The 115,343-nt window shown below is 47.7% G+C and carries 107 protein-coding genes, 1 pseudogene and 2 riboswitches (1 of these 110 running past the window's edge); of the genes and pseudogenes, 40 read left to right on the top strand and 68 right to left on the bottom strand.

All coding sequences use genetic code 11. The features are described 5' to 3' along the window. A protein-coding gene (locus EDM21_RS15325) for a flotillin family protein (RefSeq protein ID WP_157336761.1) crosses the window boundary here: on the top strand, window positions 1-1,525 show its 3' portion. It extends 35 nt beyond the left edge of the window; the window shows 1,525 of its 1,560 coding nt (coding positions 36-1,560); its start codon lies off the left edge, out of view; it ends in the stop codon at window positions 1,523-1,525. Between the two features lie 226 nt (window positions 1,526-1,751). Here EDM21_RS15325 and EDM21_RS15320 read toward each other — a convergent pair whose 3' ends face one another. From EDM21_RS15320 to EDM21_RS15300, 5 genes and pseudogenes are all read right to left on the bottom strand, one after another. Then, window positions 1,752-2,978, bottom strand: a complete 1,227-nt coding sequence (locus EDM21_RS15320) for an ArnT family glycosyltransferase (protein WP_338043997.1) — start codon at window positions 2,976-2,978, stop codon at window positions 1,752-1,754. A gap of 199 nt (window positions 2,979-3,177) precedes the next feature. Further along, window positions 3,178-5,136, bottom strand: a pseudogene (locus EDM21_RS15315) (FAD-dependent oxidoreductase). 112 nt (window positions 5,137-5,248) lie between these two features. After that, window positions 5,249-6,346 (bottom strand): sensor histidine kinase, encoded by a 1,098-nt coding sequence (locus EDM21_RS15310; protein WP_157336758.1) that lies wholly within the window; start codon window positions 6,344-6,346, stop codon window positions 5,249-5,251. A 24-nt stretch (window positions 6,347-6,370) separates the two neighbouring features. After that, window positions 6,371-7,063 (bottom strand): response regulator transcription factor, encoded by a 693-nt coding sequence (locus EDM21_RS15305; protein WP_157336756.1) that lies wholly within the window; start codon window positions 7,061-7,063, stop codon window positions 6,371-6,373. 257 nt (window positions 7,064-7,320) lie between these two features. Further along, window positions 7,321-8,013, bottom strand: coding sequence for an HAD family hydrolase (locus tag EDM21_RS15300; protein ID WP_157336754.1), 693 nt, complete (start codon window positions 8,011-8,013; stop codon window positions 7,321-7,323). Window positions 8,014-8,296: 283 nt separating this feature from the next. Here EDM21_RS15300 and EDM21_RS15295 point away from each other — a divergent pair, with 283 nt between their 5' ends. Genes EDM21_RS15295 through nagA form a run of 3 tightly spaced genes read left to right on the top strand, consistent with a single transcriptional unit; the run spans window position 8,297 to window position 11,071 of the window. Then, entirely contained in the window at window positions 8,297-9,154 is an 858-nt protein-coding gene (locus EDM21_RS15295; protein ID WP_157336752.1) for a MurR/RpiR family transcriptional regulator, read from the top strand. A 1-nt stretch (window position 9,155) separates the two neighbouring features. After that, window positions 9,156-9,884 carry a glucosamine-6-phosphate deaminase gene (gene nagB / locus EDM21_RS15290; RefSeq protein ID WP_157336750.1) on the top strand — a complete coding sequence of 243 codons (729 nt, stop codon included), beginning with the start codon at window positions 9,156-9,158 and terminating at the stop codon, window positions 9,882-9,884. Then, window positions 9,881-11,071, top strand: coding sequence for an N-acetylglucosamine-6-phosphate deacetylase (nagA, locus tag EDM21_RS15285; RefSeq protein WP_157336748.1), 1,191 nt, complete (start codon window positions 9,881-9,883; stop codon window positions 11,069-11,071). Before nagB ends, nagA begins: the two co-directional genes overlap by 4 nt. Before the next feature lie 124 nt (window positions 11,072-11,195). Here nagA and EDM21_RS15280 read toward each other — a convergent pair whose 3' ends face one another. The 9 genes from EDM21_RS15280 to EDM21_RS15240 all read right to left on the bottom strand — a co-directional run bounded on the left by EDM21_RS15280 (window position 11,196) and on the right by EDM21_RS15240 (window position 19,107). After that, window positions 11,196-12,317 (bottom strand): ROK family transcriptional regulator, encoded by a 1,122-nt coding sequence (locus EDM21_RS15280; protein ID WP_157336746.1) that lies wholly within the window; start codon window positions 12,315-12,317, stop codon window positions 11,196-11,198. Window positions 12,318-12,434: 117 nt separating this feature from the next. Next, window positions 12,435-13,637, bottom strand: a complete 1,203-nt coding sequence (locus EDM21_RS15275; protein WP_157336744.1) for an MFS transporter — start codon at window positions 13,635-13,637, stop codon at window positions 12,435-12,437. 149 nt (window positions 13,638-13,786) lie between these two features. After that, a complete protein-coding gene (locus tag EDM21_RS15270; RefSeq protein WP_157336742.1) occupies window positions 13,787-14,914 on the bottom strand; it encodes a Gfo/Idh/MocA family protein in 1,128 nt (375 codons plus the stop codon). Window positions 14,915-14,919: 5 nt separating this feature from the next. Beyond that, entirely contained in the window at window positions 14,920-15,732 is an 813-nt protein-coding gene (locus tag EDM21_RS15265) for a sugar phosphate isomerase/epimerase family protein (RefSeq protein ID WP_157336740.1), read from the bottom strand. A 110-nt stretch (window positions 15,733-15,842) separates the two neighbouring features. Then, window positions 15,843-16,124: a WYL domain-containing protein gene (locus EDM21_RS15260; protein ID WP_157336738.1), complete on the bottom strand. Its 282-nt coding sequence runs from the start codon at window positions 16,122-16,124 to the stop codon at window positions 15,843-15,845. A 162-nt stretch (window positions 16,125-16,286) separates the two neighbouring features. Then, on the bottom strand, window positions 16,287-16,613 hold the full coding sequence (locus EDM21_RS15255; protein ID WP_068773490.1) for a hypothetical protein: 327 nt from the start codon (window positions 16,611-16,613) through the stop codon (window positions 16,287-16,289). A gap of 29 nt (window positions 16,614-16,642) precedes the next feature. Then, a complete protein-coding gene (locus tag EDM21_RS15250) occupies window positions 16,643-17,344 on the bottom strand; it encodes a pirin family protein (RefSeq protein WP_157336735.1) in 702 nt (233 codons plus the stop codon). 256 nt (window positions 17,345-17,600) lie between these two features. Beyond that, window positions 17,601-17,999, bottom strand: a complete 399-nt coding sequence (locus EDM21_RS15245) for a phage holin family protein (RefSeq protein WP_157336733.1) — start codon at window positions 17,997-17,999, stop codon at window positions 17,601-17,603. A gap of 232 nt (window positions 18,000-18,231) precedes the next feature. Then, a complete protein-coding gene (locus EDM21_RS15240) occupies window positions 18,232-19,107 on the bottom strand; it encodes a C40 family peptidase (RefSeq protein WP_157336731.1) in 876 nt (291 codons plus the stop codon). Between the two features lie 3 nt (window positions 19,108-19,110). Further along, window positions 19,111-19,253, bottom strand: a riboswitch (cyclic di-AMP (ydaO/yuaA leader). A gap of 145 nt (window positions 19,254-19,398) precedes the next feature. On the opposite strand from EDM21_RS15240, the gene EDM21_RS15235 reads away from it, so the two are divergent. Beyond that, window positions 19,399-20,454: a polysaccharide deacetylase family protein gene (locus tag EDM21_RS15235; RefSeq protein WP_157336729.1), complete on the top strand. Its 1,056-nt coding sequence runs from the start codon at window positions 19,399-19,401 to the stop codon at window positions 20,452-20,454. A 72-nt stretch (window positions 20,455-20,526) separates the two neighbouring features. Here the strand turns inward: EDM21_RS15235 and EDM21_RS15230 are convergent, their stop codons facing one another. The 11 genes from EDM21_RS15230 to EDM21_RS15180 all read right to left on the bottom strand — a co-directional run bounded on the left by EDM21_RS15230 (window position 20,527) and on the right by EDM21_RS15180 (window position 31,620). After that, window positions 20,527-21,516: a 3D domain-containing protein gene (locus EDM21_RS15230; protein WP_157336727.1), complete on the bottom strand. Its 990-nt coding sequence runs from the start codon at window positions 21,514-21,516 to the stop codon at window positions 20,527-20,529. Window positions 21,517-21,528: 12 nt separating this feature from the next. Beyond that, window positions 21,529-21,718: riboswitch (cyclic di-AMP (ydaO/yuaA leader) on the bottom strand. Between the two features lie 251 nt (window positions 21,719-21,969). Further along, complete coding sequence (locus EDM21_RS15225; protein WP_157336725.1) at window positions 21,970-22,170, bottom strand: hypothetical protein; 201 nt, start codon at window positions 22,168-22,170, stop codon at window positions 21,970-21,972. 275 nt (window positions 22,171-22,445) lie between these two features. Next, the gene (locus EDM21_RS15220) at window positions 22,446-23,015 is read right to left on the bottom strand and encodes a manganese catalase family protein (protein WP_068773483.1); all 570 of its coding nucleotides are present in this window, start codon (window positions 23,013-23,015) and stop codon (window positions 22,446-22,448) included. 92 nt (window positions 23,016-23,107) lie between these two features. After that, on the bottom strand, window positions 23,108-23,374 hold the full coding sequence (locus EDM21_RS15215) for a spore coat protein CotJB (protein ID WP_157336723.1): 267 nt from the start codon (window positions 23,372-23,374) through the stop codon (window positions 23,108-23,110). 50 nt (window positions 23,375-23,424) lie between these two features. Then, the gene (locus EDM21_RS15210; RefSeq protein WP_157336721.1) at window positions 23,425-23,625 is read right to left on the bottom strand and encodes a spore coat associated protein CotJA; all 201 of its coding nucleotides are present in this window, start codon (window positions 23,623-23,625) and stop codon (window positions 23,425-23,427) included. 245 nt (window positions 23,626-23,870) lie between these two features. Continuing rightward, window positions 23,871-24,917: a sporulation integral membrane protein YtvI gene (ytvI, locus tag EDM21_RS15205; RefSeq protein ID WP_166542028.1), complete on the bottom strand. Its 1,047-nt coding sequence runs from the start codon at window positions 24,915-24,917 to the stop codon at window positions 23,871-23,873. A gap of 17 nt (window positions 24,918-24,934) precedes the next feature. Further along, on the bottom strand, window positions 24,935-26,257 hold the full coding sequence (locus EDM21_RS15200) for a hemolysin family protein (protein ID WP_201280799.1): 1,323 nt from the start codon (window positions 26,255-26,257) through the stop codon (window positions 24,935-24,937). Window positions 26,258-26,330: 73 nt separating this feature from the next. Continuing rightward, window positions 26,331-27,443: a radical SAM/CxCxxxxC motif protein YfkAB gene (yfkAB, locus tag EDM21_RS15195; RefSeq protein ID WP_157336895.1), complete on the bottom strand. Its 1,113-nt coding sequence runs from the start codon at window positions 27,441-27,443 to the stop codon at window positions 26,331-26,333. Window positions 27,444-27,930: 487 nt separating this feature from the next. Beyond that, the gene (locus EDM21_RS15190) at window positions 27,931-29,022 is read right to left on the bottom strand and encodes an HD-GYP domain-containing protein (RefSeq protein WP_166542027.1); all 1,092 of its coding nucleotides are present in this window, start codon (window positions 29,020-29,022) and stop codon (window positions 27,931-27,933) included. Between the two features lie 125 nt (window positions 29,023-29,147). Beyond that, window positions 29,148-29,978 carry an undecaprenyl-diphosphate phosphatase gene (locus EDM21_RS15185; RefSeq protein ID WP_157336717.1) on the bottom strand — a complete coding sequence of 277 codons (831 nt, stop codon included), beginning with the start codon at window positions 29,976-29,978 and terminating at the stop codon, window positions 29,148-29,150. Window positions 29,979-30,150: 172 nt separating this feature from the next. Continuing rightward, complete coding sequence (locus EDM21_RS15180) at window positions 30,151-31,620, bottom strand: bifunctional metallophosphatase/5'-nucleotidase (RefSeq protein WP_157336715.1); 1,470 nt, start codon at window positions 31,618-31,620, stop codon at window positions 30,151-30,153. Between the two features lie 161 nt (window positions 31,621-31,781). Between EDM21_RS15180 and EDM21_RS15175 the strand changes: the two genes are divergently transcribed. The 4 genes from EDM21_RS15175 (at window position 31,782) to EDM21_RS15160 (ending at window position 35,976) form a co-directional block, all read left to right on the top strand. Then, on the top strand, window positions 31,782-32,540 hold the full coding sequence (locus EDM21_RS15175) for a molybdenum cofactor biosynthesis protein (protein ID WP_157336713.1): 759 nt from the start codon (window positions 31,782-31,784) through the stop codon (window positions 32,538-32,540). Window positions 32,541-32,788: 248 nt separating this feature from the next. Then, the gene (locus EDM21_RS15170) at window positions 32,789-33,862 is read left to right on the top strand and encodes a ThiF family adenylyltransferase (RefSeq protein WP_157336711.1); all 1,074 of its coding nucleotides are present in this window, start codon (window positions 32,789-32,791) and stop codon (window positions 33,860-33,862) included. A 372-nt stretch (window positions 33,863-34,234) separates the two neighbouring features. Then, window positions 34,235-35,287, top strand: a complete 1,053-nt coding sequence (locus tag EDM21_RS15165; RefSeq protein ID WP_157336709.1) for an HD-GYP domain-containing protein — start codon at window positions 34,235-34,237, stop codon at window positions 35,285-35,287. Between the two features lie 158 nt (window positions 35,288-35,445). Next, complete coding sequence (locus EDM21_RS15160) at window positions 35,446-35,976, top strand: SUR7/PalI family protein (protein ID WP_157336707.1); 531 nt, start codon at window positions 35,446-35,448, stop codon at window positions 35,974-35,976. A 177-nt stretch (window positions 35,977-36,153) separates the two neighbouring features. Here the strand turns inward: EDM21_RS15160 and EDM21_RS15155 are convergent, their stop codons facing one another. The 9 genes from EDM21_RS15155 to EDM21_RS15115 form a co-directional block, all read right to left on the bottom strand. Beyond that, a complete protein-coding gene (locus tag EDM21_RS15155; protein WP_157336705.1) occupies window positions 36,154-36,606 on the bottom strand; it encodes a GNAT family N-acetyltransferase in 453 nt (150 codons plus the stop codon). A gap of 807 nt (window positions 36,607-37,413) precedes the next feature. Beyond that, window positions 37,414-39,147 (bottom strand): right-handed parallel beta-helix repeat-containing protein, encoded by a 1,734-nt coding sequence (locus EDM21_RS15150; RefSeq protein WP_157336703.1) that lies wholly within the window; start codon window positions 39,145-39,147, stop codon window positions 37,414-37,416. A 753-nt stretch (window positions 39,148-39,900) separates the two neighbouring features. Further along, window positions 39,901-41,298: a Fe-S cluster assembly protein SufB gene (sufB, locus tag EDM21_RS15145; protein WP_157336701.1), complete on the bottom strand. Its 1,398-nt coding sequence runs from the start codon at window positions 41,296-41,298 to the stop codon at window positions 39,901-39,903. A gap of 26 nt (window positions 41,299-41,324) precedes the next feature. After that, window positions 41,325-41,753 carry a Fe-S cluster assembly sulfur transfer protein SufU gene (gene sufU, locus EDM21_RS15140; RefSeq protein WP_068773446.1) on the bottom strand — a complete coding sequence of 143 codons (429 nt, stop codon included), beginning with the start codon at window positions 41,751-41,753 and terminating at the stop codon, window positions 41,325-41,327. Beyond that, a complete protein-coding gene (locus EDM21_RS15135) occupies window positions 41,740-42,966 on the bottom strand; it encodes a cysteine desulfurase (RefSeq protein WP_157336699.1) in 1,227 nt (408 codons plus the stop codon). Before EDM21_RS15135 ends, sufU begins: the two co-directional genes overlap by 14 nt. Further along, window positions 42,963-44,255 carry a Fe-S cluster assembly protein SufD gene (gene sufD, locus EDM21_RS15130; RefSeq protein ID WP_157336698.1) on the bottom strand — a complete coding sequence of 431 codons (1,293 nt, stop codon included), beginning with the start codon at window positions 44,253-44,255 and terminating at the stop codon, window positions 42,963-42,965. The genes EDM21_RS15135 and sufD overlap by 4 nt, the downstream gene beginning before the upstream one ends. A gap of 34 nt (window positions 44,256-44,289) precedes the next feature. Continuing rightward, window positions 44,290-45,126, bottom strand: coding sequence for a Fe-S cluster assembly ATPase SufC (sufC, locus tag EDM21_RS15125; protein WP_157336696.1), 837 nt, complete (start codon window positions 45,124-45,126; stop codon window positions 44,290-44,292). Window positions 45,127-45,378: 252 nt separating this feature from the next. Continuing rightward, window positions 45,379-45,951 (bottom strand): DUF1802 family protein, encoded by a 573-nt coding sequence (locus tag EDM21_RS15120; RefSeq protein WP_157336694.1) that lies wholly within the window; start codon window positions 45,949-45,951, stop codon window positions 45,379-45,381. Window positions 45,952-46,112: 161 nt separating this feature from the next. Beyond that, window positions 46,113-46,562 carry a Dps family protein gene (locus EDM21_RS15115; RefSeq protein WP_157336692.1) on the bottom strand — a complete coding sequence of 150 codons (450 nt, stop codon included), beginning with the start codon at window positions 46,560-46,562 and terminating at the stop codon, window positions 46,113-46,115. A gap of 258 nt (window positions 46,563-46,820) precedes the next feature. Between EDM21_RS15115 and mtnK the strand changes: the two genes are divergently transcribed. Beyond that, window positions 46,821-48,047, top strand: a complete 1,227-nt coding sequence (gene mtnK, locus EDM21_RS15110; RefSeq protein WP_157336690.1) for an S-methyl-5-thioribose kinase — start codon at window positions 46,821-46,823, stop codon at window positions 48,045-48,047. Next, window positions 48,044-49,150, top strand: coding sequence for an S-methyl-5-thioribose-1-phosphate isomerase (mtnA, locus tag EDM21_RS15105; protein ID WP_157336688.1), 1,107 nt, complete (start codon window positions 48,044-48,046; stop codon window positions 49,148-49,150). The genes mtnK and mtnA overlap by 4 nt, the downstream gene beginning before the upstream one ends. A 109-nt stretch (window positions 49,151-49,259) precedes the next feature. On the opposite strand, the gene EDM21_RS15100 is transcribed toward mtnA, so the two are convergent. Both EDM21_RS15100 and EDM21_RS15095 read right to left on the bottom strand, forming a co-directional pair. Further along, the gene (locus EDM21_RS15100) at window positions 49,260-50,204 is read right to left on the bottom strand and encodes an aldo/keto reductase family protein (protein ID WP_157336686.1); all 945 of its coding nucleotides are present in this window, start codon (window positions 50,202-50,204) and stop codon (window positions 49,260-49,262) included. A 153-nt stretch (window positions 50,205-50,357) separates the two neighbouring features. Further along, window positions 50,358-51,368, bottom strand: a complete 1,011-nt coding sequence (locus EDM21_RS15095; protein ID WP_157336684.1) for a Gfo/Idh/MocA family protein — start codon at window positions 51,366-51,368, stop codon at window positions 50,358-50,360. 242 nt (window positions 51,369-51,610) lie between these two features. Between EDM21_RS15095 and EDM21_RS15090 the strand changes: the two genes are divergently transcribed. Beyond that, a complete protein-coding gene (locus EDM21_RS15090) occupies window positions 51,611-52,231 on the top strand; it encodes a pyridoxamine 5'-phosphate oxidase family protein (protein WP_157336681.1) in 621 nt (206 codons plus the stop codon). A gap of 230 nt (window positions 52,232-52,461) precedes the next feature. Here the strand turns inward: EDM21_RS15090 and EDM21_RS25020 are convergent, their stop codons facing one another. The 12 genes from EDM21_RS25020 to EDM21_RS15030 form a co-directional block, all read right to left on the bottom strand. Further along, window positions 52,462-52,602 (bottom strand): hypothetical protein, encoded by a 141-nt coding sequence (locus EDM21_RS25020; RefSeq protein ID WP_235918213.1) that lies wholly within the window; start codon window positions 52,600-52,602, stop codon window positions 52,462-52,464. A gap of 12 nt (window positions 52,603-52,614) precedes the next feature. Further along, complete coding sequence (locus EDM21_RS15080; RefSeq protein ID WP_157336679.1) at window positions 52,615-53,007, bottom strand: DUF4279 domain-containing protein; 393 nt, start codon at window positions 53,005-53,007, stop codon at window positions 52,615-52,617. Between the two features lie 171 nt (window positions 53,008-53,178). After that, complete coding sequence (locus EDM21_RS15075; protein ID WP_157336677.1) at window positions 53,179-53,622, bottom strand: GNAT family N-acetyltransferase; 444 nt, start codon at window positions 53,620-53,622, stop codon at window positions 53,179-53,181. Between the two features lie 350 nt (window positions 53,623-53,972). Next, entirely contained in the window at window positions 53,973-55,718 is a 1,746-nt protein-coding gene (gene ptsP / locus EDM21_RS15070; RefSeq protein ID WP_157336675.1) for a phosphoenolpyruvate--protein phosphotransferase, read from the bottom strand. Then, window positions 55,718-55,987 (bottom strand): HPr family phosphocarrier protein, encoded by a 270-nt coding sequence (locus EDM21_RS15065; RefSeq protein WP_157336673.1) that lies wholly within the window; start codon window positions 55,985-55,987, stop codon window positions 55,718-55,720. Before EDM21_RS15065 ends, ptsP begins: the two co-directional genes overlap by 1 nt. Window positions 55,988-56,034: 47 nt before the next feature. After that, window positions 56,035-56,769: an SIS domain-containing protein gene (locus EDM21_RS15060; RefSeq protein WP_157336891.1), complete on the bottom strand. Its 735-nt coding sequence runs from the start codon at window positions 56,767-56,769 to the stop codon at window positions 56,035-56,037. A 227-nt stretch (window positions 56,770-56,996) separates the two neighbouring features. Next, entirely contained in the window at window positions 56,997-57,767 is a 771-nt protein-coding gene (locus EDM21_RS15055; RefSeq protein ID WP_157336672.1) for a creatininase family protein, read from the bottom strand. Window positions 57,768-57,779: 12 nt separating this feature from the next. Continuing rightward, window positions 57,780-58,772, bottom strand: a complete 993-nt coding sequence (locus EDM21_RS15050; protein ID WP_157336670.1) for a phosphotriesterase family protein — start codon at window positions 58,770-58,772, stop codon at window positions 57,780-57,782. A gap of 145 nt (window positions 58,773-58,917) precedes the next feature. Then, window positions 58,918-60,213 carry a PTS ascorbate transporter subunit IIC gene (locus tag EDM21_RS15045; protein WP_068773430.1) on the bottom strand — a complete coding sequence of 432 codons (1,296 nt, stop codon included), beginning with the start codon at window positions 60,211-60,213 and terminating at the stop codon, window positions 58,918-58,920. 19 nt (window positions 60,214-60,232) lie between these two features. Beyond that, window positions 60,233-60,496: a PTS sugar transporter subunit IIB gene (locus EDM21_RS15040; RefSeq protein ID WP_157336668.1), complete on the bottom strand. Its 264-nt coding sequence runs from the start codon at window positions 60,494-60,496 to the stop codon at window positions 60,233-60,235. 2 nt (window positions 60,497-60,498) lie between these two features. Continuing rightward, the gene (locus EDM21_RS15035; protein ID WP_068773428.1) at window positions 60,499-60,936 is read right to left on the bottom strand and encodes a PTS sugar transporter subunit IIA; all 438 of its coding nucleotides are present in this window, start codon (window positions 60,934-60,936) and stop codon (window positions 60,499-60,501) included. 26 nt (window positions 60,937-60,962) lie between these two features. Next, complete coding sequence (locus EDM21_RS15030; protein ID WP_157336666.1) at window positions 60,963-63,059, bottom strand: BglG family transcription antiterminator; 2,097 nt, start codon at window positions 63,057-63,059, stop codon at window positions 60,963-60,965. A 298-nt stretch (window positions 63,060-63,357) separates the two neighbouring features. Here EDM21_RS15030 and EDM21_RS15025 point away from each other — a divergent pair, with 298 nt between their 5' ends. Next, complete coding sequence (locus tag EDM21_RS15025) at window positions 63,358-65,601, top strand: helix-turn-helix domain-containing protein (protein WP_157336664.1); 2,244 nt, start codon at window positions 63,358-63,360, stop codon at window positions 65,599-65,601. 13 nt (window positions 65,602-65,614) lie between these two features. On the opposite strand, the gene EDM21_RS15020 is transcribed toward EDM21_RS15025, so the two are convergent. The 10 genes from EDM21_RS15020 to EDM21_RS14975 all read right to left on the bottom strand — a co-directional run bounded on the left by EDM21_RS15020 (window position 65,615) and on the right by EDM21_RS14975 (window position 75,356). After that, window positions 65,615-66,478: a carbohydrate ABC transporter permease gene (locus EDM21_RS15020; RefSeq protein ID WP_157336662.1), complete on the bottom strand. Its 864-nt coding sequence runs from the start codon at window positions 66,476-66,478 to the stop codon at window positions 65,615-65,617. A 13-nt stretch (window positions 66,479-66,491) separates the two neighbouring features. After that, the gene (locus EDM21_RS15015) at window positions 66,492-67,436 is read right to left on the bottom strand and encodes an ABC transporter permease (protein ID WP_235918212.1); all 945 of its coding nucleotides are present in this window, start codon (window positions 67,434-67,436) and stop codon (window positions 66,492-66,494) included. 151 nt (window positions 67,437-67,587) lie between these two features. After that, window positions 67,588-69,132: an extracellular solute-binding protein gene (locus EDM21_RS15010; protein WP_157336658.1), complete on the bottom strand. Its 1,545-nt coding sequence runs from the start codon at window positions 69,130-69,132 to the stop codon at window positions 67,588-67,590. 385 nt (window positions 69,133-69,517) lie between these two features. After that, window positions 69,518-70,381 carry an SDR family oxidoreductase gene (locus EDM21_RS15005; RefSeq protein ID WP_157336656.1) on the bottom strand — a complete coding sequence of 288 codons (864 nt, stop codon included), beginning with the start codon at window positions 70,379-70,381 and terminating at the stop codon, window positions 69,518-69,520. A gap of 97 nt (window positions 70,382-70,478) precedes the next feature. Next, window positions 70,479-71,285 (bottom strand): inositol monophosphatase family protein, encoded by an 807-nt coding sequence (locus EDM21_RS15000; RefSeq protein ID WP_166542026.1) that lies wholly within the window; start codon window positions 71,283-71,285, stop codon window positions 70,479-70,481. Window positions 71,286-71,410: 125 nt separating this feature from the next. Further along, window positions 71,411-71,713 (bottom strand): hypothetical protein, encoded by a 303-nt coding sequence (locus EDM21_RS14995; RefSeq protein WP_157336654.1) that lies wholly within the window; start codon window positions 71,711-71,713, stop codon window positions 71,411-71,413. A 179-nt stretch (window positions 71,714-71,892) separates the two neighbouring features. Next, entirely contained in the window at window positions 71,893-72,381 is a 489-nt protein-coding gene (locus tag EDM21_RS14990; RefSeq protein WP_157336652.1) for a DinB family protein, read from the bottom strand. Window positions 72,382-72,535: 154 nt separating this feature from the next. Next, window positions 72,536-72,736, bottom strand: coding sequence for a hypothetical protein (locus EDM21_RS14985; RefSeq protein ID WP_157336650.1), 201 nt, complete (start codon window positions 72,734-72,736; stop codon window positions 72,536-72,538). A 302-nt stretch (window positions 72,737-73,038) separates the two neighbouring features. After that, entirely contained in the window at window positions 73,039-74,049 is a 1,011-nt protein-coding gene (locus EDM21_RS14980; RefSeq protein WP_157336648.1) for a phage lytic cycle repressor MrpR family protein, read from the bottom strand. A gap of 5 nt (window positions 74,050-74,054) precedes the next feature. Further along, complete coding sequence (locus tag EDM21_RS14975) at window positions 74,055-75,356, bottom strand: DNA sulfur modification protein DndB (protein ID WP_157336646.1); 1,302 nt, start codon at window positions 75,354-75,356, stop codon at window positions 74,055-74,057. Between the two features lie 395 nt (window positions 75,357-75,751). On the opposite strand from EDM21_RS14975, the gene EDM21_RS14970 reads away from it, so the two are divergent. The 20 genes from EDM21_RS14970 (at window position 75,752) to EDM21_RS14875 (ending at window position 103,376) form a co-directional block, all read left to right on the top strand. After that, on the top strand, window positions 75,752-78,313 hold the full coding sequence (locus EDM21_RS14970; protein ID WP_157336644.1) for an RNA dependent RNA polymerase: 2,562 nt from the start codon (window positions 75,752-75,754) through the stop codon (window positions 78,311-78,313). Between the two features lie 14 nt (window positions 78,314-78,327). Continuing rightward, window positions 78,328-79,158: a hypothetical protein gene (locus EDM21_RS14965; RefSeq protein ID WP_157336642.1), complete on the top strand. Its 831-nt coding sequence runs from the start codon at window positions 78,328-78,330 to the stop codon at window positions 79,156-79,158. 302 nt (window positions 79,159-79,460) lie between these two features. Continuing rightward, the gene (locus tag EDM21_RS14960; protein ID WP_157336640.1) at window positions 79,461-79,931 is read left to right on the top strand and encodes a hypothetical protein; all 471 of its coding nucleotides are present in this window, start codon (window positions 79,461-79,463) and stop codon (window positions 79,929-79,931) included. Then, entirely contained in the window at window positions 79,924-80,637 is a 714-nt protein-coding gene (locus EDM21_RS14955) for a hypothetical protein (RefSeq protein ID WP_157336881.1), read from the top strand. Before EDM21_RS14960 ends, EDM21_RS14955 begins: the two co-directional genes overlap by 8 nt. 59 nt (window positions 80,638-80,696) lie before the next feature. Then, window positions 80,697-81,473: a hypothetical protein gene (locus tag EDM21_RS14950; protein ID WP_157336638.1), complete on the top strand. Its 777-nt coding sequence runs from the start codon at window positions 80,697-80,699 to the stop codon at window positions 81,471-81,473. A gap of 118 nt (window positions 81,474-81,591) precedes the next feature. Next, the gene (locus EDM21_RS14945; RefSeq protein WP_157336636.1) at window positions 81,592-82,065 is read left to right on the top strand and encodes a hypothetical protein; all 474 of its coding nucleotides are present in this window, start codon (window positions 81,592-81,594) and stop codon (window positions 82,063-82,065) included. Then, complete coding sequence (locus tag EDM21_RS14940) at window positions 82,065-82,223, top strand: hypothetical protein (protein ID WP_157336634.1); 159 nt, start codon at window positions 82,065-82,067, stop codon at window positions 82,221-82,223. Before EDM21_RS14945 ends, EDM21_RS14940 begins: the two co-directional genes overlap by 1 nt. A gap of 45 nt (window positions 82,224-82,268) precedes the next feature. Then, complete coding sequence (locus EDM21_RS14935; protein ID WP_157336632.1) at window positions 82,269-88,145, top strand: phage tail tape measure protein; 5,877 nt, start codon at window positions 82,269-82,271, stop codon at window positions 88,143-88,145. Further along, complete coding sequence (locus EDM21_RS14930) at window positions 88,142-88,726, top strand: phage tail domain-containing protein (RefSeq protein WP_157336630.1); 585 nt, start codon at window positions 88,142-88,144, stop codon at window positions 88,724-88,726. Before EDM21_RS14935 ends, EDM21_RS14930 begins: the two co-directional genes overlap by 4 nt. Before the next feature lie 12 nt (window positions 88,727-88,738). Beyond that, window positions 88,739-89,374, top strand: a complete 636-nt coding sequence (locus tag EDM21_RS14925) for a hypothetical protein (protein WP_157336628.1) — start codon at window positions 88,739-88,741, stop codon at window positions 89,372-89,374. Window positions 89,375-89,389: 15 nt separating this feature from the next. After that, entirely contained in the window at window positions 89,390-90,034 is a 645-nt protein-coding gene (locus EDM21_RS14920; protein WP_157336626.1) for a phage tail family protein, read from the top strand. A 13-nt stretch (window positions 90,035-90,047) separates the two neighbouring features. Continuing rightward, the gene (locus EDM21_RS14915) at window positions 90,048-93,563 is read left to right on the top strand and encodes a phage tail spike protein (protein WP_157336624.1); all 3,516 of its coding nucleotides are present in this window, start codon (window positions 90,048-90,050) and stop codon (window positions 93,561-93,563) included. 28 nt (window positions 93,564-93,591) lie between these two features. Next, on the top strand, window positions 93,592-94,071 hold the full coding sequence (locus EDM21_RS14910; RefSeq protein WP_157336622.1) for a PAAR domain-containing protein: 480 nt from the start codon (window positions 93,592-93,594) through the stop codon (window positions 94,069-94,071). Between the two features lie 13 nt (window positions 94,072-94,084). After that, complete coding sequence (locus EDM21_RS14905) at window positions 94,085-95,242, top strand: hypothetical protein (protein ID WP_157336621.1); 1,158 nt, start codon at window positions 94,085-94,087, stop codon at window positions 95,240-95,242. A gap of 51 nt (window positions 95,243-95,293) precedes the next feature. Then, a complete protein-coding gene (locus EDM21_RS14900; RefSeq protein ID WP_157336619.1) occupies window positions 95,294-95,758 on the top strand; it encodes a hypothetical protein in 465 nt (154 codons plus the stop codon). Between the two features lie 66 nt (window positions 95,759-95,824). Beyond that, on the top strand, window positions 95,825-96,427 hold the full coding sequence (locus tag EDM21_RS14895) for a hypothetical protein (RefSeq protein WP_235918211.1): 603 nt from the start codon (window positions 95,825-95,827) through the stop codon (window positions 96,425-96,427). Further along, window positions 96,412-98,547 carry a WD40 repeat domain-containing protein gene (locus tag EDM21_RS14890; RefSeq protein WP_157336617.1) on the top strand — a complete coding sequence of 712 codons (2,136 nt, stop codon included), beginning with the start codon at window positions 96,412-96,414 and terminating at the stop codon, window positions 98,545-98,547. Before EDM21_RS14895 ends, EDM21_RS14890 begins: the two co-directional genes overlap by 16 nt. Window positions 98,548-98,574: 27 nt before the next feature. After that, window positions 98,575-101,967, top strand: coding sequence for a DNRLRE domain-containing protein (locus EDM21_RS14885; RefSeq protein WP_157336616.1), 3,393 nt, complete (start codon window positions 98,575-98,577; stop codon window positions 101,965-101,967). A 52-nt stretch (window positions 101,968-102,019) separates the two neighbouring features. Beyond that, window positions 102,020-102,487, top strand: a complete 468-nt coding sequence (locus EDM21_RS14880) for a phage holin family protein (protein ID WP_157336614.1) — start codon at window positions 102,020-102,022, stop codon at window positions 102,485-102,487. Beyond that, window positions 102,471-103,376, top strand: coding sequence for a peptidoglycan recognition protein family protein (locus tag EDM21_RS14875; RefSeq protein WP_157336611.1), 906 nt, complete (start codon window positions 102,471-102,473; stop codon window positions 103,374-103,376). Before EDM21_RS14880 ends, EDM21_RS14875 begins: the two co-directional genes overlap by 17 nt. A 138-nt stretch (window positions 103,377-103,514) precedes the next feature. On the opposite strand, the gene EDM21_RS14870 is transcribed toward EDM21_RS14875, so the two are convergent. Next, window positions 103,515-103,931, bottom strand: a complete 417-nt coding sequence (locus EDM21_RS14870) for a zinc ribbon domain-containing protein (RefSeq protein ID WP_157336609.1) — start codon at window positions 103,929-103,931, stop codon at window positions 103,515-103,517. Between the two features lie 252 nt (window positions 103,932-104,183). Beyond that, entirely contained in the window at window positions 104,184-104,486 is a 303-nt protein-coding gene (locus EDM21_RS14865; protein ID WP_157336607.1) for a YunC family protein, read from the bottom strand. Between the two features lie 138 nt (window positions 104,487-104,624). Between EDM21_RS14865 and EDM21_RS14860 the strand changes: the two genes are divergently transcribed. Next, window positions 104,625-105,185: a hypothetical protein gene (locus EDM21_RS14860; RefSeq protein ID WP_157336605.1), complete on the top strand. Its 561-nt coding sequence runs from the start codon at window positions 104,625-104,627 to the stop codon at window positions 105,183-105,185. 85 nt (window positions 105,186-105,270) lie between these two features. Here EDM21_RS14860 and EDM21_RS14855 read toward each other — a convergent pair whose 3' ends face one another. The 7 genes from EDM21_RS14855 to EDM21_RS14825 form a co-directional block, all read right to left on the bottom strand. Then, on the bottom strand, window positions 105,271-107,184 hold the full coding sequence (locus EDM21_RS14855; RefSeq protein WP_157336603.1) for a putative bifunctional diguanylate cyclase/phosphodiesterase: 1,914 nt from the start codon (window positions 107,182-107,184) through the stop codon (window positions 105,271-105,273). Beyond that, a complete protein-coding gene (locus EDM21_RS14850) occupies window positions 107,181-107,423 on the bottom strand; it encodes an ATP-binding protein (RefSeq protein ID WP_338043996.1) in 243 nt (80 codons plus the stop codon). Before EDM21_RS14850 ends, EDM21_RS14855 begins: the two co-directional genes overlap by 4 nt. 202 nt (window positions 107,424-107,625) lie before the next feature. Then, window positions 107,626-107,943 (bottom strand): histidine kinase dimerization/phospho-acceptor domain-containing protein, encoded by a 318-nt coding sequence (locus tag EDM21_RS14845; RefSeq protein ID WP_157336601.1) that lies wholly within the window; start codon window positions 107,941-107,943, stop codon window positions 107,626-107,628. A gap of 392 nt (window positions 107,944-108,335) precedes the next feature. Beyond that, window positions 108,336-108,707 carry a DUF423 domain-containing protein gene (locus tag EDM21_RS14840; RefSeq protein ID WP_157336877.1) on the bottom strand — a complete coding sequence of 124 codons (372 nt, stop codon included), beginning with the start codon at window positions 108,705-108,707 and terminating at the stop codon, window positions 108,336-108,338. Between the two features lie 247 nt (window positions 108,708-108,954). Further along, the gene (locus EDM21_RS14835) at window positions 108,955-109,260 is read right to left on the bottom strand and encodes a hypothetical protein (RefSeq protein ID WP_157336599.1); all 306 of its coding nucleotides are present in this window, start codon (window positions 109,258-109,260) and stop codon (window positions 108,955-108,957) included. A 236-nt stretch (window positions 109,261-109,496) separates the two neighbouring features. Beyond that, a complete protein-coding gene (locus EDM21_RS14830; RefSeq protein WP_157336597.1) occupies window positions 109,497-111,011 on the bottom strand; it encodes a DHA2 family efflux MFS transporter permease subunit in 1,515 nt (504 codons plus the stop codon). Then, window positions 111,004-111,468, bottom strand: coding sequence for a MarR family winged helix-turn-helix transcriptional regulator (locus EDM21_RS14825; protein ID WP_338043994.1), 465 nt, complete (start codon window positions 111,466-111,468; stop codon window positions 111,004-111,006). Before EDM21_RS14825 ends, EDM21_RS14830 begins: the two co-directional genes overlap by 8 nt. A gap of 465 nt (window positions 111,469-111,933) precedes the next feature. Here EDM21_RS14825 and EDM21_RS14820 point away from each other — a divergent pair, with 465 nt between their 5' ends. Further along, window positions 111,934-112,350 carry a hypothetical protein gene (locus EDM21_RS14820; protein WP_157336595.1) on the top strand — a complete coding sequence of 139 codons (417 nt, stop codon included), beginning with the start codon at window positions 111,934-111,936 and terminating at the stop codon, window positions 112,348-112,350. A 189-nt stretch (window positions 112,351-112,539) separates the two neighbouring features. Then, window positions 112,540-112,878, top strand: coding sequence for a VOC family protein (locus EDM21_RS14815; protein WP_157336593.1), 339 nt, complete (start codon window positions 112,540-112,542; stop codon window positions 112,876-112,878). A 40-nt stretch (window positions 112,879-112,918) separates the two neighbouring features. Here EDM21_RS14815 and EDM21_RS14810 read toward each other — a convergent pair whose 3' ends face one another. Next, entirely contained in the window at window positions 112,919-113,197 is a 279-nt protein-coding gene (locus tag EDM21_RS14810; protein WP_157336591.1) for a hypothetical protein, read from the bottom strand. Window positions 113,198-113,624: 427 nt separating this feature from the next. Between EDM21_RS14810 and EDM21_RS14805 the strand changes: the two genes are divergently transcribed. The 4 genes from EDM21_RS14805 (at window position 113,625) to EDM21_RS14790 (ending at window position 115,306) form a co-directional block, all read left to right on the top strand. Next, the gene (locus EDM21_RS14805) at window positions 113,625-113,924 is read left to right on the top strand and encodes a helix-turn-helix domain-containing protein (protein ID WP_157336589.1); all 300 of its coding nucleotides are present in this window, start codon (window positions 113,625-113,627) and stop codon (window positions 113,922-113,924) included. Beyond that, window positions 113,894-114,187, top strand: a complete 294-nt coding sequence (locus EDM21_RS25560) for an IS3 family transposase (RefSeq protein WP_420850665.1) — start codon at window positions 113,894-113,896, stop codon at window positions 114,185-114,187. The genes EDM21_RS14805 and EDM21_RS25560 overlap by 31 nt, the downstream gene beginning before the upstream one ends. Continuing rightward, window positions 114,184-114,915 carry an IS3 family transposase gene (locus EDM21_RS14795; protein WP_157336585.1) on the top strand — a complete coding sequence of 244 codons (732 nt, stop codon included), beginning with the start codon at window positions 114,184-114,186 and terminating at the stop codon, window positions 114,913-114,915. The genes EDM21_RS25560 and EDM21_RS14795 overlap by 4 nt, the downstream gene beginning before the upstream one ends. After that, window positions 114,860-115,306, top strand: coding sequence for an IS3 family transposase (locus EDM21_RS14790; RefSeq protein WP_235918209.1), 447 nt, complete (start codon window positions 114,860-114,862; stop codon window positions 115,304-115,306). The genes EDM21_RS14795 and EDM21_RS14790 overlap by 56 nt, the downstream gene beginning before the upstream one ends. Window positions 115,307-115,343 lie beyond the last annotated feature (37 nt).

The following is a 115,343-nucleotide window of genomic DNA, read 5'->3' as shown; positions in this document are numbered from 1 at the left end:
TATCGTTGCTGTCATCCTCATACTCGGTATCGCATTCTGGGCCCGTTACAAAACCGTTTCCCCGGATGAAGCCATGATTGTTACGGGTTCTTTCCTTGGCAGCAGAAACGTCAGCATCGACGAATCCGGCCGCAAAATGAAAATCGTGCGCGGCGGCGGGGCGTTCATCCTGCCTATCTTCCAGCAGTCGCAGTTTCTTTCCCTCCTCTCCCATAAACTCGATGTCATGACTCCCGAGGTTTATACAGAGCAAGGTGTGCCAGTCATGACAGATGCGGTCGCGATTATTAAAATCGGCGGCTCTGTCGAAGATGTGGCAACTGCCGCAGAACAGTTCCTCGGTAAACCGACCGAAGCGCTCAAAAGTGAAGCGCAGGAAGTGCTCGAAGGCCATCTCCGCGCCATCCTCGGATCGATGACCGTCGAGGAAGTCTACCGCAACCGGGACCGCTTCGCCCAAGAGGTACAAGGCGTAGCCGCCCGCGATCTTAAGAAAATGGGCCTTCAGATCGTATCCTTTACGATCAAGGATGTCCGCGACAAGCATGGTTACCTGGACGCGCTTGGTAAACCCCGGATCGCAGCGGTGAAGCGGGATGCCGATATCGCCGAAGCCGAAGCTATACGGGATTCCCGTATCCAGAAGGCAAAGGCCGAGGAAGAAGGACAGAAGGCTGAGCTTCTGCGTGACACGAACATTGCCGAAGCAAGCAAAGAGAAAGAACTGAAAGTCGCTGCCTTCAAAAAAGATCAGGATATGGCGAAGGCCGAAGCCGATCAGGCTTATCATATCCAGGAGGCACGCTCCAAACAGAGCGTAGTCGAAGAGCAGATGCGTGTCGAGCTTGTTCGCAAAGAACGGGAAATCGATCTGGAAACCAAAGAAATCCTGCGCCGCGAAAAACAATATGATGCCGAAGTCAAGAAGAAAGCGGACGCTGACCGTTACTCCGTCGTGCAGGCCGCGGAAGCGGAGAAATCCCGCAAGATGCTCGAAGCCGAAGCGCTGCAGTTCCGCATCGAGGCGGAAGCCAAGGCCAACGCCGAACAGAAACGCCTCGACGGTCTGGCGATCGCTGACTCCGAACGGGCGCGCGGTACGGCAGAAGCCGATGTAATCCGGCTGCGCGGTCTGGCCGAAGCCGAAGCGAAGCAGCGTCTGGCCGAAGCTTTCGAGAAGTTCGGCGAAGCCGCCGTGCTCGACATCATCGTGAAGATGCTGCCTGAACTGGCCGGCAAAGTTGCCGAACCGATCAAGAACATCGACAAACTGACGGTGGTCGATACCGGTCACGGTGAAGGAGCTGCCCGCCTCAGTAATTACGTCACATCGCTGATGGCGACCGCCCCTGAGATGCTGAAGAATGTCTCCGGGATCGACGTTGAGCAGCTCATCAAAGGGCTGACGACACGCGCGCCCCAGCCGGCAGCCCACCAGCCGTCCCGGCCCTTGTTGACTGCGGCGGATACTCCCGCTGCTGAAGCTATAGCGGCCGCCAAGGAGACCGAGCCGGGTAAAGCTTGATTGGAGCAGCGGTCCGAGCAGCGGACATATCGGCACGGCTGATTCTCCGCCCTCGGCTCCCAATGAAACTGGCACGTATGATCGCAGCCCGATTAATGCAGAATGCCGCTTCAAGGTCTAGTCTGCAAGAGGGTACCTTCCTCTTGCATGCGCCACCCTGCTGTCAGTTGCCGCAGGGACTGCTTCACAAGCAAGCGCGTTCTTAAGGGGAACGCGCTTTTTCTTATCAGCGCCCGCCCGCCTCAGCCCGTCGTACTCTACGACTTGAGCCCAGCCTGCCAGAGGCGTAAGTAATCCCTTGAACGAGCAGTCCGGCTACCATAAGCATCAGCAGCAGCATCATGCCGATCGTATAACGCGGCTCCGGTATAAACATAAGCTGGGTGCCGAGCATAATAAAGAAGATCGCGGCCAGATACCGGTAGCTTTTGTTGATAAACCAGCTCACTAACGAGCCCATCAGACCTGCCAGCACCAGCAGCTTATGAATCTTGGGCAGCATAAGCGCATACCAGCCAGCCACCGTTCCGGGATAATCCCCCATATAAATCCGATTCCAGAACATCTCCTTCAGTTTACCTACCGTAAACCACCGGATCCAGAGAGCCGGATCGTTCTGCAGTCCCTCCTTGATCCGCCGGATCGCTTCACCCTTCTGATCATTCGGATCAATGCGGCTCCAATCCAGCGTCCCTTTCATATAAGGGTCAGTTCCGCCAAGCAGCGGGTTCGCCGCCCCCTCTTTGGACAAAAAAATAAATTCCTGAAACGTCATCAGATTGCGTACCCACCAGGGCAGCATTCCTACTGCGAAAGCAAGCACACCCCAGCCGATTTCCTTGACAAACGGTTTGCGGTACTGAAACCAGAGGAAGATATAAGGCACGGGAGCGATAAGGAGAATATTAGGCCGGATCAGCACGGAAAGCGCCAGCAATATTCCGGCTATCAAGTGATCCTTACGCTTGTTTTCCTGAATAATCTTCACTTGATAGTAGACGAGCGCCATTAAAGAAGCCATGAAGATAACTTCTGTCAGGATTAGTGACGTCACGAAAATAAAAGGCGCGTATACGGCTGCCATCAAAGCTGCCACGATGCCCGTCTGCCAATTGAACAGCCTGTCTCCGATTTTATAAAGAAATCCTATTGCCGCTAAACTGATAAACGCCTGTAAAACTCTCACAACCATATAGGTCTGCTCGATATCCGTGTAGCCGAACACTGCTAAAATTGCGGTCAGAAATAAAGGAAAACCCGGTGTCACATATGTATTGGATTCCGTACTCAGATAACCGTATACCCCTTGTTCAATGATTTGCTCGGCCATCACGGTATAGTTCTTCTGATCGAACTCCAAAGGTTCATATTCGTTGCCAAGCACGTATGTAAGCCTCAGAACAAGCGCTATAATCAGGACAAACCAGATAAGTAATATTTTTACCAGCTGCACTGATTTCAAGAATGCGGCCCCCTTTACAAAATTTGTATACTCATAGACGATCCATATCCTTAAAAAGTTTCTTCCGACAATTAAATCGAGCCAGATTCTATCAATTCGCTGATTCCGCTTGTGTTCAGGGAGGATGACTATAGACACCTCCCTTGCAACATATCAGGACACGAATGCGCCAACATCTTCTTTTACAATGTTAGAACTGGTTACCAACTACATGGCCAACTGCATCATTGAGCAGCATATAAACATCTCCGTTGGTTAAGTTATGTTTATCTCCTATAAGATCAACGGAAGTTTTAGTAATCATCCCTTTAGCCTGAAGTAAAGTTTGGGCTTCCTCTAACGTTGCGTTTAAACCAATTGCTTTGGCTAATGTGAAGCTCGCTTGTTGCAGACTCAAAGGTTTTTTATCGGGTCCCTCCAGACCTTGCAGTGCTTCAGAAGGATTGCCTGTAAAATGAGATGTGTAAACCCTCTTCATATTATTTATTTGGTTAACCATCCTTTGAACATTAGAAACCTTGTCTAAATCAAAAGCTTGGTTGCCGTAAGAACCGTAAGCAAGTCCCATATATACGGCTGCCTTCAGCCCAGGATAGTTTTTGTGTGTCATAAAATCCGGCTTGGGCAATGTATAAGGCTTTATATCCATTCCTTGGTCATTCATTTGTTTATGCAGTTCAGCAATCAAAGGCTTCGATTCGGACAATTGGCGGAAGGTTATGTTATTCTCGCGGACAAGCTTGGCGGCAACGCCAGCAGCCTGGCCCTCTGCCATTCCCGTCGGAATGACGCGTGCGCTCCCATGTGCCAGCGTATCATAGCTGGCGGAACGCCCCACTACAAGCAAACCATCGACAGCTTGCGGTACGATACTGCGGAATGGAACCGCATAACGCCACGGATCAACGGGAATCGCACCGTGATCTGCGGGTGAAGTCTTCTGAATATCTGAGGGGTAAGAACCGAATGCGATCCGGTCCCACTGGTCGCGATTTTCCAGCAAGTCTATAATACTCAAGCGGTATAAGCCCTTCATGTGCCGTGTTTCTCGGACATATAACTCAGAAGCTATGCCATCCAGCTCGGCATTTTTAAAATCGGGGAAGGTATTTAAATATTTAACAACATTCGGGATTTCTTCCTTAGCGATATTCATTGCTTCCTTATGTGAAGCAGGGTCTAGGCCATCAATCCCAAAAATATGCAGCGCATTAATCAGAATTGTATCGTCATTCTGCCTGCCTATGTTCAGCCCTCGCATCATGGCACGTTCCTTGTTAAGCGGCACGTACCCTTTCATCTCAGCGCCATATCCCCACGCCGACATTTTATCGGTTCCTGTGCCTGCGTTCCCGTCTTCATTAAGCCGTTTGGAGATGAGGTTCCAAGCTTTGGCATTGATATTTCTCAAACGAAATACAGCGGTTACCGCCATTGAAGATTTGATATCCCCCAAGTCTTCGCGGCCTATTGTAAATTCGACCCCAGCCGCTGCACCGATGTCACCATCCTGTGTAGCATCAATCACAGATTTGGCTGCTATGTTATGTGGGGTACCGTCTTTCGCGGTCACCTTAATTCCTTCCACAACCGGATATTCCCCTGTCTTTTTAACAATAGGCACAACAAATTTCGATTCCATGGAAACATCGATGTTCTCCTCGGAGCTAACCAGCTCATAGAAGCTATTGGCTGCTGTCCGGACATCAAACGAATGGCCTTCTATTTGTTTGTACCATTCAGCAAATATTCCTTGATTTAAGTAATCCTGTTGATTTCCCGGCAGACTGGTGTCTGGCTTAACCCAGTTCATATCAATACTGTTCAATCAGCCTACTGTCATCAAGCCCCCCAGTACTTCACGGCTCCTGCTATCGATCAGCAATGTTGTGAGTCCATTGCGTGCCGCAGAGACAGCCGCACTAATTCCTTCTGGATCTGTACCGACCACAACTACGTCATAGTTATCCTTGAACTTCTCTACAGATACGACCTTCTTAAGTTCCTGGCGCTGCTCCGCCGCTGCAGATTTGACGGATATGTTGGATCCGTTATCTTCCTTTGATCCTTTGTTGTACAGCCAGCTTCCCCCAATACCGAAAATAACCACAGATAAGAGAGCTAAGAATACGATTCTGCTTCGCGACATACTGCACCTCGATTTGAATTTTTGAATATCTTGTACAAACAAGAATACTAGCTAAATCTTAAGGTGTCGTTTACAGCCACTTACGAACCGCTTAAGTAATTCTTAATGATTATTAAGCATTAGCTGAAATCAATGGAAACCTTGTTTCGAAAAGGGTTCTGCTCTTATTACTTTGAACGGATATTTGCCCCCCGTGGATTTCAATGATACTTTTAGCGATCGCCAGTCCCAATCCGGTGCCTCCTGTTTGCGAAGATCTTGATTTCTCAGCACGATAAAATCTATCGAAGATGTACGGCAAATCCATTTCAGGGATTGCTTCGCCATAATTAATAATTTCCACGATTGCTTCGCCATTGCTTGTTTTAATCTGGATATCCACGAATTTGCCTTCTCTACCGTAACGAATGGCATTGGAAATTAAATTCTCATAAGCACGTACCAATTGATTGGCATCCGCTTGGATGTAAACCATCTCATTATCGGAACCAAAACGGTAAGACATTCCCGCTTTAGTTAGCGCGGGTATAAATTCTTCTGCGAGCTGTTTTAAAAAACCGTTAATATTTATTGTGTTCGCCTTAAGAACCGAGGCATTCTCATGCAGGGATGTGTATTCAAATAAATAATCAATTAATTTTTTTAAGTTCTTGGTTTTTTCATAGGCTATATTGGTGTAATACCTGAGCTCTGTCTCATCCTTATAACGATCTGATTCAATTAATTCCAGATAACCGAGTATTGAGGTAAGCGGAGTCCGAAGATCGTGGGAAACACCGGTGATCAATTCATTTTTGGTTCGTTCGGCTATTCGCTCTTCCTCAATTGAATTTCTCAGTTTTCTTGTCATTTGATTAATATTATCCACGACTACGCCTAATTCATCTGAAGATCTTGCGACAATTTCGTAGTTGAGATTGCCTTTTGCGATCTCCTGAAGACCGAGCGTAATTTCTTCCAGATAGCCTATGATTTTTCTGCTAAATAAAAAAAAGAAGCAGAGAAACAAAAAAGCCCCGATGAAAACCATAACAGGAGTAGAACCTATGGTATTGACCACCCACCTGAGGGGATCTCTAAACGGCTCTATATAGATCAGAATCAGCATCACTTGATACATCAATAATTGTGTCGCTGCTGCAAGTACAATGCTAAGAAAAAAAACATAAATAAACTTCCAGCGCATGGTATCAATAAATTTATTTCTCATTTGCAGCCCCCCTTTCGAATGTTATTACTCAATGGTATACCCGATTCCCCACACGGTTTTAATATACTGAGGATTACTCGGTTCTTTTTCGATTTTCTCACGAATTTTGCGGATATGAACCATTACGGTATTGTTAGATTCCCAGAAGGGCTCGTTCCAGACCGTTTCGTAGATTTTCTCCATACTGAGCACGATCCCGCGGTTTCTTGCCAATACCTGCAAAATAGCGAATTCCCGCGGTGTCAGCCTGGCATCAATTTGATCAACAGTCACTTTGTGCGTTGCCATATTAATGATAAGGTCGTCAATAATGATCTCATTATCATTTTTGACGGCTGAAGCGTTAAGCTGCCTGTACCTCCGAAGATGGGATTTGACTCGGGCCATAACTTCAAGCGGACTGAACGGTTTGACCACATAATCATCCGCCCCGATGCTGAGTCCCGTTATTTTATCCATCTCCTGGCTTTTGGCAGATAGCATGATAATCGGCATTTGCTTCTCCTCACGGATTTTCATACAAGCCTCTATCCCATCCATCTGCGGCATCATTACATCCAGAATAATTAAGTCAACCTCGTGAGAATTTAATAGCTCCAAGGCCTCGGCCCCGTTGCTTGCTTTTAATAACTGGTAGCCTTCATTTTTTAGATAGATCTCCAGAAGATCGACAATTTCTTTCTCATCGTCAACTAAGAGAATCGTTCCACCAAACATATATAGCCCTCCCTATCCATTTTTCCATATATATCCTGTTACGGCACAGTCTTTAGAATAGCACATCCAAATAACGAAAGTCTTAGCATGCTGCCCGAATTCCTTCCTCACCTGCATCGCAAACTCCAGGGTCTGACAATCGTCTACACAACATAATGCTCACTAATTTCGTGTACTAGAAACATAAAATCCCCACAAACAGGAATTCATTCCTGCTTGCAGGGAGTTATACATGTCTTTACTCTATAAAAGTAAGATTAAACACCGCTTCCGCATTCCTTGCCCGGCAGGAGCTGCAGCAGCTCGGCAAAAGAGGAGATTCTAATGTCCGCTGAATCCAATTCGTTATCCGAACGGAATCCCGCATAATCACAACCGATGACTCGGAGGCCGTTGCCATGACCCGCTTCCACATCCGAAGAACGGTCGCCGACCATCCAGGCATGCTGAATGTCATGGTCCTCCAGCAGTCTTTTGACAAGATCGACCTTGGATTTGGTTCTGTATTCGCCCGCGCTGTACAATCCGGTGAATAAAGGGGCCAGGCCCTTTAGTCTAATCACTTCCTTCACGTAGTCCTCCAGCCCGTTACTTGCTACAAACAAGCGGATTCCTTCGTCATGCAAGGCTTTGAGGGTAGATTCCACATCGTCGTAAAGCATGCCTTCACCCTGCGCCAGACGCTTGTCTTGTTCAAGCGTAAGGAGCTCGTTGGCACGGTCTCTCACTTCAGCGGATGAATCCGGCAGCACTCTTTCCCAGATCTGTTCGAGAAGCATACCAAGCCCTCCCAGAACTCTTTCGTCCGGCGGCGTCGGCCCTTCATAAACCCCTTCTTCGCGAAGCGCATCAAAAGTGGCATGATAAGCTGGAAGCAGGAGTGTTTCTGTCTTGAACAACGTTCCATCGAGGTCAAAAAGCATGGCTTCGGGTTTCTCATTTCTGCTCATAGTTGTTCTCCACATCCTATTTTTTATTTTTAGCATCGCAAACCGGGGGGCGGCTTGTCAATGAAACGTCTCACATCTTTACCCATCGACAGCTATCCAAGCATGCCCCCAGCCACAGATTCGTGCACATAGGGAGCAGCGCAAAGATTACTGAACTTTAAAAGCCCGCAAAAGAAGATCTCTATTGATGTTCCCCCGAAAATATTTTAAAATGAATATGAAAATCTTTTTCTTCAAGAGATATATTTTCACTAAAATTTTTTCCAAGAAGGTGCGATTTCCCATGTCCAGTATTCTTCGTGCCATTGAGGAAAAAAAGCACGGGCTTAACCGTCAGGAACAGGTTCTCGCCATTTACATTCTGGAGCACGCGAATCAAGTTGTCCGGATGGGAATCACTGAGCTCGCAGAGCACTCCACCACGAGTCCTGCCACCATATCACGTTTCTGCAAATCTTTTCATTTCCAGGGATACACCGATTTCAAGTTCCAGCTTGGAGCCGAACTCGCCATGCAGCCGTCGGGCCAGTCCTATCAGGACATCGTAGCCGGCAATCCGTTGGACAAGATCGTATCGGCTATCGAAGCCAATCACATGCGCTCCATCGCAGACACGACCCGCCTGCTGGACCTGAAGCAGGTCCAATTGGCCGTCGACACCCTGCAGAATGCGCGCCGGATTGATTTGTACGGTGTGGCTACATCCGGAGTCGTCGCCCTTGATTTCTACCAGAAACTCGTCCGGATCGGCAAAAATGCCAACGCCTTGTCCGATCCGCACATGCAGGTTACGTCCGCTTCCAATCTGGTTCCCGGAGATGTCGCCTTTGCGGTCTCATACTCCGGAGACACGCCTGAGACCATACAAGCCCTCCGCTGCGCTCAGGAACAGGGGGCTACTACCATCAGTTTAACCAAGTATGGTTCGAATCCTCTGGCGGATCTTGCCGACATCCAATTGTTTGCATCGACACTGGAAGAAGGAATGCGCCGGGGCGATATGGCTTCCCGCATCGCTCAGCTGCATGTCATTGACATCCTGTTCACGAGTATGGTCAGTGAACGTTTTGACGAACATGTACCTCGTCTGGAAAGAACGTACCAAATGGTCCGTAAATATCGAAGCAAAGGGAGAGAATAGAATGATCATTCATCAGTTTAGCAGCCAGCAGGAATTAAACGAGGCAGGTGCGGGGATTATTGCCGCTCTTGTACAGACGAAACCGGATGCCGTACTGGGTCTGGCTACTGGAAGCACACCGATCGGCATTTACGAAGAACTGGTAAAAGCTTATAAAAAGGGCCGTGTCAGCTTCAAATCCGTCTCCACTTACAATCTGGATGAATATGTCGGCCTTCCCGTCGATCACCCGGAAAGCTACCATTCCTATATGAATCAACACTTGTTCAGTCACATCGATGCAGCTCCTGAACGGATCCGGATCCCCAACGGCAACGCAGCGGATCTGAAGGAAGAGTGCGCGAGCTATAACCGCGAACTGGAGGGAGTCAAGCAGGTGGACCTGCAAATCCTCGGTCTCGGACATAACGGACATATCGGTTTCAATGAACCGGCCGATTCTTTGCAGAACGGCACGCACCTGGTTGAACTCGATCATAAGACGCGGGAAGCAAATGCACGCTTCTTCCCTTCGATCGACGATGTTCCGACTCATGCTCTTACAATGGGCGTAGGCACCATTCTAAAAGCCAAAATGCTGCTACTTGTCGTACGCGGCGCCGATAAGGCGGAGATTCTTCACCGCGCGCTGACAGGTCCGATTACGACCCAATGTCCGGCAAGCCTGCTGCAGACTCACCCGAATCTGGTTGTTCTTCTTGACGCTGAGGCTGGGAGGTTGTTTCAATGAGCGCGTTAAACGGTAAAGAGCGCGTTCTCATCACCAATGCCCGTATTGTAACCGAGAACAGAATCATCGAGAACGGTTCCGTACTGGCCGTAGACGGACGGATCGAGCAGATATACAGTGCGGATGAAACCGCGCAGCTGGACGTTGCGGGAGCTGTTGATGCAGGCGGCAGTTGGCTGCTTCCGGGCTTCATCGATGTCCACGTTCACGGCGGAGCCGGCGCGGACTTCATGGATGCATCCGCGGAATCGCTGGATACGATCACACGTTTTCACAGCACGAACGGTACGACTGCGATGCTCGCAACTACGGTTACCGGCCCGCAGGAAGCTCTCGATGCGGCCATCACGGCAACCGATGCGTATATTCGCGCCGGAATGCCTTATGCACAGCTGCTCGGCGTGCATCTGGAAGGCCCCTTCATATCGCCGAAGTGGAGCGGCGCCCAGAACCCCGAGTATATCGCGCTGCCGACTACGGAATGGCTTAAGGACTGGCAGGAGCGCTTCCCCGGCGTCGTCAAAATGATGACACTCGCCCCCGAGCGGGAAGGGGCTCTTGAAGTGATCGAGTGGCTGAGCGGCAACGGAATCGTGGCGGCTGCAGGCCATACGGACGCTGACTATGATACCATTTCGCGTGCTGTCGATCACGGTCTCAGTCATGCGGTGCATACCTTCAACGCGATGACTCCGCTTCACCACCGCAATCCGGGTACGGTCGGAGCGGTGCTGACAGATCCGCGCATCCACGCGGAAATCATCGCGGATGGCGTACACGTACATCCGGCAGGCATTAAGCTGCTGACGATGGCCAAGACGAAACATAACCTCATTCTGATCACCGATGCGATGTCCGCTGCCGGCCTGCAAGACGGCAACTACAAGCTTGGCGGTCTGGATGTCATCATGACAGACGGCGTCTGCCGGCTCAAAGAGGGCAACTCACTGGCCGGAAGCACGCTGACGATGATCGAAGGCTTCAAATTCCTGGTCAACCGCGTCGGCGTCAGTGTCCAGCAGGCAAGTGAATATGCGAGCGGCAACCCGGCCCGCCAGATGGGTGTGGCGGATCGCATGGGCTCCATTCAGCGCGGCAAACAGGCTGACCTCGTGCTGATCAGCCCTTCCCTGAACCTGGAACGCGTATGGGTACTGGGCCGTGAGCTTTCCCTTGATTTCAAATAAACTATAGCTATAAAGAAGCAGCCTCCGTCCTCCACTGTCAATGTGGAATCCCGGAGGCTGCTTTTTATTGCGGGTTATGCTTTGATCACCGGCTTCACCAGCGGCGACGGCTCTATCCGTTCCCTTAACTCATCGTACGGGATTTGAACATGCGGTGAAGACCAATCGTGGCGGCGCCGATTGCCGCTCCGTACTCTTTCCATTGAGGCGCCTTCACCGGTGTAGGCACGAGCGCAGCCTCCGACTTCTGAATCTCCTCGGCCAGCTTGCTGAAGAACGCTTCATTCTGCGCGATCCAGCCGCTCAGAATAAGCTGCTCCGGACTCAGCAGTTGAAGCACATCGCCGCAGTACGCGGCTATGCCCTGGATGATCCCGTTCAGTTCGGACGCCAGCGGCTCCACGCCCCCTATGCCCAGCTCCACGAACCGCTGGATGATATGGGTAGGATCCATATCGCTGAAGTGATCCGGATACGACTCCAGCAGCCGTTTGGACAAGTATTTGGTGCTGTAGGGAGCAAAACTCTGAATGCGTCCTGCACGTTCATTCCGGCCCCTGTAGATCTGGTTATTGAGCACAAGCCCCGCACCGACTCCATAATCAATAAGGATATAAACAATGGTCTGCAAACCTTTAGCCGCACCGTTAAAGCGCTCGGCAAAGCCCGCAGCGTCAAGATCATTGACCAGATGCATCGGAATACCGAATTCTTCGAAAAGAAGAGTACGGAGAGGAAAGTTCTGGAGGCCCAGATACGTCGAGTTGACGATATTCTCCCGTTTCTCGTCGATACGGCCCGGAATGGAAATGCCCATCCAGCGGATAGTACTGAGCTGAGCAGACTGATTGCTGAGAAAAGAGCGAATCAGCTTGGGCAGCTCGATCCGAATCGTATCCTCGCCGAATAGCGGCTCGAGCCGCTCCGCTGCGAGCACCTTGCCCCGGAGGTTCAGCAGGACACAGCGCGCAGGCGCATTGGACAAATCTACGCCCAGGACGCAGCCTCCTTCCGCATGAATGTCCAGCAGCGTCATCCGGCGGCCGACGCCTGAACCGGCCGTACCGGTTTCACGCACCAGACCCTCCTGGATAGCATCCTCCATCAAGACGGAAACGGTCGTTGGGCTCAGCCTTGTCTTGCGGGCCAGCTCCACTCTGGAGATTGGGCCCTGCTCATAAATATAATTCAGCAGCAAAGATTTGTTAATCTCACGCAGCATCTGTTGATTGCCGATTTGGTTCATAGTTACCTACTCCCTGCAAAGCCATATTCTCATTCATTTTGTTACTCCTTTTCACCTACTTTGCAGTCTGGCTGTCTAAGATTTCACAATTGCAGGTTAAAGCAGTTCCCTAGTAAATTACACGGTCATTTCCTGGTCCCCGTTATGAGCTTTGCGCCGCAGTCCCTGCCAGATCAGAATAAAGCCTGTCATACCAATCAGCGAAACGCCCGCTCCGATTCCGTACATTTTGGCCGCCCCCAGTGTATCATACATCCAGCCGCCCGCAAATCCGGCAAAAATCCCCGAGACACCGCCCCAAGTCAGCGCAAAAGCCGCCTGACCCGAAGCTCTGAACTGGGAAGGAATTAGATGTGCGGTCAAATTCGTCCCGATGTAATAATAGCCTCCGAACGTCAAACAGTGAAAGAGCTGAATAAAGATAAGCTGGGCCGGACTGTCCACAACTGTCATGAACATCCAGCGGATGCTGAACAGCAGGCTGACCAGGGCTAAACATGCAAACATGGTTCTTGAATCTTTTTTGAGATAGCGGTCTAACAGCAAGAACACAGGTGCCTCAAACACAGAAGACAAGAATGCCGCCCACCCGATCCACGTTGCCGACCCGCCCATTTGTGTCAAATAAATCGAAACGAATGTAGAGTTAATGGAGTTCGGAACCGAGATCAGAATACCGAGCAGGAGCAGCAGGAGAAAGGTCCGGTTCTTGATTAGATTACGAAAGCCGCCACCGGGGATCGTTCCCACAGAAGCTGCCTGTTTGGGCTGTGAAATGCTAAACACGAACAAGAGTGAAGTCAGCAGGACACCGCTGTACAGCCACCACAAATTCTCAATGCCGATCTTCGTCAGCAAAGGCCCCGCCAGAACAGCGGCAAATGCCCATCCCAGGGATCCCCACAGCCGGAAAGTGCCGAATTTATAAGGCGTGTTCTCGATGGTGCTGAGAATCAGGCTGTTGCTCTGAGAAAAAATAGGACTTTGGAAAAAGAAATACATCAGCAGAACGACGTACAGCCATGAAAAAGACTGCAGATGAAAAACAGGCTGAACGACAACCAGGCTGCAGACGACGAGAACGATCAAGATCTTGCGGATGTTCTGCGTACGATCGCTCCAGTAACCCCAGAACGGATTCGCCAGAATAGAAACAAACGGACCGCCCGCCATCAGCATCCCGATCTGGAAGGGCGTCAGTCCATTTTTCAGGAATAGAAGCGGCAAGTAAGTAAATAAGAGAGAAAATGCGCTGTACAAAAATATTATGTACAGCTTAAACATTGTAAATGAGCGCCGGTCGGCGGCTCCAGTCGTCATGAGAGTATACTCCTTTATGATTCGGTTCGTAAGCGGGACGGGCTGATCCGTCATACCAGTTGGGGCCGGAAAAGCTGCCGCTCCCTGGCCCCCATGGTATTCTTATGGACCGCAGGGCCGTGTCAGCCTCTGACGGCTATGGCAGCCGCTTAAGCATCCATGCGCTCACTCTGCGGCTTTAGTGCTGCAGCCACTTCATCTACACTGACTTCGCGCCCGATAGCGTCTGACAGATACATGCCTTCGCTGATCAGCATCGTCTGCAGAGCAATATCTTTGGTCGGAAGAAGCTCGGTTCTTCCCTGCAGTACGGCAATCCAGTGCCTCTGAGAAGAGTCGTAGGCATCCTCGCCTTCACGAATCCGGTGCCAGCGCAGATCTGCTGCATCGACATCTATGCTTGTGTCCATGTCCATATCACAGCGCGTCGAGAAGTAGTGGAGCTTGTTCTCCCCTGGAGCACTGACAGGCAGGCGGAGGCCGCCTTTTGAGCCCAGAATGGAGCTTCCCTCGAACGTATTCATGTGAACCGCCCAGGATTCCACGATGTCCATCGTCATGCCTTTCTCAAATCGCACAAAACCGAGCGCCAGTTCCTCTACATCAAATCCGGACGATTCCCGGCGCCCTTGATCCATATCCATTTCCTGATACAACTTACCGGAAATACGCTCCACTTTGGGCATATCCAGCAAATACAGCATTCTGGAGATGTGATAGACGCCCATATCCAGCAGTGCGCCGCCAGCAGCCGTTGCCTTCCGTGTAAAGGCCGGTGTGCCGTAGCCGTCTACGAAAGGCCTGTTACGCCGTCTATAGCCGGTAGAACGGGCATGGAACAGTTTACCGAGCTCCCCGCCCTCTATAAGAGCTTTGGCTACCTTCGTGTCTTTCTTGTATAGGGTCGCAAGCTGGATATGAAGATGACGGCCGGTTTCCAGCGATGCATCGACCATGGACTTGCCATCGGCATAGGTGCCCGCGATAGGCTTCTCACAGTAGACATGTTTGCCTGCCTGCATAGCTGCAATCGATACCGGAGCATGGAGATTATTGTGCAGACATACATCAACGGCATCCAGATCGTCGCGCTCTAGCAGCTTGTTGTAATCGGTGTATACGTGAGGTATCCCGTACACTTCCGATACGCGGCGCGCCTCCGCTTCGTTCACATCACATACCGCGATAATCTCGACTCCGGGGATGCCTTTATATTCGTCCAAATGCAGTTTGCCGATTTGGCCGGCACCGATCAGACCGATTTTTACAGTTTTCATGAGAATTACGCCTCCTTGTGTAGGTCTTCTTCACTTTGCAGCAGCAAATGCTTAACCGATGCCAATAACCATTCCACTTCCGTATAAGGGTCCTTCATAGCATGGTGCTCAACGCCCCAATACCCGTCGAACCCGTTATTGCGGAGCATGCGGATCGTCTCGACAGCACCTTCAGAAGCTACGGCGCCCACGTCAAAATGAGTATGTACGGTCCAGGGAGAGATCATTTCATCCCCTTTATCTTTCTCTTGATCCCAGCGTCCGATATGAAGCAGGAAGCCGTAGGAAGGATGGTCCACTGCTTCTGCCAGCCGTTTCATTTCGGAAGGCACAAGCGAAGGGCCCATATGGTTCTCCGGCCCGATCATGAAGCCGTTCTCCTTCGCGATCTTGCAATATTCGCGGTAACGTCCGGCTACGTAATCAAGCTCCTCCTCCGAGAATGAGGACTGTCCGCGGCCGCCGGTGTCAATCCGTACAGTTTTAGCGCCCAGACGGATAGAAGCTTCTATATACTCCAGCGCGTTTTTGTGAAGCGCTTCCCTTTTATCGGGATCCGCATCCCACAGATGTGCCCCGTCGATCGCGATATTTACAAGCGTCATGCCTCTTTCATCAAGGCCGCGGCGGATTTTATTCAAGTATTCTTTGTCCGGCAGTTTGAGCAGCGGGTCCGAACGATCGGCAAACTGCCCGTTCCACAGATCCACCGTGCTGAGTCCGTAGCGGTACCTGACCGTTTCCAGATAGCCGAATACATCCATCGTTCCATTTAAAAAAGACTGATTGAATGAAAAGCCGCCAACCGACAATTTCATAAGATAAATCCTCCTCATAATTAATTGTTCCAGTGGACAAATTAATTAAATAAATGAAAAAGTGAACGGTGTCCACTTTGTTTTGATCTTAAACCCGCTGATAGCAGATGTCAACCAGAAATTGACGAGTCAAACGAATAATTCTCCCTTTTTCTAGTTAAATGAGGATATACTTTCGGCAGGCCGAAAGAAGCGGCTGAATCAGCGCACGGCGTCCATGCCAGAATATCTTCTTTGCGAAAATTTCGCATCGCCTTTCTTGCATAACAATAAGCCCGGATCTGATCCGTATGAACGTTCACAGGACGAACGTCCCGCTTGCTGATTGTTCCTTTTCGATCCATATAAATGATACTGACTTTACGCCCCAGATACCGCTCCATAGCTGACATACCGCTCCTCCTCTAAATAAAAAAATAAGAACATTTGTTCCTATTATAACTCTGCAGTTTCTTTCTTGCAAGAGGAACTCACTGCCATTCTGCGGGCCGTATAGGTCCTGTTTATTTCTGGCATCTATCCCGCCTTGCAGGCAACAAAAAAACCGGACGTCCTCAGACGTGCCGGTTGCTGTAGGCCATTCGGGTATCTACCGTGATGCTTAGAACATGACCATTGGATTCATATTCGATTCCGGGGGTTTTCTGACCGTAATACCACCATTTCTCCGCTGTGTCCGCTGCCTCTTCCATGTAAAAAAGGTTCAGCTCGTCACGAAAATCAGCGATTTCCCTCGCGATATCCAGGTCAACATCGCTAACTTTGAAGCACCAGCCGCCCGCAACCCGGGATAGTTGAATCTGCCCCCCGGTCTGATCCGTATCGAGCAGCATCCGGCTTCCGACTGCGTGCTTAACATACAAACGATGATTAGAGCTCATCTGTATAACCCCTTTCCTATGCGGCGAATTCAGGGCAAATCAATTAACATGATCCGTGCACCCGTACTGCTTTCAATCAATAGAGAAGCAGTATCCGTGATACGCGCGGAATCTCTCCTGTTAAGTTCATTTACGCCATTCAACGTTACTTTTCCTTCAAGGACCATGAAAAATATACGTCTTCCTTCTGGCTGTTCAAAAGAAAGCTTTCTTCCGGGATCCAGAACCGACAAATAAAGAGTCAAGTCTTGATGAATAGAAGCAATGTTCGGACCCGCTTGCTTCTTGGAGACAACAGGCAGCAGATAATTCTTCATTTCTGCGGGATTGAATTCGGTTGTTTCGTAGGACGGGGTCAGACCCCTTTCTTCCGGGTCAAACCACATTTGCAGCAAACATACCTCTTCTTTACCCGGATTCACCTCTGAGTGAATAATACCGGTACCGGCCGTCATTCTTTGGACCCCGCCGAAGGTTGTAATGGCCCGGTGTCCCGTACTGTCCTGGTGTTCGAGCTGTCCTTCAAGAACAATCGAAACGATCTCCATCTCCCGATGCGGATGAGCGCCAAAACCTCTTCCACCTTGCACATAATCATCATTCAGAACACGCATCGGTCCAAAACGGCTGTTCTCAGGGTCATAGTATTCGCCAAACGAGAAACTGAAATGGCTGACGAGCCAGCCCAGATCCGTGGAAAAGCGCGATGCCGCGGGATAATGCCGAATCATTCATGTTCACTCTCCTTATTCAAAGATTCTTCTATGTAGATAGGTTACACTTTTAACTTACTAAATTCAAGCGGCTATAGGTTTAATCATTTGTTTCTTCTCATTTTGTCACTCTTTTGTTACCCTTCGGAAAGCATTTAAAGCTACAATATGAATTAGGACCAAGTCATAAAAAAAATCCGTTCGAACTAAACGGAAATTTTTCCAGAAAACCGTTTTGTGATGGAAAATAGAGGGTAATTAATTTTACCGGTTTTTAATTTTTATCATTTTTATTTTTCAGGTCCGCTATAATATTTTTAATTTTCTTAGGAAGCGGCAAGCCGAGCCGTCCATAATTTTCGGTAATAGAAATCAATTCATTCATAAGATAGAAGTAAATAGCCGCATTCATAATTACATCGGTCTGCATCAGCACATCTATACGATGCGACAGTAATATAACGAGCAGCATGAAGCCTTTCTTGGCCAGTCCCCAAAATCCGACATTGCTGTTAAGACCTGATTTTTCTTTCAACACAGCTGCTACGCCGGTGATATAATCAATGGCTATCGCTACAAGAAGCAGCTTAATAAGATCGGACCATCCGCCGAAAGCAAACGTAATCACAGAGGCAGCGAAAGCGGTAAGGCCCCCGGCAATCGACTGGTTCATAATTATCCCTCCTTCCTCTCTGCTATTCTATGTATCTAGCAGCGAAAGGGCACGACACTTAGCTTAGCATCTTACTTAATTTTCTAGTGAATGAACAGATTCATAGCGAAACTTTTATGAGCCCCGAATCGTTATAAGAATAAGTACAGAGACAACAAAAAACCGCCCGGTCGCACCCGGACGGCATCTAAATGAAATAGCTGAATTAGTAAGTAAAGAATAAGTACAATATTTACAGGACGCGTTTAGCTCCCACATAACGGGAACCCCAGTAAGAACTGCCTAAGCTGTCCACTGTAACACCATCGTTTGTAGCTGAAATGAACTTGTTAGATCCGACATAAATTCCGACATGTTGCATTTTGGAGTTGCTTGCAAAGAATACAAGATCACCTGGTTGCGGGCTCGAGACTTTATATCCTGCCTGTGCGTACATGCTGGCAGAGGATCTTGGTAAATCCACTCCATGCTTGTCAAACACATAGCCGACAAAACCCGAACAATCGAAACCGGATGGCGTAGTTCCACCATACACATAGCGGACGCCTTTGTATTTATTGGCTGTCGCAAGGATCGTGCTTCCCTTGGAGCTGCTGGATGTTGCTGCTTGAACAACTGGAGGTTTGGGTGCATACCACGCAGGTGCATGATATTTACCATCTTCGTTAAAAATAGCAATGGTGTTCTTATCGTCCCACTGTACGCGGATGTTCAATGAATCCGCAAGAAAACGCATCGGAACATAGACGGTGCTGTCAATAAACTGCGCTTTGCTAGGCAAAGTAATCTTCTTGCCATCCACGAGAGCTGTCTTTTCTCCCGTTGTAAAAGTGACTTTGTGTCCATTCCCATTCACCGTAAGACTCATCTGTGACCCCGAGCGTGTCCAATCTACTTTTGCTCCCAAATCTTCAGCAACAACCCGAAGCGGAATCATGAGATTACTACTGGAGTCAATAAAAGGTTTTAAACTTCCGGTATTAACTAGCGTATCGTTGACCTGAACCTTAGCGGTGCGTGCGGAGGATGCTTCGACATCAGTTGCCGACAATAAACCCGCTGTTACTACTGCGCATGAAACCACGATGCTCTGTACCCAAATCTTCAAAACTATTTTCCTCCTTGGAGCCTCCGAGGTTAGTTGACGGGTTCGGGAAGAGAGGTTCCCTAGCTAGTATAATCACACGCATTCACCCCAATGAAAAGTCCCCCGTACCGATGGCTTTGATTCATCGGATTCGGCATTTGTAGAAATTGTGTCCAATGACACTCTTCAAAAGGTTAACATAATTTACAAAGCGGAACAACCCTTTTTCTTGTGTCCATTTTTCAACAACTCCCGGATAAAATCCCTCCCGTTAATCAAAACTACTGAAAACGGACGTAAGGAGGGTGAAGAATGAAACGGCTTACAGCTGCAGCCGGATTAGCAGCAGTCCTCTTCATTAGCGCGACCGCATGCGTTCCCGTCAAAGATCCGAGCCCTCATTCTGCTGCACTCGAGCCTGATCCGAACCGGTATATTCCGCATTCCCTGACAACCGAACCTCCGGCTCCCGCTCCTTCAGCGGTTTGGCATCCCCCTGCCGGTCCTGGCAGTCCTGGAGTTCTGCCTGTCAAACCTTCCGCATCACCGGCGGCCAAGCCTCCGTCTGCATGGACTCGAAAGACACTGAAGATCCCTTTTCCAAAGAGCAGTCCCTCTGCACCATCCAAATCGGCTGTGAGAAAGCCCGCTCTTCCTGTTCAAAAGCTTCAGCAGGCGGAGCAAAGGCAGCAGGCAGCCGAGCGCAAACTTACGCTCTCAGAAATACACCATAAATATCCTTCCGTGTTCCGCCTGAGAGGTCCTTCGCGGGGCGGCAAAATAGCACTCACCTTTGATGATGGTCCGGATTTGAAATTCACGCCGCAAATTCTGGATATTCTCCGGGAGCACCGGGTAAAAGCTACTTTCTTTGTCATTGGCAGCCGTGCCAAAGCGCATCCCGAACTAATCAGACGGATGGTAAGAGAGGGGCATGTGGTAGGCAATCATTCATTCAGCCACCCTTATCTTCCCAAGCTGAGTGAAGATAAGTTTGCCGCTCAAATCATGGATACGCAGCATATACTCAAACCGCTAACCGGTTATAATCCCAAGCTGATCCGTCCTCCTTACGGAGCGATTAGCGAGGACCAGGTAAAGTGGGTCGCCAATCACCAGCTTCTCATCGTAAACTGGGATGTGGATTCCTTGGATTGGAAGGGACTTGCAAGTCATGAGGTGATTCAGAATGTTCAGGGACATGCACATGCCGGATCGGTTATTCTTCAGCACAGTGCCGGAGGCACGGAGAAACACAACCTGAGCGGAACCGTTGAGGCTCTTCCGCAATTAATCCGTCATTTTAAAGGCGAAGGTTATAAACTCGTTACAATCCCTGAGCTTCTGCAAACGACTAAAGGCAAATAAGCCGAAGAACGTTAGATGCGGACACCAAAAAGGTGAAGGAGCATTACGCTCCCTCACCCTCACCATAAACAATTATTTAAGGATATACACTTTGACGTTCTGATACCCGAAATTGTTCACTTTTTCTTTGGATCCCGGTACAAATATGTCAATTCGGTTGCCTTTAATAGCGCCCCCGATATCCGTTGCCTTAGCTATCATGCCTTTAGCCGGCAAGCCATCGAAAGAATAGCCTGTCACATACACGGTCGTTCCCAGAGGAATGACCTTAGGGTCTACCGCAATCGTTCCGACTTTCAGTTTGTTGCCGAAATAATCAAGGCCGGCGTATCCGCCGTTCTCGCTCGGGTCCGCGGAATAAGCGGACGCTTTAATGTTAAGCATGTTTTTGTATGGCATCTGCTTGCCAGCCGCTGTCGTAACGACACGGTTTGTACTTGCAGCAGCCTTCGCGGTTGCAGGTTTCTTAACCGAAGTTTTCTTCTCCGCAGACTTCGCAGACTTCTTCTCCGCCGCTTTCTTAGCGGGCTTCGCAGCACTCTTATCGGGCTCCGCCGCCTTTTGAACAGCTTTGGAAGCTTGCAGCGCAGCCGTCTTCGGTCCGGTATCAGCAACTGTCTCTACTGCCGCCAGAGCTGGAGGTGTAACAATTTCGGCTTTTAAATCCGTTAGTTGATGAAGATTAATCTCGTTTAAAATTTTCATTGTTAACCCTTGAGGGAGATCCAGCGGGTCAGCTTCCGGATTCAAAGCCAGCAGATCAAGTACATCCATCTGAACTTGTGCAGCCAAATTCCACAAAGAACTCCGCTCCGAGAGGACAATAGTCTGTGTCCCGGTCAGCAGCAAAGACGGGTCCCTGTACGCTACTTCCGAATCCAAGCTGGCGGGAAATGCTACCTCCTGCAAAGATTTGGCCAATTTCCAGTGTAAAAGACTCTCCGCCTTAGCTTTATCAGCTTTAGCTGTATCAGCAGCCCAAGACGGCACTCCCGATAAGGTTGCAACGGCTGCAAGAACAAGTACCGCGCATGTTTTTTTCCAATGATGTGTGAAATTCATAGCTGTGTGTACGCTCCTTCTCGATATTGCCTACGAGGTTAGTTGTCGGGTTCGGGCTGAGAAGTAGCCCACGCTGCTGGCAGCGTTCACCCCAATCGGATTATGAGGGCTGCTGCCCGTCTATCCGATAATAATCATCCCCCGCACCCCGGCTTCCTTGTAATCCCAAACAGAAACGAAGAGGTTTCGGCGCTATACACAAGCTATCACAGGAAAACTATCAATCAAACACACACAAAATGGTAATTTACGCATTTTCAGTTTTTTAATCTAACAGATTCTTTATAAAAACCCGGTATTCCCTAGAAAAATTCTAATGTATCTACGTACCGTTCAGGTCCGTACTGATCTTTAAGATTTAACGTTTGTTTCATCATACACTCATTCACTTTTAATCGAATTCTCATTTTGTATACCGTTTTATCTATCGTTCACAGAAGTTAAGAGGGGATCTTACTTCTGCTTTTCCTTGAGGGAAGCATAGGCGGAAGCACTTGTAGCTTCTACCGAGGGGGCTGTCTTGCCCGCCATAATCTCATCGTAAGGCCTGAAGGAGGGTCCTTCCAGGTGTTTGAATTCGTTAGGTTTGCGCAAACTTACGGCTACTGCTGCCAGAACAAGTAATCCAATCAATAAACTTAAAGCGATTCCCATGTAAAAAGCAACCTCCCTGTCCGTTCCTGTGTCTAACTGCTCCGCCGAGAACGAACTTCATATTTCCATTTTAGCAAAATCCGAGGAAATTAGTGGTAAATTATTCTATACTGTACACATAAGACTGATGGAAACCTACCTATCCTTCTGTATAAGTATAGACAGCTTCAGAGACTAATAAGTTACGGTTAATTAGTAAGTTTATAAAAAATTTCCATATAACATAAGAAAAACGGAATTTCCGACAGAGTCGGTTTCCGCTTTTGAATCCATCATTAAAATATTTTCTGCGCCTCACGCTCGCATTTCAGAATCTCTACAGCCTCTCTGAACCGCATGGAATGGATGATTTCCCTCTCTCGCAGAAACTTCAACCCATCCTGTAAATCGACGTCATCGGTTAAATCAATCAGCCACTGATAGGTCGCACGGGCTTTTTCCTCTGCCGCTATATCTTCATATAAATCAGCAATCGGATCGCCCTTGGCTTGAATATAAGCTGCAGTCCATGGCACACCAGCCGCGTTCTGATAATAGAGGGCGGAATCGTGGTTCACGTAATAATCACCGAGCCCGGCCGCTTTAAGCTGATCAGGTGTCGCATCTTTAGTCAGCTTGTAGATCATCGTCGCAATCATTTCGAGGTGCGCGAATTCCTCGGTCCCGATATCCGTCAGCAGTCCGATTACTTTGTCCGGAATCGTGTACCGCTGGTTCAAGTAGCGCAGCGCGGCAGCAAGTTCCCCGTCCGCACCCCCGTACTGTTCGATCAGCAGCTTCGCCATGTGCGGATCGCATTTGCTTACACGGACCGGGTACTGCAGCTTTTTCTCGTATATCCACATAGAAATCCTCCCTATCTTGCGCACTCCCGTGCTTGTTATAGGTGTCCTGTTTGCGTGCCTGCACACTCAAGTAAGCTTCTGCGCCCCGGTATCTATACCTGCCAAGGCCAGGGATCCTGGGCCCACCGCCAGCTGTTCTGGGGAGGGCCGCTTTGTCCGAACTGGGTAAGAGGTCCATAGGCAAGTTGGAATTCATAAGCCAGCTTTTGCCTTTTCATAGAGAAATCATTAAACTGCTGCAGGGCCGCCCGGTCCGTGGGATGAGTGTCCAGATATAAAGTCAGTTCAACCAGAACAAAATCTGCGGCCTGTAAGTCGGTGAGCATCCGGTAATAATTCTCGTCCAGCTGTATCGTCATCAATTTCTTCTCCTTTCGCCTTCAATAGTCACCGCGCTTTAGTCTCCTTATCATCTAGGATAATAATTGCTGTACAGATCGGGCCATAGTGTTCCGAGCCTCAACGCTTCATAAGGACTAAACTGCGGCAGACCCATCGGCTGAAATTGGATAAATAAATTGGGCGGCGTCACGAAAGTTTTGACACCGATAGGCGGACACGGATCAAATGGCCCTCGAAACGGGACATACACCCTGACTTCTGGATTCATCGGTCATCCTCCTTATCCGAAAAACTTTGCTTTCCGTTCCTCTTACCTTATGCATTCGCCTATGGGCGGTATAGGCGTCTGCCTAATTCACCCCTTTCATTTTTATGCCCGGATAATCCGGAACATGTATGGACGAGTTTGTGAACTTTGAACTGTCTTTCTCCTCAAAAAAGAGCCTGCCCGCCCAAGTTCCCGGGAACTTGGGGCGGACAGGCTCTTGTGCTTAACATAAAGAAAAAAATACGTTAATCCAGATTAATCTTAAACTGCAGCAGCCCTACCTGCCTCATGGTTTGAATCAGAATGATGACCAGAGGCCCCAGGAACATACCGGCAACCCCCATCAGCTCGAAGCCGACATACAGGCTGACCATAGCAGCCAAGGCGCTGATTCCCACAGAATTACTTAGAATCTTCGGTTCGATTACACGCCGGACGATGGTAATCACCACAAAGAGCAGGAAAATCTGTGTCGCCATTCCCGGATCGCCAAGCAGCAGCCTGTACAGGGCCCAAGGGATGAACACAAGACCGGTACCGATTACCGGGACGAATTCCATGAACATGACGAGAAGGGCAATCGCCAGCGGATACTCGGTCCGGATAAAGAGCAGTCCGATCAGCGTGAGCACATACGTCAGCATTGACATCATCACCTGCGCGTACATAAAGCCGAAGAGGGCCTGCCTCAGGGAAATCATCATATTCTCCACTTTCTCGCGGGAGCGGTCGTCGAATAACTGCAGCAGGGAATGTTTCATAGCAGGCAAAGAATAAGAAATCAAATAAAGAGAAATCAGATACACCACGAATAGTATCAGGAAATTCGGAATGGCCGCAGCCGCTCCGAGGAATGAATCGGACAGCATAAGAACAAATCGCTGAAAAGCCTGCGCGGCGGATGCCAGTCCATTCTCCAGCCAGAGCTGGACCTGTGTGTCGTTACTTGAGAAAAGCGTGTTCATTCTCATACGTGCATGAGAGGCGGCATCTTCCAGATAAAGGCTCGCTTCGCCGATATAAGCGGGGATTCTGCCCCACAAGTTCATGAATTCTACAAATGCCTTGGCTCCGATCAAGGAGAATAATCCCAGGGTCAGCGCAGTAAAAAGTGTACTGACTAAAGATACGGCTGTAAAACGGCCCATTCCAAGCAGCCTCATCAGAAGAGCTACTACAGGCTCGAGCAGCATGGCGGTCACAATAGCCAGCAAGAACGGCAGGCCTACCGTAAAGAGGCCATACAGCATCAAGAGCCCCAGAATCATAATCGCTGCTGTTTTCCACGACACCGGAAAGACATTCCCCCTTAATGTTCAGGGTTAACGGCGGTAGCATCTTTCTCTGTTTTGCTTTTGTTACCCAGCTTGGTAATATGGACCCGGGTGATCCGCAGACGATCCACTTCGCCCACTTCGAAGATATGGTCCCCGTACTCGATTGTGCGTCCTTTGACAGGCGCGCCTTCCAGCGTCTTGAATAACCAGCCGCCGATAGAATCCACTTCTTCGTCCTCAATCGACAAGTGAAGCAGGACATTCAGATCGGCAATGAGTGTACGTCCGTCAACGGAAGTGACATTGTCTTTCACTTCCACACCGGGACGTTCGTCATCGTCAAACTCATCATGCAGTTCACCGACGATCTCTTCAATGATATCCCCAAGCGCCAGCATCCCCGCTGTGCCGCCATACTCGTCCACCACGATGGCAAGCTGGGAGTGTTTCTTCTGCATCAGCTTGAGCACTCTGCTGATCTCCATCGATTCGGGTACGCTCAGAATCGGACGGATAAACGCCTGAAGCTCGTGATGAAGCTTGAAATCATCTGTCAACAGGTCCGTAATATGGACGAATCCGATGATCTGATCCTTATCTCCAAGAGCAACCGGATAACGGGTATGCTTCTTCTCGTTGATGAGCTTAAGGTTCTCTTCCAGCGGCTGATCCATAAATAAACAGTCCATATCCAGACGGGGAAGCATAACTTCACGGGCGATCCGATCAGAGAAATCGAAGATATTATCGAACAGCTTCATTTCATCGCGGTCAATGTGGCCGCTTCGAGTGCTCTGATACATCAATATGCGGATTTCTTCTTCCGTATGCGCAGCTTCATGCTCTGTAGCAGGCTGAACCCCGATCATTTTCAGAAGCAGGTTGGCAGCACCGTTCAAGACCCAGATTGCGGGCAGGAAGATTTTATAGAAATACATAAGAGGAGCAGAGGTCCACAAAGACACTTGATCCGGTTTGCGGATTGCAAGCGACTTCGGCGTAAGCTCCCCAAGTACAATGTGCAGAAAGGTTACGATAGAGAATGAAAGAATCAGCGATAGGGTTCCGGATAGAACCGAGTTATGCCAATTTAACATATGAAAGAAAGGTTCAATAATGAGATGGGCAATTGCCTTTTCCCCTACCCAGCCAAGACCGAGGGAGGCCAATGTAATACCAAGCTGGGTCGCAGACAAATAAGCATCGAGTTTTTTGGTAACGGCATATGCAAATTTAGCTCTTTTATTTCCTTCGCTTACATACTGCTGCAGCTTAGTTTGCCGTACTTTGACTAAAGCAAACTCCGCAGCCACGAAAAATCCGTTGAGCAGGACCAGTATCAACACTAAGGACATATTCAGAATTATTTTATCCCATTCAAATGTACTCCCCAATGTATACGTCTCCTTTGCAGCTAGAATTCTGTCGTCAGATGATTGCTTTGCGGCGGGTAAAATCTTCGCCCGGGTAATAAGAATTCGCTACGAGAAGATTCGGACCGCAGCATGCGGCCGCCGGGCAATGGCAATCGACAGTACGGCTGAGAGGGTGCTGGATCCAGCGGTCAAACACCTCTTCCAGCCGGTCATTCGATAAATTGCCTAGAGCAGGTACGTCTGCAAAATCCGTAACGTAAATGTCGCCAGTAAACATATTGACATTAAGACGGTTACGGCCGTCCGGATCGTTGCGGACCGTGACGTTCGGTTCGTTGCGCAGACGGCGAAGAAGCATCTGATCCTCCTCCGAAGAACTGCAGGCAAAGAACGGCAGCGTCCCGAGAAGAATCCACATGTCCGGATCACGACTGTCCAGAAGCCGGTGAATCGTCTCACGCATCTGGTCCAAGGAGAGAATCGGCAGATTCGATGCAAAAGAACTCGGATACATCGGATGCACTTCATGGCGTCTGCATCCCATCTCGACAATCAGCCTATGGATCTGCGCAATATGATCCTGGGTCCGGGTGTTCAGCATCGACTCCGCAGAAATGAACATGCCGCCTTTGCTTAGAGCGGCGGCGTTCTCCAGCATGCGCTCGTAGAGCCGGCTGGCCGACTTGATCCCGACAGGCCGGCCCGACCTTACAAAACCGACTTCGTGGAAATCTTCTGCATTCGTGTAATTAAACGAAATGTGCATAACATCCAGATAAGGAGCAATCCATTCATAGCGCTCCAGATCGAGTGTCAGGTTCGAATTGATTTGAGTGCGTACGCCGCGCTCATGCGCATAGCGGAGAAGCGGAACCATATAGTCTTTCACCGTTTTCACGGAAAAAGTCGGCTCCCCGCCTGTTATACTGATCGTCTCCAGGTGCTCCACCTCGTCCAGTTTACGCAGCGCATCGGCCAAGGGAAGCTTGGGTCCCTCCTGCATGACGAGCGTATCGCCCACCGCACAATGTTCACAGCGCATATTGCATAAGTTGGATACGGTAAATTCGACACTCGTTAAAGTATGGCGTCCGTACTGCCTCAGCGAACGAATCGGATCCCACGGATCATAAGAAGGTGAGAGTTCGGTCCAGGTACGGTTCATCGTTGGTTCATTAATCAATTGAGTTCACATCCGGTAACAAAATTGGGCGATCGCTAGGATCCCCCTGGTCATACCCCGCCTGTAGCGGACATATGCCCTCTATTGTACCTGATGCCGCTTAAAAATGAAATAAACCATGCTCCGCAGCCGCTTCATCAGCGAAGGAAGCAGCCCAACCCTGATTTAAGATAAGCGGGCCGGTTCTCATCAGTCCCCGGCCCTACTCCGCTCGTAATCCCCCGTCCCATCTTCTCTTCATCCGTGAGATCAGAAAACTTCTGATCAAGAATATATATAATTACCACTCGCAATTGGTCTTGAATCCGGCTCAGTGTGCCTTGGCTGAAAGCAGGCCCTCCCGTAATGAGCGCATACAGCCCCTGCCTTCCTAGTATAGGGCAGTTCATTCCTTTTTTATCAGCGATTTCCAGCCGGAAATAAACAAAAACTCCCCTAAGGGAGTTTCTGCGGACAATCTAAATCGGAATCAGGCCGGATTGATACTGGTTATCATAATGGATAATTGCTTGGACAAATCGACCTCATAAGGAACTTTGAGCGGTTCCCTCTGCTGATTCTCGATAATGCGGACTACCGGCCGCTGCGGCATAGAGGCATTCAAATCTACGACAACCCCAATATCGCCCGTGCACAGAGACACCGTTACCCCCAGCGGGTAAATCGCCACCTTGTCCCGGAACAAATTCACCATATCCGGATCATACAGAGTGTTGGCGCCGCCCATAATCACTTCTAATGCCTCATGAGGCAGCAACGCCGGCCGGTACACCCGGTGGGTAGTCAGAGCATCGTAGGAATCCACCATCGCGATCCATTTCGCATACGGGTGGATTTCATCCCCTTTGATACCGCGGGGATACCCGCTTCCGTTCATGCGTTCATGATGCTGGAAGGCACAATGCGCAGACAGCAGGGGAATGTTAGGTTCCTCTTTGAGGATCCGATACCCGTAGACGGTATGGTTCTGCATCTCGGAGAATTCCGAATCCGATAATTGAGTCGGTTTGCACAGGATCTCATCCGGTATTTGCGTCTTGCCTATATCGTGGAGCAAGGCACCCAGCCCCAAAGTCATTAATTCATCCTTCCCGTAACCATGACTCATCCCGAGCATGGTGGCATACATACAGACATTAAGTGAATGCTGATACAAATAGTTGTCCTTGATCTGGATGTCAGACAGCATAATCATCGCGTCGCCGTGCCTGGACAAATCTTCAATCAGACCGTCCATATGCATACGGAACGTTTTGCCGAAATGATGATAACTCGCTAATGATGATCTGCGTCCCGGATCGTTCGCCAGTTTGCGGAACGAACTCCGGATTTCTCTGAGAAGCTTATTCTTGTTCTCCTCGGAAATCAGCTCTACGTGAACGATATCGTCCGTTAAGGAATCCTGAATATACAGGTAGTTAATTCCATGGCGATTCAGGCGGTCCAGGAGCGGCTGCGTCAACTCGACACCTTCAGCCAGCAGTACCATACCTTGTTCATTATAAATGTGCTTGCCCAGCTTCATACCGGCACGGCACATGCTGATGGGAAAAAGCCGCATAGTATTCGTAACCCCACGTTTCTGGAATGTTTCTCTCTATTCTCTTACTGTATAAGATATTTTTGGAAAGAGCAATACAAAAACCGCGTTTTTTCGACGCGGTTCACGGCCCTCACACAAAATAGTCAAATGATGTATAAATAAACGATAAAAATTGTGGCTAATGCAAACCGGTAATAGGAGAAATAGGTCAGTTTCATGCGCTGCACAAACCGGATAAACGTAACGATTGCCAGCAGAGCGACAAGGAAGGAAACAACAAATCCCGTCAAGAAGAAAAGGATATCATCCGCCGTAAAATTCTTGTAGCTTTTGAGCAGCGAATAAGAACTGGCGGCAAACATAATCGGTACGGCCATAATGAAAGTAAAATCCGCCCCCGCCTTACGGCTGACGCCGTGCAGCATGCCTCCCGCCATCGTGGCTCCCGAACGCGAGAAGCCTGGAATCAGCACAGCCAGACATTGATACAGCCCGATAAGTAAGGCTTGACGGAGCGATATACCATCCATGTCTTCGACAACAGGAGCTGTATTACGGTCCATTTTCTTCTCTGCCACAATCATCAGGATACCGCCGAGAATAAGCGATACGACAACCGTGTGCGGTGAGAATAAGTAGGTCTCGATCAGATCATCAAATAAAAAGGCAATCAGCATAGCCGGCACAATTCCGAGCAGAATGTGAACCAGCGAAAGTCTGGACTCTCCCGCCTTTACGGCAACAGGCTCACGATCTATTCCGATAATACGGAGAATACGTCTCCAGTACACAATGACAACAGCCAGTATCGCTCCGAGCTGAATCACGATGGTAAAAGTCTTCATCAGCGGTTCATCTTCATTGACTCCCAGCAAAGACTGGGCCAGAATCATGTGTCCGGTTGAGGAAACCGGAAGAAATTCCGTCAGTCCCTCAATAATTCCGATAATCGCGGCAATCCACAGACTGTACATAGGCTCCCCCTAGCAATTCGGGCGGGATTTGATAGTCCGACTTGTTGCCGGCCGGCAAGTCACGCGCCCCTATTCGTATCTAAAGTAGGCTTACAATGGAACAAGAACCCGGACAAGATGGCAGCCGGTATTCGCCTGTCCTCGGATGCTGGCAGCATTGCAGCCGGCATCTTCATTCCTGCAGCGGCTGTTTACCGGCAAAGGGATACCACCTTGGCTCTTCCGCTTCTTCCAAATGCTCCCCTAACCGCAGCTCCTCACGAAGGATATCCCGCAGAAGTTCCGGCAGCAGATACTCCACATCGCTGCCTTCGCTCAGAGACATGTAGCCGACGCCGAAAGTAAACATGTCGATCATGCCGACGCTATAAATCCGGCGGTCTTCGAGCGGCTCATCCCCGATGAACGCTTCCGTGATCCGGTTCATCGGTTCACCTTCCGGATCGTAACGGACCGTCATTCCATCGATACAGAGCATGCCAAGCACTTCTCCGCGGAAGCCGTAGCCGCGGATCGGCTTCTCTTGAAATTCCGGCAGCAGCGACTCCTCCAGAGCCTGCCGCAGCTTATCTCCCGCCAGCTTAACGCGGCAGGGGTTAATAGGGCCGGGACAGATGGCGAGAAGATGGCCCAGCGTGACAGGTCCTGCCGCAAGCCCGCGCAGGAGCTGTCCGGCGTTGACCAGCCCGATCTCGGCGCTCATCCAGCGGCGCAGCGCGGACGCAAGCAGGTTGCCGAGCGCGGACTCCCGGTACCAGTCAAGCTCCAGAGGACCGGCCAGCTCCGCCACATGAATATCCAGAGCACGCCTGCCAAGCTCCATATTGCGGCTAAGAATTTCGTGGATGACCGGATCATCTTCCCATTCGGACATCGGGTGTACGCGCCCGCTCATCCGGAGTATTCGCCGCTGAGTCAAATCGACCTCTACTTTCACTTCACCGGCGTAGTTCCCGTACTTCCCCGCTGCACATACCAGCGTATTTCGGATAAGAAGAGGCTCCTCCAGCAAATGGTGCGTATGGGCGCCGAGAATCACGTCAATCCCGTCGATTTCCTCCGCAAGACGCTCGTCGTACCGAATCCCCAAATGAGACAGGACAATAAGCACATCGCACTGCGGACGGAGCTTATCGACCCACCAGGCTGCCGATTCCATCGGATCGCGGACATCCCAGCCGAGGAGCTGGTAATAATCAGTAAATGCGACTGTGAGGCCGATGAGCCCGACAGTCAGCTCTCCTTTACGGATAAGATGGTAAGGGAGCATCCATCCCGGCGTCTTCCCTGTAAGGGTATCCTCGATGTTGCTTCCGATAACCGGAAAAAGGGCGTGCTTCTCGAATAGCTCTCTAAGCGATTCATGATCGTAGGTCAGCCCTTCATTGTTGCCCGGCACCATCGCCTCGTAACCTGTAGCGTTCATCACTTCTATGTTGGCGGAACCGTTCGTACCTTCTGTTTCGAGGCGCATCCGGTCCATGTGATCGCCAATATCGAGCGTCAATATAGCTTCGCCTGCATAGCGGCGTTTCAGTTCTTTGAAGCAAGAGGCTATCTTAGGCATCTGCTCAAAATGACTATGCAGGTCATTCGTATGAAGAATCCGTAAAGTCTGTGTCGATTGATGGTTTATGGTCATCCTCTCACCTCCGCTGGAAAGCCTGTCTCTTTTAAAAATATGCACTTCGGACTGTTGTTATGTAAGATTCGCCGCAAGACACTGTTAGCCTGATTATATCATTTTCATCAAATCGTATGATATGCTAGTTGTAAAAGCAAGTTGCGGGAGTGTGAGCGTTCATGACGTTTCGAATACGTCTTTTTGCAGGTCTGGCCGATGTGCTCGGCAGGCCTTTTGTCGATCTGTCTATAGATGAGAAGACAACTGGCGGGAGTGATACCGTCCAGGTACGGCAGCTGCTGGAAGAAATGATTCGCCAGTATCCGGAAGCGGGATCCCTGCTGACCCACTGCTTCCTAGCCAAGAATCATATTTACGCTGCACCCGAAGAAACGGTTGCCGTAACGGACGAGCTTGCCCTGATCCCGCCGGTATCAGGCGGCAGCGGCAGAGATGGAGGGGCCAATACGGAGCAAAGGGCTGCGGAAGACTCTTCCCCCTATGCGCTGACCCGCAGCCCCATTGATGCGGACCAAGTCGCAGCCAGGACGGCTCATCCCGACTGCGGAGCCACTCTCCTCTTCATCGGCACGACACGAGAGCATACGGATGGGCAGCGTACGGTCCTGCTGGAATACGAGGCATACGAGCCCATGGCCCTTAATACCATGAGAACGATCGGCGAGGAGATCGCCGGACGCTGGCCGGGAGCATGCTGTGCTATGACCCACCGCCTGGGCCCTGTTGCAATAGGCGAAAGCAGCCTTGTCATTGCGGTTTCAACGCCTCACCGGGCGGCGTGTTACGAAGCCAGCCGCTATGCGATCGAGCGAGTGAAACAGATTCTTCCGGTTTGGAAAAAAGAGATTCATGAAGACGGTTCCCAGTGGAAAGGGTATGCATCCGGAGAATGGAATCCGCTTGACCCGCTCCTGTAAGAACAAGATGTGCGACCAGCATAGGCATGGTTAGTTTGGAGCGCATGGAGCAGCAGACTGCATGAGATACAGTACGTACGGTACGTTCAACATATTCAAATACAAATGAGATACAGTACGCACGGTACGTACTTTATAATAAAATACAAATTAAATACAGTACACACGGTACGTACTTAATAATCAAATACAAATGAAAGACCGCGGCAAACGTGCCGTATATCATGTCATTTCTATAGTAGAAAGGAATGAGGATTGTGCAACTTCCTCCTGATGAAATCAAACCTGAGACGGTCCCGTCCAGATATTCGCGCCATGTGCTGTTCAAGCCCGTAGGCGAGAGAGGCCAGCGTACGCTGAGTCAATCTCGCGTTGCGATCGTCGGCCTCGGCGCCCTCGGCACCGTCCTTGCGAACCACATGGTTCGCGCCGGAGTAGGCTATGTGCGCCTGATCGACCGCGACTTCGTCGAGGAGAGCAATCTGCAGCGGCAGATGCTCTACGACGAAGAAGATGTGCGCCAGGCGCAGCCCAAAGCCGCAGCCGCGGCAGCAAAGCTTGCGCGGATCAACTCGCTCGTCGACATCGAAGCGCATGTCGGCGATCTCAATCCCTTGAATGCCGATGACCTGCTGACAGGCGTTGATCTGATTCTGGACGGGACGGATAATTTCTCCGTCCGCTTCCTGATCAACGACGTCAGCGTGAAATACGGCATTCCGTGGATCTACGGCGGCGCCGTCGCTTCACGCGGCGTATCGCTTGCGATCGTGCCCGGCCAGACGCCCTGCCTGCGCTGCCTGTTCGGCGCAGCACCGGCTCACGGCGCGGCGGATACGTGCGACACCGCCGGCGTGATCGGCCCGATCATTCATATGGTCGCTTCCTATCAGGCGACCGAGGCCATGAAACTCCTGATCGGGGACCATGAGCATCTCAACCGCCGCATGCAGCAGTGGGACCTCTGGTACAACCAGTATTCGTCGGTTGATGTAGCCGGTGCGCGCAAGCAGGATTGTCCCGCATGCGCGCACCGGAAGTTCGATTACCTCGATGCCGAAATCGAGGGTGAAACCATCCAGACGCTATGCGGCCGCGACTCTGTCCAGATCCTTCCCGTCCAGGCATCCTTTCTTACACTGGACCAGTGGGAGCAGCGCTTATCGCCGCTGGGCGGAGTCAGCCGTAACCGCTTCCTGCTCCGTTTCCATCCGAGCGATGAAGTGACGCTGGTGATTTTTCCCGACGGGAGAGTGCTAGTTCAAGGGGTCAGCGACCCCGCAGCGGCCAAAACTTTATACAGCCGGTATATCGGCATGTAAGACCCGGACAGCGTGTCCTCCTGAATTTGCCAGGAGACCGCTGTCTTTTTAATGGGAATGTATGTAATTGTGATGCCTCTCTCCTGCTGATTTCCTGTATATGGAGTTGCGGAAAACAGATTGGGACAGCAGTCCGCACTCCCCGCCAATTTCTTCGTATAATAGTTTCTTCATTAAATAGCCTTAATTCTCAAAATAGCCTTTATTCTCATGTTTTTTTTCCGCGTTTTCCCTTCTGAACCTCTCTCTTTTCTTAGGTCGCTTAGCATGAAATAATTCCGGAAATTGGAAGAGGTTTCATTGCAAGAACGCCGTCTTTGCTGATATTATAAAGAAGATTGAGAATTTTTGGGAAAAAGGTGAATGAATTCAATGAGAATTCATATAGCAGAACTTCAGGTGGGTGACCGGCTCACCCATGATACGTTCAATTCCGTTGGATTGAACATCTTACCAGCCAATACACAAGTGGACGAGTTCGATATCCTTAAATTAAGCAAGCATCAAATTGAATATGTCGATATTGAATCACGTCCGCTGCCCGAGAATCCTCTGCAGGATGAAAGCCCCGCCGCACCGGAAATCTTTCGTCATGAAGAATCGTTTCAAACTGCCATTAACGGTATCAAAGATCTGTTCGCAGACGTTATGAATTCCGGAAAAATAGAAGAGGAGACCGTCAACAAGCATTTTGCTCCTCTGATCACTACAGTTAGGGAAGAGAAGGACGTCGTCAATCTTCTGCTCTGTCTCGATAGCCGCGATGATTATACATACCAGCACAGTGTGCAAGTAGGCATTCTTTCTTATTTTATCGCACTTTGGCTGGGGAACTCCGAGGAGGAGGCACATAAGATCGGCCGGGCCGGGTACCTTCACGATATCGGGAAATGCAAGATTGATTTCGATATGCTGCAGAAAGCCGGTAAGCTGAGCGAAGAGGAGTTCAATGAGATGCGCAAGCATACGGTTTACGGGTATGATATCATCCGTAAGTCGATCGGCGAAGAACTGCCTGCTCTCGTCGCTTTACAGCATCATGAGCGCATGAATGGCTCCGGCTATCCGTTAGGGAAAACGGCGGAATCCATCCACCCTGCCGCCAAGATTGTAGCGGTAGCCGATGTGTACAGCGCTATGATCAGCAATCGTTCTTACCAGCAGAAGAAAGACCAGCTCTACGTATTGAAAGAACTTCATAGAATGAGCTTCGGGGAACTGGATGCGGAAGCGGTGCATGTATTTATCGCCAGCATGATTCCTAACTTCATCGGTAAAAAAGCCTCCCTCTCGGATGGCAGTTCCGGAATTATCGTAATGACTTTCCCGAATGACTTTTTCCGTCCGCTAGTCCAGGTTGATGAAGAATTTATCGATCTGACTCATCGTCCGGATCTGGAAATCATCTCTATCTCTATTCACTAGAACTACTCGGATTCAAATTATACAGCCGCCGTCTCTTCTCCAGGAGCCGTTCGGCTGTTTTGTGTTACACTAATTCATATCCGCTGTATAATGTGCTGGATAAATTTCCAGCTTTGAGCACACGTTATTCTAATCCCGACAGAAAGGTGGGTTTTCCCTTGGAGCAAGATGATAAGAAAGAGGCCTCCCCCCATCATCAGCAGGAAACCTCTAGTCATTCGGGAGAGCGTCAAAGAGCGGCGACGGTTAACCAGCCCCGCTCCGGAGAACTCGGCTACCCCAGCAGCCTGACCGGGACCCGTTCTGAACCTCTCGAAGATGAAGAGCCAGGTTTGCCCGTTTCACCGGGTATATCTGGTATATCCGCCAGACCGGATGTAACGGGCACCTCGGCACGATTGGAGTCTCCCGTCCCTGCAGCACGACCATCCCGGTTCAGCTCTGTCTTCGCCTTCATTAGCGGATTGCTTGCGTGCCTGTTCAGTCTGCTGCTCGTGACTATCCCTCTCGGGCTGCTTTTTGGCTTCGCCGCCCTGATTAGCGGGTTCATAGCTTGGCGTCGTTACCGCCGCACCTCCGGCCTGGTTTTGTCTCTTTTCTCTTTTCTGATCGCTGCGGTATGGATTGCAGGCTTTGTTGTTCCGCTTGCGGCAGATCCTACTATCCGCGTTCATATCCCCTATTTGTAACTGCATCACCCTGTGACTATGGAGAAAATAAAAAAAAGCAGCCACATCTTTAACAAGTTGTGGCTGCTTTTTGTTCGATGTTGTACCTGCTTGTAACCTTTTTATACCTTTATACCTTTATACCTGCACATTTTACAAATAGGTTCAAGGAATAAATAGGTAAATGGAGTACTTTTTTTACAAATCCTGCGATAGTCTTACCATATCCCTTACCTGAATACCATTCTCGTATATTTCTTCCGGATAATGACGGATAAAAAAATCACGATCAATCCCCGTCATTCTGAACCCGCACTTCTGGTACAAGGCAAGCTGATCCACACTCGAATTTCCCGTTCCGACTTCAATCGTTCTATAGCCTGAATCCCTGGCTTGCTTAACCGCATGGTTAACAAGGTTCTTCCCCACGCCTTGGCCTTGATACTCTTCAGCTACTGCAACATTCACCAATTCAATCGTTTCGGGTCTTGTCGGCAGCAGCACATATTCGCCTATTACCGTCTCTTTCATAAGCGCGATAAAGCATTGTCCTCTCCGCAGATACTCTTCTACAATTACTTCAGACGGGTCGGCCGAGAGGAGCAGATCCATAGGGGGCTGCTCGCCGGCAGCCAATTGTCTTATTCTCATAGATTGTTCAAACTCCTTTGTAAAAAGCAAGCATGCTATGTAGAAAATCATGCCCGGGAAAACCGGGCACGCAGGATATTAGAGGTCATTGCTCCAAAATTAACGGATCTTTCATCTAATCTTATCTTAACGATTGGAGGGTATCAAGGTAAGCTGCCTTATTTAAGATGGCGGAATGCAGCAGACGGATTCTAGCTTCCCGGGACCGTTGCCGCCCATTTTATTGATACCTTAATACTCTAGAGAAGAGTTAACAAATAGAATAAATAATACAGAAACCAAATTGGCGGATATAAAAGTTAACATTACAGAGGAGTATAAAATCATAAAATAAATTAATTCTTTTTACAACGATATAGCATCATTCTTAAAAAAGCGCATTCCTTCCTCCCGATGATTCCATAAAAAAGATTTATTTTGGTAGGTAGCACCTGTAGTATTGCTAGTACTAGTATTTATTATCCTATTACTAGTAATAATTTTTCTATTAAGGCGATATTAATATTAAATAAATTAAATCAAACTTGAGAAGTAAGAAAAAATAATTTATGAACAAAATAAAAACTAATGAGTTACAGAAAGATTTCAACGATTATAATTCCTTAAAAGAAGATAAATAAAGAAGTACGTATTATAAAACTTGAGCTATAACAAGATTACATTAATATATTTTAAACCCTCCATAATCAACCCGCCTTTTTAACACTCTACTTCTTGCGGTTACTGATAATCCTCTTAAAATGATAAATTCTGCATACACAATTAAAACGGCGGTTATGAAATTTTTCAGTTAATTTAATTTCCACCTTATTTTAACACGTCAAAACGCCAGTTCACAGGTGCTGGATCAATCGAGTTGCCTGTTGTATTGGTCAGTCTAAGTTCAATTCTGTTTGCACTTATGATCCACACATTCCACACTAACCCAGCAGGTACTGCAGCCAGAGGAACAGCCGTTACCATATCACCGGGGTTACAGGCTAATGAAGAATAAGTTATTGCAGATGTTGCCCCTGGTGATATTGCAGGAAAGTCAATTTGTGCTGTTTTAGTTTTTGCTGTACCTATTTTCCCAAAAATATCATACTCGGCTGTAGGAGACGTGGACATGGCAATCCATCCTAAACAATTCTCATTTGTGACATCTGTATTAAAGAATACGTCACCTTTCGTGGCTCTCCCGCTTGGCATACTATTGGAATAGCCTCCATCGTTGTTGTAGCAATTGCTTGTTGACTCTGCCCCGATGACATAGACTCTGTATCCAGTGCCCGTAACTGTAAAACGATTTGATCTTACTATTGTATTCAATATTCTTGGATCATTTTTATAAAAACAATTGTCAGAGACAACTACATTATTACCTTGATATACATTGTTAGCTGCTTGAGTGAGATAAACCAGATCTTCTCTTATGCCGAATTTTCCAGACCTTATAATATTGTTTTCAACGGTTACATTGCTTGAATCAGATATACGGACGCCGTTGTATGCATCGCTAATGTGATTATCATGCACCCGGCAATTATCAGCCATTCCGTACATCCTAATCCCGGCAGAATTTGGGTCATTCGAGCTGGCACAGTATAGTGTATTACTGCCTACAACGATCCTTTCAGCGGCTGACGCGACAATATCACACTGAACATTGATTTGTTGGTTGTGGTTTACAGAGCAACTATTCGCATAAATATGAATATTACGCATGTAGTCGCTCTGGTAGACTACTTTGCAATCAATACCTTGAAGTAAATTATCATGAAAATTATTGTCATGAATGATCAAATTCTCGATATTGTTTGCAGCTATGTCGAAACCGTCACGCACGTTTCCGTAGCACTCATTGCCTGCGACTTCAGTGTTTTTTATCGTGATCTTTGGATTAGGCAAGTCAAGGCCGCCCATCTTGAGTCCATCATATTGATTGTTAAATGACTTGTTTCGAAGGTATTTGAATCCATTGCACCCCTGTATGTAAAAGGGCCAATCCCGAAAACCATATCCTTCACAATCAAGTATCACACCATCCGTAATATTCTCCAGCCAGATACCGTACGATCCATTAGACAATCTGAGCCTTTTGATCATAACCTTAGAAGCGTTCGAACCCTTAATCATGTATCTGGTCCCTGTTGTCTGCAGTGATCCGTCGAAAATAAAATCCGAAAATGTGATGTTGCTACAGTTATCAACTTTAAAACCATTCGTATTATTGATGAACTTTATAACTGTGCCGGGCGCACATTCAAAGCGTATATCATTCCGACATGTGATACTTCCAAGCAAGTAGATTCCGTAAGGAAAAAATACCGTCCCGCCTTTCTCCCCCAAAAAATCAATTATCTGTTGAACAGCTTCTGTAGAAATCTTCTCCCCATCTCCCTTCCCTCCAAACCATTCAACATTAAAGCTTCTTGATCCGAACTCAATATTAGTCTGAATGAAGCTTTGTTTAAGTGAATCAATCTCCGCACGGTTTTGTATGCTTTCTCGGTTCAACCTCTCGATCTCAACCCCGTAATCTACAACATCTGAAGTCACTTTTATCAGCTCCTTCCATATTTATAATTATCTAACAGAAATCCTTCTTATGTCTATATTTTTCCTAGTAGAGGTACTATTTGATTTTTTATTAGGACCCCGGAGGCGTTTCTTTTTTGCTTTATGCTGCGTCCTCCCATTGCCTTCTGTACAAAGATCTATAGTATCCAGATCTGATTTCACAAGAGGTTTAAGCGATGCTGGTTCATAAGTGTGACGCCCTTAAATAATAAGCGTCATTTATACAGCTATCATTCTCTCACCTCTTGATCGTAATAGTTAACAGTCAGAATAAGATGCGGCTCATACTAGCTGTTGTTCTATCAATACCTTTTCAATATCGGGACGCAAAAAGACCGGAATGCTGGATATCTACCAGCGTTCCAGTCTTTATTAGCTCCACACATGTTTGTTCTGCCCCAGATACGAAAGCAAGCGAAAGGAGGTTTTAAACAAAAAAGAAGCGCAATTAGCAGCAGTGGTAAGAGAATATTTAAAGAAGTATGTAAACGAGCAGAATTACCTATCTTATTACCATATGTTTTAACGCTGTACATTTGCTGGAAGCTGACGCAAATAAAAAAATACGTGTCCGAAAGACTTGGGCACGCAAGCGTGAAAGTCACAGCGGACACGTATTTACATATAACTCAAAAGATTGAAGATGATGCTTCAGCTCTTTACGAGCAGTATTTATGGGTAAATTATGAGTAAATATACTCAACGAACCCTAGAACCTCTAATGCATCAAGGTTAACCGATACTGCCTTCCATCTCGAATTTAATGAGACGATTCATTTCAACCGCATATTCCATCGGCAATTCTTTGGTGAATGGCTCGATGAAGCCCATGACGATCATCTGAGTCGCTTCCGCATCCGACAGACCGCGGCTCATCAGATAGAAGAGCTGATCTTCGGACACTTTCGATACGGTTGCTTCGTGCTCAAGGGTGATGTTATCGTTCAGGATCTCGTTGTACGGGATCGTATCTGATGTCGATTGCTTATCCATGATAAGCGTATCACACTTGATGTTCGATTTGGAGCCGGCAGAATTGCGGCCGAATGATGCCAGACCACGGTAAGTTACTTTACCGCCATGCTTGGAAATGGACTTCGATACGATCGTAGAAGTCGTGTCCGGAGCCAGGTGATGCATTTTGGCACCTGCATCCTGATGCTGGCCTTTACCCGCAACGGCGATCGACAACACGGAGCCTTTAGCGCCGCGGCCTTTGAGAATAACGGCTGGATACTTCATCGTCAGCTTGGAGCCGATATTGCCATCTACCCACTCCATGTTCGCGCCTTCTTCGGCAACGGCACGTTTGGTTACGAGGTTGTAGATGTTCGGTGCCCAGTTCTGAATGGTCGTATAACGGGCACGGGAGTTTTTGCGGCAGACGATTTCGACAACTGCGCTGTGCAGGGAATTCGTGCTGTATACAGGAGCTGTACAGCCTTCAACATAGTGAACGAAGCTATCTTCATCCGTAATGATGAGTGTACGCTCGAATTGGCCCATGTTCTCCGAGTTGATACGGAAGTAAGCTTGAAGAGGCACTTCACATTTTACGCCTTTAGGCACGTAAATGAAGCTTCCTCCGGACCATACTGCGCTGTTCAGCGCAGCGAATTTGTTATCTGTCGGAGGGATAACCGTTCCGAAATACTCGCGGAATAATTCCGGATATTCACGAAGCGCAGAGTCCGTATCCATGAAGATAACGCCTTGATCTTCAAGTTCTTTCTGCATGCTGTGGTATACGACTTCGGATTCATACTGAGCGGATACACCGGCGAGGAACTTTTGCTCCGCTTCCGGAATTCCCAGCTTGTCGAAAGTTTCCTTGATTTCAGTCGGAACTTCCTCCCATGTTTTCCCCTGCTTCTCAGAAGGCTTCACATAGTACTGAATCTCATTAAAGTCCAGATCGTCCAGATCCCCGCCCCAACGCGGCATCGGCATGCTGAAGAACTGCTCCAGTGATTTCAGACGGAACTCGAGCATCCACTCGGGCTCGCCCTTCATTCTGGAAATTTCGGTTACGATTTCTGCATTCAGCCCTTTTCCGGATTGGAAAATGGATTTGTGCTCGTCCCGAAAGCCATATTTGTACTCTTCCATTTCTGGCATTTGCTTGGCCATCGTGCTAACCTCCTTCAAAATTGTAATTACGCTTGCTTGGTTTGATCAATTCCTTTACGCAGCGCATTCCATGCTAAGGTAGCGCACTTAATGCGGGCCGGAAATTTGTTCACACCGGACAAAGCCTCTATATCTTCGTACTCGAATTCTACATTCTCACCCTTCATGAGCTTAGAGAAGTTCTCTGCCATCTCCAATGCTTCATCGAGGGTCTTGCCCTTCACGGCATCCGTCATCATGGATGCGGAGGACATTGAAATCGAACAGCCTTCACCTACATACTTGGCAGCTTTTACTACCCCGTCTTCCACCTGCATTTGCAGAGTGATACGGTCACCGCATGTAGGATTGTTCAAATTGATCGAGACGGATTCGTTCTCGTCGAACGTTCCGCGGTTTCTTGGCGTCTTATAATGATCCATAATGACTCTGCGGTATAAATCATCCAAGTTCATGACCGAAGTACTCCTTTGTTTTTAGTAAGCCCTTGACGAGTCGGTCGATGTCATCTTCAGTATTGTATAAATAAAAGCTGGCACGGGCCGTTGCGGATTGTTCCAGCCATCTCATAAGCGGCTGGCAGCAATGGTGACCGGCTCGGATGGCAATTCCTTCCGCATCCAGGACGGTAGCCAGGTCGTGCGGATGGACAACATCCACGTTAAACGTGACCAGACCTACACGATTCTTCTGCGGACCATATACACTCAGACCTTCAATCTCAAGCATACGCTCCATAGCATAAGCCGTCAAGCTGGCGTCATGAGCCGCAATCGCGTCCAGTCCAATATCCTCCAGGAAATCGATGGCGGCTCCCAAGCCGACTGCTCCTGCAATGATCGGGGTGCCTCCTTCGAATTTCCAAGGAAGCTCCTTCCATGTGGAATCATACAAATCTACATGGTCGATCATTTCACCGCCGAATTCAATCGGCTCCATGGCATCAAGCAGTTCTTTCTTCCCATACAATACCCCGATTCCGGTCGGCCCACACATTTTGTGACCGGAGAAGGCGAAGAAATCGCAGTCCAGATCCTGCACATCTACCTTCAGATGAGGTGCGCTCTGGGCGCCGTCTACCATCATTTTGGCACCATGGCGGTGGGCAATTTCGGCAATTGCCTTCACCGGGTTCAAGACACCAAGCACATTGGACAGATGCACAACGGAGACGAACTTCGTACGGTCCGTGATTGTCTTCTCGACATCTTCGAGCGTAATCGAACCGTCCGCCTGAAGCGGGATATATTTCAGCGTGGCTCCAGTCGCTTTAGCGACCTGCTGCCACGGAATGAGATTGCTGTGATGCTCCATAGGCGTAATGACAATTTCATCGCCCTCACCGCAGATGGAGCGCGCATAACTGCCGGCGACCAGGTTGATCGCAGTCGTTGTACCGCGGGTAAAGATAATTTCCTGCTCGGAGCGGGCATTGATGAAGCGTACAACTTTGGCTCTTGCCCCTTCGTAAGCATCCGTCGCCCGCGATCCCAGAGTATGAACGCCTCGGTGTACGTTGGAATTGTCCCATTCGTAGTATTTCTTCAGGGCTTCGATGACTTGGACCGGCTTCTGGGAAGTCGCAGAGCTATCCAGATAAACGAGCGGACGCCCGTTCACTTCCTGATTCAAAATGGGGAACAGTTCACGTATTTCCGAAGGTTTCATTGCCCCAGCTTCCTCTCTACCATTGTTTGCAGCTGCTCTTCCAGTTTCGCGATCGGAATCTCCGATACGACTGGCGCCAGGAAACCGTAGATAAGCAGGCGAGTCGCTTCGTCACGCGAAATACCGCGGGACATCATGTAGTAAACCTGCTCCTGGTTAACTTGGCCTACGCTCGCTGCGTGACCGGCTTTAACATCGTCTTCGTCGATCAGAAGAATCGGGTTCGCGTCTCCGCGTGCTTTAGGACTCAGCATCAGGACACGTTCGGTCTGCTGACCGTTGGCACCCGTAGCGCCCTTCTCAATCTTCGTAATGCCGTTCACAATAGCCGTACTGTTGTCTTTCATAACAGCACGCGTAATCATGTCACTGGAAGAATTGAGACCGAAGTGAATAGCGCGGGTTGTCAGGTTCAGCTTCTGGTCCTGCGTCCCGACGCAGATGACTTTCGCATCCGAGAATGAACCGTTGCCTTTCAAGACGGAAGTCGTATCCGACATCGAGTTGCCATCGTTCATTTCACCGACTACCCAATTCACGCGGCCGTCGTTCTCGACGATCGCGCGGCGGTATGTGAGGTCGGTTACGCCTTCGCCGAGGTTGTGGACAGAAGCCACTTGTACATTAGCGCCCGGCTTCACGAATACTTCCGTTACACCGTTCTGCACCAGTTTGCCGGCACCCGTGGATGTAAAGTTCTCCACATAAGTAACGGAGCTGTTCGTCTCTGCAACGATCAATACGTGCGGAGAGAAGCTTGCCGCTGCGTCATCCGACAAGAACAACGCTTGCAGCGGGATTTCTACGTTCACATTCTTAGGAACATAGATGAACACGCCGCCGCTCCACAGAGCGGAGTGGAGGGCTGTCAGCAGGTTCTCGCCCGCATCCACTGCTTTGCCCAGGTAAGGGCGCACCAGATCCCCATGCTCGCGTGCAGCTGTTTCCAGGTCCGTGAAGATAACACCCTGGTTAGCGATTTGTTCCGAAAGCTTATGATAAACAGCGCCTGAATTGCGCTGAACAATGATGTTCGTTTCGTTCACAAGCGACTTCACCTGCTCAGGCAGGTCGCTTACGGATGCCAAACTTTGAGGGGTGCTATAAGTTCCGAAGGAACTGAAGTCCCAACGATCCAGTTTTGTTTTCTCCAATTTCGGTAATTCCAAAGATTCCGCCAGATTGGCCGCCTGCACACGCAGATCGGTCAACCACTCCGGCTCCTGTCTGGCTTTCGACGCTTCAGCGACGGCTTGGGAATCAACGGGAAGAATGGTTTGTGTCGTCATTTCTATTTCCTCCTAAATTAAATAGCCCAGGCCATTAATTGTATTTCGGTGCAGTCGTATTCATAGGCACTTGGAATTCCTGCTCGTCATCATGACCCACCGTTTCGTCAACAATGCCAAGTTCTTCTTTAATCCAGTCGTATCCTTCTTTCTCCAGACGCTGAGCCAGCTCAGGACCCCCGGATTTAACAATTCTGCCCTGCATCATGACATGGACGAAGTCCGGAGTTACATAATCCAGCAGACGCTGGTAGTGAGTAATGATCAGGAATCCGCGGTCTTCGCTGCGCATAGCATTTACACCTTGAGCTACGATGCGGAGCGCATCGATATCCAGACCTGAGTCAATCTCGTCGAGAATGGCAATGCGCGGATCAAGCATAAGCATTTGCAGAATTTCGTTCCGCTTCTTCTCACCGCCGGAGAAACCTTCATTCAGGTAACGGTGCATGAATTCCGGATTCATTTCAAGCTCCTTCATTCTGCCTTCCATTTGACGGATAAATTTGATCAGGGAGATTTCACTGCCTTCTTCACGACGGGCATTGATCGCACTGCGGAGGAAATCGGCATTGGTAACGCCGGCAATCTCGCTTGGATACTGCATAGCCAGGAACAGACCCGCGCGCGCTCTTTCGTCAACGGCCATTTCCAGCACATCTTCACCGTCAAGGGAAATGGAACCTTCCGTTACTTCGTATTTAGGGTGACCCATGATCGTGGATGCCAGCGTACTTTTACCTGTTCCGTTTGGTCCCATGATCGCATGAATTTCGCCGCCCTTAACTTCCAGGTCTAGGCCTTTCAGAATTTCTTTACCTTCGATTGCTGCTTTCAGACCCTCTATCTTAAATACGGGTGCATTTGCCATAGTGAATTAACCCTCCAACTTTTAAATGAATTTCACTTTATAATCATTCTAATATGATTATCAATGATTCTCAATAGCCTCATGATAGACTATCCCGCCTACTTTAATCAAGAAAGTACATTATGCACGGCTTTTCAAGCCTAAACGCCTTTGTTTGAGCTTTTTCATTTTATTTTGCTTGTCCCGTGTATCCAGCGGAATTTCGGGTTGTCAATATGTATGTTAAGCATGCTCTGTCCGCTTCAATCCGCCTTACTCGGCCAAAGCCTGATCCAGCTCCGTCAGTATCTTCTGGAAAGCTTCATCACCCAGTACAGGCGTGCGCCCGGCGGAGGCAAGATCGGCCTGCAGCTCAATCCAGGACTTGCAGCCTTCATAATCGGACAAGACAGGAAGCACGACCGGCTCATCCAGCTTGTACACACGCAGAATCATTACATGAAGAGGATGCTTGCGTTTCCATTTGAGTCTTTCTTCCGCGAACGATTCCGTCCAAATATGAAAAGACTGAAAACGATTCAGCGTATCCGGATCACTGATTTCGATATCCCGGACGAGCTCCGCCCAGCTTGAAATCGTGACCTGCCTGTCCTCCGGATTCCAGTCATGAACAGTGGCTTCCAGATGCTGCTTGCTCTCGTCTTTAACAAGATGAGATTTCTGATGTTCATAAGTCGGATACAGGTAAAAAGCATCGGAAACTACGCTGAAATGTTTCGTTTCCTCACGGATTCCGCCTTTACGCATGATCAGAATCTGATCTCCGCGCTCAAGCGCCTGCACCGCGACTGCCCACTCTTTTAACGCGATAAGGGGATGGTTCATATCAATCACCTCTTTGTGCCCAAGTTATCGGCTCACTTCACTCTATTATAGAGGTCCCCTTCCCGTAATGGCAAACCGGGGCCGTACAAAACCTGTGCAGGTGCGCAAAAAGACCAGCGCCCCCAGTCGGGGGCTGCCGGCCACTGGCAGGTTTGTCAGACTCAGTTCTTTGCAAAAGAGCTTAACATCCAGCGGTGCTTTTCAAGTGCCACACTGATGCCCAGCAGCATATCTGCTGTTCCCTCGTCTTTGGCCTCGTCAGCCTCCTGGATTCCCTGCTTCAGCTCTCCGATGATCGTTTCGAAGTCTGCCAGGAGACTGCGCACCATTTCATCGGGTTTCTCCCCGCCATCCGCTTCTTTAATGCTGGATAGCTCAAGACTTTCCTTCATCGTCGCCACCGGCTTTCCGCCTACCGCGAGCAGACGCTCTGCAAGCTCGTCGACATAATTAGCCGCCTCGTTGTACAATTCCTCGAATTTAACGTGCAGGGTAAAAAACTCATGGCCTTTCACATTCCAGTGAAAATTATGCAGTTTAACGAACAACACAGTCCAGTTGGCAACCTGACGGTTGAGCACTTTATGAGCGGAACGGATAGCAATTGACATTTTTTAATCCTCCTGATCTCGGTTTCTTCGGCTAGTGTCGGCGAATCGCCTTCATTTTATGTAAAAAGTCCTCCAGGACCGAAACGGCAGGGCGGCATAAGCCGGAGAACCCCATGAGAGGATAAAAAGGACCTTCTTTTTCAGTAAAAGCAGTTTCATGAAGGGGGGATTTCCTTTATACTAGTGCTTAAGTCGGAATTAACGGACAGACAACCGGAGCGACCCGTCTTTGCATACAACTACCAGGAGGAACTGCCCATGACCACTTACCGCGCACTTACCGAAGCGGAAGCGATAGCATATGCCAAAGAGCTGCCGAATATCTTTGCGGCTGATGCGCAGCTGACAAGCCGTGAAATCGGAGACGGCAATCTTAATCTTGTTTTTCACATTACCGATGAACAATCAGGCCGCAGTCTTATCCTCAAGCAGGCCCTTCCTTATGCCAAAGTTGTGGGTGAATCATGGCCCTTGACCCTTGACCGGGCGCGTATTGAAAGCGAGGCTCTGCAATTGCAGGCTTCCTTCTGTCCGGAACTCGTTCCTCATGTATTTGCATATGAGAAAGATTTAGCGCTCACCGTCATGGAAGATCTGAGCGATCATGTCATCATGCGCAAAGGGCTTATGGAGAATAACCGTTATCCTCTGTTCGCCGGACATATCGGCACCTTCATGGCGCGCACGCTGTTCTACACATCGGATCTTGGCATGAACCAGCAGAAGAAGAAACTCCAAGTCGGCCAGTTCATCAACCCTGAGTTATGCAAAATTACAGAGGATCTGATTTTTGACGATCCGTACCGGGATTCGCCCAACAATAACGTGGAAGCTCATCTGAAGGATGCCGTAGCGGCAATCTGGAAGGATCATGATCTTCACCTGGAAGTGGCCATTCTGCGCAATACGTTCCTGACCCGGGCGGAGTCGCTGCTGCATGGCGACCTGCATACAGGAAGTATATTCATCAAAGCCGACTCCACCAAAGTGATTGATCCCGAATTCGCCTACTACGGACCGATGGGTTTTGATATCGGAGCCCTCCTTGCGAATCTGCTCCTGAACTATGCCGCTCAGGAAGGCTGGAGTACAGACGAAGCAGAACGTGCGGACTACAGGAAATATCTTCTGGAAACCGTTAAAGAGGTTTGGACTGTATTCGAGCGTGAATTCCGAACTCTATGGGATAACGACGTCACAGACCCGATGTCGGAAACCCCCGCTTATCAGGACTGGTATTTGAACCGCGTTCTGCAGGAAACGATCGGCTTCGCCGGATGCAAAATGGTGCGCCGTATTTACGGGCTGTCGCATGTAGCGGACATTGACGGCATCGAAGATGCCTCTGCCCGTGAGAAAGCACAGCGTCTAGCGCTCGCTATCGGTACCTCCCTGATCAAGCACCACCGCAAAGCGGCATCGATTGACGAGCTGATTGCAATCGCCCGGGATGCGGCAGTTTCAAGAGAAGGAGTAGTGAAATGACCTCAACAACTGACACACATTCGGAAGGACAGCGCGGCTGGCTTCAATCGGTCCGCTGGAACGGAGAGCAGCTCGATCTTCTCGATCAGCGTCTTCTGCCGGAAGAAATTGTTTATCTGCCGCTTGATTCCGTGCACGGCGTCTGGGAAGCCATCCGCTCTATGAAGGTGCGCGGCGCCCCGGCAATTGCTATTGCCGCTGCATACGGCGTCTTCCTTGGCCTCAAAGATTCCGTGGAAGATGGCGCCATCTCCCGTGAAGCCAACCGCAGACGTCTTGCGGGTGAAGTTGCGAAGCAGGCGGATTATCTCGCCACTTCGCGCCCGACCGCAGTCAATCTGTTCTGGGCGCTGGACCGGCTTAAGCGCCTGACGCAGAAGCTCGTCCAAATGGACATTTCTCATAACGAAATGAAGCAGGCGATTCTTACCGAGGCTATACAAATCCAGGCCGAGGATGAAGAAACCAACCGCCGCATCGGCGAATTCGCGCTGGAGCTGTTCGAGGACGGCATGGGCGTGCTCACGCACTGCAACGCCGGCGGCCTGGCTACAGCGAAGTACGGCACCGCCTTGGCGCCGTTCTACCTCGCTCAAGAGCAGGGCATCTCGCTGAAGGTATTCGCCGATGAGACGCGTCCTGTGCTGCAGGGTGCGCGTCTGACGGCTTTCGAGCTTCAGCAGGCCGGCGTCGATGTGACGCTCATCTGCGACAACATGGCGGGTGCCGTGATGAAGAAGGGCTGGGTGCAGGCGGTTATCGTCGGCACAGACCGCGTCGCGGCTAACGGCGATGTAGCCAACAAGATCGGCACGTACAGCGTTGCCGTGCTGGCCAAAGCGCACGGCATTCCTTTCTACGTGGCATGTCCGATGTCCACGATCGATCTTGGCACCGCGACCGGCGAAGAGATCCCGATTGAAGAGCGCGGCGAGGAAGAGGTTACGCAGAGCTTCGGCAAACGGACGGCTCCGCAGGGCGTAAAAGTGTACAACCCGGCATTCGATGTGACGCCGAATGATTATGTCACGGCGATTATTACGGAGAAGGGCGTTGTAAAGGCGCCTTTCACCGAGAATTTAGCTAAATTGTTCGAAGAATAGACCCTTCGGACAAGCTGTCATATAAGGAAGAAGCCAGCCCGGATCTATCCCGGACTGGCTTCTTCCTTGTATGGAGGTTATCCTGCTCCACTCCGAACTTGTTCTTTTTCTAGTCCCCGGACAGGATCTCCTCGACTTTCTCCAGGACGCCCTGCCCCAGCTCAACACCGCTGGCTGCCGCGTTCTCTTCCACCTGCTGCGGCCTGCTGGCTCCCACAAGTGCGCTCGCCACATTCGGCTGACGCAGAATCCAGGCAAGCGCCAGCTGGCCAATCGTCACGTCAAGCTCAGATGCTATGCCTTCGAGCTTCCGGACTTTGGCGATGTTCCCGGCCGTAAGCGCCTTGCGCATGGAATCGACTTTTGCTGCACGGCTGTCTGCCGGAATATCCTCTTCGGACTTGTATTTGCCGGTCAATAACCCCTGCGCAAGCGGTGAAAAGACCACTTGTCCGATGCCTTTTTCCTCGCCGAGCGGGATGACTTCTTTTTCAATATAACGGTTGAACATATTATAAATCGGCTGGTTCACAATGATGCGGTCAAGCAAGTACTTGTCAGCGATCGCATGCGCTTCCGCCATTTGTGCGGCTGTCCACTCGCTCACCCCGACATACAGGATTTTGCCCTGCGTTACAAGGTCGTCAAGAGCGCGCAGCGTCTCTTCCAGGGGCGTATCCGGATCATAGCGGTGACAATAAAAAAGATCGACATAATCGGTGCCTAACCGCCGAAGACTGGCATGCGCCTGCTCCATCAGATGTTTGCGGGAAAGCCCCCGGTCATTGGGGCCTTCGCCCATAGGGCCGAATGCTTTCGTAGCAAGTACGTAAGATTCTCTGGGATATTCCTTCAGCGTCTCCCCTACGACTTTCTCCGCTTCCCCCTGCATATACACATTGGCGGTGTCGAAAAAGTTGATTCCGAGCTCATACGCTTTGCGGATCGATTGTACGGCGTTGTCACGTTCGACGTAACCCCCGTATGTAAGCCAGCTGCCGAGACTGATTTCACTTACTTTCAAGCCGGACCGTCCCAGTTTGCGATATTTCATCGGTTCCTACCTCCAATAAGTATGATTAGCGTGTAGAATAACAGGTCTTCCTAAACAATCATAGAGTACTTTACCTGTAAAAAGAATGGAATAAGGCAGCCTGCGACTATTTATTTCGAAAAAAATACGGGAGTGTCTCTCCTTGAGAGGGACTTAATCCCTCTCGATCTGTACCGCGCAGCCTTCAGCAGCCGAACGGTTGGAAGCTTCCATGAGCTTGGTCAGATCAGCCGCCAATTGAACGTTCGCCTCAGCCCGGGTACCGCTGCGGATATGATCCACCCATTGTTCAAATGCGGACAGATTCGGCTGGGGAAGATCATGGATCACCGTCCAGCCCTCGCCTCCTCCTTCCTGCTTGCGCGTGCGGAGCAGAAGTCTGTCGTCATGCTGGGAATAAAGCAAGCTTCCTTCGGTTCCGTGAATCTCAATCACAAAGGGAGAATAACTGTTCACGAAACCGGCTTCCACGATGCCCAGCGCCCCGTCCGGGTAGCGGAGCACGCTGACCGCGTTATCTTCCACGCCGCGTCCTGTCACACTCCCGTAGGAAGCCGTCACGCTCTCCGGCATGCCCAGAAACAGCCGCGTCAGATACATCGGATGGCAGCCCAGATCAATCATCGCGCCGCCCTGGCAAGCTTCCCGATCGAAGAAACGCTCCGGAAGCCAGCCGCCGCCTTCCTCCCGGCTGAGCCCGCCGCTGTGGGACAGCCTCGCGCGCACAAGAGTCAGCCTGCCGAGCAGATTCTGCTCCAGAATGTTCTGAACAGCCAGCGTATAGGGCTGGTTCAGTCTCGGCAGAGACACCGTGAGCACGATACCCGCTTCCGCCACGGCTTGCAGGATTTCACTGCATGCCGCCCATGTGGAGGCAATGACTTTTTCCGTGAAAATATGCTTGCCTGCTCTTGCTGCGGCTATCAGGACCTCCCGGTGCAGATTGGTGGGCGTCGTTACAATGACCCCTCCGATTGCCGGATCGGCCAGCAGGTCATCGAGCTTCTCGTAAAAGGGAAGTCCCCGCTTTTGCGCCTCCATCGAACCTCTCTGTGCATCTTCATCCCAGATCGCTGCAAGCTCCGTGCCCGGATGCCGGATGGCGTCCTTCTCGTAATCAGCCGCATGAACGTGCCAGAAGCTGAGCAAAGCTACTTTTAACATGCTGTTACCTCCGCCTGTGTGTCCTGTTGGTTCGTCAAACGCTTTCCCTCTTATTGAGTGGCGAGCGGTGTGATTACGCTTTCAAATTCCTTGTGAAAAGTGTACACGCGTGCATTTTTCAACATCATGAAGTCATTAGTTATGCAGACTAACTGGTCCACTAAAAATAGCGTAAAGTGGCTCTTTTGAAATGTCAACCGGCCCGCTATGATTAGACAAAAAACAAGCAGGAGTGACACACCATGAGAAGAAAAGAATTTGCCATGGAAGAATGGCACGAAATTGAGAGCTTTCTAAGTGAAATGACCTTCGGAGTACTGGGGACCGTCGGCGAGGACGGATATCCGAACCTGAAGCCGCTCAATTTCGTTTATACGGACGGCGCCCTCTATGCGCACGGCAGTAAAATCGGCGAGAAAATTGCGGACATGAAGAGAGACTCCCTAGTGTCCTTCTCTGTCGCCAAAGAATATGCGCTTATTCCTTCCTACTTCACAGATCCGGTGTATGCTTGTCCGGCCTCGGCTTTCTTCAAATCAGTCATTATCAAAGGCCGGGCTACCCTTGTGGAGGATCTGGAAGAGAAAGCACGGTCATTCGTCAGCTTTATGCACAAACTTCAGCCTGAGGGGGGCTACGATCCTGTTACGCTCGATGACCCGGGCTATGTCAAACAAATAAAGGGAGTCGCGGTGATCCGGATCGATCCGGACGATATTTCCGCCAAATTCAAATTCGGCCAGAACATGAAAGGTGCCAAGCGTGAAGGCGTTATAAGCGGACTGGAAAAACGAGGACTCGAGCTTGACGAGGAAGCGCTTAGACTGATGAAAGCGTATTGTCCTCATCATAAGGAAGATTGACCTCTGCATGGAATTAGGGATACAAATTAAAGCTGACACCGTCATATGAATGGTGCCAGCTTATTTTTTATTTTCTGCGTTCCTATATCTCAGCCAGCTTGATAATTCAGTAACTACAGACTCCAATTCATTATATGTTAAACATTGTCTTCTAACGATCGGATCGTTCCAGTTTAGATCCTGTACTACGAAAATCGGAAAACTTCGATACCCGAGTACACATCCTAATCTCAAGCATAATTGCCGGGGTACCTGACAAAAAACATATCTTCCTGCAAATCATCATTATTTTCATCTAAAATTGCTTTACCATCAATCTTATATTCGTTATATTCAATTCTTCCTGGGGAAAAGTCTATGGTTTCGAACATATTTCTCCTTTTCTAAACACCGCTGTAAGATAGGATGTGGAAATTCAGACCAAGCTCAAGTTCTCCGATTAATTGAATAACAGCCGGTGATATCTGAATTCCTAACTGCCCATAATCGGATCTCAAGTAACAATTTAAAGTAACCTCATACTGGTTTTTTATAAAGTTCAATTCTTGCTTTGCCTTTCTTAATGGATGGATGAGTTTTTCCAAAGCTAAATCAATAGAAATCTGCTCTGTTACATCAACTTCAAGTATCCATATATCATAAGGAGCAGCACTTTTAGTCGTAATTAATTGTCCTCTCCTGACTACTGTTGTAGGGACAACTTTCAAGCGGTTAAGCAATTCGAAGTTAAGATTACTAGCACTAATACTTAAGGAGCAATTACCCAATGGATTCATAAATTCCAATCCCCCAATAAAAAGTAAAGCATCTAAATAGTCAGGAATAATGTAACTTTACTTGGCAGGTCCCATTAAAAGCAAACCAACATATGTATAACTTCCCAATCTCACTAATGCAGTATTAAAGAGCCCACCGATAAAAAGGAGAGCTTGAGTAAGATATAAAGATCATTTGGATAGCTTCATTTGCGTATAGTATGGCTCAAATCCAAACTTTTTCCAAAAGTTAGAGCCACGAGCATTGGATTCCAAGACATCTATGGACACTTTTGCACCGTAAGGAAATGAATAACGGATTAGGTGTTTCAAAGCCTCAGTACCATATCCCTTACCTCGATGCTCTCTCCTCATATAAAACTGCCGCAGATAAATGTATTTTTCGTCGGGATAAAAGTCATCTTTTCTTATATGATATACTGCATAACCGATAACAGAAGTATCTTTTTGAATAATCTCAATTTCCCATTCATCAAATAGCCAGCCGTTCATCCGTTCTTCAAGTTGCTCCAAAGACATTGGATTCCGGCTGCCTTCATCTTGGATAAGCTCTTTATTCATTTGAGCAAGAAACTTTATATCTGCTTCTTTTGTTTTCTGTACGGAGAATCCCATTGTTACACCACCTGATAATTTTTAATATTAAATATTCGGTAAAATGGTTAAATTTCCCTTCCGGTGCTTCCTGCCATCCGAAAAAGTTGAAGATATTCGCGGATACAACGTTGAAGCGGTCTATCCATCATTTCAAGTATCTATGATAACTGTTTACGTTTTGAATGTGGCCTATGCCATTAACACGCTTTTTTGCCATCTATTAATTTCCCTCTGCCAACGGCGCCCTCTTTCACCATTTTCCGGGCCAAGCATTCTTCTGTTAGAGTTCTTATTGTCACAGCAAAAAAAAGCCTCCCTATCACCAAACGGTGTTAAGGAGGCCTTCCATCCATTGGCACTACACAGCCTTACTCCACGGCTGCAAAATCCTTCAACGCCTGACGGACGGCAGCCGGCGTATCCAGACGCAGCACGTCCTCCGCCAGTCTGCGGCAGGCGCCGCGGTCCAGACGAGACAGCGTCTCTTTCGTCCGGCTCAGCCGCCCTGCTTCCATGCTCCACTCGTCAAGACCGAGCCCGAGAAGCAGCGGAGCCGCCAGCGGATCGCCTGCCATACCGCCGCACATGCCGGTCCATTTGCCTGCATGATGCGAAGCTTCAATGACATTGCGGATAAGATGAAGCACGGCCGGATGAAAATAATCGTACAGGTACGCGACATGCTCATTCATCCGGTCTACTGCCAGCGTGTACTGTACAAGATCGTTCGTGCCGATGCTGAAGAAATCGACTTCTTGGGCGAATAATCCGGCCATAACAGCCGTGGAAGGGATTTCGACCATGATGCCCACTTCCATGTTCCGGTCGAAATCTACGCCTTCCTGTTCCAGCTCCAGCCGTGCTTTTGCAAGAATAGCCTTGGCCTGGCGCCATTCGTCCAGGCCCGAGATCATCGGGAACATCACCTTCATCGTACTGAAGGCGCTGGCCCGCAGAACCGCGCGCAGCTGAGTCTTCAGCAGCTCCGGCCGGGAGAGGCCGATCCGGATCGCGCGGTAGCCGAGGAACGGATTCGCTTCCTTCGGCAGCTCCAGGTAAGGCAGTTCTTTATCTCCGCCGATGTCCATCGTGCGGATGATTACCGGCCTGCCGTCCATGAGCTGCGCAGCCTCCAGGTACGCACGGTACTGCTCCTGCTCGCCCGGCAGTTCCTTGGCGTGCATGAACAGAAACTCCGTGCGGAACAGCCCCACTCCGTCCGCTCCGAGCCGGAGGGCGGCTTCCGCTTCGGCGGCGGCTCCGATGTTCGCCGCAAGCTCGACGCGCGTACCGTCGGCGGTAACCGCCGGCTGCGCGGCATAGGCCTCAAGCGACTTCTGGCGCTCGAGATCCAGCCCCATCCGGCGGCTGTATTCCGCCGTCGTCTGCTCGCTTGGCCGGGCGATACACAGCCCGGCGGACCCGTCGAGGACGAGAGGATCGCCGTCCTCGATTCCGTCGATGGCGCCGCCTGCGCCGACGATAGCTGCAATGCCGAGCGACCGCGCGAGAATAGCGGTGTGCGAGGTCGCTCCGCCCGTTCGGGTGATGAACCCTGCCACGACGGCCGGATCGAGCTGCACGGTATCGGACGGGGTCAAATCATCGGCGACGAGGATCACTTGCCCGCGGATGTCCGCGAGGCCCCGGGACTGCTCCGGTGACAGGCAGGCTAAGAGGCGGCCGCCGATGTCACGGATATCCGCGGCGCGCTCCTGCATGTACGCATTCTTCATGCCTTCGAAGAGAGCAGCCACAGCGCGGATGACTTCCGCCACAGCCGCCTCGGCCGTCTCATGCTGCTCCCGGATGCGGGCCTCCATCTTCGGATAGAAGGCCGGGTCATCGAGCAGCTTACGCTGTCCGGCTACAATGCCCGCCTGTTCTTCGCCGACAGAGACTTTGGCCTTCTCCGTCAGCGCCTCCAGCTCGGCGGCGCAGCGCTCCCGGGCCTCACCGAGCTTTGCTATCTCGGCTTCTACCTGACTGCTGTCAATAAACTGCCTGGCTTCCTCCTGCTGTCCAGAAGAAACTGCCGCCGGGCGGTACACATACGCTGGTGCTAATCGGATTCCTTCCGATACCCCGATTCCGTCTATACGGAGCTCCGTCATCAGGCTTCACCAAACTTGCTTTCCACAAGGGCAGCGAGCGCTTCCACCACTTCTTGCTCCCCGTCTCCGCTGCCTTCGATCGTGATGACCGCTCCTTCCTCAATCCCCAGCGTCATCAACTCCAGCATGCTTTTGCCGTCTGCTTCTTTGCCATCTTCCGTTCTGAGCTTAACAACCGCGCCGGATTCTCCTGCCTTGTCGGCAAAAAGCTGTGCCGGGCGGACGTGAAATCCCTGTTTATTCTGTATGGTTACGGTTTGTGTATACATCTTATTACCTCCTCCACCTATCTCCGTTTCCCGCTGCACCTTGCCGATTAAGATAGTAAAGTAATACGCTCCTTGTACTTCTCAATCAAAGCGTGGTTGTGAGCATCGGATCCGTCAATATTGCCGCTCAAAAATACCGGAGGCTGAGTGCCTCGCTCAATCATAATCTCGATCGCTTCCGCAAAAATCGCATTCAACAGGGTCGCCCCCACTACAGTGGAACTTGGTGTAAATGGAACTTTCATTCCCGGGTGGGAAAGCACGGCATCGCCCTTTACAGAGAAGTTATCCACTACAAGATCCACTGCGTCGGCCAGATGCTTGCCGCTCACATGGCGGGACGGCTGGCTTTTGGAATATTCCAGTGAAGTGATTCCGACAGTAAACGCTCCTTTTTCTTTCGCCATCAGAGCGACGTCAACCGGAACCGGATTCCTTCCCGAGGTCGACAGGACAAAGACCACTTCACCTTCGCGGATATCCTGCCCTTGCATGAAATCGACAGCCAGATCATTCTGTCTCTCCAGTTCGGAAGAACGGACAGCGCCCTCATGAAGCATAAGCTTCTCTACGAAGATAGGACGGATCGGGACAAGCCCGCCTGCCCGGTAGAAGACTTCCTCGGTCAGAATATGCGAGTGTCCGCAGCCGAACAGATGAATAATGCCGCCATCCTCTATGCAGGCCGCCACTTTCTCTGCGGCTTCTCTCATTTGCGCCGATTCCTCACGTTGAACCTTGTTCAGCAGTTCTCCAATTCGGTCAAAATACGTATTCATCATCATAGCTCTCACCCCGGTGTCTGTATTGGACGGCTGCCGCTGCTTCTTTTGTGAGCGCTAAGCAGGCGATGCCAGCCTGTCCTGTTAACTCATTTACTGTTTATTTATTGGCACAGCCCGCAGCGGTTGCCTGATTGTATATGGGTTGCCGCTTTCAACTAACGATTCACTTTTTAAGACTAGGTGCACTCAGCTTGCTTTCATTGTTCATTGTTCAACTTAACTCGTTATTGCTGCTTCTTGCTTCCGCTATCCGCTTCCTCTTCTACCGCCAATCTTTCCTTGGCGCGGTTCAGCATATCTGCCATCACGTCCAGGCTGCGCTCAATAATTTTCTCGCCTTTTTCTCTCGTTGCGAGCGTCGCATCGCCAAGCACGGCCGAGGAGGTCATTTCTTCCCACGGTGTCGGGGTGCAGTCCGCTTCAGCCGTCATCACCGGAGCGCCATTGATGGCTTTGCTCATGTCTACATATTCTCCGGCGAGGTAAAGCATATAGGAGGTTTCAATTTCATCCGCATGCATATAGGTCCCGTGAGCCGAGGCTGTTTCCCGTACTTCGTTAGTCACTTCTTTCGTTCCCGGATAAAAGAAGTAATACACCTTCAGTTCAGGGACCCGCTCGTAGAGCACCCGCGCCGCTTCCTTCAGAGCAACCGCATTGCCCAGATGACCGTTCACTATGGCAAAAATCCGGAACCCCTGCTGGTACAGGCTTTCTCCGATATCTGTCAGCATCCGGATGAGTGCTTCATTAGACACGTTGATGCTGCCCGGAAAATTACGCAGGCTCCATACCTGTCCGTACGGGAGCGTCGGCAGCACGAAGCTGGTTGTTCTCTCAGCCAGTCTGCCGGCCAGTCTCTCCGCCAGTAAATTATCCGTACCTAGAGGCAGGTGGGGACCGTGGGCTTCAACGGCGCCGATAGGCAATATAGCCGCCCGGAATTGTCGGATTTTATCCTGCACCTCGTATGAGTTTTCTGTCTCGAACCTCATCGTGTCCCCTCCTTATTTTTTGAAGGTAAAGCACCGTGCCGGGTTGGCCACAAAAAACTTCTCGATTAACTCCGAGCCGTTTAGTCCGCTGCGGTTGGCTTCATCCACGAAGCGGGGCACCCATTTGGCGATAATATACTCAAGGCCCAGACCGTAATCGTAATGCTTGTAATAGGTCTTGCGCGCTGTATCCCCGCTGATCAGAATCTGATCTTCGTAGCCCTTGCGTACGAGATTCAAGATAAGCTCGATGCGGGTACTCTCCGGAGCGTATTTGATCTTCCCGATCCCGTCGAAGCACATGAAAGCTCCGGTCGCCGCGATCTGTTCATGGTAGTAAGGGTCCGGGTTACGGTCCATATGCCCCAGACTCAGATAGGACAGATTCACGCCCTCGCTTTTGAGCAGCTCGATTTGTTCAAGCGCCATGGTGCCGACTTCCGTATGAGAATGAACGGGCGCTTTCGTCTCATGATGAGCCCGGGCAACAGCGCGCAGTGTTTTCTCTTCGAGCGGAGTAATCCGGTTATAGCCCGTACCAAACTTCACCTGTCCGGCTTTAAAAGGAGTTCCTTCCAGGCCTTCCTCCACCTCACGGATTACGAAATCCGCCAGTTCATTAATGCTTTTCGCCTCAATCCACTCCGCATAAGTCCGGTAATCTCCAGTCAACGGCTTCAGTTCTTCTTTAATCGCCGCATCCCACAGGAAGCTTTTGTTGAAGCCTGCCGTGCCGACGATTTGAATGCCGGTCTCCGTCGCAATTTCCTGAACGGCCTGTACGTCACGTCCGTAGTCTACCGCGGTCGCATCGACAATGGAGCGCCCACCGTGTTTTTTGAAATCCAGCACGTCGAGCTTGGATTTGTTCTTATCGTCGAGAAGTAAATCATCTTCGCCACGCTCCTGCCAGAAAGCAGGCCTGCAGACGATATGTTCGTGAGAATACGTGAAGCCGAATTCACTCGGCGAAATATCTCCATGAAGTGTGCGGATGTAGCTCATGCATTTCTCCTCCACTCTATCTGTGTTTACTCCCGGCCTCTTCTTCCAACATGTACGGGCTCAGCGGGCTAAGTGAATCAGCAGGGTCCGAGCAGAAGCCGGGAGCTCTTTTTATCGAAATCCACAAAATTTGCTTATACGTTCCTTAGAAGAACAGCTTCGCCAGGAAGCTCAGGATCGGTCCGATTATGAACATGTCGGAATCGGCCGCCCACATCGCCGTGTCCGGTACAGTGGATGAGATCAGGAATTTCACCATGAAGAACTGCCCCCAGGCGACGACGGTAGCGGTAATGAAGCCGCCAATGAGCGCCCCGCGCACACCACCGGTCGAGTTGCCGAATACCCCGGCTGTAGCGCCGTGGAAGAACAATACGATCATCGTCGGTACGAAAATGTAGGCAACGGTGTTGCCGAGAACCAGGAGCCAGATCAGTGCACCCGCGAACGCCCCGATAAAGCCGAGAACGACCGCGTTAGGTGCGTAAGGGAATACGATCGGAGCATCCAGCGCAGGTTTTGCGCCCGGTACCAGCTTGGTTGCGATCCCGTTAAATGCCGGAACAAGCTCGCCTACGAACATCCGGACCCCCATCAGTACGATGGCGATACCTCCGGCAAATGTGAACGATTGGATAATGGAATAAATAATGAAGTTCTGGTCTCCCGATTTGGCAATAAGCTCCTGAGCTCCGGGAGTGCCTTTAAAGGAAAGAATGATGGCGCCGACGAGGAACAGAATCCCCATGCTCAGAGCCGTAATGACATTGGAATCACGCAGAAATTCAAGTCCTTTGGGAACTTTAATTTTCTCCGAATCGTTGTTTTTGTTGCCCAGCAGCTTACCGAACCAGGCGGACAGGAGTGCTACCGATGCGGACGTATGACCGAGGGCAATGTTGTCGTTGCCCGTAATTTTGCGCATGTACGGTTGTGTAATCGCCGGCTGGAAGGTCCAGTACAGACCCAGTACAACAGCAAGCAGCAGGACAAGTTTCCAGATCGGCACGTCTCCGGCAGCATGTACCATCACACCGGCGAATACGGTCGATGTCCAGAACATCATATGGCCGGTCAAGTAAATGTATTTAAACCGTGTGAAGCGGGCCAGCGCCACGTTGATCAGAAAACCGAGCAGCATAGCCAGCGTAACTGCGCTCCCGAATTTGGAGTTGAACGCTTCCTGCCCCATAAAGGTGCCCAGAGAGCCTGTTTCAAGTCCGAATACTTCCTTCCACATCGGCTCGAAAACATTCAGTGCTTTTACGATAACGTCCGAACCCGCTCCGATTACCAGGAAGCCGATAATCGCTTTAAAGGTACCGCTTACGAGCTGGCTGGCTGACTTTTTCTGAAGCAGCAGACCAAGCAGAACGATAAATCCTAGCAGAATAGCCGGTGTTCCGAAAATGTTGGTAGCGATCCAAAAAAGTACGTCCATGGAGACCCCTCCTTATGAGTTACAGAACTTCTTCTAATTTTTGTTTAATTTCATTGTTGTCGAAGTAGTTGTTCACGATCACGATTTTGGCCGAATGCCCTTCCAGGCTCTGAGCCAGTTCATTGCTTGTAATAATATAGTCCGCCGCGGAACCCGATGCCGTGGATACGTCTGTATGCTCTACATCCGCGTTAACCCCCATGCCGCTTAATACATTCTCCACATTCATTCTCAGAATCAGGCTAGTTCCTTGTCCCAGACCGCATACGCATAAAATTTTCATTGTTAATTCCTCCCTAATAGTTGTTGGATCGTTTCTACATCAGGTGCCTGCATGAATTTCTCAATATTGCCTTCTTCACTGAGCAGCGTCGTCAATTTGCGCAGCATCGTGATGTGCTCCGAGCTTGTCGAGCCTCCCAGGGCGAACACGAGTCTCACCGGATCGTTCGAAGCGTGGCCGAATACGACCGGTTCCTTCAGACGGAGCAGGGAAACTGAAGCTTCCTTCACCCCTTCTTCCGCACGGGCGTGCGGCAGTGCGATATGGGGCGCAAGTACGAAATACGGCCCTTTCTCGCGGTACGATTCTACCATCGCATCTACGTAGCGCGCTTCGGCTGCATCCGCACGGACCAGCAGTTCCCCTGCCTTGCGGATGGCATCCTCCGCTGCTGCGCTTTCAACATCAAGAGCAATCAGTGATGGTTCCAAAAATTTCATTTCTCATCTCTCCCGTTACAGCTATTCTATCTACCACTGCCATTTGGCCCGATCAGCTCCACAAGTTCTTGGATCGTCCCGGCTTCCTTAAGCCGGATCAAGCTCTTCTCCTCGCGCAGCAGGATCGTTAATTCGGATAAAGCCTTTAAATGAGATTCTCCATCTATAGCGGCAAGCACCAGAATGACCTGGACCTGATGCCTCTCCTGATCCGAGAATGCGACCGCTTCCTCCAGTCTCAGGAGACTCATGCCAAGACGCTTCACACCGTCCTGCGGTTTTCCATGTGCGATTGCGATGCCGGGCGCTACGACAATATAAGGACCGAGCGCCTCGACTTTATCAATCATCGCCTGGACATAGGCTTCTTCAATGCGGCCTTCCCGCAGGAGCGGCTCCGAAGCCATCCGGATGGCCGCTCTCCAGTCTGAGGCCCGCGGCTGAACCCGGATCATCGAAGCGGGCAGCAGATCGGCCAGCGCCGGCTTGCGCGACTCGCTGAGCCAAGTCTTCTCGGCTGACATGTAGCGGTTCAGCTCATCAGTCAGCCCCGCCTCATCCGTGATGTCCGCATACTTGCGGACAATATCCATCAGTGCCTGGACGGAACTGGCCTGGACCCGCGAGCGCCGTCCCAGAGCCGTGTTCACCTGGTTCAGCAGATGCTCCTTGTCTTTATCACTCAGAATCGGGTTGACGACGAACACGGGAACCCGGCTGTCCGGCAGCGGAATCGTCGAGAAGATAAAATCAATCTCGTCTTCGCCGAACACCTTGTAATCTCTGAGCGACAGGACGGCTGTTATATCAACCGCCGAGAACAGATGCTCCAGCTGCGATTTCAGCATCCGTGAAGCGGAGATTCCGTTCACGCAGACAATCGCGGCTTTGCTTCTGGCAGCCGGCTGTGTATTCTCTCTGCGCAGCCAGCCGCCGAAATGCATCGCAAGATAACTGATTTCGCTGTCGTCCAGCCTGCGGCCGACCAGCTTCTCGAATGGACCCGCTGAGCGCCTTGCCAGCTCGAACACTTCGCCGTATTTCGACCGGATGTTCTCCAGCAGCGGATTCTCGTATTCGAGTCCGTACCGAATCCGGTAATAAGCAGGCTTGAGATGAACGAGCAGATTCTCTTCCATAACCTCCCGGTTAGGCAGAAATAAGCAGGCGTAACGCTGGAAGGCATCTGTCATTTCGCGGGCTGCGTTCTTCAGCGGCCCCAGCATCTCATCTGTACCGGCAAGCGGGTCCATCCAGTTCAGTCTGGCTCCGAGAAGATGCATCGTCATATAGCCGACCTCTTCTTCCGGTATTGCGCTTCCGGTCATACTCTCCAGACCTTCCGCGATTTGTCTGGCCGCCGTGTACTCCGGCATACGCCGCAGTACCTTGAGTTCATCCTCATCTACAGAGATGACTCTTCCGAGCTGAATCCTGCGGGCCGTTAACAGAAATTGCCCGGTAAGACTGAAGACCATCTCATCCGTAAGCTCCAGGCCCAGCAGCCTTTCACTCTCCGCTATTAACCCGGATAATTCTTTCAGCTGCTCTGCACTGTTCTCCGGGAACACCGGCTTAGCCAGTTCATAACCGGGCAGCTTATGAAGCTGATTCACAGCCTGTTCCCATCCCGCTTTACCAAGCACATACCCGAGATAATGAGACAGCGCTTTTCTCTGGTCGCCCTCTTCGCCCCGCACCCGGTACCCCAGCTTGCGGTCATAGGTGACCTCCAGACGTAAATCCTTCAGTTCGGGCCGGATGAGATTCAGATCCTTAAGCACCGTCCCCCTGCTGACCTGAAGACTGTCAGTCAGATTGTGGACGAATAAAGAATCTGATGCCGATATCAGCTGCACGGCCAGCCAGGACAGCCGTTCCCGCTGCGAGAAGTAATATTGCTGCGGCGGCAGTTTGCCCGCCAGTCCGGGTAAGCCCGCCCGGCTTTCTTCCGGCAGATAGTAACCGGCCGAACGTACATATTCCACAGGCGGCAGATGCATTTGCTTGAGCCAATCGTTTATTTTATCAAGATCGTAATAGACCATACGCCGGGAAATCCCCAGCTTCTTCATTAATTCTTCCAGAGACACGTAATCCGCAGCTTCCTGCAGCAGTGCCATGATCCGTGTACTGCGTTCGTCCAGAATACGGCATCCACTCCTTTGCCGCTTAGTGTACTCGTTGGTTCGTCTTGATTATACCTAGGGGCACAGGACCAAAGACAGTTCAAATGATGTAGCCCGGTTTGTGCAAAAATGAATTCATTCCCGATAACCGGTTATTCCTATCCGGAATACCCCCTTGTTATGGAAGAATAAATTTTTCATGAAAAAGTTGTAAAGTAGCAACTATTTCCTTCCTCATCACCCTACTCTCCGCTAAACTAGTAAAGAGAGCGTATACATAAGGAGATTTCGCATGAACTTAATCAAACGATTTCCGTTCCATTCTCTTTTCGTCAAAATGCTGCTGTATTTTCTTATCGTCATTGTCTTACTCTCGTCCTACAATATTTGGTCCTTAACGTTCTACACGCGCAATGTAGGCAATGAAATCGTCCACTATAACCGGACGCTGATCCGCAATACCGTAGACAGCTTCGAGAAACAGTACAAGACCTGGAAAAGCAGCCTCCTTACTCTGCAGCATGACGAATACGTGCTGAGTGTTCAGCGGCAGGCTGAAGGAAGCGGCAAGGCCGGGATCGATTATTTGCAGATAGAGAAAATCACCGCTCAGATCAGAGGTTTGGTCGGACAGCCGTATTACCACCTCAACAATGTCATGATTTATTACCGGAACCATGCGTTCCTTCTGGAGAAAGACGGGCTGGTCGATGAGGACCGCATGTTCGATTATTACTACGTCAATAAAAGCTATCCCCTTGATTTCTGGAAAAACCGCGGCAATGAGCCGGGATTCCTGCTGACCCTTCCAAGCCGGACATTCGCGATCAACCCCGACCGGGGGAATGTCCTCCTGCTTCCCATACGAACGAATGTGGCAGGGAGCCCTTACGAAATCATTGCTTTTGTGGATATGCAAAAATGGTACGAGACGTATCAGGGACGCCCCGGCTCGCAATTTTTTCTGCTGGATTCCGCCGGCCAGCCTCTTTTCAAATCCGATGAGACCGCAATGGCTGAAGATTTACCCGCTTGGGACGGCAAGACGGAATGGATTCTGAATGACGGAACGTACTACTTCTATGAGAGAGGCAGCGAGTCCGGTTTTACTTATGTCACCGTCATTCCCCATGACAATCTGAACCAGAATATTACCCGGATGAACTGGATTGCGCTTCTGTTATTTGCCGCCACCGTCCTGATCGGTATCGGGGCCTCCTTCTTCTTCAGCCGTACGATTAACCGGCCTTTGAAGAAAATGATTACCGGTCTGAATCAGATCGAAACCGAGCTGTATCAAGGGAGTATCGCCGAGTTCAATGCCATTTCCGATCATCTGCAGGGGCTTAAGCACGAACGCCGGCAGATCAAAGCATGGATGGAGAGCACACGGCCGATGCTGACCAGCTACAATTACATGGCCCGGTTCAAAAATATCGAAATAGACCCGCAGGCCTCTAAGGACCTGTGGGTCGGGGATGGCGCCTTTATGATTGTCGTCCATCAGCTGAGATACCGGCAGCTGCAGACGGACCGGCTCCGGGAACTGATGCTGAAGGCGACCGCCAAGATCCAGGAAATTATCCGGCTTCAGATCGGCTCAGCCTTCCCGCTGTCTCATACGTTTCAAATGGAGACCCAGCAAATTCTGACGATCGTCTATACCGGCGAGAAATCCGGCCAGCTCCAGCAGTGTCTGGGCCGGTTAAAACAGATATTCGATCAGGACCGCAGCTCCTATCTGATTACCATTGCCGTGTCTTCGCTTTTCCAGCAATCCGCGGACTTTGACCAGGCTTACGCCGAAGCCCTGTCTCTGATCGGGCAGGCCAAACCGGTGGAAGAGACGCAAATTATTTGGGAGAAAGAACCTGTACCCGAGCTGACCGGCTTTACCACGGAGCAGGAGCATGAATTCTACGTCAACCTGCAAGCCGGCAGTGAGACCGCCTGCCGGCAGCTGGTCCAGCGCGCCCTGGAAGGACTGGACCGGCAGGGGGCAACTTCCGAACAGCTGCAGCGGTTCGCCGATCACACAGCGCTCCGGATCCGGCGGACGGTAGAGCTGCTGAAGATCGTTCATGAATGGCGTCCCGATACCCCTCTGATGCTGTCGTACAGCGTGACGCCGGATCAGTACCGGGAATCGCTGGAGCTGCTTATATCCGAAGCGGCGCGTGCCATTAAGCTCAAGAGGGAAGAAAATTACGACATTATCCAATATGTCATTACTTTCCTGGAAACTCATTACGCCGAGGATATTTCTCTGGATCTGCTGGCGCAGAAGCTTAACATGTCGCCCACCTACTTATCGGGTTATATCAAAGAAAAGACCGGCAGCAACTTCAGCGATCAGCTGAATGCAGTCCGCATCTTCAAAGCCAAGGAATTGCTCGAGTCGACTTCGTTATCCATCCAGGAGGTCGGCAACTCCATCGGTTACCGGAATGTGACTTCTTTTATCCGCATGTTCAAAAAAGAAACCGGCCAGCCACCGGGTGATTACCGGAAAACGATTCTCCGGAATAAGGGGTGACGTGCCGGCTGGATCAGCCTTTGACGGAGCCGATTAAGGCTCCTTTTACAAAGTATTTCTGGATGAACGGATATACCATCAGAATCGGTAGGGTGGAGACCATAATCGTCGCGAACTTAAGAGCGTCCTCCACGATGACGATATCGCCCACCACAGGTCCTTCACTCCCCGTAAACTGTCCCGATAGGACGATGTTGCGCAGGATGACCTGCAGCGGCTGAAGATCCGCACTGCGCAGATAGAGCAGCGGTCCCATGAAATTGTTCCACATGCCGACCGCATAATAAAGGCCGATTGTGGCCAGTACCGGCTTCGACAGCGGCAGAACAATCCGGAAGAAAATCCCGATCTCGGACAGTCCGTCAATTTTGCCGGACTCTTCGAGTTCTTGCGGCATTCCCATGAAGAAGGTACGCATAATGAGCAGGTTCCAAGTCCCCACCGCTCCGGGCAGAACCATCCCCCAGACGGTGTTGACCAGGCCGAGCTCCTTCACGACCAGGAAGGTCGGGATCATGCCTCCGCTGAAGAACATCGTGAAGACGATCATCAGAAGGACCGGTTTGCACAGCACCATCTTGTTCTTAGACAGCGCATAGGCTCCAAGAGCCGTGACGATAAGCGAGATTGCGGTACCTAACGTAACGTAAATCAACGTATTCTTATAGCCCTTCAGCACGCGCCCGTCTTCAAACACATACTGGTACATGTCGAAATTAAAACCCTGGGGCCACAGCCACACCTTCCCCCGGGCAATTGCCGCCGAGTCGCTGAGCGATACGGCCAGCATATAGATGAACGGATACAAGCAGGCCGCTACGACGCCGAAGAGCACCAGGGCGTTCAACGCATCGAACCAGTTCCACCGTTGTTTCATATCTTCTCCCCCTCTACCAGATGCTGCTTCCGCTGACTTTGCGGCTGAAGGCGTTAGCCGCGATGATGAAGATGAAACTGATGATCCCGGTAAACAGATCAATCGCGGTCGCATAACTGTAATTTCCCTGAGTCAAGCCAATCCGGTATACGTAAGTCGAAATGATATCGGCGGCCTCATAGGTAGCCGGCGTTGCCAGCAAGTATACTTTCTCGAATCCGATTTCCAGAATCTTGCCAATATCGAGAATGAGAATAATAACGATCGCCGGGGTAATCCCCGGAAGAGTAATATGCAGCATCTGTTTCCAGCGGTTGGCCCCGTCCATCCGGGCCGCCTCATACATCTGCGGATCTATGGCCGTCAGCGCCGCCAGGTAAATGATCGTTCCCCATCCGATGTGCTGCCAGACGTCCGTCGATACATAGATGGAACGGAACCAGGAGGCTTCCACGAGGAAGTTAATCCGCTCCGCTCCGATCGCGCTCAGGAGCTGGTTCACAATCCCGCTGGTCGGCGACAGGAACATCACCGCAATCCCCGCTACGACTACATTGGATATAAAATGCGGCAGATAGCTGATGGTCTGGACGAATCTTTTCAGAAACGACTTGCGGACTTCGTTAATCAGCAGCGCCAGAATGATCGGTGCCGGGAAACCGAAGATCAGCTTGTACAGACCGAGCAGGAACGTATTGCGAAGGACAGGCCAGAAGTCCGGACTGTTGAAAAACATGGAGAAATACTTCAGGCCGACCCAGTCGCTTTCCATTACGCCCTTAAACAGATTGAAATTCTTAAATGCGATGACCACGCCAAAAATCGGCGCATATTTAAATACAAGATAATAAAGCAGGCAGGGAAGCAGGAGGAGGAGCAAATACTTATCCCGTCTGAGCTTGCGTCCAAAGGTCAAGTTCTCCTTCGCTTTTCTCGTCACTTTCGTTGATACCTGCAAGGGATCCTTCCCCCTTTTCTGTAAAATTCTTAGAAGTGACCTCTTCATGTCGATAAAGTTCCTCCGGTCCGGGAAAGCCCGAACTTCCTGAATCCGCGGCCGGAGGAATTTCTATTTGACGAACTTGAAGCGGCTAACGGTTCCGTTTTTCTTATTTGCTTTCGTTTAAGAACTTCTGGTTGCGTTCAAACGCCGCTTTGTGGACATCCAGCACCTTCTGGACGCCAAGCTTATTGATTTCCGCTACGTAAGCATCCCACTCGTCCATACTCTTCTGACCCAGAATGAATTTGGCGATCTGCTCTTCCTTGTATTTCTTGACGGCTTCGCCTGTCATGCTGATCACTTCATTCTCCTCATTCGTATAGGCAAGACGCGGCTGCGTCTTCGTCTCATATTTGCCGACTTTGCTCATCGCTGCCTGCATCTTAGGAGAATTCATGGATTCGTAAGCTTTCATATCCAGAACGGTATGAGCACCGACTGTGGCTATGCCCGTCTTGGTTCTCAGATCTCCGAACCCTTTATAATCCGCTTTGAACTTGCGCGTACCGTTCTCTGTCGTGTATGTCTCGCCCTCTTTGCCCCAAGTCGCCAGTTCGATTCCTTCCGGAGAGAAGAGGAAGTCCATATAAGCCAGAAGCAGATCACGCTCCTTGGAATTGGCGGAGACTACAAAACCGTCCGCTTGAAGGCCACTGAATACGTTCTGCGCTTTGCCTTCCGGCGAGCCTACAGGAGGAATCATATAATCCAGGCTGAACTCGGATGCTTTGTCTCCGAGCGTCAGCGGAAGCTCATCCATAATGCCGATATAGTCGCTGGCAATGAAGGCTTTGTTCTGCAGCAGCAGGTCGTTGAACTGCTTCCGTTTATGCGCCATGAAGTCGGGAGCGACAAGACCTTCCTTGTAGAACTTGTTCATGTACGTGACCATCGTCTTGTAGTTGTTCTCGGACGGGCCGTAGCGCCATTCCTTTTTGTCGTAATCGTAGTAGTATTCGCTTTCTGTTCCGAAACCCGGAGCCATATTAAGCAGCGGTGACAAGCCGTTGAAGACGGCAATCGGATAGCTGCCCGGATACAGCTCCTTCAGTTTTTTGGATACGGTGTACAGCTCGTCGTAGGTGGTCGGAGGCGTCAGGCCATGCTTCTTGAACACGTCATCTCTGAAAAGCCAGGAACGGCGCGACTGCTGTTCCAGACCGTAGAGCGGCATAAAATAGTTCTTCCCGTCCGGAGACAGAATGGCTGCTTTCACATCCGGATGCTCCTCCAGGAATTTCTTATAATTCGGCATCTTGTCCAGATGCTCGAAGAAATTGACGAAAGCTCCGCTTGACCCGTGAGTATTCGCCGCCTTCAGGCTGTTGACCATCATCAGATCCGGTATCTCTCCGGATGAGATCGCCAGGTTCATCGTTGTCGCATAATCGCTCATGACAGGCTGTACCTTAAAAGATACATTCGTTTTCTCTTTCAGGAATTTATAGATCGGCCAGTCTTCTTTGTAAGGCCAGTTCGTATGAGAGAAGGTCATCATATTCAGCGTGACCGCTTTCTCTCCGAGAGCGCTTCCATTTTCACTCCCGCTTGCATCTTCTTCCTTAGCGCATCCCGCCAGGATCGAGCCCGTCAATACAGCTGTCAGCGCAATTTTCCCAAACTTGTTCCACTTACTCCGCCACATTCTCATCTAACCCTCTCCTTTATCTAAACTCCCCGGTAAGGAGCCTGCCTCATCCAGGCTTCATCCAGGCCTCTTCCGTGCATGATTTTATTGTAGCCGTATGAAGCCCGATTAGACTATTCACATTCCTTCCCCTTGCTTACCGAAACTGCGAATATGAAAAGATGGCAATTACCTGAAAGTCGGTAAACTCGGCATGGAAAGCCCGCCGCTGCGGGGTTATTAGGCTGTACTCATACAAAAAGCCCCCCTGGAATTTACGAGTTCAGCCTGGAGGCTGACCCAATAAGTTTCCAGGAGGGGGATCGAGGTTAACCCTATTTAACTGCGGGAAGCCGCTATCCTCCCGCCGAGCATTGTGCCGGTATCTTAACGAATGGAATGATTCCGTTTAGGCGAAATAATTCTCGGACTTCTCCAGTTTCACTTCCTGCTCACTCCAGGCCCAGAACCGGGCTGCAAGCTGCCGGTCGCGCGCTGCGGCCGATAGAGGTGACACTTTTTTCTTATAGTAATATTGCCCGGTCGTACGAAGGACTTCATCGCTTGCTGCCAAATAAATTGCTGTGGAGGCTCCTTCGGCCGGCGTCTGGAAGAAAGGTCTCAGAAGAGCGTGGATCGATTTGCCGAATCCCGTGCTCCGGTTGACTCCTAAGCCCGTACTGACAGCACCCGGATGCACGCTGTTCACTGTTATGTTCGTGTGCTTCAGCCGCTGTGCAAGCTCGGCCATAAAGAGAAGGTTGGCCAGCTTGGATTGTGCATAGCCTTTCCAGACGCTGAATCCGCGGCTTAAGGTCGGATCCTCCCAATGGATTTTCCCGATTTTGTGCGCTCCTGACGATAGAACGATGATCCTGCCCTGTGTGGAGCGTGCCAGATGCCCCAGCAGCAGATTGGTAAGCAGGAAATGGCCCAAATGATTCACGCCCAGCATCATTTCAAATCCGTCCGCCGTAAGCTCCCGTTTAATCGAAACGACACCGGCATTGTTGATTAATACGTCAAGCCGGTCATATTCGCGCTTGAATTCTGCTGCGAAGCTCCGGATACTTGCGAGCGATCCCAGATCACAGATCATAAGCCGGATCTCCCGGGAACCGCTTTGCTCGGCCGCTTCCTGAAGCGCCCGTTCTCCCCGCTCTCTGCTGCGGCATACCATAACCACTTTAGCGCCTTGCCGCGCGAGTTCTATTGCCGTGGACAGTCCCATGCCCGAATTGGCGCCCGTAATCATAACAATTCGATCTTTCATTTTCTGTCCTCCTTCCTCTGGATACTATGCGGCTGTTAAGTTTGCCCGGGAATCTGCATTTCCCGGGCACAACGATCCAGCCACCAATCCTTGTGTCTTAACCATTATCCAGTCCCTGGCGGACCAGCTCCATAAAATATTCTTTATGTTCCGGGTGACAAGCAATCAGATAATGTTCCGCCTCGCTACCGCCTTCAAAAGGATTGCCTGCGTAGTCAATCACAATACCGCCAGCCTCCTGTACCAGCAGAATACCCGCGTATAAATCACTGCTCTCTGAATTATACAAGACGATCCCGTCCAAGTCGCCTTTTGCCAGCATGCACCACTGTAGAGTCGGTGCCCATAATCTCATCATCCGTCTTACGTTTACATCCAAATGATGACGGAGTTTTACGGCCCTGGCTTCATTCTGCACCGCATGGCCCTGGATCCAGCCGATTGAGCTTCGCTGAATCTTTTCGTTCTTCTTGACCTGGATGCGCACATTATTGCAGTAAGCCCCTCTTTCCGCCATCGCGACAAACAACCGGTCTACCATCGGTTCATACACAACGCCGAGGACAGGTTTTCCCCTGTACAAAAGCGCCAGAGTTGTGGAATAGAGCGGCATTCCGATCGCGTAATTGTTCGTTCCGTCAAGCGGGTCTACCACCCACACCCAATCGCTCGTTTTCCCGTTGTGACCGGCTTCTTCACTATCTATGACATGATCAGGAAATTGCCTGCTGATACCATTTACAATAATTTCTTCCGCCAGATGATCCACTTCAGTCACCATATCACCGAAATCATCTTTTACTAAAATGCTGTTTAAATTCTCAAAACGATTTTTGGCTTCTTGTCCAGCTTGAAGCGCCGTTTGGATGGCCAGTTTCTTGGCCGCACGCAAGATTTCTTCCACCAGCTTTCTCCCCCTTATTACCCTCTCTTTATATAGCTGAATTCCATGCAGGAAGCCTGGATCGGCTTCTCTTGAATTCGGTCTATCGTACCACGTACCGCACCCTTTTGGAAATAATTGACTGCCTAAAAAGCGAAGATAGCAAAGATACCTATGTAACTTCCCGCGACTGCCAGCACAACCAGAAGAGACTGGGAATACCTCCGGTTTTGCAAACTAATCATGATGCCGATAAAAAGAGCAAATAGTGCGAGCAACGCACTAAGGGGCAGAAAACAGATAAACGTCACCATCGCAGCCCCTTCATCTATAGACGGGAGCCGGGACACAGAGAACGCTGTGCCTTCCACAGCTAGACTGATGATCAAGTAGATGGCGAAGTAGCGCCAAGATACCGTGACAGGCTGTTCGCGAAACTTCATCTTCATCCGATACTCCTCCTGACACAACCATCGATATAAACCTTGTAAGATATTACCTTATAGCAAGAGTAACACATTCTTTATACTCATGCGTCTCTAAAAAAAACAACACCAAGCGGGACAGCTTGGTGTTGTTTAAACTTCGTTGCACAAGTGGAAACGCCGGATAAACCGGAATTGCAGGCTTATTTGCGCATCATTTGACTTTGTTCCTTGTTCGGACCATAAATGCCTGGAACCGTCAGATCCGCTTGGCGCATCAGTACGCTCATCTGACCGCGGTGATGAACCTGATGTTGGAGCAGCATCCGCAAGAGAGCATGAATCGGGATCTCCTGGCCGAACAAAGGCATAGATTTCTGCAGGGTTTCGTCGGTCCATTGGGTTTGTATCGCCTGGAGCACACCACTACTTGTCCGCTCGTAAGCTTCCGCGATTGCTTCAGCAGACTCGGGCAGATCCTTCTCGCTTCCCGGGCTTTCAAACTGTAACCCAATGTTAGTCAGAAGGCCGTGCATAGTAACAATCAAATGCCATCCCAGCTCGCCTAACGAGAAGTGATCCGCCGCGATGCTCTGATTCAGTGATTCATCCGTCAGAGCGTTCAGCACGCTGAGCGTTATTGCCGCTTCATTCTTCCATTCTTGCTGAAACTCATTCAAATTATTAAACATGGATTCGTTTCCTCCTCACAAGGGTCTGGTTCACTTCTTCAGTATAATACAGATGGGGCTATAACCTCCAATCGTACAATATAATATTAATTTTAAATATTTACTTTTATATTTTTATTAAAGTATTTTCCCTTCTTTAGCTTTCTTTATGAAGTCAAATTTTTTTAAAAGTTGCGTAAGGTTTCTCAGACTTATAAAAATCTACCCATTCTAACATTTGTTCCTCTGCGGCATAAAAGTTCCCATAAGGCCTATCCCTGCTATTTATTAACTTCTCCAAGACTTTCTCTTTGGAGCCGTAATAAATCTCGCATCCCCTATCGCTATAAATCTGTCCTATGCCATATGAATTCATTCGAGTATCTCCTTCGTAATCTGGTTGTTAAGTTAATCTACTTCCCATTTGGCAGCACTGTTTTACTATTTATATGTTGATTCAAAAAGGGTTCAAAAAAAATAGGAACAAGTGTTCTGTAATTATCTAATTATAACATGTTCTTCTTGACTCACAATAACAATTTTGTATTATTGGAAAGTTATTTTGTAAGCTTCCGAACGTCTATTTCATAACTGCAGCAAAAAAGCACGCTATCTTTCAAACAGATAGTGTGCTTCCCTCTAAACGATTTCTTATATGGTCCATCATTCGATATTCTTTTACTGTGTATACACTTCCAATAAACGATCTACATTCAGAAATGAATCTTTCAGCCTATGGTTGTTATAATATAACTTTCCATTGTTGAGGGTTTGTTTAAATCCGAAACGGTCACTGATTTCATCGTAATGCTCCTTCTTAAGTTCACCGTGCCGGTCATAAAAACCTTTAGCCATATAGAGCATACCGGAGTTTTTTATCATAGTCGGATTAAGGACTTTTAATTGATTATACTCTTTTACGCTTGCTATTCTTCGTTGAATCAGGAATTTATCCGCCTTTCCGCTCGTTTTGCTTCTTGTCTTAACATTTTTCAATACATAATCGTTACTTTCAAGCTCTGCTTCGGCTGAAGATTTCATGGTTTCTTTCAAGTTTCCATTCTTCTTATAATAAATTTGTTGATTCAAAGCTTCATTAATAATTCCCATACATTTGTCAGATACTTTAATAAATCTTTCATCACCGCCATCATGAAGCAGCAGTCCGTTATCTTTTAAAAGACTTTCTTTATTCAGGTTCAATAACTCATCGTACCCATTCCCGCTGATCCCTTCAAAAAGTCCAATCACGGGAAAGGCATCCTGTGCGTTCATACACCGGTCGATCATACTATACACTTCTTCTTTAGTAAAAAGTACTTGTTTCGTCTGATCGATAAAATTCTTATGGTACAAGGAGGTATTGAGCAAATCCAGCGGATTTATATTCTGCGGGCTGCCATTTGAACCGACTCTTAAATCTTGCTTAATGGCCCATCGTATATAGTTTTGGACCACATAAAAGTTACTTTTGCTGGAAGTTAATGTGGAAGGATTCATATAATGAAACAGTTTCTCGACTTGATCTAAATTGAAGTTATATAAATCGGTTTGAAATTGAATTTCAAGAGCTTTAGCTCTTGATAGAATCCGCTCAGCTTGTCCCCGGGATTTTGTAGGCAAAGTATTTAAATATCTTACTTTCTGATATTCATTAAAGAAACCATCCTCATATATTTGATTGGACATATGACTCACTCCTCTGCATTTGGAATATCCGAAGGAATTAATTCCGCTATATAGTCTCTCACTTTCCTTTGTAAGGTCAGGGAAGCACCCCTATTATTACTGAGCAGCTCTGACAATGTTAGATCTGTTTTAATACCCTCTATAATCTCATTCATTTTCTTTAGGGGGATTTGGTTCTTTTTCATGTATTTAGCCAGCACAATATACCCTGCAAACATTCTCGGATGTCTTAGGGAACTGGCTCCAGTTTCGAAATCTACCATAAAAACACCAAGAAGGTGGTTGAAAAAATCTGCAAGATACGTACCGATTTCTTTGGCTTCGAAGGTAGTCTTAGGCTCGAACTCCAGATCAATGGCTGTTGCAAGAATATCTGCAGTCGTCAAATGTCCGGATGCTTCATTCACTCTAGAACCGGATGCTATTTTTCCTTTAAGGTCGGAATGCATCTGCAGGTGCTTAACGGATACATAAGAAACCTTTTCTTGTTTCAATTCCTCTAGACGCTCTCTTTTAACCCCGTTAATCGTATTGATTTGACCAAAATACTTCTTAGCTGTATCGGTATCAAAGATACGGATACTCAAAATGATATCTTGCCGAAGCTCTGGATTAATGGAGAGGGCTCTTACCGCACCTTGCAAGCGGTGAAATCCATCCAGCACAGAGATAGTTGCTTTATCATTGATTGTCAGAACACGGGTCTTTGCATGATAGTTAACAGGTTCCAGTTCTTCGGAGTAGACATTAATCGTGATCATATCGGGCATATAAGTTTCATTGAGCATATGTTCAGCAATAGCTTTAACGCTCTCAATGGAAAGATCCGGCACCTGAATGACTCCGTCTCTGCCTTTTATATATTTGGGACTTCGTTGGGTTTCGAAATCATAGATGATGAGATTCTTACGGTACCATCCGACAATTTCGGCCATCTTGATAACAGTCACATAATTCTCATGATCAAGTTGAAGAACGTTTGTAAGCGTTATAGGAACTAACGAGGGGGAGACATTCGATTGGGCAGTCTGACTGGCAAGAGCGATTTCTCCTGGAGTAAAATAATTTTCTATTCGAATGGCATCGGAGCTATCTATTTGAAAAACCGCTTGTGCAACTAAACATAATATTGCCGCGTCCATTTCTTCAATAATCGAGTCCTGCTTCGCTATTTCATTAAAAAAACCCGCAGAAATACCATGCGCGGACAAATGTTTATTTATTATTTCAACGTTTTTTCTTTTGTATTTAATATTCTCAATGGAAAGCTTGAGATTAATTTCTAGTTCACGCCTATCTCTAATCACTTAATCTCTCCTTCCGGCAGTAAGCAACTCTCTTTATTATAGCACAAACCATTAAATATAAATAATAAAAATCAAGTTCATTTATCAGTTTAATTTTGCTTTTTTTTCAAAAAACAAGAGCTCATCCACACAAAACATACCAATTATTTATTGTATATATTTATTTTATATGCTAGTCTGAGTTGGAAATATAGATCATTAATTAATGGAGGGAACAAATTTGTGTACATGATTGGATTTTCTTTTACAACGGAACAGGATGACTACTACGATGGCCTTGACCTTGACGAAGGTAATCGTCTTTATATACTTCCCGAATGGTCATTGGCATCTGTAATGGTAGAACCGGAACAAGATCATTCCCTTTGTAACTATAAGGAATCGAGGTTACCTGAATGAATACCATGTATGAAATTATTAAGTTAAGTATTCAAGAAATTATCCGATCCGATTTCAAAGTTGAATTATCTTCCGAAGACGAACAAGCCTACGTTGTTAAACAGCAGGACACTCCCCTATTCAGACAAATTTGCCTGGTAAGGGGCAATGATACGGAACGGATCGGTGAATTAATCTATGTTGAAGCGAAGCACAATAAGAACAGGATTGCGCAGCTTCAGCAGATTTTAAGGGAAGGCTTCTACTATAATGCTAAGAAATATGTACGGTTTGGAAAGAGCTCCTCACAATCCAAGGATGGCGTTACTGTATTTATTCATGAGAATTTATATCCACACATCATGATGCGAAGCCAGTTAGGCTTGAAGGTAGAGAGCTGCATTATTCCTAAATATGAAAGCTACCGCTGCCTTATTCTGAGCTCCTGTCAATTCGTAGAGACTCCCAAACTTCCCTATATTGTCATGGTTGATGAATTTCAGAAAATACTGCCGCAGCAGTACGTACGCTACGCTTCTAAGAAAAATATTGAGTATGTGGATAAGGATACTCAGGAAATTAAAACCGCCCTTAATCAGAAATTCATTGAAGAAGGATTGCAGGATATTCACATCTCTCCATTTGACGGGTTTGGGGTCCATACCAAGGAAATGAGCCAGCAATTCAGTAAATCTCTGAATTTACCTTATACGCCCATCGGCTATCAAATCAGACTCCCCTTTCTGAAAGGAATGACGGTCGAGGCTCCTATTAAACAATTTTATGCGGATAGCGGAATCACAGAGATTAAGGACATATTCGGTGTGTGGCACCAGGTTAGCGATATCGATTGCATCTGGAATGTGTCCATGTGGAAAGCGTATGGGCTGTTCAAAAGTGAATTTGGTACTTCCGCTTGGACAGAATATCTGCAGCGGGTAGAAGCCTATAACTACAAAATCGGAATCAGCAAGGTCAGCCATCATACGCGGTCTATGAATAAATACTCCAAGATGAATTTTCAGTATCTTCAGTGCCTGGATTTAATGAATGTTAACTATGTGCAGCAGTTTAAAGACAAAAAAGCGGACTATGATATTCTCGATGAGAAGAATCACGGCAAGATAATTCAGTTAGCCAAGTACACAACCGATTTATTCGAGAAAATTATCAAAGGCGACAAGTTCTACACTTTAAAGTTTCTTGGAATTTATGATACAGAGGAGCAATCCTTAAGTAGTAAATATGTAGAAGCTATCCTGCTTCATGATGATATGCTGAAAGATCCCCCTTTTAGAAATATGCTCAAAAGAAAACTGAATAAAGCGATCACCCAGCTTAAATACGGCAAAATCTACACCGAAGGGTTCTATCATATTATAGTGGGTGATATTATAGGTTATCTTGAATATAGCGGAGGCCTTGAAGTGAAAGGCTGTTTAGAAGCCGGAGAATTCTACACGCAAACGCTGCCCGTTGGAGACTGTCTCTCTTTCAGGAGTCCATTGGTCGATCCTTCCGAGGTCAACAAAATAAAGATAGCTGACAACTTTTTAACGAATAAATATTTAAAATATTTCGACAACCAAGATATGTGTATGATTAACATGTATGATCTTACAATGCCTCAGCAGGGCGGTGCAGATGAAGATGGGGACAGCTTCTTTCTTTCTCCTGACAAGACGCTCATCGAAAGTAAAATAAATAAGCCTATTGTAGTGGATATTGAAGATAAGCTATCGGTAACTCCTGTTGAATATGATTTAGAGAACATTATCCAATATGAATGCAATAGCCGAGATAATCGGATTGGTGAAATCACCAATATCGCAACAGCTATTTTAAACCAATATACGGAGAACGAAGAGATACAAAAAATAAACGATGACAATGTGTCTCTTCTCCGGCTGTACCAGGGCAAAGAAATCGACTTCATCAAGACCGGTTACCGGTGGGTAATCAGTAAGAATCTCCGGAATTATCTTAAAAAGATCCCATACTTCCTGCTCTATAACTATCCTAAAAAACTCGATGTTTATCTTAAAATCAGAGAAGCGAATAAGCACACAGCAGCAGAGGATAAAATTCCTTCCAATGCTTTCAAATCTCCTTCTGCGTTAAACGAATTATGTGACTACGTGTGCCAATGGGAGAATACCCGCTTAAAATGGGATCGCAGCGCGGTGAATAACGGTCATTTGCTGATTAATCCAGAAATGGATTGCAGTGATCGAGGAATCATTAAGCAAATCAAGCGAATCCTCTTGGCTTTCAGATCCGATCTTCAAACCACGATACAAGAAGAGAAAGACTTTGACGTACTGCTGACTAAATACCGGGACGAGGTAAATAAACTTCCTCTCACGGAAGAATACTTGGCCAACTACTTTATTCTCGTTTCTTACCGCTCCATACAAGAAGATAAAGTTCTCTGCTGGTCCTTATTCGGGGATACAATACTCGCTAATCTAAGAAAAAACGGCGGAAATAAGAAGCAAAGTAAGATCACTCAAGTGGAAGAAAAGACCGCAGATTCATTTGAATTTCTTGGGAATTATTATAGCTTTACCGAGATTTGAGGAGGGTTTATGTATTGTTTCTGAGTGAACTTCTGGAGGATTATAAGGAGTCAGATGAACAACGCGCCATTCTCCAAGCGTTTGTTGATCGTGTTTGGAAAAGTAAATGCAGCTCCAAAAAATATGAACGCTATTATTCTTTCCAAATCTGCTCAGCTTCATTGGATAACCGTGAGGATCTCATCCAATTGTTTACTTCCTATAATAGGATTTCCTATACGGTTTTTAAAAGCTACTATACACAAAAGATCGAACCCGTCGATCAAATAAGAATCCATCTTAACAATGTGTACGCTTTTCTATGCGATCCGGAAGTCTATTACCCGAAAGAGTATTACTCGCTGCTTCTTACGCCAAAAAGAGAATACTTTAAAACGGTCAGTCAGATAAAAAACGGTGAAAAGGTTGAGGCTCCACCCATACAAGCGGCTATCGCCCAAGCCCTCGAGCAAGCAATGAATATAAGAAAACAAAGCATAGAGAACAAAGCGAACTTGTCCTGGTCTGAGTATAAAAAGATCATCAACTCTTATATTGAACGAATCTTCTCTAACTATATACCGGTTGAGGACTATGAAAAGAAGCATGGCTGGGAACTGAGGGCTCCTGTGGATTGGTGGAGTGAAGATCATTATGCAATCAAATATATGTGCACATGTATAACGGGTTATATGAGGAATTATGTAAGGGACCGCAAGCCCAAAGCCGTTAAAGAAAAGTTATGTTCATTATGTAAGGAGTCATTCTTCTATAAAAGCAGCAAGAGATTGTATTGTGATTCCTGCAAAAAACAAAAGCAGCTGCTTTGGCAAAAAAACAGTATGAAGAAATCCCGGAAGAAGTGAAGTCGTTCCCTGGTATTTATCAGAATGGGAATAATAAATAAACATGTGCAATTATTAACGCGACATTTATTTCTGTCGTGTTTTTTATTTGCCGCGTCAACCAGGATACTATCAATTTAATCAGCCTTGGATTACGTTTACCTGTTTGTTCTATTAGACCTGGAGCCGCTAAGGCCCTCTTACTTTTGTACAAATTCATGCTGGAAAGGAAGATTATCATGACGCTTTCCTAGAAACTCATTTTGCCTCAGCCATTCCGTCCTTCGTTTGATAAAGAAAAAGCCGTTAAAGCAGGTGAGTCATTGGCTTCATTCAAAGATTACAACCTTCACATTCAGAACGTCCTTCAAATGCTTCTTTCTAATCCCTATCTGTGTAAGCTGATCGCTTACCCGGACCCGATGCAAGGACCAGATATCGATGATCCGAACAAATTGTTGTTCACTCACCTCTATCCGATTCCTATAAAACCTCTTCCCGGCGGGGATGAGAATGTCTATCTGACCGTCGTGTGGGATGAAATTAAGCTCAGTAAAGCAGGCTATACCGACCGGATCCTAAGTTTCCATATTTTTTGTCCCCTCTCTAAGTGGAAAATAACGGATGCGACTCTCAGACCTTACTCCATCATGAATGAGATTCAGAATCTATTTAACCATACCCGATTTCCCGGTCTAGGCAGGATGTTATTCGAACATTGCACCCTCCTATCGGTTAATGAAGCGTATGCCGGTTATAAAATGGATTATAGGTTAAGTGAGTACAATGGATAGCCGCCTCTCTCTCTTTTTGGGAAATCCTATTTTCGTTGACGATATTCTTCCTATCTACTCCCCCACTGTTAACGATATAGCTGCAATCGGAGAGCTCCAGTACAACGTCTTTCTCACCCTCGCTTCATTTAACAAAGAGAATATTTTAAAACATCTGCTGCGGATCTCAGAGGAAGACTATACTTCCTTTGAAGACGCTAATTCGTACGACTTGCTTACTTCCGCGGCCCCGATTCTCCAAGAAATTACTAAGTCACTCTCTTTTTTCATGAGAGAAACGGTGCTCTTCGATGAGGAGAACCGCTGTTTCACATGCAGTAAAGGCTCCATTCATCGCGACAACTATAAACAAGTGGCAGGCTGCATTCAAGAAGCTAACGGGATACACGAAACGGAACAGTCGAATATTTTTAAAAATGAAAAAGCCCGAAAGATGTTTACTAAGCTTCAGAAGCTAAGAGCACAGCATAAGAAACAAGAATCGGCTTCGCTTCATTTAAAAGATATTCTTTCTATTCTGTGTCAGGCCGATGGAAACGGAATTCATATCCGAAATGTAGGCCGATTAACAATCTACCAGATCTATGAGCAATTTGAACGAATGAATATTAAGGAACAGCACTCCCGGCTGCTTAAGGTATGGGCAAATGGATATTTGGGCAAAGACGATAAACTTCCGGAATGGATTGTACGAACCAAACTTTAATCTCCTATGTGAGAACCAAACAAAAAAATTAGGGTAACCCCCCAGGAGGAACACAACTTATGGCATTGAATCTAGGACGCTACGGCTCAAGAGAAATTATGGATCTTCAAATTTTTAACTATGGCACTAAGAAACCTATCATGACGATGGATTATGCAACGTCTGCACAAACCGAGAACACGGCTGAGACTGTGTATGCCCGCGGTGGAGCGGGTAATCCCAAGCGGATTGCATGGCACGGCAATAAAGAAACCAAGGTTACCATTGAGACACAGATCTTTACCATGCAGCAGCTAGCTCTGCTTGCCGGCGAGGACATTGTATCGGGTTCCCATGAAGTGTACAAACGCGAAGTCGTTACCGTGGAAGATGACGGAACAGGCAAGCTGCAGCTTAAACTTTCTAAACCACCGGTTGGCGGAAAGAATGACGTGGCTGTATTTGAAACCGTCAACGGTATTCTGGGCCACGGCCAGGATGTTGATTCCATCACCGGCAATATCGTGAAGCTAGCGGCCTCGGCTACTGCAGCTGTTGGTGCGGAGGTCGACGTTTACTATCGCCAAGCCGCAGCCGATGCTCACAAGCTATCCTTTACGGCGAAAGGTTTCCCTCCTTATGTCTTCCTGGTCGGTGATACGGTATTTGCAGATGAAACCTCCGGCGACTTTGTTTCCGCACAAATGCAGTATTACAAAGCAAAGCTCCAGCCGAACTTTACCATTAAACATTCTCCTACAGGCGATCCAAGCAGTTTGTCGCTTGTATTTGACGTCTTCCCGGATAAAGTAAATGGCGTTGAAACTTTGTACGATATGATTTTGCACGAAGACTAAAAGCGCTTTGTTAGAACATGAAAGGCAGAGAAATTCTCTGCCCTTTTTTTAAATAACCAAATTGAGGAACCCGCAGACGGTTCTTGAAAGAAATTATTTAGACCAAAGGAGTCATATGATGAGCAAACGCGAAAAAAATTTGTCTTTACAGCAAGTGAAAAAACAAAACAATCAAAAATATAAAGAACTGAAAAGAATTACCTTCGAGCAATCGAAGATTGATCTCGATGTTACATTCCGTCCTTCCAAAGTGAACGCCCTGACTGCGGATTTCATGGGCATTATGCAAGAAGCTCTCACCCATTCCAAATTATTCGATGCGGGTGCTGCGTTAAGTGTAGGAACCGCCTTGATCATCAAACATTTCACTTCGATTGAAACGGATGCAGACGATTATGATGGACTATTGGATATGCTGCGCCAGCTCAAAGACGGAAACTATCTCGATCCTATTATGGATTCCTTTCAATTCGAGGAAGTCGAGAAGATTTTCGAAACCTTGAAGAATGCTGTATCTCTGGTAACAGATGAAGTAAAAAAGGTCCATTTGGATGAAACTGCAGAAAAAACCATAGAGGATGGTGATCGATAATGGCTAAATACGAACTGTCCATGAATATGGTCATGAATTTGATGAAGTTTTTAAACAAGACCCCTCTTGAAGGTTTTGATCAGCAGGATGCCATGTATGAAATTAGAGCAGCCTTCCAGCAGCCTATTCAAGAACAAGAGAAAATCACCGCTGATTAAACATATCTAAGATAGATAGATTCTACGGAAAAGGAGGATAACCTCATGGATAATATCAAGGTTCTGGCGACCGCTTCTCTGAACAAGGAGAAATCCCTTGCGGAAATTAACAAAGGAATTGCTGAAATTCAGAATTCCAGTTCCCTGCAGAAACTTAAACTTAATCTGGAATTAAACACAAGCGGCAAGGATCTCGCGGAATTAAATAAAGAACTAACGAATACCGGTCAATCGGCTGAGAAAAGTTCCGCACTTCTAAAGGGTTTCGGAGATGCATTAAGAGGCTCCTTTATCGCCAGCACATTAGCTTTCTTTAAAAACGGCGTCACTCATGTTAACGAATTGAATAAATCTCTGACCCAGCTGTCCATGATTTACTCGAAGAGCCAGGAAGAAGTTCAGCAGTACGGAAGCCGATTTCAATCCCTCGGCAAGCAGCTCAGCTTCTCCTCTACGGAATTAGCGAAAGCTTCAGTTGAAATCGCCCGTCAGGGACTTAGTCAAGAAGAAACCTTCAAACGCTTGGAAAGAGCAGCCCGGTTCGCTAAAATCTCGAATCTGGATCTGGCTTCTTCGAATAAAATCTTGACGACGACAATGAGTGCTATGAAGGTAGATGCCGTTCGCGCATCGGATGTACTGTCGTATCTCGGGGACGCCACTTCTCTAAGCGCAGCCGAGATCAGTGAAGCTTCCGATATAGCCGGTGATTCCGCTGAAGCAATGGGAATCAGTTTTGAAAAAGCAGGTTCCTGGATCGCCGCCATATCTTCCAAAACCAAAGATTCCGCATCGACGGTTGGCGGCTCGATCAAGTCGATTCTCAGCAGAATGCAGACGCTCAAGCAGTTCGGCTATGATAAGCAGGACGGGACAAACTTGCAGCAAATGAACAAAGCCTTATCCGATGTAAATGTTCATTTGATGAACAGTAACGGAACTTTCAGGAATTTCGGCGATGTTCTCGATGATCTTGGCAGCAAATGGGGCGGATTGACAAGCAAGCAAAAAGCTTATACGGCTACCACTGTTGCGGGTGCCGGTCAGAAGTCCAATTTTATCCATTTAATGGATAACTATAGAGAAAGTATCGGATTATACGAGGGCGCACTTAACTCGGCCGGGTCATCTCAGGAGAAGTTCTCGCGCTGGCAGCAGGGAACGGAAGCGGCCATCGTGCGGTTTAAAACCTCCATTCAAGGTGTCTGGCAAAATTCCTTTGATTCCAGTTCCATGCAAGTGTTCATTCAAACCATTACATTCCTGATTGATATTGTAGGAGCTCTGGGAGATATTCTCGGACCTATCCCCTTACTAATCGGGACAGTATCCGGCGCCATGCTGCTTCTCTCGAAAAGCACCCGTACCGCTATTACTCAGGGGACCATTCTAACAGGCACGTTAGGCGGTTTGACTGCCGCGTTGAATATTGCCAAATCTGCGCTCAGAGGATTCATGGCTTCTACTGTCATTGGCGCAGGCATAGCTGTCTTAAGTTTTGGTCTAGAGAAATTGATCGGTTTGTTCATGGATGTAGATAAGAACCAGCCTGCTTTTGACACAATGAACAATTCCATTCAAAATACGGGCAGTAATATAGCCGAAATGGAAAGTCTTAATGATCAATATAAAAACAATAAACTCTCCAATGAAGAACTTCTGAGCGTAAAAGAAAAAATGATCTCCATCATGCCGGAAGTAGTGAGCCACTATGACGCAGAAGGAAGAGCTGTTCTTAAAACATCCGGGCAGATTGAAGAACTCATCAAGAAAGAAAAAGAGCTTCACTTAAATCAAAAAAAAACAGCTAGAAATTTACTGTCGGAGAACTTAAAGCCAAACGCAGAGAGCATCGAATCAAACAAAAAGAATGTAGAAAAAAAGGCAAATAGTCTGGGACGGAAAGAAGCTCTTGCCAAAAATGAATCCATCCATTATATCTCCCAGTTTATGGACGATAATAATATTTCTTCTCCAGATGCCCTTAGTAAAGATACGGAGAAACTCTCTGCTCTCCACAATAAAATCACTGAAATCTTCAATAAAAACGGCGCTGTCATTCAGAATCAGTTCCTATCCGGTATTTTATGGAATGATAACTTGTCTGAGTCTCTAGAAGAATCCAGAGCAACTTTAGAAAAATTCGACAAGGAAATGAAAGATGCAGAAACGAATTTTAACCAAGACGCTTCCAAGTTCGCCGAAGGCTTTGAACTTATCAGCGATGTCATTTTCACCGAATCCGGAAAGCTGGATAAAAGCCAAAAACTATTTTTTAGCAAGTTTGGAAATGCTTTTGCGCAGACTACCCCTATCAACAAAGATAACTATAAAGAGGTCCTCGGCGAGTATGACAGGATGATCCAACAGATGGACGGTTATCTGAAATCTAAAAAAATTGATTTTGGAGAAGTACTGTCTACCGGGAATGTCAGTCAATTAGAGGGAATGTTCAAATCTGCCGGATTAGAAGGTAAAGAACTTAAGGATATTCTCGACAAGTTGAACATAAGTACAGCGGGCACCTCCCATGAAACCACAGATTACGCTTCTGTTGTCAGCAAACTCAGCAGTGCATATACAGAGGTTTCAAAAGAAATCAAACCATTAAATCAGCTTATTGAGGATCTTCGGCAAGGTAAGAAAATAACGTCTGACCAGTTGGCCGAGCTCACTCTGAAAGAAAAAGATTTTATCCTTTCTCTTGTCGATGAAAGCGGAGAAATTAAGCAAAATCTGATACCAGCCATTGAATCACTTAGAGATAAAAAAATCGAGAGTTTTGAAGATGTTGCTAAAGCTCAAGAACTATCTATAAAAGACAGTGAAGCACGTACTATCAAGGTGTTGGAAAATTATGGAGTTGAAATTCAAGGCATTAAAAACGTAGCCGAAGCCCTGGATGCGATCTCCACTAAGAAGAGTCAGATTTCGGCCAATATTCGCCAAGCGGGTCGAGAAGGAAATATGGAGTATATAAAAGAGGGCTCAGAGCAGCAGAATGAATTAGACAAGCAAAAAGAAAAACTTCTAGAAATAGATAAACTATACAAAATAAATGAGTCTTTGTTGGAGAAATATAAGAACGACCTTAAGAAAAAGCCGACTTCTACAAGCAGCCCGTCCAAAACCAGCACCCCTAAGACCTCTCAACCCGCCGAGACCCGAGAAGTCGCTCTCAAGGAAGCTCTCGAGCTGAAGGATGTTACGAAAGAATTGATCAATTCCTTCAATGCCGAATTTGAAGCACGCAGACATATTAATGAAGAAATTGAACGCAAAATAAAGCTGAGTGAACAAAACAAAGCGTACAATCAAGCCATTGAAGAAACTACCGATTTATTGGATTCCCAGAGACAATCCGTCTTAGATCTCAATTCTGCTAACAAAAAGTTAGAAGATGAGGCAAATAAATTAAGAAAAAATAATAGCGAGACATACAATAAGTCCGAGGCAGATTTCCAAAACTGGTTCGATGTAAACAATGAAGCAACTGTAGCTTACACGGATTTTCTAAATACGTTTGCGACAAAATCTCAAACTATTTTGGATACAAAGGGCCTATCGAATCAGCAGAAAAACGACAAGATCGACGCCCTCAAAAAGGAACAGGATGAAGTCCAGCGTCTTTTTGACAAGCTGCAATCCCTGAAGAAAGCTTATGGAGATAATTCAGTTAAGATCAATGAAATGACCGATGCCTTAAACTCCTCCTATGATGCTCTCATTCGCCTTCACAAGGATAAATTGAACGTTTCCCTGACTAGTGCAGATCAGCTTATCGATTTCTCCAAGAATCAAATGAATACACAAGAAGATAGCAGCGCGGACTATAGGGATGAATTAGATAAACAATATGGCCTTACCAAAGCTAAGCAGGCGGCTATTGATCTGGACACCCGGCAAGCTCGGGATCGTATCCGGTCCGGCAAGCTAACGAACGAGCAAATTCAGAAAGAAAATGAATTGATCCGAGATAACAATAAACTCCGTATGGCTGCGGATAATGAACTCCATGAAATATCTTATACAAGAGCACAGAGTGTAATCAAAGAATCTTCGCTCGAGGCAGCAAAATATGCCGATGAGCTGGAGAATTCTAAAAAGAAGCTTGGTTTATTAGAGGAAGGCACTCAAGCATACAACAATGAATTACTGAAACAAGGGCAATTACTCTTAAAACAGTTAGATGCCGAGAAACGACATCAGACCTCCATAGAGGAGCAGATGAAAGCCAGCGACTTGACGGAAGCCCAGTGGGCCGAGCTTAATGGTCAATTAAAAGAGTCGGTCAATCGCCAGATTGATCTTTCTTTGTCGATTCATACTTCTAATAAAGCATTGACGGATCAGGCGGATAAACTGGCCGATGAACTTATCGGTTTCTATAAAGAAATGTACGGCAAGCAAAAAGAAGTGGCTCTCCAAACCATAGAGGCTATTGCTAAGGCGCAAGAAACAGCTCACAAATCTAAAATGGAGAAGTTTGATGAAGAACTCCGCAAGTTTGAAGAGGTCACTCAAGCCCAAATTAAGGCACTTGATGATACCGCTGTGCAGGAAGATCATCTTAAGCAGCTCGGCAAACTCAAAGCGGAACGTGATGGGATTCAACTTGAAATTGACAAAAGGAAATTAAACAATTCCATTGAAGGACAAGCAAAAGTTGCAGAGCTTCAAAAGCAGTTGGCCGATAAAAACAATGAAATTGATCAGTTGGTCACAAATTACAGCCGGGATCAGCAAAAAAAGAATCTTCAAGAGAAGCTGGATGATCTCAAAACATACACGGAAGAACAGCAGAAGCTGGAAAATAAGACCTATGAGAATAACAAGGAATTACTTGATCAACAAAAGGAAAGTGTCGAGCTAACCTATGAACAACAAATAAACGACGAACAGAAATTCGCTGCAATAAAAGAAAGTATCCGCAAAGGCAATATAGAAGCGGCTACAAAAGGCCTTACGGAATTTACGGCGTTTATTAAAGGGAATATGAGCAGCATCGGGGAGAATATCTCCAATAACCTGCTGAACAAAATCAGTCAGTTTACTACCGATCTTACAACCACGCAGATAAGTATAAGCTCCACATTTATGCAAATTTCAAGCGATCTGGACAATACTTTAATCAGCAAACTGGATGTGCTCATCAGTAAATTCAAAGAAATTAATAGCATGAAACCAGCTGCATTCAGCATCACTTCCCTGTCTGATCAAGATATTCTTAATAAAATGAAGCAAAACAGCGCGTCTTACAATGAGACAAACGATCCTGTACTCCGGAATTCTCTCCATGCGGATAACCAGTCGTATATGGCTGAACTTAAAAGAAGAGGCCTTGACATCAATTTCGATTCATCTACCGGTGAATACACAACACCTAATGGCGGTTTATATAAAACGTATAATCCTTTTAATATGCCAAATGACGATTTCAAACGTTACTTACAGAACAAGAAGGATTATGAGAATGAGACGGATAAAAGCTCCGCGAAAGCAAGAGCGGCAGCCGAGCAAAATATCAAGTATAGGGATCATTACAATATCGCATCGGATGATTATACCTATGACGAATTAAAGGCTGCTTCGCGCTTCCAAAGCGGCGGTATGACTCCGGCATTCGGTCCTTCTCCAAGATGGGCACTGCTGGATCAGAAAGAAATCGTACTCAAAGAAAGCGATACGTCTAATCTGCTTAAGGTCATTGATGTAACAAGGTCCGTTCTGTCCAACTTGAAGTCGTCGCTGGACTTCTCTTGGCTAAATCCTTTCTCAGGCAGCAGTTCAAGTATGTCCACCGTTATTCAGAAAATGGACATCCATATCCCTGCGGATCTCAGGGAACCAGGTGCCGGCAAACGATTCGCTTTGGATTTCATCAACGGTCTTGAAGCAAAAGGAGTGAGAATTCAGACATGAATGAAGGCATTCATTTTTATTATGACGGCATTTATTCCAAAGATATGGGGCTTGTTAACTGTAGATTGGACAGCGGCTTCTTTGAAGAAAGCTTTTTACCTGAACGTGAATTACAGGAAGAAGCCATCCGTGGTCAAGACAAGCCTTACTACCAGGGAGTCAGGCATTCGCCCCTTTCGTTTCAAGTAACCTTTGCTTTCGAGGATGTCTATGATGAAGAGCAGATCCGTAAAATCGCACGTTGGCTGAATACCGATTATTACAAGCCCTTCTATACCGACGCCAACCCGGAGCACATCTATTACTGTATGCCTGTATCCGATTCGCAGCTCATTCATAATGGGCTCCGGCAGGGATACATTAAGTTAACGATGCGGTGCGATGGGCCCTATGCCTATTCCCCGCAATATACATCGCGTGTGTACGAATGGGATGAGACCCCTATCCACATAGAACAGAGTTCTTTTCAGCTGGGGTCCGTTCATCAAGTCGTAATCGACCAGGCAGGTAAACTTAGTCTGAATCTCACACCCAAAACATGGAATTCCTTTCCTGTTAACCAAACATGGAATGATTTATAAGGAGGTGGCAGTTTGTCCACATTTACTCAACACCTTAAGCTAATTCAGCCTGAACTCAGCGATGAAACGCATCAAACGATTCTGGACTTAGCAGATAATTTCCAGAAAATCGATGATGCCGCTGAGAAGAATGCTCCACAGATTCCCACTACCGGAATTTATCCGAAAGAGTATCGGCTCTGGAATACAAGTCCTGCGGCCGGCAGTTACATCGGATGGGTGAACACCCGCACCGGTGCAGCAGCGCCCTTCTGGCAAAGCTATCACCGCTACCATGTAGGCGATCTTGTTGTCCCTGCCGCGGATAACGGTCATTATTACAAATGTATACATGCAGGGACCAGCGCAATTCAGGAACCATCGTTCCCTATCTCGTCTAATGCTAAGATTGAAGATCGTAAAGCTTCTTCCACCTGGTCACCCAGTAGAAACTATAATCATCATGACATCGTTGTTCCTACCGTTCCTAACGGCTTTTTTTATGTGTGTACGGTTGCGGGCCTGTCTTACTCTTCCGAACCCAAATGGATGACTAGTGAAGGAGCAACCACGACAGACCAATCGGTAACATGGACAGCATATCCTTTGGTGACTTGGGAAGAACAAGGAACAGCTTGTCTATTTAGACCATTTGGAAAGATCGAATAAAGTAGGTGACTATACATGGCGACATGGTATGATGTGTCAGGCTTTACCGGCTATTACGAATCAGAAGAAATCCCCTTTACGCTAGATGGGAATGGCGCCTTATCCGTTGTGGAGTGGGAGGCGGACGAACCGGCTGGAACCTCCGTTACGTTATATACCAATTTATCCTTGGATGGAGGAGCAAGCTGGGAAGGCTGGAAACAAGCTGTTAAGAGGGGTACACTCCCTCATGTCCACACAAACTCACATCTGTCCGATGCCGTAATTAAATTCCGTTTTTTCCTTAAGACCTTTGATAAAACGATAACACCTCTTATCAAACGTATTGAATTTACATTGGAGCCTGTTATCGAAATGGACAACAAAGGAGATATCACCATTCGCCCGGAAATTTGGATTACCAAACAGGGCAATGGTGATTTTTCTATTATAAACACATCGAATCACAATCAAGAATTTAAATTCACGGATCTTATCGATCAGGAGAACCTATATATTCACGGAGACAGAGAGCAAATCGAGACAAGCATTCCAGTGAAGTACCGGTACAGCAGCTTTAACGACCAGTATCTTGAACTGCCTTATGGAATTAATGTACTCAAGATTATCGGGCAGGGACAGCTGCAATTCCGTTACGAATTCAAACGTCTGCAGAGATAAGGAGGTGAATACTTTGTTTGGCGAATTTAATCCTTATAAAAAGCCGGTAAAACCGCAAATTTTTCTGGCAAAACCCAACAAAGAAATTATTGCAAAACTCAGTGAAGCTTATTCGATCAGTCAAAACATCAAGCTGACCGCATTAAATGACATCAGCTTTCAGATACCTTATAAAGTCGATAAGCATCACCAGCTCGTACACAATGAGCATATGGCTTTAATCAAAGAACGCTATTTATTAAAAGTAGTTGTGGGAAAAACGGAGGAATGGTACATCATCACCTCCCCTAGCGATGAAATGGATGAAGGGGGCGACACCCGTACCGTCACCGGCTATTCTTTAGCTTTTGAACTGAGCGATAAAATGCTGAGGGATTATTCCAAAGTTTCCTATCAGGCCAAGCAGGTGTTGAATGAGATTCTCGTGAATACCCTGTGGCGCGTCGATTATGTGGACGCTGACTTTGAATTGACTTACCGGGATTTCGACTTCTCAAGCACGACTGTTCTTGATGCGGTCTTTCGGGTTGCCGAAACCTACAATGCCGTTCTAAGCTGGGACACATCCAAGCGGACAATCAGCCTGATGAAGCCTGAATTGTTCGGCTTGAATAAAGGTCTGAAATTTTCCTACGGTCATTATCTCAAAAAATTCGGCAGGGAATCCAAAGCAGATGAAATGGTAACTAGACTCAAAGGTTTTGGCAAAGAAGGACTGAGTATTGAAGAAGTCAATCCTACAGGACAAAACTATATTCAAAATTTGAGCTATTTTATGTACCCTTTTCAAAGGGATGCTCACGGTCAAGTTCTTCAGCATAGCGATTATATGTCAGATTCCCTTTGCCATGCCTTGCTGGATTTGGATTTACTGGTAGAAGCGAATAGAAATATTTTCGAGTCTCTAATCCGCCAGAAGAAAGATCTTCAATCCTCCTTATCGGAATTAGAAACGAAATACAGTCTCTTGAAAATCGATGAAACCAGCCTGATCGACAACAAAAATAAGCAGCAGTTTGCTCACAATATGTGGTTTGAGAAATTCACCTATACCGGGCAGCCTAAATCTGTCACAACTCGGCTAAAGGATTCCTCTTATAAATATGCGGTAATGGCTAAAGTAGGAAACAGCCAGGACATCACTGTATCTGTAGACCATGTTCCCGCTGCCGTCAAATCCAGCCAGTGGGTCGTGCTGAGGAAACTGGAGCAGGCCACCCAGACAACCGTTCATATAAACGGGGCAGCCGTAAATAATGAAGTTTTTATTCAGATTTCCCCTATCACGACAACCGAATTTACAGGACAGAATAACGAGGCTGCTCTCATTAAGAAATACTGTCTGGATCACACGGAAATGCAGCTGGGTACCACTAAAGCCGAAATGGATCGCATAGCGAAACAAATTACGGACAACGATCTTCAAATATCCAATTTGAACCTTCTGCTATCTGCTGATCAGAATTTCACTAAAGAGCAGCAAGATGAACTTAAGCAATTCATCATCGAAAAAGAATTCGTAGATGAAAACTATATTCATGCCCAGGACCTCTATAAGGATTTGCACGAGAAGTTCAAAGACATGCAGAACCCCCAAATGATCATCAAAATCGATACGATTAACTTCCTATCCGTTATAGAAGAGCAGCATAATTGGGATAAACTCGTTCTAGGCGATACCGTTACGATTGAATATGACAAAATGAATACGAAAGTGACCGCAAGAATTATAGAGATTGCCTTTGATTATGAAGGCGGGGCCATCAACTTGACCATTGCGAATGTCAAAGATATTTCAGATTCCTACAAAAAAATGGAAAAGTTTATCTACAATAGCATCGGAACCTCCGCAACCCTTAATCAGAATAAGGACCGCTGGGGCAAAGCTGTCATTGATTCCAGTGAAACGAGCCAGATCATGGAGAACTTCTGGAATAAAGTGACCCAGGATATCAGCATGGCCAACAATGAGTATGTCACCCTGGACCGGAGCGGACTAACCATAGTCGATCCGAATGATCCAGGCCGCTTCCTCCGTGCTACACACGGCGCTCTTGCTCTTACCCGCTCGGGCGGGCTCCGATATGAAACAGCCATCACTCCGGATGGTATTATTGCCGAACGGCTTATGGGGAAGATCCTCACGACCAATCGGGTCGTTATCGGAGATGACGACGGTATCTGGGTGACCGAAGGAGCTTCCACTACAATTAGTGACCGCTGCGGACGGGAAGTCATGAAGCTCGGCCTGATTGAAGAGACCCCGGACCGGTTCGGCATGACAATCAACCGCTTTGATACACAGACATGCGGGCTGCCATACAACATTGTCAACAAGGTCACTTTGGACAGCGAGCATGGCTTAACGCTTGAGCGCATGAAGAATAACGGTTACGAGAAAACGCTCTATACGTCACTGGATGGCGATCTATTCATGAAAGGCAACTTCCAGGCCGGAGAAGGAAATGCCGTCTTTAAAGTCGACAAAGACGGGGTTGCTATAGGCTCCCCCGTATGGGCAAACGCTCCCTCACGCTTCGATTTCTACGGTAATTTCTATACACGCTCCATGCATGCCGTTACCGCTGATATCGAGAAATCCACTTTCAAAGACGGTCACATCATCGGCTCCGATTTAATCATCGGGACGGGTGATCTGTCATTCCGCGTATTTCCGAACATAGGCATTTGGGCCGGCCATCAATCTTTTGCCGCTGCCCCGTTCTCCGTAACCCTGGATGGGACGCTTAAAGCAAGGAAGGCTATTTTTACGAATGGAAAAAATCAAGTCTTAATTGATACAGATAAAGCACTTATTGATTTCGATGCCTTTGACATTAAAGTCGGCACTCTTACAGCTAAAGACATTTTATCGCAGGTCATTATGTCGGATGTCGGCTTTATTGCGGACTTGACTGTAGCTAGGCTCAAAACAGCGGGAATACAATCCGAAACGGATTGGGAAAATTATATCAGCATTGTCGGTAACCAGGCCAGATGGGTAACGGGCAAGTTCAAAAGAGTCGTTGAGCATATCAAGGCACCCAATGGGAAACCTCTCTACTGGAAGCCGGATCGCAGCGGAATGACGCAAGAACCTAATGCATTTCCGGTAACGAAGAATGAATACGAAGAAGAAGAAAAAATGAATATTCATTTTGTAAGTTCCGGATTATCCAGTTATCCACGGATCAAGATGGGTGCCGGCGATGGTGTTTTTAATCCACAAGATCTTACCAGCGGGGTTGTAGACGAGTATAAGGGATCTGCGATGGGATTTATCAACAAACCCAATGGAAGTCTCGATATCGAATATTACAACAGTAATCACGCTAACGAGAGGCGCATCCGGCTTAAGGATGATGGCATCCAAATCTACGTAAAAGAGGGAGAACTTAAGCTTGAGCTCGCTAACGGCTCCTACTTTAAGCTGGACGGACATGGATTGACTACAGATATTAAAGGCGATCTCCATTTAAACGCTACCGGTACTATTAAACTAAACGGTTCACGCATTGAATTGAATTAGATGATTGACTTTATTAAGGAGGTGAACCATGCCGGGAATTGCTTATCATGGCTGCTCCATAGCCGATTCCAGTAAACAGGGTTATGTGCAATACAATTATAAAGTCTGGGATGCATACAAAGAGTGGATTTGTGAGGATAAAACCCACCCTGACGGAAGCCCTTACAAGGATTGCGACTGGGTCGGAGGCTATGACGAATTTTCAGACAGTACCGAAGCCGCAATTAGCGGAACCGTAGCTTCATCCGGCAATGTTTATGTAAATGGAAATCCCATTGCCACCACATCCAGTTCAACGAACGAGACTTGGCAAGCAGGCAGCATGAAGCCTATCGTTACATCCGTCAGCCCGGGGACCAGTGGTACCTGTACAGGCAATATTACAAACGGAAGCGCTACTGTCTATGCAAACGGCAGTCCTGTGGCATATAACGGAGCTTCTGTCGTAACCGGTTTGGGAAGTTCCAGCAGCATAACACAAGGAAGCCACGATGTGGTAGTCCACTAAGGAGGTGAATCTATTGACTATTTCATATCTGCCTTACAACGATCCGCTTCTCATTACATTCCGTGCAGGTACGGCCCATGATCCCTATGTAGAGCGTACGGAATCCTGGACCGTTGCCAACACGGTCATTCCTTTGCATGAAATCCCTTCTGAGACACACAAAGTGAAGATCAGCGGATATACCGAAATCCGCAAAGAGATTTTTGATAGAACCAGACAATTAAACGAGCAGGAGTTTTATGTAAATTACCAGAATGGTGTCGTCCACTTTCACTCATCCAGAGAAGGCGAGACGATTGTAGCCCAGTACAAAGGCCGTGGCGTTATCCAGTATCCTGCCGAAAGAATTTACGCTCACATAGGCGGAAACCCGGATGTCGTCAAGAACCTGCAGCAAATCATAGAAGAAGCCCTCCACAAAGTTACGGAAGCTCATATGGCAATCGGACTTGTGAATGAAGCGATCATGAGATGCAACGCCGCTTCGGACGACGCCCATCATGCTGCGGACCAGGCCAATCTGGCAAGAGATGATGCGGAGCAAGCAGCCCGAGAAGCCCGCGATGCAGCCAGCCTAACCAAGAAAATCTATAAGGCGCCTGTCCGCACCAAACAGCAGTTAACTACGGCCTATCCGAAACCTGAGACCGGCTGGACCGTTATGGTTCAGAATACAGGGGATATCTACAGATATGACGGAGCTAACTGGATATTCATTGAGAACTGGGTTTCCTCTGCTCTTCCACACGCATCGGATACCGTTGACGGATTAATGAGTAAAGAGGATTTTACCAAGTTCCATAACGAGCAGGAACTCCGAGTGATTACGTTCCTCTTCAACAAACCTCCTCAAAGCGGACCGCAGAACCAGATCATCCGTTTTCCGCTCCAGGGAACGATTATTAAAGTTCACAGCTACTGCTCACGTACAGGCTTGACCTTGCCTACAGAAATCATGATTGAGAAAATCGATCAATCCGATTTGTTGAATGCAAATACCTGGACAGAAGTCACGAGCTTCCCTATTCTCATTCCCCCTAATCAACAGCTCGGCTCAGCCGCAGCGATTATCAGTCCCGATGTCAAAGCAGAAGATTTCTTCCGGATCAACTTCATCCAGCTAGACCCGGATATCCGTGGAATCACCGTTCAAATCGAAATTAGAATCTGACACCTTATGGTGTTTTTTTATTTTCATCAACTACTATTAGGAGTGATTAATATGGCATTACCAGCCGTTCAATGGTTTAACGCATCAAATACAACACAAGTGAGCACGTGGGACATCGGTACGGTAGATGCGGGTTCGGTCTCATCCGATACCGTTTTCTATATATGGAATAACCGTGGAGGAAGCGCAGCTATCTCGGATATGATTAATTGCACGATCACAACCAAGGACAGTTCCGGAGGAAATACCGGTGAAATCATAACGAATAAATGGATTAAAGTTAAGGTCGATTCTATGAACGAGACCACGTACACCCCTATTGGAGGCACCGACACTAAGGTTATTCAAGCGGGTGCCAGCGCAGGAGCCGGAACCATAAAAGGTACAGCAAATGACGGAACGGTGAGCAACTCCGTAGCCAATTATGCCAAAGTATCGCTGCACGCCAATGTTCCTACAACGGCAACAGCCGGTAACTTTTCTTTCTTGACACGTGTCTTTTATCAAGCTATTTAGGCAAAAGAACGGCCCTGTTTCCAGACAGGGCCTTTACTATTTCCAATACAATGGAGGGAATAAGTTATGATCCAGCACATTTATCCTTTCTCCCCCGTCGAGCAGCCCTTTATATGGGTATGTGAATATGACGAGGAGCAAATTTTTAGTGAATATGACCTGTCTAGTCATAATGAAAACAGTTTTCAGCAGATTAATCGGGATCAATTAGTCCGCTTCGGATTAATAGGCACCGGACATTCTCTTTATTTTGAAGTCAACGGCGGTGCTTTTAAAGTGTCCGGCAGAATGATCGAACTGGTCTACAAACACCAGGATAAAGAGTACTTCCTCACGGGGCAGCAGCAGCGCTATCAAGATATCATTACTTATAAAGATGTCGAGTTTACCTTTGATCCGAGCGGAGCAGAGGGTAATGGACAGAATCATATTCTTCAGTACAACTTTGGTTATAAAAATGAGCTTATGATTAACGGTATCCGATTTAATCTGCAGGCGATCTGTAAAATTCCAATGGATGGGAGACCCATGTACTTCAATTTCAAATTAGTTGCGGATACAAGTTTAGACGGCCAACTTGAAATAAGACGTAACGGGATTACAGTTGATTCTATAAATGCTCCATTATCTAAAAACAAAGGCGGTGAAATGAATTGGATTCTTCAGTAAAAGAGCTGGGAATTAATACGATAGAGCCGATAGTATTACCCGCACCAACTTACCTGGACGACCAAGGAGTGGAACAGAAGATTACACTCGAGATACGGCCAAGTGAAGGATTAGACTACGCATTTGAAAATTGCACCAATACGATCCGTACCTTTTTCAAACAAAACCTTTGTTCCTATTCACCTATTAAAGTAGAAGTTAAGGATACGTTTTTTGAGTGGACTCCATTTGGAGCTGGCTTTCAAGATGAACTGGGCAGTGAGATGTGGCTGGGTAGGATCGGTAACAGTACAGCCGAGTGCGGCGGGGATAACCGGGTTGTTTACAAACATGCTGTATTGGACATGGACGAGGAGTTTTATGTTGAATGCGGCAAGCTAAAGCACAATACCGTATTAAATTCTTTGCCCCCATATGATCATTCCTTACCCGGAAACGAAGTGAACTTCTTTGTGGAAGGTAAGCTGGATTTTGCTCATGAAGTGTCTATGTATGTAAATGAGGTAATGCGCGAAGGTGATTTTGACACGACAGAAGAAATTCACTTTAGGAACACTAGCGGCGAAGTCGTTTTTTCACTACCATCGCCTGTTACCTATGAAGTTAACGGGGCGAATCAAATCCAGTGTTCTTATGTCATTTCGCGACTTGAAGCCGATTTGATTTCTTTGAAAATAGTTGTTCCCTATAGCTGGCTGCAGGAGGGCAACCGAACATATCCGATTGCAATTGATCCGACATTAGTAACCGTCGGGAATGCTCCTAATATGCCGAGCCGGCCTCGTGGCATTACCTTTTCTAGTACAGGGAGATACGTGGCTTTCCCCACACTAAATAATAACCAAGCATTTATTTATGAGATAAATTCTTTGACAAATACGATTAAAGAACTAAACAGGCCAATTAATGGATATAAAAACAGTGAAATGTGCGCTGTCTTTTCACCCGATGAAAAGTATTTTCTTGCCGGCGGCTCACCTCCCTTATCTGTTTACCGGTACGATCCACTCTCAGGTGGATTTACCAGTCAAGTTTTGCAGCCCCATACAACTCCCTTTCAATATGTAATTCGTAATATTACCTTTTCGAATAATGGACAATACGTTGCTGTATCACATTATTATTACTATAGAACGTATAAGTTCGATAAAGAAACAGGTCTTCTTAAAAACGAAGCGACGTTTGGAATTCCGTATATGATTTCAAAAAGTGAATTTGGTAAAGATGATGCTTTACTTCTTACACTCCAAGAGGATGGAAAAATACGGACTTATCGCTTTAATGATGGCGTAATTACAGGCGAGTTCCAGGTAATGTCGGATACGAAAACTAAAATAGTCGATTTCAATCTGTCTCCAGACGGTAATTTTATTGCCATTGCGTTAGATGCAGCCCCTTGGATTAATATATACAAATTCAATGCTGTTCTTGGTATCCATGGGTCCCCAACCATACCCAATATCCCCCCAGATGCGAAAGCAAAAAAAATCCGCTTTTCAAAGACAATGCGTTATATTGCTGTAGCACAATATGATATTACTAAGAAACCCCGACTTATCTTTTATAAATTTAATCCCTCAACTGGAGAATTAGGCAGCAAATTAGATGTCAGCAGTAATCAATTACCATCTCCAGACGTTGTAAGCGCAGAACAAATAGCAATTGAATTTTCGAGTGATGGTTCCTATCTAGGATATGCTCAGGACTCTAATCAAGCTAGTTCGATATTCCTTTATAGATTTCTCGATCCATCAGATAATATTTTTTTCAAAGATAAACTTACGGATAATTACTATTCCGATACCACCGGAAACACTCTTATGCTCCTTGACTTCGGACAGCTCATAGCGGGTCAAACATCGTTACCAAAAGAGGTCGTAATTGAAAATACCCATAGTGTATCTGTTCGTCACCTGGAAGTAGAACTTATTAATACAAATACCGATTTCGTAATCGAAATGAGCAAATCAGATAATCCATTCATTGCGGAACCGAATCTCTATTATTCCGGCACAATTAACAGTATGGATACCGTCCCCATTTTCTTCAGGGCGGTTACAACAGAGAAATCAACTAAAGGCGGTATGTTCGAAGTCCGGGCGAAATGCAGGAAAGTATAATTCCAATACAATGGAAGGCGGTGAAATATGTTTATTATTAAAGAATCAACCCAAGCCGAGTTCCAAGATGGTTTGCTGGACCCTAATTTGATAGTTTCACCATTTGGTGAGCTGAAAATCAATCAAGTGCCAAATAAGACGTTGAATCTAGCATTGAATAAGCCCTATACCAAGGTTTCAGACGGAAAAATCAAAGAACCCGATGTAAACGGAAGGATGCTTACGGATGGTAACACTTCCTCTTATTTCAATTACCAAGATGTTACCTATGTAGATACTATCGTAGATTTAGGTGCTACTCATCCAGTTTCTGCTGCTACTGTATACGGCGCTCCAACAGCTTCATCTTCGAGCCCTAGACTATTAGACGTATCTGTTAGTCTGGACGGATTTAAGTTCTCGACAATAGCAAAGTCCGGTGATATGCGCGAGTGGTCGCCCATCATTTCTACCACGTTCCCATCAGAGAATGCTCGTTATGTTAAGTTCAGAGTCCATCGTAATAGTGATGTGTATTGGATTGATCTGGCTGAAATCATTGTTAATTCCGGTACTGAACATAGATACAGCCGTATAAAAACATATGACATCTCCAATCTGAGTCATTTTAACGGAGCTCTTTTACACTGGGGGGCATGGCAGCCCACAAACACTAATATCCTAGTAGAACTCTGCTATTCATTAGATGACGGGGGAACATGGAGTTCTTATGAGCAAATAGAAAATGGGAACGCTATTACTAGTATTCCCTTTGGAACTGATTTATCAAAGGCCAAACTTAGAGTCAGACAAACCTTAATAAGCTGCGGGATTTCTACACCCTCTCTCTTTGACTTCCGCATTTATTTTAATGAACTTGATTTCAACAGTGGTTATGTCTCAAGTCCATATTACGGTAATAGCAGTACCGTTAATGTTATACCTGCAATGACAGCCGATAACGCTCCCTCTCCCTATGTTGTTAAAGTCTCTAAACTTTACACAAATTCAAAAGCCTACGCGGCTTTTGACAATAACCTGACTAGTTCCCATTTGGCGTATGATGGAAAAACTGCCAAAGTACAAATCGATGTAGGGCCGGAAAATATGTTTCCTCTAGCAGGTTACAGAATCTATATAAATGGTAATACTCCTATCTCATGGACAATGGAAGCAAGTCAGAATGAAGTGGACTGGATTACGCTTGATCAACAAATAAACATAAACTGGTCAAAAGCAACAAATAAATATTTGGATTTTAAAATTAATAAAAAACACTTTGAAAACTACCGATTTTACAGATTAAATATTAGTGATTCAAGTTACTTATACTACAATTACATTTCCGAACTTCAGCTTTTTAGCAGGACAGACGGACTCGCTCACCATATAAAAGCAAATTTAACCGTCAGAGACCGCTCCGATCTCCCTTCTACTATACAGGTGAAGAGTCCCCATTCCCTATTATCCCCCATCGGTTATCTCGATTATGGTTTTGTACCCGTTATGAGCTCGAACTATTTCCCGGCTCCTTATGAAATCTCAGCTTCCTCTGAAATTAATTCATTACTCGCTTATAAAGCATTTAACGGAACTATAGTGGATAGCAACGATAATTGGAGTCCAGAAAATATAGATCCCTCGTGGATAAAAGTTTTCTTTGGTTATCAGAACCGTCGTGCCGTTAACAAATATGCCATAACGGGCAACTTGCGTAATTTAGAGAACCCCTATCCCAAATCGTGGGTAGTAGAAGCAAGCAATAATAACCAGGACTGGGTCGCCTTAGATACGCGTACGAATGAAACGAAATGGGGATATCCTAAGGCAAGACGCGAGTATACTTTTAATAACTCCACACCTTATGAGTACTATCGATTTCAATTTAATGAAACGAATGGACACCCCCTAAGTATCGGGGAAATAACACTTTACGAGAATGCTCAGCAAAGAGCGACGGATGTCACTTCAACTTTAACCGTGCCCATCGGCCAAGAAATCCTTTGCATCCTGCATGTTCCTCCATACAACCGCTTATTCGGTAAAGTAGATATAACTCCCCTTCTCTTATTCGATATTACAAATACGATCAATGTCGGATTGAACGAGTCTCTTCTGACCTCTATCCAAGTACCTGTACACAATCGGATGTCCGGAGTCATTGATATTATACCTCCACCGATTGTCAACCGGACTCTGCTCCCGCATCAAGATGCCTTTGTGCGTGAAAGTATACCTAAGCTAAATTATGGAACCGAGCAGGATATGTTCATCGGATATAACGCAAATCTGAATGAAAGATACCGCTCTTTTCTCCAATTTGATTTAAGTCTTCTGCCTAAGTTTCAGAAAATCACAAAAGCAGAGTTGCTAATTTATTTCGATTATGAGAATCAGCCGGAAATCGACATCGGACTATTCCCAGCCGAATCTGCTTGGAACGAAATAGGACTTACATGGGACAATCAGCCCCGCGCTCATTCATTGGCATCTCAGAACAAAGTCGGCGCTGTCAAAGGTTACTTGTCCTTCGATATTCTCGGCCTTGTCAAAGACTGGTATGATAATCCGCAGACGAATTACGGTGTTCTCCTCCAAGCAATGGATGAATTAACTGATAACCATAAGAGATTCTACACCAAAGAGCAGCTTAAATATCCCCCTCTTCTAGAGTTGGAATATCTGGATCAGAATGTATACAGCGAGGGTCGAGCCAGTATTCCGATCTGTACGCTGATAGTCAGACAATCTGGAGTCAAAGAACTCACTACCAAAATTGGTATACGGGAGATCTGGCTGAAGGAGGGGCCGCGAAGTCAGATACATGTAAAATCACCCTACTTCCTTGAAAACAGCATTCATGTAAACAGTCCAAAACTTTGGAGCAGCATTCGTGTAAGAAGATCAGATGAAAAAATCCTTGATTCGACTATTGCGGTAAGGATCAAACTTGGAGATCCATTAATAACAGATCTAACAGTAAGCAGGAACTTCCTACGGAGTCAAATCCGGATTAGAATATCTGAAACTTCGGACCTTAAATCTTCTATCAAGGGTCATGAGAGGACTACCCAGGATAGCGTGATTTCGATTAGCAGACCCTTTCTGGAAAGCAGCATTCGGGTCGGCATCATTTCCGCCATCTCCTCCTCCATTCGTGTAAGGGTGGAAGATGACGCGGATGTAACTGGATCTATCCTAATCAGACAATCAATGGATATCGATCTGAAAACACAAATTCGTGTGTTCACGCACAACGAAGTCCCCTCATCAATCACTGTCCTGTCCGGTTACTTGCGAACGGTCATAGCTATCCCCATGTCCGGAGATAAGAATATTCGTACCTATCTTACGGTACAAACGAAATTAGCAAAAGATATCACCAGTATTCTTCGCGTTTACAGTGAATCCGAAGAATCTTCTTACGTATTTATTATATAAGGACGCTCATTGCGTCCTCTTTTTTTATTAGAACAGAGAAAGTTGGTTAATCATGGAGCCCTTTACTTTTAAGCTTGTAACACTAAAAGAATTGTTCGTTTACACTGTTCCAGCCGCTGTTGGTTCATTTGTTACGTATATGTTTGGAGGTTGGACACAATTGTTGGAATTTTTGGTCATTGTCATGGCAATCGATTATGCTACCGGCCTTATTGCCTCTCTGAAAGAAAAGCAGGGACTGAATAGTGAAGTCGGTTTCTGGGGGTTAATTAAGAAGACTTTGATGCTGTTATCCGTTTCTCTGGGATATAAAATTGATATAGCGTTAGGAACCGATTGGTGTATGAGCGGCTGTATTTATTTCTGGTTGGCTAATGAAATGATCTCCATCTTAGAGAATTACGGACGAATGGGGCTGCCTGTTCCCCCTCCCTTGAAAAAGGCCATTACGGTGCTTAAACATAATCTGGGAGAAAAAGACGACAAAGACCAGGGTGAGACGAATGTCTATCGTCCGTGAGATCGTGGCTGCAGGCGGCTATTCCATCGAGAACGCCTTTATCAAACCTTCACAGTGGGTCAGACCCGCCGCAAAGATCAAGCCGTTAGGCGGAGTTATTCACTGGACAGGCAATATCCGCCCAGGAGCTGACAGCAGGGCTAACAGGAATTATTTCAACTCTAGAAAAGGTTCCTACGGGAGTGCTCATTTGATCGGCGATGATAGCAAAGTATTAGCCGCGCTGCCCTTCTTGCCTAACGAAGCTGAGATGGCCTACCATGTAGGCGCTAACCGGTATTATACACAACAATTCGGCTCTTACCCTAATGCTGCTACAATCGGTTACGAAATATGCGTGAACAAGGATGGCAGCTTTCGCGAATCATATAAACGTGCCGTCTGGACGATGGCGTATTTGTGTTTGATATATAAGTGGGTTCCCTCAAGGGATATTAAAAGACACTGGGATCTTACACGCAAAGATTGCCCGCTGCCTTTTGTCGATTTAATATACGACGATACACATTGCCACTCTAAAGGATGGACATTTGACGACGTTAAATGGATGAGAACTCATCTGCACATAGACGGCATTCAGGGAGAAGAATTATGGGACAGATATTTATTTGAAGTAAAAGAATTAACCAGTTATTTTATTGAAATTAACGGAAATATTCAAACAAAGAAGGATGAAGACAAAATGCCTCTGCAAATTAATGATTATGAGTGGAAAATGTTAAACGGGATTTGGTCCCAACGTTATAATAATAAAGAAATCTCGGACTGGAAATGGATCAGTAAAATTCGCAGTAAGCAGTTGACTAGCGGTGAGTTAGCCTTTCTAAATTCAGTCATCGCCGCCAAACAAAACGGTCTTCAGATAGAACCTGAATCTGCCGGAATGTAAAATAAACAGCTATTAGCACCCACCCTTCCCCCCAAACCCCAAAAAACCAAACCGATCGTCCTTAAGGCAATCGGTTTGGTTTACTATTAACAATTCAACTACATAACGTAAGCATTCTTTCCGCTTCCCGCGAACAGTTCAGCGCTCCTCTTCTCCCTCTTCACTGATCAGAGTAAGTCCGCAGCCCGGACACACCCTCTCTGTGGATGGCACAACCCTGCCGCAGCCGGGGCAGTTCTCATATGCTGGCTCCCCCTCTTGCGTTTCATCATGCCCGGCAGCAGCAGGCGCAAGCTCATATTTGCCTTGAATTCGGCCGTAAAGTTCCGAGACCGGAATGCCGTCGACTTCCACAACCTGCAGCTCATCCGTATACATCCACTCGATAACCCCTTCCTTTGTGCACACCGCCGCTACCGGTATTTCTCCGCTTCTTTCATGAGGAAATAATGCGCCTCCAATGAAGCTCGGACTTTCTGAATAATAGGCACCATAGCCCGTTCCTAGCAGAAGGTATACTTTTCCCGTAACTTTATGTAAGACAACCGTCGCCATAACTGTTTCCCCCTTGCAGCAAATGGTTTAAATAGCGTTAAAGCCTTATTCGTACGCGTGAGCGGGGCAGCCAAGGATAGAAGTACCCAAGTGTAATAATAATTTCAAGTCTTCTCTTCGCTACCCTCTCACTCCATCTAAATCATACGTATAGTGTGTACGTACATACATTTCTTCTACATACGCTTACAAAAGGATGCAGGTTCCGCAAACAGCTTGCAGAACCTGCATCCTTCTTCCGGTACCCTTACATTACAGCATTTTACGAATCGCTTCTCTGCCTGTCATACCCGGCAGGACGCCGAGAGCTTCGGCGGTATGGGTAACGGATTCCAGAGGAGCCTCAAGCAGTTCGCCGATGGTTCTGACTCCGGTCGCTCTTGCCGCGATAATGTTACGGTCGTTCAAACGTTCATTCAACAAACCGACATCCAGTGCTCCGCACATGATATACCCTTTATCTGTCGTAACTACCAGGAGTGTTGTTTTTGGTAATTTGACTTCAATAGCTACGACGGTCCGTCCGTCCAGTTCGATGGGTTCCACTCTCATCATGATCGCCCACATCTCCTCGCTTGGAATCACTAGGCAGTATATGCCGGGGAGTATGAATCTGTGCACGAATACATCTATAACTAAAGGCCTAATCATGATATAGTTAGAAAAGACTAGAAATCGTATGTCGGAGGTCGCATGCCAAACAACAAGAACCAATCATCGAAACAGGGCCATCTCTTCACCGTGAATATACTGATTGAGGAAGAAACGAATGGACTTGCTCTGCAAAGCCTGCTTCAGACGTTGAATGCCGCCCATTTCAAAGACTATCGCATCCTTGAGGGGATTCAACTCGGCAAGCTGATTGAGTTAAACGAACCTTCCGGCAGCAAGGAAGGCTCAGGTACTGCATCACTACCTGCAGCAGCGAACTCTATTTCAACGGAGACCAAGGTTTCTGCTTCTGTCCCGGATGCCGGAGCTAACCCCGTTCAAGCTTCTAGAACCGCTCAAGCCGGCTCATCTGATCCGCTTACATCCAATTACGAGACACTGGAGGAGAACCTGCGGAGAATCATTAAGGCGAACACTTTAATCCGTTTGTCCGTAGTTAAAGGCGCTGGAATACGACTCAGCCTGCCTTGCCGGGTTCTCAACTTTGATGAAGAGAGCGGGAATGTATCGGTGTATCACGTAGATGAGAAAAAGGTCTACTTGTTCAAATTGAACGAGATCGATAATATGTCCACTCATTGAGCGGACCCCTATATCTAAAGCCCGGATCACTGGATCCGGGCTTTTTGCTATGTACTGCGCTATACACCTTGCTTCTGCCACCATGCTAAACTTCGACATGCTGACTCGCCCGGCACGTAATTCTTCCCAGGAGCGTCCCCATCTTCTCTGCATTCAGCGGAGGACTAAACCAATATCCTTGTACTTCATGGCATTGATTGCGGTGGAGAAAGGACAGCTGTTCTTCTGTCTCTACCCCTTCGGCAATCACTTTCAGATTCAAATGGCGGGTGATCGAGATGATCGTCGCCACAATGGCAGCGTCACTCGGATCGTCCATAATATCACGGACGAAAGAACGGTCGATTTTCAGCCGGTCGACCGGGAATTTTTTGAGATAAGAAAGCGAGCTGTAGCCAGTTCCGAAATCATCGATGCTCACCTGCACGCCCAGCTGCTTAAGCTCGACCAGGGAAGCAATCGCATGATCCACATCCATGGTCATCCCTTCTGTAATCTCCAGCTCGAGGTACTGCGGAGCAAGGCCGGTATGCCGAAGGACCTCATTCACTTTGTTCTTGAGGTTATGCTGCAGAAACTGCCTGGAGGACAGGTTAACCGATATGGGTACTTTCGGAAGCCCCGCATCCTGCCAAGCTTTGTTCTGCTGACACGCCTCAAGCAGCACCCATTCCGATATCGCGACAATCAGGCCGGACTGTTCGGCGTACGGAATAAAATCTCCGGGTGAAATGCTGCCCTTCATCGGATGATTCCAGCGAATGAGGGCCTCCATGCCAATGATCTTCCCGCTCTCAATTTCAACCTGAGGCTGATAATGCAGCACGAATTCATGGCCCGCAATTGCACGCCGCAGATCATTCTCAAGCTGAAGCTTCTGCAGCGCAAAGGATCTCATCTCGGAGCTAAAGAGCACAATATCGCTCTTACCGTTCTCCTTGGCTCTTGTGACGGCCATGTTGGCCTGCTTCATCAGCGTATCCGCATCTTCACCCTCCCGGGAGAGCAGAGAAACGCCTATGCTTGCCGTCACATGCAGTTCAACCTGATCCAGTATGAACGGCTGCTCCAGCACAGCCTGAAGCTGGCCGGCCAACTCCATCGCCTGTTCCCGTCCTTCAATTTGTGTATAGAAAAAGGCAAATTCATCGCCCTCCGTTCTGGCGATAAAATCATTATCGGAAATGCACCGGGTGAAGCGCTCCCCTACTTGCAGAAGCAGCATATCGCCATAGTCGTAGCCGAAACAGTCATTAAACAGCTTGAAGCCGTCAATATCCACATACAGCACGGCCACACACTGGTGATGATTGGCAGCCAGGCGGAGCGCCCCGGTCAACTGGTCCCGGAAAAGCCGTCTGTTCGGCAGACCCGTCATATCATCGTAGTAAGCCATATGCCTGAATTGTTCATCCGCACGCTTGCGTTCTGTAATATCCTGAAACATAAACAGAAAGCGGTCCTTGTTCCCCTGATCGTCAAGAGGTACGGCCGTGGTGGTCAAATCAACCCGGTAACCGCTGCGGTGCAGGACGGACGTATCGAACACCTGCGGGGTGCCCTGCTTCATCATCGTATAACGCTTTCTGAGCGATGCCTGTTGGTCCTCGGAAATAAAGCTGTCGAATGTCGTCCCGATAAGCTGGTTCGTCGGAACACCCAGCAAACGCTCCAGTGTCCGGCTGACGCGCTGAAAACGCCCTGCATCGTCCGTCAGGCCAACCGCGCTCGGACTGTGGTCGAACAAAGTATCCAGGACATCGGACGATGGCTGCCTATTCTCCTGCTCTGCCGGGCGATCCGCCGGAAGCGCTCTACCGGCATCCTTGGCAGCGCGATAGCCGGGAACAATGGCCTGCATCCGGCGCCTATTGATCCGCTGCAGAGCCAGTGCCAGCAGCAGGGATGCGCCCAGACATATCCAGACTGCGTAAGCTTCCAGCAGCAGGCTGCCTGCAATGACGATAACCGCATAACCGCCTAATAAGACTGGTATCATAACCCCACCGCCCCTTTTGTTCGAGTTGTCCTGTTTAAGGGCAGCCTGACCCGTACCGTTGTACTTTCCCCCGTCACACTTTCAATTTCAATCGTCCCCTTATGTTCCTCCATAATTTGGCGGCTTGCCATCATTCCCAGGCCCGCTCCCTGATCTTTAGTCGAATAAAAAGGCTCACCGATCCACGCGAGCTCCTCTGGAGAAATGCCGATTCCATGGTCTCTAATCACAACATATATGTTTTCGCGGCATCCTGATGCAGGTTAATCTCCATTTGTCCGCCACCATGCATAGATTCAACCACATTTTTAAGCAAATTAATGAAAAGCTGCTTCATCTGATTCTCCGCACCCATCCTATCTGACAGGCTGTTTTGGGCAATAATCACGACTTGTACGTTATTCAGGCGCCTCCGCTCTAAAGGCGTCACTACATGCCGAATTATAAGCTCGGATCTAACCATTTGAATACCGATGTCTGGGACCTGGCCAGCTTGAGCAGCTCTGAAATAATCAGATCAATCCGGTTCAGCTCGGACCTTATAATTTCATAATAAGACTCTTCAGCTTCTGCGCCGGCCTGTAGAAATTGCATAAACCTTATGAACATGAACCTTTTGATCGCTGTCAAAAGTTTACGGATTTCTTGCGCCACACCCGCAGCCAGTTGGCCTACAGCCGACAACTTCCCGGAGCTGCGCAGCATTTCCTCGGCATTCTTACGCCCGCTCAAGTCCTTGGCAATCGCATGTATGCCCACAACAGATTAGCCCGCTACAATCGGCAAAGCACGGACCTCCATAGTTGCACACCCGCCATTTTTGCGAAAAAAAGACAGTTCAGCGGTATAAGATCGGCCAGCCATGTCTTCTTCAAACAATTTCCATGCTGCCTGCTTATCTGGAGAGAGGATAAAAGGGAGGATATAGACGCCGCGGAGATCAAGGGGTCATAACCGGTGAAACGGCTCATGGCCCAAGTTTGAGCTGACCATACAAGTGTGATGGAACGCGTGAGCGAACATAGAGTCCGATTCATGGTATTACCGATAGGCCAATTCCTGTAAATGGATATACTTTCTACACAATCCTGCAAAATTCCTGCTTATATGACGAAAAGCGCGTAAAGAAAAGAGCCGATGAGAACCGGCTCTTACTTCTTAGAGGCTGCGACAGCGAGCATAGTCCAGCCAATCAGGAACGCAACTCCGCCCAGCGGTGTCACCGCGCCCAGAATCTTGATACCTGTCAGACTGAGGACATACAGGCTTCCAGAGAACAGAATGATGCCGATAAAGATGGCCCAGCCCGCAATCTTTACAAGTCCGGAACTCTTCGGCAAACGGTCAGCCAGCAAAGCTACAACAATCAGACCCAGAGCATGCATCATATGATATTGAATGCCGGTCTGATAAACCTCAAGCATATCGGCGGAAATACGTTCCTCCAGAATATGTGCGCCAAAAGCACCCAGCGCTACGGAAAGAAACGCGTTGATGCTTCCCAGCATCAGAAACAAACGCATCATAGTCGAATTCTCCTTTTATAACAGCGGTAATCTCACTTCCTTCATGATAGCTCATTCATAAGGAAGAATCCATTACCGTCAAGGAATGTTCAGAGTCTTGACTAGGAGAGCATAACCTCTCGCCTCTTCACTTTTGCAGCCGATGCATCGTGCATCGTCTGCTGCCCGTGCATCTTATACCACGCTCCCGGACACACCCTCTGCCTGCAAATCGGCTTAGCCTCACCGACTTCCGCCAGCAGTCTTATTCGGTCTCTCCCACATCATGCTGTCCGAGGATGAGCACCTGAGGCTCCAGATAGACACGCGTTGTGGACGGCTGGTTCAGCATGTCGACTTCAATGTCGACGATTTTGGAGCGGGCCGGCTCCATTCCTTCCCGGCTGTCATATACAATCTCAAACTTCTTCAGACCCAGCGGGTGAGTCACCACCGTAGCACCTACGGATAGAGCCGCGCCCGCCACCTCGCCGTGATTAAATAACTGCTCCGACATCGCTTCATTATTCATATCGACAATCTTCACCCATTGGCAAACTGTACAGCGCATATCCAATTCCTCTCCTTTAAACCTTGATATCGTCCAAAATTCGACAAAACCTGTCCTGATTCCTTCACAGATCATGCTTGTTTTGACAAGCTTCATCAAGCCAAGAAATTCATGTCCTTTTCCGATAAAAAAAATCTCCCCGCCACTGCTGTTAAAGAGCAGCTGACAGGGAGATTCATTCACATGGACAGTTACGCTTATCCGCCGACTCATCCACTGAATCTTGGTTGCCTTGCTTATTTTGTTGAAGCGGTAGCCGCTTCCTTTTGATCATCGGGAATCTCCACATGTTTCACTTCTCTATGCGGTTCAACCTTCCGGATGAAGAACGCCAGCACCAAGGCCACTACGGACATCCAGGTTGCCACGACGAAAGAAAAGTTAATGCCGTGGATGGCTGCCTGCTGGCCGATCTCGGCCATTTTGGCCTGATTGGCCGGATCCGCCGGATTGATTTGCGCAGCCATCGCCAGCTCTTTCCCCTTAGTAGCGGCCGTGTTAGTCATGATCGAAACCAGCAGCGCAGTACCGATAGCGCCTGCTACGTTACGAAGCGTCTGCGACATGGCGGAGCCGTGGGCATTAAGACGCTGCGGAAGCTGGTTCATACCGGCCGTCTGAATCGGCATCATCAGCATGGACATCCCGAAGCTCCGGACGGTGTACAGAATGATGAGAGACGTAAAGGTCGTCTGCGCTGTGAGCTTACTGAATTCAAAGGTCGTGACTACTGTAATCAGCAAACCGATCACGGACAGCCAGCGCGCACCGATTTTATCGAAGATTATTCCCGTAATCGGCGACATTATCCCCATCAGAATAGCACCCGGGAGGAGCAAAAGCCCGGATTCCATTGGCGTAAAGCCGCGGATGGTCTGCAGATACAGCGGCAGAAGAATCATGCCGGAGAACAACGCCATCGTGATAATGACATTAATAACTGTCGTCAGGGAGTACATGTTGAATTTGAAGACACGGAATTCCAGAAGCGGTTTCTCGATAACCAATTGACGCCAGACAAACAGAATCAGAGAAACCGCGCCTACCGCCAGACACGTAAGGACGACCGTACTGGTCCATCCGTCTTTACCCGCGTCGCTGAAGCCGTATAGAATACCGCCAAAGCCCAGCGTAGACAAGATGACGCCAAGAACATCCAGACGCGGTTTGGACGTCTTGGTTACATTTTTGAGCGAGAAAGCGCCAAAGATAAGAGCAAACAACGACAACGGAATAATAATGTAGAACAAAGCTCTCCAGGAGTAGTGTTCCATAATCCAGCCGGATAAAGTCGGCCCGATAGCCGGAGCGAAAATCATCGCCACACCCATCATGCCCATCGCTTTACCGCGCTCTTCAATAGGGAAAATCGTCAGGAATACAATGGACATCAGCGGCATCAGAACCCCTGCTCCTGCCGCCTGTACAAGCCGTCCTACCAGCACCAGTTCAAATCCGGGAGCAAATCCGCTAATCATCGTTCCCAGTGTAAACAGGCCCACCGCCGACAGAAACAGCTTTCTTGTTGAAAAACGTTCAATCAGGAAAGCACTAATCGGTACAAGTACACCACTGACGAGCATGTAACCGTTGGACAGCCACTGAATCGTATTCTCGCTGACGTTCAGGTCCACCATCATACCCGGCAGGGCCACGTTGAGGAAGGTTTGGCTCAAGAGGGCAACGAAGGCCCCGATCAGGAGAGAGGCCACAATAGGGCCTCTCCTTAAATTTTTTATAGCGTCACTCATGGTCGTTATCATCTCTCACTCTCTGTAGAATGTGTATAATTTGTTCATTAATCCGAAATAACTGCTGCTGATCTTCCTCAGACAAAGCCAGCAAAGGTGTCATGTTCACTAAATGTTCTGCTTTGACTTGTTGCCAGATCACAGCCCCTTTCTCGCTTAAATTAAGAGATAAGCTGCGCCGATCCGCGTGCAGCCGCTGGCGCGTCACCAATCCCGCTTTCACCATTCTTTCCACGATCCCGCTTGTTGTACTTCTCCCAAGTTGGATGCATTCGGAGAGTTCGCTCAAACCTATATCTGGATGATCCGTCAATGCCCTCAGCACAATTAATTGAACCCGTGTCAGTCCGTGAATTTGCGCGGTTTTAGCCAGGACATGATAGAAAGCGTGATTTACTTCCCGGTAAGACTTGAAAATCTGGTGAATTCGCTGCTGCTCATTCATCCGTTCATTCACTCATTTACTCCTGCCCTTCATAACGAAAGATATGTTCATAGCCAAATAATTCGGATACGAAATATTTTAGTGTTTAAACAGTCAGAAGTCAACAATCGTTCTCTAAGTTATTTACCGCAGAATAACCAGCTAGACACTGTATTTAATGCTTTTCCCCTAGTATTCGAACATTTCTGAAAAAAATTACTAAACAAAGAAAAACCCTCCTATGGGCTCATGGAGGGAACTCCTCTAAGGAAAGCCCGATAAAAGGGTATGCAAGATTGCGTATGATAACTGAATTGCAAAAACACCTCACCTGTTCACCCAGCCGCCGTCTGCACAATAACATGTCCGTTCCAATTTCCCCCGCCGATCAATCTTCTTCCTACCGAGTCTTTCACCCGTTTTTAGTAGTCTCGTACATTCGCCGCCATCTTTTCATAGAACAAACCATATGATGATCTCAGAAAGGAGGTGGTCACTATGGCAGTTATCTTATCCACAGGTACAATCAACAAAACTCGTTCCACAAGAGCGGCACATCTGGAAATCCTCAACCTCAACTTCAGTTCAAGAACGGTACGCGTGCAGGTTATTGACTGGGATCGCCGTGTATCCTTGTTCAATCAGCTCGTCACAATCAGTGCCAATCAGAACCGGTTCGTAAGCGTTAGTCTGGCGGGTGTATCCTTCCATTACGAGATCCGTGTCACTGTTCCTTCTACTCGTAATCTGATTGTGAACACATTCGCAATAGATAACGATACGTTCACGGTTGAAAACAACAATGTCTTGCAGCAGCAGCTGGTCCGCGTCTTCTCGCCGCTTCCGGGCGTGAGCAGAACCATCAAAGCGAAAGCAATCCAAGGCGTTAAAAAGCTTCCAAAACCGAAGAAATAATTTGGCCAATCTTTAATTTGAAAAGCAACACAACAAAAAGCGGGTGTCTTCATCTAATGAGGACATCCGCTTTTTTCTGCGCTATAATCTTCGAAAAAACGCTGCCACATTCTTACTTGCTTGTATTTAATAAGATTAGAGAGTAAGCTGAAAATAAGGTAAAAACTACCATAAAAGGATGTGGAACCGTTGAAGCTGAACCATCTCAATCTCACGGTAAACGATGTTCATGCGGCCCGGGAGTTCCTGGAGAAGTATTTCGATCTGCAAACCCAGCATACACGCGGTCATTCATTTGCGGTACTCTTTGACGATGACGGGCTGGTGCTCACTTTAATGAAAGGAACCCAGGTAAGTTATCCTAAGACCTTTCATATCGGTTTCGTCCAGGAAACCGAAGAGCGGGTGAACGAGATCAATCAACGTTTAAAGGATGACGGTTACGATGTGGAGCCGCCGCAAAGAGCACACGGTTGGACTTTCTATGTCGAAGCTCCCGGCGGATTTACCGTTGAAGTTCTTAGTTGAAGTTCATATGAGGCACCCATTACATCATATTTTCAAATAATTACGCATAATACCCGCCCTGAACCGGATACTCCCCATGCTCCACATAATAATTGCGAATTTTGCGGAAAGCTCGATAAGCCATAAATTCGCTCTTCGTAGCCGAAGGCAGCAAACGCACAACCTCGCTCATGGGCGTATCTCCCGGAATCTCACCTGTTATCAGTTTGTATACATCCACTTCAAACAGTCCATCCATCTCTCTGAGACATTCGCCATATTGATAAGTAGCCAGCGTGCCGCTTACTTTAATCAGTTTGAATTCAATACAAATAGCCATTCAGAACCTCCCTCTTCAACTTCCGCACTAATGATCCTGCACACAATCTTAAACAACTACTTTAGTGTCAGTATGATGAATAAGTATATTACGGTAAAGCCGCGGCATCCACATAGCCCTGCATACTTTACCTAATGGAAGCAGCCACCCGATTTGTATAAGCCATAGAAAAAGTATGTGCAGTCATCAAATAATCGTCTCCAAGCATCATTTCAGCTTTTCTCTTCAATCAGCAGATGAGGCTGCCGCCGTATGATTTTCCTTTGACCAGAGGTTTTGCCTTACGTAAACCTTTTCAAAAGGGGATTGCCTATCCCTTGAAAGTTAACAAAAAACCCGCCAATCTCCATAGTGAAGTGCACCCCTTAGAATAGACATTGGAAAAACCCTTGGTTATTCCGATGAATTCTAAGGGGTGCATTTTTTCATGGCGCATAAGGGACAAACCTTTAAACACTATCCAGAATCATTGAAGGTAGAAGCAATTAGACTGCATGCGGAAGAAGGTTGGAGCTACAGAAAAATAACAGAGCATTTGGAGATTCATGACAAGGATCGTGTGAGGAAATGGATGAGGAAATATCGTCTGGAAGGACAAGCATCTTTTGTGGATAGGCGAGGAAATCCTTGTCGGACAGAGACCATGCAGGAACGCGATCTCCGAAGTCTTCGTCTAGAGGTGGACGTTCTAAAAAAGTGGTTGCAAATCTTGAATCGGGAGGGTTGAGGAGCAGGCATCTCGTCATCGATGAGTTAAAGGATACGCAAAGCGTTAAAGAGTTGTGTGCTTACTTGGAAGTCAGCCGAAGTGGTTACTACGCTTACCTAAAGCGTAAAGACAGTAATCCAGATCAAGAACTGAAGCAGAGGATTCGCACCATTTATGAGCAGCGTAACAAGACTGTGGGCTATCGCCGTGTTCAGGATGAATTGTACCGCCAATATAACCTTATCGTGAACCATAAAAAGGTTCTGCNTCGGGAGGGTTGAGGAGCAGGCATCTCGTCATCGATGAGTTAAAGGATACGCAAAGTGTTAAAGAGTTGTGTGCTTACTTGGAAGTCAGCCGAAGTGGTTACTACGCTTACCTAAAGCGTAAAGACAGTGATCCGGATCAAGAACTGAAGCAGAGGATTCGCACCATTTATGAGCAGCGTAACAAGACTGTGGGCTATCGCCGTGTTCAGGATGAATTGTACCGCCAATATAACCTTATCGTGAACCATAAAAAGGTTCTACGCTTGATGCAGGACCTGCGTATTAAAGCCATCATCCGCCGTAAATATATCCATCGCACAAGCTACGAAGCTGCCGTTTCGGAAGGCAGGATCGCAGAAAATCTATTGCAAAGGAACTTCAAAGCGGAAAGACCTAATCAAAAATGGGCTACGGATGTTACGCAATACCGATTAGGCGATCAGAAAATTTACTTATCTGCCATTCAGGATCTATGGAACAATGAGATAGTCGCGTACCACATAAGCCATCAGAATGACAATCCGCTGGTCCTAGAGACGTTTAGAAAAGCATTTGAAAAGCATAAAGACGTGACTGGATTGATCGTTCATAGCGATCAAGGAAGCCAGTACACGTCCCATGCTTACCACAACATGCTGCCACAGGTTGGCGCCCAAATCAGCATGTCACGCCGAGGCAATTGTTATGNTAGGCGATCAGAAAATTTACTTATCTGCCATTCAGGATCTATGGAACAATGAGATAGTCGCGTACCACATAAGCCATCAGAATGACAATCCGCTGGTCCTAGAGACGTTTAGAAAAGCATTTGAAAAACATAAAGACGTGACTGGATTGATCGTTCATAGCGATCAAGGAAGCCAGTACACGTCCCATGCTTACCACAACATGCTGCCACAGGTTGGCGCCCAAATCAGCATGTCACGCCGAGGCAATTGTTATGACAATGCCTCCATGGAGAGCTTCTTCTCTCATCTGAAAGTCGAAGCGCTCTACCCATATGATATACGATCAATCGCTGAGGCACAAAGGCGAATGGAGGAATTCATTTATTTTTACAACGAAGACCGGGCACAACGTAAACTAAACAAGCTGACTCCGGTTGAGTACCGAAGCCAGCTTGTTGCCTGAGGCTTTTTCTGATGTCCACTAAAAGGGGTCTTGACCA

The organism is Paenibacillus lutrae (assembly GCF_009757775.1).
Taxonomy (GTDB): Bacteria; Bacillota; Bacilli; order Paenibacillales; family NBRC-103111; genus Paenibacillus_F; species Paenibacillus_F lutrae.
The sequence above is the reverse complement of the archived record's forward strand: the minus strand, read 5'-3'. Positions and strand labels throughout refer to the sequence as shown.

Coding starts and splice junctions, on each gene's coding strand:
- EDM21_RS15310 (WP_157336758.1), bottom strand. CDS start 6,346: ATGAGAAATAAATTTATTGATACCATGCGCTGGAAGTTTATTTATGTT.
- EDM21_RS15305 (WP_157336756.1), bottom strand. CDS start 7,063: ATGTTTGGTGGAACGATTCTCTTAGTTGACGATGAGAAAGAAATTGTC.
- EDM21_RS15300 (WP_157336754.1), bottom strand. CDS start 8,013: ATGAGCAGAAATGAGAAACCCGAAGCCATGCTTTTTGACCTCGATGGA.
- EDM21_RS15295 (WP_157336752.1), top strand. CDS start 8,297: ATGTCCAGTATTCTTCGTGCCATTGAGGAAAAAAAGCACGGGCTTAAC.
- nagB (WP_157336750.1), top strand. CDS start 9,156: ATGATCATTCATCAGTTTAGCAGCCAGCAGGAATTAAACGAGGCAGGT.
- nagA (WP_157336748.1), top strand. CDS start 9,881: ATGAGCGCGTTAAACGGTAAAGAGCGCGTTCTCATCACCAATGCCCGT.
- EDM21_RS15280 (WP_157336746.1), bottom strand. CDS start 12,317: ATGAACCAAATCGGCAATCAACAGATGCTGCGTGAGATTAACAAATCT.
- EDM21_RS15275 (WP_157336744.1), bottom strand. CDS start 13,637: ATGACGACTGGAGCCGCCGACCGGCGCTCATTTACAATGTTTAAGCTG.
- EDM21_RS15270 (WP_157336742.1), bottom strand. CDS start 14,914: ATGAAAACTGTAAAAATCGGTCTGATCGGTGCCGGCCAAATCGGCAAA.
- EDM21_RS15265 (WP_157336740.1), bottom strand. CDS start 15,732: ATGAAATTGTCGGTTGGCGGCTTTTCATTCAATCAGTCTTTTTTAAAT.
- EDM21_RS15260 (WP_157336738.1), bottom strand. CDS start 16,124: ATGTCAGCTATGGAGCGGTATCTGGGGCGTAAAGTCAGTATCATTTAT.
- EDM21_RS15255 (WP_068773490.1), bottom strand. CDS start 16,613: ATGAGCTCTAATCATCGTTTGTATGTTAAGCACGCAGTCGGAAGCCGG.
- EDM21_RS15250 (WP_157336735.1), bottom strand. CDS start 17,344: ATGATTCGGCATTATCCCGCGGCATCGCGCTTTTCCACGGATCTGGGC.
- EDM21_RS15245 (WP_157336733.1), bottom strand. CDS start 17,999: ATGAACCAGTCGATTGCCGGGGGCCTTACCGCTTTCGCTGCCTCTGTG.
- EDM21_RS15235 (WP_157336729.1), top strand. CDS start 19,399: ATGAAACGGCTTACAGCTGCAGCCGGATTAGCAGCAGTCCTCTTCATT.
- EDM21_RS15230 (WP_157336727.1), bottom strand. CDS start 21,516: ATGAATTTCACACATCATTGGAAAAAAACATGCGCGGTACTTGTTCTT.
- EDM21_RS15225 (WP_157336725.1), bottom strand. CDS start 22,170: ATGGGAATCGCTTTAAGTTTATTGATTGGATTACTTGTTCTGGCAGCA.
- EDM21_RS15220 (WP_068773483.1), bottom strand. CDS start 23,015: ATGTGGATATACGAGAAAAAGCTGCAGTACCCGGTCCGTGTAAGCAAA.
- EDM21_RS15215 (WP_157336723.1), bottom strand. CDS start 23,374: ATGACGATACAGCTGGACGAGAATTATTACCGGATGCTCACCGACTTA.
- EDM21_RS15210 (WP_157336721.1), bottom strand. CDS start 23,625: ATGAATCCAGAAGTCAGGGTGTATGTCCCGTTTCGAGGGCCATTTGAT.
- EDM21_RS15200 (WP_201280799.1), bottom strand. CDS start 26,257: ATGTCCTTAGTGTTGATACTGGTCCTGCTCAACGGATTTTTCGTGGCT.
- yfkAB (WP_157336895.1), bottom strand. CDS start 27,443: ATGAACCGTACCTGGACCGAACTCTCACCTTCTTATGATCCGTGGGAT.
- EDM21_RS15190 (WP_166542027.1), bottom strand. CDS start 29,022: ATGCGGCTTTTTCCCATCAGCATGTGCCGTGCCGGTATGAAGCTGGGC.
- EDM21_RS15185 (WP_157336717.1), bottom strand. CDS start 29,978: ATGTACAGTCTGTGGATTGCCGCGATTATCGGAATTATTGAGGGACTG.
- EDM21_RS15180 (WP_157336715.1), bottom strand. CDS start 31,620: ATGACCATAAACCATCAATCGACACAGACTTTACGGATTCTTCATACG.
- EDM21_RS15175 (WP_157336713.1), top strand. CDS start 31,782: ATGACGTTTCGAATACGTCTTTTTGCAGGTCTGGCCGATGTGCTCGGC.
- EDM21_RS15170 (WP_157336711.1), top strand. CDS start 32,789: ATGAGGATTGTGCAACTTCCTCCTGATGAAATCAAACCTGAGACGGTC.
- EDM21_RS15165 (WP_157336709.1), top strand. CDS start 34,235: ATGAGAATTCATATAGCAGAACTTCAGGTGGGTGACCGGCTCACCCAT.
- EDM21_RS15155 (WP_157336705.1), bottom strand. CDS start 36,606: ATGAGAATAAGACAATTGGCTGCCGGCGAGCAGCCCCCTATGGATCTG.
- sufB (WP_157336701.1), bottom strand. CDS start 41,298: ATGGCCAAGCAAATGCCAGAAATGGAAGAGTACAAATATGGCTTTCGG.
- sufU (WP_068773446.1), bottom strand. CDS start 41,753: ATGAACTTGGATGATTTATACCGCAGAGTCATTATGGATCATTATAAG.
- EDM21_RS15135 (WP_157336699.1), bottom strand. CDS start 42,966: ATGAAACCTTCGGAAATACGTGAACTGTTCCCCATTTTGAATCAGGAA.
- sufD (WP_157336698.1), bottom strand. CDS start 44,255: ATGACGACACAAACCATTCTTCCCGTTGATTCCCAAGCCGTCGCTGAA.
- sufC (WP_157336696.1), bottom strand. CDS start 45,126: ATGGCAAATGCACCCGTATTTAAGATAGAGGGTCTGAAAGCAGCAATC.
- EDM21_RS15120 (WP_157336694.1), bottom strand. CDS start 45,951: ATGAACCATCCCCTTATCGCGTTAAAAGAGTGGGCAGTCGCGGTGCAG.
- EDM21_RS15115 (WP_157336692.1), bottom strand. CDS start 46,562: ATGTCAATTGCTATCCGTTCCGCTCATAAAGTGCTCAACCGTCAGGTT.
- mtnK (WP_157336690.1), top strand. CDS start 46,821: ATGACCACTTACCGCGCACTTACCGAAGCGGAAGCGATAGCATATGCC.
- mtnA (WP_157336688.1), top strand. CDS start 48,044: ATGACCTCAACAACTGACACACATTCGGAAGGACAGCGCGGCTGGCTT.
- EDM21_RS15100 (WP_157336686.1), bottom strand. CDS start 50,204: ATGAAATATCGCAAACTGGGACGGTCCGGCTTGAAAGTAAGTGAAATC.
- EDM21_RS15095 (WP_157336684.1), bottom strand. CDS start 51,368: ATGTTAAAAGTAGCTTTGCTCAGCTTCTGGCACGTTCATGCGGCTGAT.
- EDM21_RS15090 (WP_157336681.1), top strand. CDS start 51,611: ATGAGAAGAAAAGAATTTGCCATGGAAGAATGGCACGAAATTGAGAGC.
- EDM21_RS25020 (WP_235918213.1), bottom strand. CDS start 52,602: ATGTTCGAAACCATAGACTTTTCCCCAGGAAGAATTGAATATAACGAA.
- EDM21_RS15080 (WP_157336679.1), bottom strand. CDS start 53,007: ATGAATCCATTGGGTAATTGCTCCTTAAGTATTAGTGCTAGTAATCTT.
- EDM21_RS15075 (WP_157336677.1), bottom strand. CDS start 53,622: ATGGGATTCTCCGTACAGAAAACAAAAGAAGCAGATATAAAGTTTCTT.
- ptsP (WP_157336675.1), bottom strand. CDS start 55,718: ATGACGGAGCTCCGTATAGACGGAATCGGGGTATCGGAAGGAATCCGA.
- EDM21_RS15065 (WP_157336673.1), bottom strand. CDS start 55,987: ATGTATACACAAACCGTAACCATACAGAATAAACAGGGATTTCACGTC.
- EDM21_RS15060 (WP_157336891.1), bottom strand. CDS start 56,769: ATGATGAATACGTATTTTGACCGAATTGGAGAACTGCTGAACAAGGTT.
- EDM21_RS15055 (WP_157336672.1), bottom strand. CDS start 57,767: ATGAGGTTCGAGACAGAAAACTCATACGAGGTGCAGGATAAAATCCGA.
- EDM21_RS15050 (WP_157336670.1), bottom strand. CDS start 58,772: ATGAGCTACATCCGCACACTTCATGGAGATATTTCGCCGAGTGAATTC.
- EDM21_RS15045 (WP_068773430.1), bottom strand. CDS start 60,213: ATGGACGTACTTTTTTGGATCGCTACCAACATTTTCGGAACACCGGCT.
- EDM21_RS15040 (WP_157336668.1), bottom strand. CDS start 60,496: ATGAAAATTTTATGCGTATGCGGTCTGGGACAAGGAACTAGCCTGATT.
- EDM21_RS15035 (WP_068773428.1), bottom strand. CDS start 60,936: ATGAAATTTTTGGAACCATCACTGATTGCTCTTGATGTTGAAAGCGCA.
- EDM21_RS15030 (WP_157336666.1), bottom strand. CDS start 63,059: ATGGCACTGCTGCAGGAAGCTGCGGATTACGTGTCTCTGGAAGAATTA.
- EDM21_RS15025 (WP_157336664.1), top strand. CDS start 63,358: ATGAACTTAATCAAACGATTTCCGTTCCATTCTCTTTTCGTCAAAATG.
- EDM21_RS15020 (WP_157336662.1), bottom strand. CDS start 66,478: ATGAAACAACGGTGGAACTGGTTCGATGCGTTGAACGCCCTGGTGCTC.
- EDM21_RS15010 (WP_157336658.1), bottom strand. CDS start 69,132: ATGAGAATGTGGCGGAGTAAGTGGAACAAGTTTGGGAAAATTGCGCTG.
- EDM21_RS15005 (WP_157336656.1), bottom strand. CDS start 70,381: ATGAAAGATCGAATTGTTATGATTACGGGCGCCAATTCGGGCATGGGA.
- EDM21_RS14995 (WP_157336654.1), bottom strand. CDS start 71,713: ATGAAGATGAAGTTTCGCGAACAGCCTGTCACGGTATCTTGGCGCTAC.
- EDM21_RS14990 (WP_157336652.1), bottom strand. CDS start 72,381: ATGTTTAATAATTTGAATGAGTTTCAGCAAGAATGGAAGAATGAAGCG.
- EDM21_RS14985 (WP_157336650.1), bottom strand. CDS start 72,736: ATGAATTCATATGGCATAGGACAGATTTATAGCGATAGGGGATGCGAG.
- EDM21_RS14980 (WP_157336648.1), bottom strand. CDS start 74,049: ATGTCCAATCAAATATATGAGGATGGTTTCTTTAATGAATATCAGAAA.
- EDM21_RS14970 (WP_157336644.1), top strand. CDS start 75,752: ATGAATACCATGTATGAAATTATTAAGTTAAGTATTCAAGAAATTATC.
- EDM21_RS14955 (WP_157336881.1), top strand. CDS start 79,924: ATGGATAGCCGCCTCTCTCTCTTTTTGGGAAATCCTATTTTCGTTGAC.
- EDM21_RS14950 (WP_157336638.1), top strand. CDS start 80,697: ATGGCATTGAATCTAGGACGCTACGGCTCAAGAGAAATTATGGATCTT.
- EDM21_RS14945 (WP_157336636.1), top strand. CDS start 81,592: ATGAGCAAACGCGAAAAAAATTTGTCTTTACAGCAAGTGAAAAAACAA.
- EDM21_RS14940 (WP_157336634.1), top strand. CDS start 82,065: ATGGCTAAATACGAACTGTCCATGAATATGGTCATGAATTTGATGAAG.
- EDM21_RS14935 (WP_157336632.1), top strand. CDS start 82,269: ATGGATAATATCAAGGTTCTGGCGACCGCTTCTCTGAACAAGGAGAAA.
- EDM21_RS14930 (WP_157336630.1), top strand. CDS start 88,142: ATGAATGAAGGCATTCATTTTTATTATGACGGCATTTATTCCAAAGAT.
- EDM21_RS14920 (WP_157336626.1), top strand. CDS start 89,390: ATGGCGACATGGTATGATGTGTCAGGCTTTACCGGCTATTACGAATCA.
- EDM21_RS14910 (WP_157336622.1), top strand. CDS start 93,592: ATGCCGGGAATTGCTTATCATGGCTGCTCCATAGCCGATTCCAGTAAA.
- EDM21_RS14900 (WP_157336619.1), top strand. CDS start 95,294: ATGGCATTACCAGCCGTTCAATGGTTTAACGCATCAAATACAACACAA.
- EDM21_RS14895 (WP_235918211.1), top strand. CDS start 95,825: ATGATCCAGCACATTTATCCTTTCTCCCCCGTCGAGCAGCCCTTTATA.
- EDM21_RS14885 (WP_157336616.1), top strand. CDS start 98,575: ATGTTTATTATTAAAGAATCAACCCAAGCCGAGTTCCAAGATGGTTTG.
- EDM21_RS14880 (WP_157336614.1), top strand. CDS start 102,020: ATGGAGCCCTTTACTTTTAAGCTTGTAACACTAAAAGAATTGTTCGTT.
- EDM21_RS14875 (WP_157336611.1), top strand. CDS start 102,471: ATGTCTATCGTCCGTGAGATCGTGGCTGCAGGCGGCTATTCCATCGAG.
- EDM21_RS14870 (WP_157336609.1), bottom strand. CDS start 103,931: ATGGCGACGGTTGTCTTACATAAAGTTACGGGAAAAGTATACCTTCTG.
- EDM21_RS14865 (WP_157336607.1), bottom strand. CDS start 104,486: ATGATGAGAGTGGAACCCATCGAACTGGACGGACGGACCGTCGTAGCT.
- EDM21_RS14860 (WP_157336605.1), top strand. CDS start 104,625: ATGCCAAACAACAAGAACCAATCATCGAAACAGGGCCATCTCTTCACC.
- EDM21_RS14855 (WP_157336603.1), bottom strand. CDS start 107,184: ATGATACCAGTCTTATTAGGCGGTTATGCGGTTATCGTCATTGCAGGC.
- EDM21_RS14840 (WP_157336877.1), bottom strand. CDS start 108,707: ATGCGTTTGTTTCTGATGCTGGGAAGCATCAACGCGTTTCTTTCCGTA.
- EDM21_RS14835 (WP_157336599.1), bottom strand. CDS start 109,260: ATGCGCTGTACAGTTTGCCAATGGGTGAAGATTGTCGATATGAATAAT.
- EDM21_RS14830 (WP_157336597.1), bottom strand. CDS start 111,011: ATGAGTGACGCTATAAAAAATTTAAGGAGAGGCCCTATTGTGGCCTCT.
- EDM21_RS14820 (WP_157336595.1), top strand. CDS start 111,934: ATGGCAGTTATCTTATCCACAGGTACAATCAACAAAACTCGTTCCACA.
- EDM21_RS14810 (WP_157336591.1), bottom strand. CDS start 113,197: ATGGCTATTTGTATTGAATTCAAACTGATTAAAGTAAGCGGCACGCTG.
- EDM21_RS14805 (WP_157336589.1), top strand. CDS start 113,625: ATGGCGCATAAGGGACAAACCTTTAAACACTATCCAGAATCATTGAAG.